91 protein-coding genes, 1 tRNA gene and 3 pseudogenes (2 of these 95 cut by a window edge) are annotated in these 115,343 nt (G+C 68.8%); 40 read left to right on the top strand and 55 right to left on the bottom strand.

The genetic code is table 11. From position 1 onward, the window contains the following. The 15 genes from K2F47_RS30530 to K2F47_RS30460 all read right to left on the bottom strand — a co-directional run. Positions 1 to 571 carry the 5' portion of a Crp/Fnr family transcriptional regulator gene (locus tag K2F47_RS30530; RefSeq protein ID WP_272497685.1) on the bottom strand. The gene continues 167 nt to the left of window position 1, outside the view, so the window shows 571 of its 738 coding nt (coding positions 1-571); the start codon lies at positions 569 to 571; the stop codon falls past the left edge of the window. Positions 572 to 689: 118 nt separating this feature from the next. Beyond that, entirely contained in the window at positions 690 to 1,736 is a 1,047-nt protein-coding gene (locus tag K2F47_RS30525) for a toll/interleukin-1 receptor domain-containing protein (RefSeq protein ID WP_242909301.1), read from the bottom strand. 24 nt (positions 1,737 to 1,760) lie between these two features. Next, positions 1,761 to 2,804, bottom strand: a complete 1,044-nt coding sequence (locus K2F47_RS30520) for an ATP-binding protein (protein WP_242909299.1) — start codon at positions 2,802 to 2,804, stop codon at positions 1,761 to 1,763. Positions 2,805 to 2,809: 5 nt separating this feature from the next. Then, positions 2,810 to 3,829 (bottom strand): protein kinase family protein, encoded by a 1,020-nt coding sequence (locus K2F47_RS30515; protein WP_242909297.1) that lies wholly within the window; start codon positions 3,827 to 3,829, stop codon positions 2,810 to 2,812. Continuing rightward, entirely contained in the window at positions 3,826 to 5,982 is a 2,157-nt protein-coding gene (locus tag K2F47_RS30510) for a hypothetical protein (protein ID WP_242909295.1), read from the bottom strand. The genes K2F47_RS30515 and K2F47_RS30510 overlap by 4 nt, the downstream gene beginning before the upstream one ends. A gap of 4 nt (positions 5,983 to 5,986) precedes the next feature. Further along, complete coding sequence (locus K2F47_RS30505) at positions 5,987 to 9,148, bottom strand: tubulin-like doman-containing protein (RefSeq protein WP_242909293.1); 3,162 nt, start codon at positions 9,146 to 9,148, stop codon at positions 5,987 to 5,989. Positions 9,149 to 9,167: 19 nt separating this feature from the next. Further along, the gene (locus K2F47_RS30500) at positions 9,168 to 11,411 is read right to left on the bottom strand and encodes a VWA domain-containing protein (RefSeq protein ID WP_242909291.1); all 2,244 of its coding nucleotides are present in this window, start codon (positions 11,409 to 11,411) and stop codon (positions 9,168 to 9,170) included. A 306-nt stretch (positions 11,412 to 11,717) separates the two neighbouring features. Then, positions 11,718 to 12,206, bottom strand: a complete 489-nt coding sequence (locus K2F47_RS30495; protein WP_242909289.1) for a hypothetical protein — start codon at positions 12,204 to 12,206, stop codon at positions 11,718 to 11,720. Between the two features lie 9 nt (positions 12,207 to 12,215). Beyond that, the gene (locus K2F47_RS30490) at positions 12,216 to 13,028 is read right to left on the bottom strand and encodes an SAM-dependent methyltransferase (protein WP_242909287.1); all 813 of its coding nucleotides are present in this window, start codon (positions 13,026 to 13,028) and stop codon (positions 12,216 to 12,218) included. 66 nt (positions 13,029 to 13,094) lie between these two features. Next, positions 13,095 to 13,853, bottom strand: a complete 759-nt coding sequence (locus K2F47_RS30485) for an aspartate/glutamate racemase family protein (RefSeq protein WP_242909285.1) — start codon at positions 13,851 to 13,853, stop codon at positions 13,095 to 13,097. A gap of 8 nt (positions 13,854 to 13,861) precedes the next feature. Then, the gene (locus K2F47_RS30480; RefSeq protein WP_242909283.1) at positions 13,862 to 14,953 is read right to left on the bottom strand and encodes an AraC family transcriptional regulator; all 1,092 of its coding nucleotides are present in this window, start codon (positions 14,951 to 14,953) and stop codon (positions 13,862 to 13,864) included. 23 nt (positions 14,954 to 14,976) lie between these two features. Then, entirely contained in the window at positions 14,977 to 16,089 is a 1,113-nt protein-coding gene (locus K2F47_RS30475; RefSeq protein ID WP_242909282.1) for an LLM class flavin-dependent oxidoreductase, read from the bottom strand. Positions 16,090 to 16,259: 170 nt separating this feature from the next. Beyond that, a complete protein-coding gene (locus K2F47_RS30470) occupies positions 16,260 to 16,469 on the bottom strand; it encodes a hypothetical protein (RefSeq protein ID WP_242909280.1) in 210 nt (69 codons plus the stop codon). 448 nt (positions 16,470 to 16,917) lie between these two features. After that, a complete protein-coding gene (locus tag K2F47_RS30465) occupies positions 16,918 to 17,172 on the bottom strand; it encodes a hypothetical protein (protein ID WP_242909278.1) in 255 nt (84 codons plus the stop codon). A 1,028-nt stretch (positions 17,173 to 18,200) separates the two neighbouring features. Continuing rightward, positions 18,201 to 19,856, bottom strand: a complete 1,656-nt coding sequence (locus tag K2F47_RS30460) for an alkaline phosphatase D family protein (protein WP_242909276.1) — start codon at positions 19,854 to 19,856, stop codon at positions 18,201 to 18,203. 265 nt (positions 19,857 to 20,121) lie between these two features. On the opposite strand from K2F47_RS30460, the gene K2F47_RS30455 reads away from it, so the two are divergent. Then, the gene (locus K2F47_RS30455; protein WP_242909274.1) at positions 20,122 to 20,556 is read left to right on the top strand and encodes a hypothetical protein; all 435 of its coding nucleotides are present in this window, start codon (positions 20,122 to 20,124) and stop codon (positions 20,554 to 20,556) included. Positions 20,557 to 20,567: 11 nt separating this feature from the next. On the opposite strand, the gene K2F47_RS30450 is transcribed toward K2F47_RS30455, so the two are convergent. The 3 genes from K2F47_RS30450 to K2F47_RS30440 all read right to left on the bottom strand — a co-directional run bounded on the left by K2F47_RS30450 (position 20,568) and on the right by K2F47_RS30440 (position 22,184). Continuing rightward, the gene (locus K2F47_RS30450) at positions 20,568 to 21,293 is read right to left on the bottom strand and encodes an alpha/beta fold hydrolase (RefSeq protein ID WP_242909272.1); all 726 of its coding nucleotides are present in this window, start codon (positions 21,291 to 21,293) and stop codon (positions 20,568 to 20,570) included. Positions 21,294 to 21,491: 198 nt separating this feature from the next. Continuing rightward, positions 21,492 to 21,695 (bottom strand): BldC family transcriptional regulator, encoded by a 204-nt coding sequence (locus K2F47_RS30445; protein ID WP_242909271.1) that lies wholly within the window; start codon positions 21,693 to 21,695, stop codon positions 21,492 to 21,494. 24 nt (positions 21,696 to 21,719) lie between these two features. Continuing rightward, positions 21,720 to 22,184, bottom strand: a complete 465-nt coding sequence (locus K2F47_RS30440) for an ATP-binding protein (RefSeq protein WP_308198489.1) — start codon at positions 22,182 to 22,184, stop codon at positions 21,720 to 21,722. Between the two features lie 405 nt (positions 22,185 to 22,589). On the opposite strand from K2F47_RS30440, the gene K2F47_RS30435 reads away from it, so the two are divergent. Together K2F47_RS30435 and K2F47_RS30430 are read left to right on the top strand one after the other, a co-directional pair. Next, positions 22,590 to 23,399, top strand: coding sequence for a helix-turn-helix domain-containing protein (locus K2F47_RS30435; RefSeq protein WP_242909270.1), 810 nt, complete (start codon positions 22,590 to 22,592; stop codon positions 23,397 to 23,399). Beyond that, positions 23,396 to 23,596 (top strand): DUF397 domain-containing protein, encoded by a 201-nt coding sequence (locus K2F47_RS30430; protein WP_242909269.1) that lies wholly within the window; start codon positions 23,396 to 23,398, stop codon positions 23,594 to 23,596. The genes K2F47_RS30435 and K2F47_RS30430 overlap by 4 nt, the downstream gene beginning before the upstream one ends. Positions 23,597 to 23,703: 107 nt before the next feature. Here K2F47_RS30430 and K2F47_RS30425 read toward each other — a convergent pair. Further along, positions 23,704 to 24,582: pseudogene (locus K2F47_RS30425) on the bottom strand (NsdA family TPR-like regulatory protein); the annotation flags it as partial. Positions 24,583 to 24,598: 16 nt separating this feature from the next. Continuing rightward, entirely contained in the window at positions 24,599 to 25,087 is a 489-nt protein-coding gene (locus K2F47_RS30420) for an NsdA family TPR-like regulatory protein (protein WP_242909267.1), read from the bottom strand. A 513-nt stretch (positions 25,088 to 25,600) separates the two neighbouring features. Here K2F47_RS30420 and K2F47_RS41565 point away from each other — a divergent pair. Further along, on the top strand, positions 25,601 to 26,116 hold the full coding sequence (locus tag K2F47_RS41565; RefSeq protein WP_242909265.1) for a cytochrome P450: 516 nt from the start codon (positions 25,601 to 25,603) through the stop codon (positions 26,114 to 26,116). Positions 26,117 to 26,287: 171 nt separating this feature from the next. Here K2F47_RS41565 and K2F47_RS30410 read toward each other — a convergent pair whose 3' ends face one another. The 4 genes from K2F47_RS30410 to K2F47_RS30395 form a co-directional block, all read right to left on the bottom strand. Beyond that, positions 26,288 to 26,791 (bottom strand): GNAT family N-acetyltransferase, encoded by a 504-nt coding sequence (locus K2F47_RS30410; RefSeq protein ID WP_242909263.1) that lies wholly within the window; start codon positions 26,789 to 26,791, stop codon positions 26,288 to 26,290. 124 nt (positions 26,792 to 26,915) lie between these two features. Continuing rightward, on the bottom strand, positions 26,916 to 27,758 hold the full coding sequence (locus K2F47_RS30405) for a hypothetical protein (protein WP_242909261.1): 843 nt from the start codon (positions 27,756 to 27,758) through the stop codon (positions 26,916 to 26,918). Beyond that, on the bottom strand, positions 27,739 to 28,329 hold the full coding sequence (locus K2F47_RS30400; protein WP_242909259.1) for a hypothetical protein: 591 nt from the start codon (positions 28,327 to 28,329) through the stop codon (positions 27,739 to 27,741). The genes K2F47_RS30405 and K2F47_RS30400 overlap by 20 nt, the downstream gene beginning before the upstream one ends. Positions 28,330 to 28,331: 2 nt before the next feature. Further along, positions 28,332 to 29,699 carry a CYTH domain-containing protein gene (locus tag K2F47_RS30395; protein ID WP_242909257.1) on the bottom strand — a complete coding sequence of 456 codons (1,368 nt, stop codon included), beginning with the start codon at positions 29,697 to 29,699 and terminating at the stop codon, positions 28,332 to 28,334. 119 nt (positions 29,700 to 29,818) lie between these two features. Between K2F47_RS30395 and K2F47_RS30390 the strand changes: the two genes are divergently transcribed. Further along, complete coding sequence (locus K2F47_RS30390) at positions 29,819 to 30,913, top strand: hypothetical protein (RefSeq protein ID WP_242909254.1); 1,095 nt, start codon at positions 29,819 to 29,821, stop codon at positions 30,911 to 30,913. Between the two features lie 22 nt (positions 30,914 to 30,935). Then, on the top strand, positions 30,936 to 31,436 hold the full coding sequence (locus tag K2F47_RS30385) for an HIT family protein (protein WP_242909252.1): 501 nt from the start codon (positions 30,936 to 30,938) through the stop codon (positions 31,434 to 31,436). A 125-nt stretch (positions 31,437 to 31,561) separates the two neighbouring features. Here the strand turns inward: K2F47_RS30385 and K2F47_RS30380 are convergent, their stop codons facing one another. Next, positions 31,562 to 32,071, bottom strand: a complete 510-nt coding sequence (locus K2F47_RS30380; RefSeq protein ID WP_242909250.1) for a TetR/AcrR family transcriptional regulator — start codon at positions 32,069 to 32,071, stop codon at positions 31,562 to 31,564. A 78-nt stretch (positions 32,072 to 32,149) separates the two neighbouring features. Between K2F47_RS30380 and K2F47_RS30375 the strand changes: the two genes are divergently transcribed. Further along, a complete protein-coding gene (locus tag K2F47_RS30375) occupies positions 32,150 to 32,947 on the top strand; it encodes an NAD(P)H-binding protein (protein WP_242909248.1) in 798 nt (265 codons plus the stop codon). An 88-nt stretch (positions 32,948 to 33,035) separates the two neighbouring features. Here the strand turns inward: K2F47_RS30375 and K2F47_RS30370 are convergent, their stop codons facing one another. Continuing rightward, the gene (locus K2F47_RS30370; protein ID WP_242909246.1) at positions 33,036 to 33,449 is read right to left on the bottom strand and encodes a hypothetical protein; all 414 of its coding nucleotides are present in this window, start codon (positions 33,447 to 33,449) and stop codon (positions 33,036 to 33,038) included. 330 nt (positions 33,450 to 33,779) lie between these two features. On the opposite strand from K2F47_RS30370, the gene K2F47_RS30365 reads away from it, so the two are divergent. The 6 genes from K2F47_RS30365 to K2F47_RS30340 all read left to right on the top strand — a co-directional run bounded on the left by K2F47_RS30365 (position 33,780) and on the right by K2F47_RS30340 (position 43,608). After that, positions 33,780 to 35,189, top strand: a complete 1,410-nt coding sequence (locus K2F47_RS30365; protein ID WP_242909244.1) for a serine/threonine protein kinase — start codon at positions 33,780 to 33,782, stop codon at positions 35,187 to 35,189. A gap of 349 nt (positions 35,190 to 35,538) precedes the next feature. Next, positions 35,539 to 36,843 carry a cytochrome P450 gene (locus tag K2F47_RS30360; protein ID WP_242909242.1) on the top strand — a complete coding sequence of 435 codons (1,305 nt, stop codon included), beginning with the start codon at positions 35,539 to 35,541 and terminating at the stop codon, positions 36,841 to 36,843. Positions 36,844 to 36,892: 49 nt separating this feature from the next. Beyond that, positions 36,893 to 38,428, top strand: a complete 1,536-nt coding sequence (locus tag K2F47_RS30355; protein WP_242909240.1) for a DUF3375 domain-containing protein — start codon at positions 36,893 to 36,895, stop codon at positions 38,426 to 38,428. Then, positions 38,421 to 39,092, top strand: coding sequence for a DUF4194 domain-containing protein (locus K2F47_RS30350; protein WP_242909239.1), 672 nt, complete (start codon positions 38,421 to 38,423; stop codon positions 39,090 to 39,092). The genes K2F47_RS30355 and K2F47_RS30350 overlap by 8 nt, the downstream gene beginning before the upstream one ends. Before the next feature lie 2 nt (positions 39,093 to 39,094). Then, a complete protein-coding gene (locus K2F47_RS30345; protein WP_242909720.1) occupies positions 39,095 to 42,433 on the top strand; it encodes an ATP-binding protein in 3,339 nt (1,112 codons plus the stop codon). After that, positions 42,430 to 43,608 carry a Wadjet anti-phage system protein JetD domain-containing protein gene (locus K2F47_RS30340; protein WP_242909238.1) on the top strand — a complete coding sequence of 393 codons (1,179 nt, stop codon included), beginning with the start codon at positions 42,430 to 42,432 and terminating at the stop codon, positions 43,606 to 43,608. The genes K2F47_RS30345 and K2F47_RS30340 overlap by 4 nt, the downstream gene beginning before the upstream one ends. Here K2F47_RS30340 and K2F47_RS30335 read toward each other — a convergent pair. Together K2F47_RS30335 and K2F47_RS30330 are read right to left on the bottom strand one after the other, a co-directional pair. Further along, entirely contained in the window at positions 43,605 to 44,540 is a 936-nt protein-coding gene (locus K2F47_RS30335) for a hypothetical protein (protein WP_242909237.1), read from the bottom strand. The two genes, K2F47_RS30340 and K2F47_RS30335, sit on opposite strands and share 4 nt — an antisense overlap. Positions 44,541 to 44,871: 331 nt before the next feature. After that, on the bottom strand, positions 44,872 to 45,417 hold the full coding sequence (locus K2F47_RS30330; protein ID WP_242909236.1) for a hypothetical protein: 546 nt from the start codon (positions 45,415 to 45,417) through the stop codon (positions 44,872 to 44,874). A 316-nt stretch (positions 45,418 to 45,733) separates the two neighbouring features. Between K2F47_RS30330 and K2F47_RS30325 the strand changes: the two genes are divergently transcribed. After that, complete coding sequence (locus tag K2F47_RS30325; protein WP_242909718.1) at positions 45,734 to 46,222, top strand: GNAT family N-acetyltransferase; 489 nt, start codon at positions 45,734 to 45,736, stop codon at positions 46,220 to 46,222. A 113-nt stretch (positions 46,223 to 46,335) separates the two neighbouring features. On the opposite strand, the gene K2F47_RS30320 is transcribed toward K2F47_RS30325, so the two are convergent. From K2F47_RS30320 to K2F47_RS30305, 4 genes are all read right to left on the bottom strand, one after another. Then, the gene (locus tag K2F47_RS30320) at positions 46,336 to 48,123 is read right to left on the bottom strand and encodes an ABC transporter ATP-binding protein (protein ID WP_242909235.1); all 1,788 of its coding nucleotides are present in this window, start codon (positions 48,121 to 48,123) and stop codon (positions 46,336 to 46,338) included. After that, entirely contained in the window at positions 48,120 to 48,995 is an 876-nt protein-coding gene (locus K2F47_RS30315; RefSeq protein ID WP_242909234.1) for an ABC transporter permease, read from the bottom strand. The genes K2F47_RS30320 and K2F47_RS30315 overlap by 4 nt, the downstream gene beginning before the upstream one ends. A 21-nt stretch (positions 48,996 to 49,016) precedes the next feature. Then, entirely contained in the window at positions 49,017 to 50,024 is a 1,008-nt protein-coding gene (locus tag K2F47_RS30310) for an ABC transporter permease (protein WP_242909233.1), read from the bottom strand. A gap of 417 nt (positions 50,025 to 50,441) precedes the next feature. Further along, positions 50,442 to 51,830: an ABC transporter substrate-binding protein gene (locus K2F47_RS30305; RefSeq protein WP_242909232.1), complete on the bottom strand. Its 1,389-nt coding sequence runs from the start codon at positions 51,828 to 51,830 to the stop codon at positions 50,442 to 50,444. A 507-nt stretch (positions 51,831 to 52,337) separates the two neighbouring features. Between K2F47_RS30305 and K2F47_RS30300 the strand changes: the two genes are divergently transcribed. From K2F47_RS30300 to K2F47_RS30270, 7 genes are all read left to right on the top strand, one after another. Next, positions 52,338 to 53,021, top strand: a complete 684-nt coding sequence (locus K2F47_RS30300) for a GntR family transcriptional regulator (RefSeq protein ID WP_242909231.1) — start codon at positions 52,338 to 52,340, stop codon at positions 53,019 to 53,021. Between the two features lie 231 nt (positions 53,022 to 53,252). Next, complete coding sequence (locus K2F47_RS30295; protein WP_242909230.1) at positions 53,253 to 54,404, top strand: thiolase family protein; 1,152 nt, start codon at positions 53,253 to 53,255, stop codon at positions 54,402 to 54,404. Further along, complete coding sequence (locus K2F47_RS30290) at positions 54,401 to 54,841, top strand: Zn-ribbon domain-containing OB-fold protein (protein WP_242909229.1); 441 nt, start codon at positions 54,401 to 54,403, stop codon at positions 54,839 to 54,841. The genes K2F47_RS30295 and K2F47_RS30290 overlap by 4 nt, the downstream gene beginning before the upstream one ends. Beyond that, entirely contained in the window at positions 54,838 to 55,641 is an 804-nt protein-coding gene (locus tag K2F47_RS30285; RefSeq protein WP_242909228.1) for an enoyl-CoA hydratase/isomerase family protein, read from the top strand. Before K2F47_RS30290 ends, K2F47_RS30285 begins: the two co-directional genes overlap by 4 nt. Then, entirely contained in the window at positions 55,638 to 56,429 is a 792-nt protein-coding gene (locus K2F47_RS30280) for a DUF4286 family protein (protein WP_242909226.1), read from the top strand. Before K2F47_RS30285 ends, K2F47_RS30280 begins: the two co-directional genes overlap by 4 nt. A gap of 12 nt (positions 56,430 to 56,441) precedes the next feature. Beyond that, the gene (locus K2F47_RS30275; RefSeq protein ID WP_242909224.1) at positions 56,442 to 57,335 is read left to right on the top strand and encodes an amidohydrolase family protein; all 894 of its coding nucleotides are present in this window, start codon (positions 56,442 to 56,444) and stop codon (positions 57,333 to 57,335) included. 3 nt (positions 57,336 to 57,338) lie between these two features. After that, positions 57,339 to 59,627, top strand: a complete 2,289-nt coding sequence (locus K2F47_RS30270; protein WP_242909222.1) for a CaiB/BaiF CoA-transferase family protein — start codon at positions 57,339 to 57,341, stop codon at positions 59,625 to 59,627. Positions 59,628 to 59,722: 95 nt separating this feature from the next. Here K2F47_RS30270 and K2F47_RS30265 read toward each other — a convergent pair whose 3' ends face one another. Then, positions 59,723 to 61,297: an aldehyde dehydrogenase family protein gene (locus K2F47_RS30265; protein ID WP_242909220.1), complete on the bottom strand. Its 1,575-nt coding sequence runs from the start codon at positions 61,295 to 61,297 to the stop codon at positions 59,723 to 59,725. 356 nt (positions 61,298 to 61,653) lie between these two features. On the opposite strand from K2F47_RS30265, the gene K2F47_RS30260 reads away from it, so the two are divergent. Further along, complete coding sequence (locus K2F47_RS30260; protein WP_242909218.1) at positions 61,654 to 62,988, top strand: amidohydrolase; 1,335 nt, start codon at positions 61,654 to 61,656, stop codon at positions 62,986 to 62,988. Between the two features lie 53 nt (positions 62,989 to 63,041). On the opposite strand, the gene K2F47_RS30255 is transcribed toward K2F47_RS30260, so the two are convergent. From K2F47_RS30255 to K2F47_RS30230, 6 genes are all read right to left on the bottom strand, one after another. After that, the gene (locus K2F47_RS30255) at positions 63,042 to 63,746 is read right to left on the bottom strand and encodes a hypothetical protein (RefSeq protein ID WP_242909216.1); all 705 of its coding nucleotides are present in this window, start codon (positions 63,744 to 63,746) and stop codon (positions 63,042 to 63,044) included. Then, on the bottom strand, positions 63,736 to 64,293 hold the full coding sequence (locus tag K2F47_RS30250; protein ID WP_308198487.1) for an RNA polymerase sigma factor: 558 nt from the start codon (positions 64,291 to 64,293) through the stop codon (positions 63,736 to 63,738). The genes K2F47_RS30255 and K2F47_RS30250 overlap by 11 nt, the downstream gene beginning before the upstream one ends. Before the next feature lie 233 nt (positions 64,294 to 64,526). Continuing rightward, on the bottom strand, positions 64,527 to 65,723 hold the full coding sequence (locus K2F47_RS30245) for an MFS transporter (RefSeq protein ID WP_242909214.1): 1,197 nt from the start codon (positions 65,721 to 65,723) through the stop codon (positions 64,527 to 64,529). A 209-nt stretch (positions 65,724 to 65,932) separates the two neighbouring features. Next, the gene (locus K2F47_RS30240) at positions 65,933 to 66,265 is read right to left on the bottom strand and encodes a winged helix-turn-helix transcriptional regulator (RefSeq protein ID WP_242909212.1); all 333 of its coding nucleotides are present in this window, start codon (positions 66,263 to 66,265) and stop codon (positions 65,933 to 65,935) included. A gap of 96 nt (positions 66,266 to 66,361) precedes the next feature. Then, positions 66,362 to 67,582 (bottom strand): cytochrome P450 family protein, encoded by a 1,221-nt coding sequence (locus K2F47_RS30235; protein ID WP_242909210.1) that lies wholly within the window; start codon positions 67,580 to 67,582, stop codon positions 66,362 to 66,364. A gap of 69 nt (positions 67,583 to 67,651) precedes the next feature. Further along, positions 67,652 to 68,536, bottom strand: coding sequence for a LysR family transcriptional regulator (locus K2F47_RS30230; RefSeq protein WP_242909208.1), 885 nt, complete (start codon positions 68,534 to 68,536; stop codon positions 67,652 to 67,654). Positions 68,537 to 68,697: 161 nt separating this feature from the next. Between K2F47_RS30230 and K2F47_RS30225 the strand changes: the two genes are divergently transcribed. From K2F47_RS30225 to K2F47_RS30215, 3 genes are read left to right on the top strand one after another with little or no spacing between them, the layout of a single operon-like run. Next, complete coding sequence (locus K2F47_RS30225) at positions 68,698 to 69,372, top strand: type 1 glutamine amidotransferase domain-containing protein (RefSeq protein ID WP_242909206.1); 675 nt, start codon at positions 68,698 to 68,700, stop codon at positions 69,370 to 69,372. Positions 69,373 to 69,412: 40 nt separating this feature from the next. Beyond that, positions 69,413 to 69,682 carry a lasso peptide biosynthesis B2 protein gene (locus K2F47_RS30220; protein ID WP_242909204.1) on the top strand — a complete coding sequence of 90 codons (270 nt, stop codon included), beginning with the start codon at positions 69,413 to 69,415 and terminating at the stop codon, positions 69,680 to 69,682. Between the two features lie 36 nt (positions 69,683 to 69,718). Next, a complete protein-coding gene (locus K2F47_RS30215) occupies positions 69,719 to 71,503 on the top strand; it encodes an ABC transporter ATP-binding protein (protein WP_242909202.1) in 1,785 nt (594 codons plus the stop codon). A 36-nt stretch (positions 71,504 to 71,539) separates the two neighbouring features. Here K2F47_RS30215 and K2F47_RS30210 read toward each other — a convergent pair whose 3' ends face one another. Both K2F47_RS30210 and K2F47_RS30205 read right to left on the bottom strand, forming a co-directional pair. After that, a complete protein-coding gene (locus K2F47_RS30210) occupies positions 71,540 to 72,586 on the bottom strand; it encodes a PIN-like domain-containing protein (RefSeq protein WP_242909200.1) in 1,047 nt (348 codons plus the stop codon). A gap of 57 nt (positions 72,587 to 72,643) precedes the next feature. Continuing rightward, a complete protein-coding gene (locus K2F47_RS30205; protein ID WP_242909198.1) occupies positions 72,644 to 72,886 on the bottom strand; it encodes a hypothetical protein in 243 nt (80 codons plus the stop codon). A 68-nt stretch (positions 72,887 to 72,954) separates the two neighbouring features. Here K2F47_RS30205 and K2F47_RS30200 point away from each other — a divergent pair, with 68 nt between their 5' ends. After that, positions 72,955 to 73,524 carry a GNAT family N-acetyltransferase gene (locus K2F47_RS30200; protein WP_242909196.1) on the top strand — a complete coding sequence of 190 codons (570 nt, stop codon included), beginning with the start codon at positions 72,955 to 72,957 and terminating at the stop codon, positions 73,522 to 73,524. A 92-nt stretch (positions 73,525 to 73,616) separates the two neighbouring features. On the opposite strand, the gene K2F47_RS30195 is transcribed toward K2F47_RS30200, so the two are convergent. Continuing rightward, entirely contained in the window at positions 73,617 to 75,182 is a 1,566-nt protein-coding gene (locus K2F47_RS30195) for a hypothetical protein (protein ID WP_242909194.1), read from the bottom strand. Positions 75,183 to 75,751: 569 nt separating this feature from the next. Here K2F47_RS30195 and K2F47_RS30190 point away from each other — a divergent pair. Together K2F47_RS30190 and K2F47_RS30185 are read left to right on the top strand one after the other, a co-directional pair. Continuing rightward, positions 75,752 to 82,702: a polymorphic toxin-type HINT domain-containing protein gene (locus tag K2F47_RS30190; protein ID WP_242909192.1), complete on the top strand. Its 6,951-nt coding sequence runs from the start codon at positions 75,752 to 75,754 to the stop codon at positions 82,700 to 82,702. Positions 82,703 to 82,843: 141 nt separating this feature from the next. Next, on the top strand, positions 82,844 to 83,335 hold the full coding sequence (locus K2F47_RS30185; protein WP_242909190.1) for a hypothetical protein: 492 nt from the start codon (positions 82,844 to 82,846) through the stop codon (positions 83,333 to 83,335). Positions 83,336 to 83,431: 96 nt separating this feature from the next. Here the strand turns inward: K2F47_RS30185 and K2F47_RS30180 are convergent. Continuing rightward, positions 83,432 to 83,820 (bottom strand): annotated as a pseudogene (locus K2F47_RS30180) (transposase family protein); the annotation flags it as partial. Positions 83,821 to 84,235: 415 nt separating this feature from the next. Here K2F47_RS30180 and K2F47_RS30175 point away from each other — a divergent pair. The 9 genes and pseudogenes from K2F47_RS30175 to K2F47_RS30130 all read left to right on the top strand — a co-directional run bounded on the left by K2F47_RS30175 (position 84,236) and on the right by K2F47_RS30130 (position 93,036). Continuing rightward, positions 84,236 to 84,415 carry a hypothetical protein gene (locus tag K2F47_RS30175; RefSeq protein WP_242909188.1) on the top strand — a complete coding sequence of 60 codons (180 nt, stop codon included), beginning with the start codon at positions 84,236 to 84,238 and terminating at the stop codon, positions 84,413 to 84,415. Positions 84,416 to 85,174: 759 nt separating this feature from the next. Next, a pseudogene (locus K2F47_RS30170) lies at positions 85,175 to 85,663 on the top strand (DUF4360 domain-containing protein); the annotation flags it as partial. A gap of 96 nt (positions 85,664 to 85,759) precedes the next feature. Next, the gene (locus K2F47_RS30160) at positions 85,760 to 86,656 is read left to right on the top strand and encodes an Imm1 family immunity protein (RefSeq protein ID WP_308198486.1); all 897 of its coding nucleotides are present in this window, start codon (positions 85,760 to 85,762) and stop codon (positions 86,654 to 86,656) included. Positions 86,657 to 87,002: 346 nt separating this feature from the next. Further along, positions 87,003 to 87,323: a polymorphic toxin-type HINT domain-containing protein gene (locus K2F47_RS30155; RefSeq protein WP_242909182.1), complete on the top strand. Its 321-nt coding sequence runs from the start codon at positions 87,003 to 87,005 to the stop codon at positions 87,321 to 87,323. 265 nt (positions 87,324 to 87,588) lie between these two features. Beyond that, positions 87,589 to 87,945 (top strand): helix-turn-helix domain-containing protein, encoded by a 357-nt coding sequence (locus tag K2F47_RS30150; RefSeq protein ID WP_242909180.1) that lies wholly within the window; start codon positions 87,589 to 87,591, stop codon positions 87,943 to 87,945. A gap of 147 nt (positions 87,946 to 88,092) precedes the next feature. Beyond that, complete coding sequence (locus K2F47_RS30145; RefSeq protein WP_242909178.1) at positions 88,093 to 88,563, top strand: SUKH-3 domain-containing protein; 471 nt, start codon at positions 88,093 to 88,095, stop codon at positions 88,561 to 88,563. Between the two features lie 962 nt (positions 88,564 to 89,525). Then, on the top strand, positions 89,526 to 90,881 hold the full coding sequence (locus tag K2F47_RS30140; RefSeq protein ID WP_242909176.1) for a trans-sulfuration enzyme family protein: 1,356 nt from the start codon (positions 89,526 to 89,528) through the stop codon (positions 90,879 to 90,881). Positions 90,882 to 90,895: 14 nt separating this feature from the next. Beyond that, on the top strand, positions 90,896 to 91,741 hold the full coding sequence (locus tag K2F47_RS30135; protein ID WP_242909174.1) for a hypothetical protein: 846 nt from the start codon (positions 90,896 to 90,898) through the stop codon (positions 91,739 to 91,741). Further along, positions 91,738 to 93,036 carry an ATP-grasp domain-containing protein gene (locus K2F47_RS30130; RefSeq protein ID WP_242909171.1) on the top strand — a complete coding sequence of 433 codons (1,299 nt, stop codon included), beginning with the start codon at positions 91,738 to 91,740 and terminating at the stop codon, positions 93,034 to 93,036. Before K2F47_RS30135 ends, K2F47_RS30130 begins: the two co-directional genes overlap by 4 nt. 23 nt (positions 93,037 to 93,059) lie before the next feature. On the opposite strand, the gene K2F47_RS30125 is transcribed toward K2F47_RS30130, so the two are convergent. From K2F47_RS30125 to K2F47_RS30075, 11 genes are all read right to left on the bottom strand, one after another. Beyond that, a complete protein-coding gene (locus tag K2F47_RS30125) occupies positions 93,060 to 93,824 on the bottom strand; it encodes a thioesterase II family protein (protein ID WP_242909169.1) in 765 nt (254 codons plus the stop codon). Between the two features lie 37 nt (positions 93,825 to 93,861). Continuing rightward, positions 93,862 to 94,614, bottom strand: a complete 753-nt coding sequence (locus tag K2F47_RS30120) for a thioesterase II family protein (RefSeq protein ID WP_242909714.1) — start codon at positions 94,612 to 94,614, stop codon at positions 93,862 to 93,864. A gap of 5 nt (positions 94,615 to 94,619) precedes the next feature. Continuing rightward, positions 94,620 to 95,873 (bottom strand): aspartate aminotransferase family protein, encoded by a 1,254-nt coding sequence (locus K2F47_RS30115; protein WP_308198485.1) that lies wholly within the window; start codon positions 95,871 to 95,873, stop codon positions 94,620 to 94,622. Between the two features lie 56 nt (positions 95,874 to 95,929). After that, positions 95,930 to 97,213 carry a lysine N(6)-hydroxylase/L-ornithine N(5)-oxygenase family protein gene (locus K2F47_RS30110; RefSeq protein WP_242909167.1) on the bottom strand — a complete coding sequence of 428 codons (1,284 nt, stop codon included), beginning with the start codon at positions 97,211 to 97,213 and terminating at the stop codon, positions 95,930 to 95,932. Positions 97,214 to 97,333: 120 nt separating this feature from the next. Further along, positions 97,334 to 98,587: an MFS transporter gene (locus tag K2F47_RS30105; protein WP_242909165.1), complete on the bottom strand. Its 1,254-nt coding sequence runs from the start codon at positions 98,585 to 98,587 to the stop codon at positions 97,334 to 97,336. A 37-nt stretch (positions 98,588 to 98,624) separates the two neighbouring features. After that, positions 98,625 to 99,890 (bottom strand): cytochrome P450, encoded by a 1,266-nt coding sequence (locus K2F47_RS30100; protein ID WP_242909164.1) that lies wholly within the window; start codon positions 99,888 to 99,890, stop codon positions 98,625 to 98,627. 46 nt (positions 99,891 to 99,936) lie between these two features. Further along, positions 99,937 to 100,161: an MbtH family protein gene (locus tag K2F47_RS30095; RefSeq protein WP_242909163.1), complete on the bottom strand. Its 225-nt coding sequence runs from the start codon at positions 100,159 to 100,161 to the stop codon at positions 99,937 to 99,939. Next, a complete protein-coding gene (locus tag K2F47_RS30090) occupies positions 100,158 to 107,357 on the bottom strand; it encodes a non-ribosomal peptide synthetase (protein WP_242909162.1) in 7,200 nt (2,399 codons plus the stop codon). Before K2F47_RS30090 ends, K2F47_RS30095 begins: the two co-directional genes overlap by 4 nt. Positions 107,358 to 107,591: 234 nt before the next feature. Beyond that, positions 107,592 to 109,502 (bottom strand): non-ribosomal peptide synthetase, encoded by a 1,911-nt coding sequence (locus tag K2F47_RS30085; RefSeq protein WP_242909161.1) that lies wholly within the window; start codon positions 109,500 to 109,502, stop codon positions 107,592 to 107,594. A gap of 451 nt (positions 109,503 to 109,953) precedes the next feature. Continuing rightward, positions 109,954 to 110,026: transfer RNA gene (locus K2F47_RS30080), tRNA-Lys, on the bottom strand. Between the two features lie 57 nt (positions 110,027 to 110,083). Beyond that, positions 110,084 to 111,373 carry a cytochrome P450 gene (locus tag K2F47_RS30075; RefSeq protein ID WP_242909160.1) on the bottom strand — a complete coding sequence of 430 codons (1,290 nt, stop codon included), beginning with the start codon at positions 111,371 to 111,373 and terminating at the stop codon, positions 110,084 to 110,086. A gap of 6 nt (positions 111,374 to 111,379) precedes the next feature. Here K2F47_RS30075 and K2F47_RS30070 point away from each other — a divergent pair, with 6 nt between their 5' ends. Further along, complete coding sequence (locus K2F47_RS30070; protein ID WP_242909159.1) at positions 111,380 to 111,793, top strand: PaaI family thioesterase; 414 nt, start codon at positions 111,380 to 111,382, stop codon at positions 111,791 to 111,793. Further along, positions 111,793 to 112,500 carry a dienelactone hydrolase family protein gene (locus K2F47_RS30065; RefSeq protein WP_242909158.1) on the top strand — a complete coding sequence of 236 codons (708 nt, stop codon included), beginning with the start codon at positions 111,793 to 111,795 and terminating at the stop codon, positions 112,498 to 112,500. Before K2F47_RS30070 ends, K2F47_RS30065 begins: the two co-directional genes overlap by 1 nt. Here the strand turns inward: K2F47_RS30065 and K2F47_RS41560 are convergent. Continuing rightward, positions 112,475 to 115,186 carry a helix-turn-helix transcriptional regulator gene (locus tag K2F47_RS41560; protein WP_242909157.1) on the bottom strand — a complete coding sequence of 904 codons (2,712 nt, stop codon included), beginning with the start codon at positions 115,184 to 115,186 and terminating at the stop codon, positions 112,475 to 112,477. The genes K2F47_RS30065 and K2F47_RS41560 overlap by 26 nt on opposite strands. Before the next feature lie 100 nt (positions 115,187 to 115,286). Here K2F47_RS41560 and K2F47_RS30055 point away from each other — a divergent pair, with 100 nt between their 5' ends. Beyond that, a protein-coding gene (locus K2F47_RS30055; protein ID WP_242909156.1) for an alkene reductase crosses the window boundary here: on the top strand, positions 115,287 to 115,343 show its start. Its footprint extends 1,020 nt past the window's final position; 57 of the gene's 1,077 nt are visible here — the first part of the coding sequence; it begins with the start codon at positions 115,287 to 115,289; the stop codon falls past the right edge of the window.

The following is a 115,343-nucleotide window of genomic DNA, read 5'->3' as shown; positions in this document are numbered from 1 at the left end:
CCAGCTCGGAACGGGTCAGGTGGATCGGGATCAGGATGCCGTCACCGCAGGGTTCGCCATACGTCCGGGCGAGCACCATGAGGATGCGGGCGACCCGGACCGGCACCCGTAAGCTTCCGTACTCGACCCGGTGCCATGTCGCGGCGCGGAGCCTGGCCGCGACCATCCGGTTGATGGCCCGCCACGCGTCCGGACGCCCGTCCAGGAAGGCGAGGAACTGGGGCCCGGAGATCCTTCTGACCACGCAGGGGCGGATCGTGGTGACCTGGGCCAGCCGGGGGCTGCCGTCCAGCACCGCCAGCTCGCCGACCATGTCGCCGCCCGCGCGGATGGACAGCAGGATCGACTTGCCGTTCTCGGTGTCGACGGTGACCTTGGTGATGCCCTCCAGAAGCACGAATACGTCCAGCGGCGCGGTGGCTCCTTTCATGATGATATGTTCGCCCGCGGCGATCTGCCGGAGTCCGCCCAGGCTCAACAGATGATCTTTGGTTTCGGGCTTCAGCTGTCCGAGGAGGCTGCGGGACGGCCAGCCGCCTGCCGGATGGGGAGCTTTCTGAATGTGCGGCATAATGTGATCTTCGTTGAGGTTAGCTGATTGGCGTCAGCCTAACCCCACGGCCGAGCGAACGGCGGCCCGAATGCGGATTCGGCAGCCGTATCGACAATACGGAAACCTATCCGGAAGATCACTTTTTCTGGGGCCGCTGACTCCCCGTGTCAGAACGGATCGCGCGGGCCAGCAGGTTGAGGCGGCTCTCCTCGCCCGCGTGCGCGCCGGTCAGGTCGAGCGGGCGGCGGAGGGCGGCGAAGCGGGGCAGTTCCACGGGCTCGATCAGCACGGGGACGAACCGCCGCCCGCCCGGCTCGTGCACGCGGGTCAGCAGCGCGGCGTAGTCGTCCATGACCCTCGGCTGCTTCACCGACGCCCGGCTGAACACCAGGACGCCGTTCGCCGCCGCGCCGATCGCCCGCTCCTTCTCCAGCAGGACGACCAGTCCCGGGTCGACCCAGGGCTCGATCCAGACCGCCACGCGCCGGCGGCGCAGCTGGAGCGCGAGCCGCTCGACGGTCGGGGTGTCCTCCTCGGCGAAGCAGATGACGGCGTCGAGCCTGGCCGGATGCTCCGGCTCCGCTTCGGCGGGTTGCTCGGGCTCGGGCAGGGCGAGGGCGTGGACGTCGTGGCCGGGAATCCAGATCCAGGCGGGCTGGTCGAACTCCTTCCGCGCCACCCGGATCTCCCGCAGGTCTCCCGGTTCGAGGCCGGTGTGCCCCTGCCGGATCGTGTCGGCGTAGATCTGCCGCGAGTAGACGACCGCCAGGTCGGCGCCGGACGCGGCGAGCGCGTCCTTCAGGAGCGCGCTGTCGCACAACCGGCTGACCTCGACCGGGCCCGCGCCCGTGTGGCCGTTGGGCGCGTCGAGCGCGACGCCGTGGTGGACGGCGAGCCGCAGCCGGAGCCGCAGGTCCGGGTGGAGCCCGCGGTTGTGGGCGCGCAGCTCGGCGGCGAGCGCGCGGGGCAGGTCCCCGACGACCCGCGGCTCGGGCTCGGTGTCCGGGAGGACGGCCAGCTCGCCGTCGCCGCTCGGCTGCCGGATCCAGCCGGGGCGGTTCAGCCCGGCCCGCGCGGCGGCCTCGTCCAGCACGCGGAGCAGCCCCTCCTGGATTCTCGCCTGCTCGCGGTCGGTGGCGCCGCCGTATCCCCGGGCGTCCACCGAGAGCAACAATCTTCGCATTCCGTTCCCCTTTTCGATCGGTGCTCAGGTGCCGATCAGCTCGGCCTCCGGGGAGGCCAGCACCCCCGTCATGGCCAATAGCGACACCAGCGGTTGCAGGACGCGCCGCGGATGGACGCCCTCGGTGAAGTACGACTCGTCGGTCGCGTCGTCGTAGGCCGCGCCGGACCCGGTCGCCGACGCGACGTGCAGGGTGGCGTGGCGGCATTCGCGGTAGGGCCGCGTCCAGGCGTGGGCCTCGCGGCGGTGCAGGTAGGCGTAGACGTCCGCGCTCTCGCGCAGCGACTCGTCGGCGTCGAGCGTCGCGGTGTCGCGGCGCAGCCACAGCGCCACCGGGTCCTCGTAGCGGAGCAGGTCCGCCTTGGCGAGGACGACGGCGGCGCTCACCCGCGGCAGCCGTCCCGACGCCCGCAGCAGGTCGAGGACGGCGCCGAACGCGTGGTCGCGGCGGTCCGCCTCGTCCAGCCGGGCCGGGTCCACCACGAAGATCAGCCCGTGCGCCGCGTCGAGGAACGCGGTGGCCTCGGCGACGCGGGTCAGGTCGTCGCCCGCGACGTCGAACAGCGCGACGGGACGCGGCGGCCGGTCGCCGTGCGCGACCATGAACCCGTCGGCGAACATGACCCGGCCGGGCGGGGTCGGCGCGAGCTCGCGGGCCTCGCCCAGCAGCGGGCCGACGTGGTCGCGCAGGTACCGCTGGTGCAGCGGCACCTCCAGCGGCCAGCAGGCGAGCCCGTACCGCCGGTGGAGGTCGCCGCGCTCGACCGCGCTGATCATCGCGGTCAGCAGGTGGGTCTTGCCGGAGCCCGGCGCCCCCACCATCCCGAACACCAGCGGCGGGCCGGACTCCCCGTAGGAGGCGGGCAGGTGGTGGGGCGCGGCGTGCTCGTTCGGGCAGCGGACCCACGCCAGCCGGCGCAGTCTCGCCTTCTGCTCGGGCCCCGCGTCCCCCGGGACGGGTTGCGGGACATACCCGCCCGTCGGGGCGTCGTAGCGGTAGAGCGGAAGGTCCGCCCACCGGATGCGGTGGAGGCAGACCGGGCACAGCACCGCGTCGAGGTCGGGCATCGCTCTCAGCCTCCGATCAGCCTCGCGGACAGGACCAGCAGCACGATCGCCGACGCGCCGATCCACACCCAGTGCGGGGACGGCCCGAGGTGCCACCGCCGGACGAGCCGCGCCAGCCAGGCCGCGAACCGCGTGAACGCGCCCTCCCGAACCTCCGGCGGCGGCACCTTCGGCGGATGCTTGGCCGCCCGGACCTCGAAGAACTCGCGCCGCCCCGCCACGAGCCCCGGGTCCGGCTCCGGCGCGTACGGGACGGGTTCCGCCGCCTCGACGCGGCGCAGCATCTCGGCCGTGTCGGGGCGCTCGGCGGGCGGGAGGAAGAGGCCGTCCACGAGCCGTTCCAGTTCGGGCGGCAGGCTCGCGGTGTCCGGCTCGCGGTGCTCCTCGCCGGTCGCCATGTAGACGAGGAGGCCGCCCGCCGCCCACAGGTCGTCGCGGTCGCCCACATCCCCGCCGACCTGGTCGGGACGCTGCTCGGGCGCACACCACGGCGGCGCGCCGCCAGCCGTGCGCGGCTCGCCCAGCAGGGCGGCGTGGGCGAAGTCGGTGATCTGCGCCTGGCGGCCGTCCCACCGCACCGTCCAGGGGTTCAGCGCGCGGTGCGCGATCCCGGCCACCGCGAGCAGCCGCACCCCGGCGAGCAGGCTCGTCTGGAACCGGCGCAGGTCCTGCGGCAGCAGCCGGCCCGCCTCGGCGCCGCAGGGACCGCCCCGGTACGGCTCCACCAGCGCGAACGGCTCGGCCCCCGGGACGTGGTGGCCGATCAGCGCGGACACCTCCGCCGGGTGGGGCCGCCCGGCGAGGCAGCGCCACCGCCACCGCCCGGCGATGATCTCGTTGTCGAGCGCGCGGTGCCCGGCGGCGCCGGGCGCGGCGGGCCGCAGGAGCAGCGCCTCGAACGCGCTCTCGGCCGTCTCCAGGCACACCCGCGCGCCGTCGTCGGTCGCGGCCACGACCATCGCCCGGACCGGGTGGCCGGTGCGGGCGTCGAGATAGCACACGGGCCGGGGCGTCACCTCGTTCACGTCGTCTCCCAGCTGTCGCCGTCGGATGTCCAGCTCTGCCGCACCGCGTCGGGCCGGACCGGTACCAGCCGCAGCACCCCCGCGTGCCGGGACGACCGGATCCAGAGCGTGTCGGCGGGGCACCGCGCGGCCAGCGCCGCCCGCGTCGCCTCCGGTGCGAACCGCACGCAGGGGGGATGCCGGTCGCCGTCGCGCGTCAGCGCCAGCTCGCCGGGCCCGAGCAACTGCCACATCACGCCGTCGGGACGGTGCGCCACCTCGTTCGCGAGCGCTCCGGCGTCCGCCTCCTCCATGCGGAGCGACGCGTCCGAGGCGGAGGGCGGCGGTTCGAGCGCGCCGTGCAGGCTCGCCCGCCGTTCCCATTCCGTGAGCCGATCGGCTGTCGCAGTGCACGCCCTTTCCTGATGGACGGTCGGCAGGTCGTCCGCCGGGTCACCCCAGCACGGTTCGAGCGCCGCCTCGACCAGGCCCCGGAGATGGCGCCGGACGGACGCGACCAGCTCCACCCGCGCGCCGGTGCGGCCGTCCGCCGCCGGACGCGTTTCGGCGTGCCATGCCAGCGCGTCCCGGACGCCCGCGACCGCCGCTGCGGCGCGGACCAGGTCGGCGACGCCGGCGCGACCGCGGGCGGCCCGCACCCAGCCCGCCGCGAGCCGCAGGGCGGTCGCGTCCAGCTCCGCCAGCACCGCCGGGACCTCCTCCAGCCCGGTCGCGCGGACCCAGCGGCGGCAGCGGGAACGCCATGACCAGAGCGTCGTCGCGAGCGCCCCACCACCCGCGAGCAGCACGGACGCCAGCCGCAGCGCGGGCGACAGGTCGACCGGGCCCACCGCGCCCACCAGGAAGCAGCCGAGCACGCAGGCCGCGACGGTCTCCATCATCGGCGCCCTCTCGTCGCGAAGCCCGTCACCCGGGCCGCGGACGAGGCTCAGGCCGATCAGCAGCACATAGATCACCCCGAAGGCCGCCGCGCCCGCGACGCCGAACGGGCCGAGCCCGGCGAGCAGGGTGACGGCCAGGCCGGGCAGGGGCAGCCACGCCTGCGAACGCGGCAGCCGCGCGTCCCCCCGCAGCCGGTCGAGCACTTCCGCCGGGCAGGCCCGATCCAGCTCCCGCTCCGCGTCCAGACGCGGCGGGACGACCCGCTGCTGCTGCTCGCGCAGCCCCTCCTTGAGCCCGGCCAGCGACGATCCCCGCGTGAGCGCCTCCGCGACGTAACCGCCGAAGGCCATGCGAACCTGTTCTCGATCGGGCTTCTCGGGCTCGGGCAGCAGCACGCCCTTCTCGCGGAGCAGGCGGTGCTGACCGGGGAACGGTTCGATGTCCGCGGGGACCTCGGCGAACAGCGTCCCCCAGTGCGTCGGCAGCTCGGCGACGGCCTGACCGGCGTGCGCGATCTCGCCGACCGCGGGTAGCGGCCGCCGGAACAGCAGCAGCGAGGACGGCCCGCCCAGCCGCTCGGCGGCCGTGTGCGCCCCGGCCACGGCGGCCTCCGCCCGTTCACCGGCCGCCTTGAGCGGGCTCCCGTCCCGGACCCGAACCGTGGTCTCCTCCGGCTCGCCCTCGCCTTCTTCCAGAGGCGGGACGGCAGGCCGGGCGTCCGGTTCCAGGAGTTCGGAGATGGCGGTGAGCAGCGCCGAGGCGAACTCCGCGTCGTCCGGCAGCCCGGCCGCGAGCCGCATCCCGGGGTTGGACACCCCGCCGGGCACGGCGGCCGCGAGTACGGCCGTCCGGTCGAACACCTCCGGGAGCCGCAGCAGCTCGCGCAGCCGCGCGAGACCCCCGCCGGGCACGTCCGGGCCCGCGATCAGCGCCGGGCCGTCCGGCCGCCAGCCGTGCCCGGCCTCGTCGGGGACCCACAGCAGCCCGGCGTCCTGCCCGGCCAGCAGCGGCCCGGGCACCTCAAGCCCGGTCGCGCCGCCGGGACGGCCCACCGCCACGCACAGCAGCGCGCCCACCAGCGGGGTCCGCAGCCGCGCGAACACCGCCGCGTGCGGCATCAGCAACCGGCTCTCGTCGGTCACCAGGACCCGGCCGGTGCCCGCGCCGCGCGTCTCCCACAGCTCGTCGAGCAGCTTGAGCGCCTGGGTGGGGTCCGTCCCGCGAAGGTCGAGTTCGGCCACCGCCGGGCGCTCCCCTCTCGGCTCGTCCACGGCCTCACCACCCCTCGACGGCCCGCTCCAGCTCCAGCAGGTTCCGCCGGATCGCCATGACCTCGGTGAACTCCCGCTCCAGTGCGTCCGGGACCGTCCGCGCCCAGAAGTCGCGCATCTGCACGGCCCGCGCGCGCACCGACGGGTGCAGGCCGTCCAGCATCCGGTCGATCACCGTGATCTGCTCGGCGGCGAGCGACCGGACGATCCGGTACACATCGTGCGGCGGCTTGGGCTGGGTGCCGACGCCGTCGGGGTTCTCGCCCATCAGCCGCTGGCAGAAGTGGCGGCAGAGATCGGAGTCGTCGGCGATCGCCGCGTTCTCGTAGGCGCGCAGGAGGCTGCCCCAGGACGAGGCGCGGTCGAGCGGCTGGAGGTCCAGGGTCATCGCGACCTGCTCGGTCAACCGGACGGTCAGGCTGATCGGGGAGGCGGGGTCGCCGTCGATGCTCACCAGCCCGTTCCACATGGCGGAAAAAAGGCGGTGCATGATCTCCACGCGGTGGTGTTCGCGGGTGGCGAGGTACCCGTAGTCGAACCCCGTCCGCTGCCGCCACTTGAGGAAGTCCTGGGACTGCGGACGGTCGACCGCGTCGGCCCAGGTCCGCAGCAGCTCCCGCACCTCGCGGACCTCGGTGAGGCCCATCGAGGTCCGCAGCAGCACCACCGAGATCGACTCCGTGGTGCCGTCCGAGAACTGGAAGTTCGCCGCCTCGCCCGCCGGGAGCCTGATCGTCCGCCGCAGGTACTCCTCGGTCACCGGGTCGGGCGCGGCGGCGGGATAGGTGACCAGCACCTTCAGCGGCCCCCGGCCCTGGGGGACGAACGCCGAGGTCACCAGCCCGGCCAGCTTGGCGCGGAAGGGGACGAGGTCGCTTTCGGGAAGCCGTCCCGTGCCCTGCGCGGCCTCGGCCAGCAGGTCGCCCAGCCGGGGCAGCGGCGGCCCGTGGTCGGGGCCCGGCGTCCGCAGCGACACCATGATCTCGTTCCGCAGCGTCCGGCGGAGCGCGTCGACCGCGCGTCCGGCCGCCTTGGCCGAGCCGTCGAGGCACAGCTCGCCGAAGGCGTCGGCCCACGCGTCGGGGGTGAGCAGGGCGTGCAGCAGGTCGCCCTCGCGCGCCGAGGCGGGCAGCGTCCCGGCCGCGACCCGCGCGTCGATGATCCGCTGGACCGCCGACCGGTGGAAGTACTCCAGGTCGTCGCCCGCCGGAAGCAGGTACGCCACCCTGCCCTGGCGCTGCCGCAACCGGTCGGCCCGCCCGTGGTCGTCCTCGCGCTCGCGCCTGGCGTGCTCGGTCAGCTCGCCGGTCAGCGCGGCGAGGGTCGTGTACGCCTGGTCGAGGCGGGGCTGCCAGCCCGGAGCCAGCTTCGACCACGGCTGCGTCCAGGCGACGTGCGACTGCCACTGGTACCAGGCGTCCTGCTCCCGGCGGGCCTGGTCCGGGAGGCCGTCGTCCCAGCGCACCGGGACGAAGCCGCCCAGCCTGTCCCGGAGGTCGGGCACCCTCGGTGCGACGTCGCGCCCGTCGCCCGTCTTGGGCGCGGCCGGTGCCTCGCGCCGCCGCGTCATCAGCCCCTGTGCGCCCTCGCGGTCGACCTCGCCGCCCAGCCCCTCATGGCCGAACACGACCCGCTGCGCGCGGAAGGGGTCGCACTCCTTCAGCAGCCACTCGATCGCGTCCTCGGGGGCGAACGCCTCCACCTGGAGGGGGACGTCGTTGTCCAGCCGGGTCCGCTGCGCGGCCAGGCCCGCCCGCATGGACTCCACGCGGTCGGCGAGCGCGGTCATGACCGCGCGGGCGCCGCGCGCGGGCTCGGGCTCCGCGAAGTCCTCCTTCGGCCGGACGAGCAGGTCGTGCAGCCCGGCCTTGGTGAAGAACCCCTTGATCAGCTCGCGGTTCGCCTCGGCGGCGCCCGGCGGGACGGCGAGCTGCTCGACGCCGTCCGCGAGCAGCCGTCCCGCCACCAGGTCGGCGATCTCCTCCACCGGCACGCTCAGCGAGGCGACGAGCGCGGTCGACACGCCCTGGTCGCCGATGCCGTCGGGGGCCTGGGTCTGCCGCTCGCTCGCGTGGTTCAGGAAGTCGTCGGCGAAGGTCTGGTGGTGGCCCCCGCGACCCGCGTCGGAGCCGGTCGCCTCCGCGCCGACCAGGGACATGACGAGCGCGGCGACCGAGCGGCGCAGGTCGTCCGGATCGACGCCCGTCGGTCTCGTGAACAGAAAAGCTGTTTGCATGATGCCCGGACGCATTTCGATTCGACCGAGTTCGGGGAGCCACACCGCGACCTCGTCGTCGTCGTCGGGCGCCGCGCCGCCGGGGCGGTCCCATCCGGTCGAGCCGAGCATCCCCCCGGTCCCGCCGCTGTTCTGCCGGTCGACCAGCTGGAACAGGTCGAGCAGGGCGCGCGCGGCGTTCAGCTCGCCGGACCGTCCGCCGCCCATCCCCTCCGGGAACGCGGACGGCAGCAGGACGAGCGGATGGATTCTGGGCTTGATCGCGGTATGCGCGAACAGCTCCGCCACCACGTGCAGGGCGTCATAGAAGATCCCCGCGCCGGTGCCGCCCACGACGGAGAACGCGACGAATACATCCACGGCGGACGGGTCGCTCGCCGCGCCGTCCGCCATGTACGCCAGGTCGGCGGCGCCCTGCGCCGACGACAGCCGTCCGATCGCCTCGCCCAGCCGCTCCGCCATCGGCGCCGAGCCGTGGCAGAAGGTGTCGAGGAGCACGGCGCGGCCGACCGTGGGGTGCTTGCCCGCGCCGAGTCCCAGCGGCGTGACGTTCGGCTCCCCGGCCGGGCCCGGCAGCCAGCCCTCCACCTGCCGCCCCAGCCGCAGCCGCAGGTTGCGCGCCAGCTCGGGGTAGTTGTCGGCGTAGGTGTTCAACCCGATGTAGGTGGCGGTGTGATGGGTCGAGGAGAGGTACCGGGGGTCGGGCACCGTCCGCTCGGGGAGCTTGCGGAGATCGGCCAGGTTGACGTCGATGAACACGGTCTGGACGCAGGCGGGCAGCTCGTAGCGCGCGGCGCTCGGACGCTTCCGCTGGAACGCGGTGCCGTCCGGGCCGCAGATCTCGGCGCGGAACCAGCTCTCCAGCGCCGCGCCGATCCGGCAGCCGGTGCCGCCGAACCCCACGAACATCAAGGGCTGTCGAAGCTTCACGTGTATCTCCTATGGCATTTCAGAGCCACTCGTCGGAGGTGGTGTGGGGCGTAGGGGGCACCAGCGATTCGTCCGGGCCGGGTGGTCTCCCCGGACGGCGACTCCTGTCCGGCCGGTCGAGCAGGCGGCGGATCAGGCCGCTCGACCCGGACCGCGCGGGGGCGCTCCGGAAGACGAGCCGCACCCCGTCGCCGACGTCCTCGCTCTCGGCGCCGAGCGTGACGTGGAACTCCGTGCCGTCCGGACGGGTGACCGCGACCCGTCCGGGCTCCGCGCGCCGCGCCACCAGGGCCTTCTCACCGGCCACGGGATGGTCGAGGCGCGTGCCGCCGTCGCGGACCACGAACGGGAACTCGTCGGACCACCGGCCGCGCGGCCGCAGCTCCCGGCCGATCTCCCCGCCGTCGCGGTCGCGCAGCCCGGCCCGCAGGCCCCGCACGTCCGTGCGGGCGCGCTCGACGCGGCGCTTCAACCAGGCGGCGGCGATCGCCAGGGCGACCAGCGCGAGGACGCCGAGGATCTCCCAGAAGTGCCGTTCCAGCCATCCGGGCGGCGCCTCCACGCCGACCGTGCGCTGCCCGGCGAGGTAGACCTTCGCCGGGTCGGCCTCGTCCGCCAGCTGGACCGTCACCGTGGCGCGGCCCAGCGCCGCCCGCTCGCCGAACCGGAGGGTGAACGGATGCGTGGAGCCTCCCGGCCGGACGGTCAGGGGCGTGTCCGGGGCGAGCGTGACCTGGGCCTGCGGCGGCGCCCGCAGGAGGAGCCGCGTCCGAATCGGACGTGAAGTGGCGTTGTGCAGCTGGATCTCCCCGTGGACGACCCCGCCCGGGTGGACGTCCGTCCCGTCCGGGTACCGCACCACGCCCTGGACGTCCGGCGGCCGCGCGATCACGTTGACGGTCGCGCTCGGGTTCCGCTCCGACCGGACGCCCGCCGCCGCCACCTGCCCGGTCAGCGTGACCAGTCCCGGCGCGCCGGGCGCGGTGAAGACGCCCGCGTAGGAGCCGTCCCCAGGACGGTCGTCCGGGGCCCGCCCGTCGTCGCGCATCGGCACCGGCCGCCCCGCGCCGAGCGCCCGCCCGGCCGCCGTGACCGTGAACGAGAACCCCTCCAGCTCCTTCGGGTCCTGGACGTAGCCGCCCCGCGTCTCCAGCGCGAGCCGGACCGTGACGTGCTCGCCCGTCCGGACCGTCGGGCGCTCCACCACCAGCGAGGACCGGATCACGCCCTGGAACATGACCGTGGCCGCGACCCGCTGCCGTGGCGTTCCGGCGGGCGTGGTCAGCCTGACCTTCCAGGTGCCGTTCGGCGGCGAGACCACCCGCAGCGCCTCGATCGCGCCGCCCGTGCCGCTGCGGGTGAACGTGGACGCGCCCTGCGTCCCGCCCGACGGGGCGACGCGGCCGTCGGGCGCCACGAACTCCACCCGCACCCCCGGATCGCCCTTGGCCACCGTCAACGTCGCCTCGGACGCGATGGCGGGGACGGCCAGCGGCAGTTCGACCGTCCCGCCGGGGCTGAGCGAGCCCTCCGAAGGCGGGCTGACGCGGAAGCACGACGCGGCGGCATAGGCCTCGACGAGCGACCGCGCCACCTGCCGAGAATCGCGGACCCTGCGCGCGCGGGGCCGGGACTCGGCGCGCCCGTCGCAGCCCCGCCGCGCCCCGCCCTCGGCGAACCGGTCGAGCCCGGCCTGGTCCACCTCGGGCCCGAACCCGAGAGGCCAGATCCCGACCCCCTCGTCCCGCGCGCCGTCCAGCTGCTCCCGGAGCCGCCGGTCTTCCGCGTCGGCGTTCCCGTGGCCTCCGGTGGGGTCGTTACGCCCATCCGTCAGCAGGAAGACGCTCTTGAGTGCACCGCCCGGCGACCCGGACCGAAGGATGCGCAACGCCTCCGCGAGGGCCGCCGCGTGGTCGGTGTCGTCGCCCTCGGCCTGGCTGCGCCGATGCAGCCCCTTCACGCAGGCCGTGAGGTACTGCAATTCCGCGCGGCCCGTCACGACCGTGGGGCGGCAGTACTGCGTGACCGCGTCCCGTCCCGCGCGTCCCGCGCTTCCGAAGCCGATGACCGAAACCCTTGTCCGAGGGTTCAGCCCGCCCTGGACGATCGTGGCCGCCGCCTCCAGCTCCGCGTGGACGTCCTCGGGCGCCAGGCTTCCCGACTCGTCCACCGCCACCACCAGGTCCAGCGGCGTCGGCTCGGGCGCCCGCGCGTCCGCCCGTCCCGGCGGCATCGGGGGCAGCCCGGCGAGCGCGGCGGCCACCAGACCGCACGCGATCGACCGTCGGGCGCGCTCCCGGGACGGAGCGCACGACCTGAACCCCTTCACGACCACCCCCGGCTTCGCCTGACCCCCGGAGACCTCCGGCCGCGCCGCGTCCCCGAGCCCGCCCGGGATGCTGCCAGGTACGCGCCGTCCGGAAAGCCTCGTGGTACGGCTTCCGGGATGTTCGTTGGAATCGCGCCCCGAAGGGCCGGGGCGGTGCCGCCGTCAGAGTTCCAGCAGCTTGCCGACGAGCCTGACGAGCTGGGCGCGTTCGCCTGTGGTCAGGGGGGCGAGCCCCCCGGGTCAGGTGGAGTACTCGCCGTCCCAGGGCTCGCAGAAACCGAGCCCGTCGGGGTAGAGCTCGGCCCAGTCGTCTTCGTCCTCGTTCCCGCCGTGCCGCTCGATGACCAGCCCGAACAGCACGTTGTCGACGGTCAGCCGGAAGGGGCGGATCCCGATGCCCTGGAACTCCCGGCGCGGCAGGGCGTCCACCAACGCCGCCATGCGGGCTTCGGCACGGGCGAGGGGCGAGTCCGGGCCGCCGCGGTCCCGCTGCTGCTCGTCCCAGGTGCCTGCGCACCAGATGTCGGAGTCGACGTGGCGGCCCTCGAAGTCGAACCGGTGCAGGACGGCGTAGAGACGTCTGGCGTCCTCCGAGCCTTCGCCGTATCGATGCCCCTCGGGGACGGCGTATGTGACCGAGGCGAGGAACTGCCCGTCCGCGAATCGCCCGATCGTGCCGGTTCGGTGGTTCGGCTCGTAGGCGATCGGGATGATCTCGGGGACTGCCATGGCGGAACCCTAGCCGGGTTTGCGCGCCACACCGCCCGAGCAGGACACCTCGGGGACGTCCTCCTGACCCGGGACGGGACGCCACCGCGTCACCGGCACCACGCCGGGTTCCACCAGTTCCAGGCCGTCGAAGAACCGGGCGATCTGCTCCGGGGTCCGGGGCGTGTAGGGGATGGCGCCGCTTCCGGCGTTGTAGGCGCGGATCGCCGCGGTGTAGTCCGGGTCCTGGTCGGTCCCGTCGTAGACGGCCAGGAAACTGCCGGACGGCAGCGCGTCCATGAGCGTCGCGACGATCGTCCTGGCCTGGTCGAAGTCGGGCACGAGCCCCAGGATGCCCATCAGCATGAGCGCGACCGGACGGTCGTAGTCGAGGGTCCGGGAGGCCTCGGCGAGGACGGTGCCGGGGTCGCGCACGTCCGCCTCGATGTAGGCGGTGGCGCCCTCGGGCGTGCTGGTCAGCAGGGCCTTGGCGTGGTCGAGCACCAGCGGGTCGTTGTCGACGTAGACGATCCGCGCGGCGGGCAGCGCCCGCTGCGCCACCTCGTGGGTGTTGTCCATCGTCGGCAACCCGGTGCCGATGTCGAGGAACTGCGCGATGCCGACCTCGCCCGCCAGGTACCGCACCACCCGGCGCAGCATCTGCCGGGACTGCTGGGCCATCGCGACCATCCCCGGGAACGCCGCGAACACCCGTTCGCCCGCCTGCCGGTCGACGGGATAGTTGTCGGTGCCGCCCAGCAGGAAGTTCCAGACCCGCGCCGAGTGGGGCACGGAGGTGTCGATCCTGTCCGCCGGGTCCGTCCTGTCCGCCGGTTCCGTCACGGGCCGTCCTCGATGCTCGGGTTCCGAAGTCCTTCCCCGGAGGCTTACCCCCAGATCAGCCCCTGACTACCGGCCCCGTTGCAGGTAGTCGAGGAGGTCGTCGTTGGGGCGGGCCGGGGCCGGGTGCGCGCGGCGGGAGTGGGTGAGGCCCGCGCGCAGCAGTTGCTGGACGAGCTGGTGCGCCGCCACCCCCGGGTTGATGACCGGGATCGGGAGGTGTTCGGCGAGGTAGCGGTGCGACTGGTGCATGGTGGTGCTGCCCAGGATCAGCACGTGGACGTCGTCCTCGTCGATCGCGGCGCGCGCCGCGTCGAGCAGCCGGGGGAAGACCTCGTGCTCGCGTCCGGTGAGCAGCGCCTCCGCATCCGGGCGGACGCCGATGTCGCGCACGCTGACCAGACGGTCGGCGAGCCCGGCGGCGGACGCGGCGGCCGGGTAGAGCGCGTGCCAGGGCGGCCACATCGTGAGCACGCCGATCCGCTGGCCGAGCACGCCCGCCAGCGCCATCGACGCCTGGCACGCGCCGACGACGGGGATGTCCAGGCGCGAGCGCAGCGCGGCGAGCCCGCTGTCGGACATGGAGTTGACCACGACGGCGGCGTAGCCGTCGGCCTGTGCTCCGGTGGCGGCGGCGAGCACGGCGACGTCGCTGAGCGTCCGCTCGTACGCGCTGTCGATCATGTTGAGCGGGCCGTCCGCGGGGGCGGTGAACTCGACGACCACGCCGTCGTCGATGATCTCCGCGGGGAGCTGCTCGGCGAACGCCGCCCGCGCGTCCGGCGGCACCGCCACCGGCAGGACGTGCAGGACGCGCTTTCCGGTCATCGTCCCCGTCATTTCCCGCAGGCGGCGACCGTGAGCCGGGAGGCGGGCCGCGAATGGTTCAGGGTCTGCGTGGGCGTCTCCCCGAAGCGCCGCCGGTAGTGGACGCCGAAACGGGTCAGGTCCATGTACCCGGCGGACTCGGCGATCCGCGTGATGACGCCGGGCGCGGAATGCGCGGCGAGAATGGCGGCGCGCGCGTTGTCGAGCCGGACCCCGCGCAAGAGCTGGGTGGGCGTGACGCCCCACTGGTCGCGGCAGATGACCTGGAGCTGGCGAATGCCGATGCCCGCCGCCGCCGCGACGTCGCGGACGCCGATCGGCTCGTTGTAATGCGCGTGCACCCAGTCGCGGATGAGCGTGGCGAGATAGTGCGGGACGCGGCGCGGCGGCTCCGCGAGCGACGCGGTCGCGGTGTGCGGGAGGCCGAGCAGAATGGCGGTCAGCAGCGCCTCCTCCAGATTCCGCGCCGCCAGCGGATGCAGGTGCGAACCGTTGTCGAGAACGCGGCAGACGTGCCGCCACGTCTGCTCGACGATCGAGGCGGGGGCCAAGGCTCGGGCGTCGGAACCGGGCTCGGCGCCGTGGAAACGCAGCGGCCGGCCGGGCTGGTCGCCCAGATAGTCGGCGAGGTAGTCGGTGAGCCGTCCCGTGCTGGTGGCGATGACCAGGCAGCCGAGCCGGGGGTCCGGCTTCATGCGCATCGGCTTGTCGTGGGAGAGGACGAGGCTTCCCCCGGCGGTGCCGTGCTCCTTGGTGGTCCGGTATTCGAAGTCCATCGGCGCGATCGGCGCGCACATGGCGAACTCGCCGCCGGTCGGCGGGGTGTCCACGATGACGCCCCCGCCGCCGTAGCGCACCCAGACCAGATTGACGGCGCCGACGCCGAGCGCGTTGACGCGGCCGTCCAAGGGAATGCCGCGCTTGAGCAGTTGCAGGTCGTGGCCGACGGCGAACGGCTCCACCTCGTCGTGCAGAACGTCGATCTCCGTCTCGCCGGAGACGCGCTGGTACGCCGACAACGGCGGCCGTTCGGACTCGCGCTCCGGAAGGTCGGGGACGCGCCTCGTGCGCTCGGACTGGATGGTTTCGGTTTCGGTCATGTCGTCTGGGGATGATGTCGTGATCAACTGGATTCGGGACGCTTGGGATCGGAGCCGCGGACACCGCGCGCGCGGAGCCGGGGCATGACTTCGGCGGCGAAGTAGCCGAGTTCGTCGGCGTAGTTGAGGAATGAGAGCGCGATACCGTCGAAACCCGCCTTCGCGAACCGCTCAAGGGCGTCGGCGACGTCGTCAGGGTCGCCCACCAGCGGGCAGCTTCCGTGCCCGGCCGCGAAACGGTTGCGGTACATCTTCAGCATTTCCGGGGTGAACGACTGCGCGTGCAGCCCCTGCAATCGCATCACCTCGTCGACGGCGGGCCAGTCGGCGTTCTCGTCGGCGTAGTAGCGCAGGAACTCCTCCGCCTCGGCGCGGGACGGGCGGCACACGACGTGGCCGAGGGTGAACACGCCGACCGTCCGGCCATGCGACGCGGCCTCCGCGCGGATGGCCTTGACGATCTCCGCGCCGTCCTCGGGTCCGCCGACGACGGTGAACGCCCGGTCGGCGTTGCGGGCGGCGAACGAGCGGCCCTGCGCCGACGAGCCCGCGTTGATCACGGGCAACCGGTCGCCGCGGTACGGCTTGGGCGCGCCGACGACGCCCTTGAGCTGGAAGAACCGTCCGTCGTGGTCGAAGGGCTCGGTGCTCGACCAGATGCGGCGCACGACGTCCCACCACTCCTGCGCGAGCGCGTAGCGGGTGTCGTGGTCGCCCGGCAGCGTGAGCCCGAACATCTCGTACTCGGGCGCGTGCCAGCCCGCGACGATGTTCAGCCCGATCCGTCCCTTGCTGAGGTGGTCGGCGGTCGCGAGCTGCTTCGCCGCGACGATCGGATGGTGGAACGCGGTGTGGACGGTGCTGAACACGCGGATCCGGCTGGTGGCGGCGAGCAGGCCGGACGCCCAGACGAGCGGGTCGAGGGCGCTCTTGTGGAACTCGGTGCCGGGGCCCCAGTCGGTCCAGCGGGCGACGGGCAGCAGGAAGTCGATGCCCGTCTCGTCCGCGAGCCGGGCGAGCCGCAGGTTGTTGTCCCAGGTGGCGTGCCACCGCTCCGGGACGGTCGTGATAGCCAGCCCGGACTCGGTGTTGGGCGAGAACAGGCCGAGCTGGAATCCGCCGAGCTGGAACCCCATGACGAATCTCCTCCAACCCGGCACCCACTCGCCCGCCGAACGCAGGCCGTCCCCAGTATCGGCATCAGCCCGACGATGGGCAACGGATCGCGCATTTTCCCGCGCGTTCCCCGCGTGCACCAGGCGATCATTAACCGGCCGGATAACTGAGCGGCGAAGGGGCTGCGGAGTCAGGAGTCGGTGCGGCGCTCGGTGCGGTGCTCGGCGGGGACGTCGCCCACCGGCATGACACCGAGGCGCAGTTGGTCGAATGGACCGGGCGCGCGGGCCTCGCCTATCGTCTGCCCTCTCGCGGTCGCGTACACGCTGACCTGCGCGACGGCCGTGGCGTGCCGGTCGGCCCAGCGGATCAGGGCCTGGGTCACCCGGGCGAGGTGCACGCCGCACGCCCTTCGAGTTCGGCGGACGGCCTGGCGTCCGCGCCGATTGCCCTGCTCCCGGCGATTGTCCTGTTCCAGCGCGATACGGAAACACGACAGCCGGTCGCATCCGGGTACTGAGCAGGTCAGGGGAGTATTCGGGTCCGTTCGGATTCGATCAGTCATCGGCGGATGCCTCTGGGTGTGGACCCCAGAAAGGGTGGCGGGAGATTTGTCGGGGGCGTGTGGGAGGCGGTGACGCGACGAGGGCGGGGGTAACGGTAGGGGGCGTGTAACGGGAGGTCCGGGCCCTGCGGGACGGCGGCCCGAGGGGGCGGCTTTCGCCGTCGCACAGGGCCCGGGGCTCGCCTTGCGGCGATATGTTCCGAGCGGGCCCGGGCATTCCGGTGGACGAATCACCCGGAAGCCGCATTGCCCGCGCGGCACGCGGTTCTACCGCTCTACCGGCCTACCGGTTTCGCCGCCAGGGGAGCCCGGCGAGCAGCAGTTCCAGCAGCCGCGCATTGTTGTCAAAGCCCGCCGGGTCGCGATGCGCGCGCCAGGCGATCACAAGGATGAAGACCACATACAACGCGATGGGGACGCCGACGACTAGCGCGAGGGCGAGACCGGCGGACCCGTTCGTGAGTGCGGGCTGTCCCAAGAGTTGCCTGGCGGGGGGTTCGGCGAGCCCTTGGATTCCGTTTCTAGTAATGTCGTGCATAGACGTGCCTCCGTCTTCCGGATACCTAGAGTGCGGGTTGCGGAGAGCACGAGGAGGGGTCGTCTTCCCGTAAGTCTGTTGGTCGCAGGTACGGGAGGGCGGCCCTTCCACTCTCCAAAGGGGCGGTGACCGCGCGAAAAGGCACCGCCGACCGTCATCGGACGCGATCGGGTTCACGAGCGGCGCGAAGCCGGTGACCCGGGGCGGCCGGTGACGTCATTTCCACGCCGGGGCATATTTGCTCCCGGCACACCGCCGGTTAGGGCGGCGCCGAAACAACGGCGGGAGCCGGAGACCGGGTCCGCTCTCCCGCCCCTGCGCCCGAGCGGGACGGAGCACCCGGCCGCCATGGCGCTCGCCCGGGGCCGCGATCGCCATTCCCGGTCAGGCCGCGCACGCTCGCGGGCGAATTCGGCGGACGCATGACCATGCCCTCCTCAAGTGACCGGTACAGGACTCGTGACCGCCCGTCGCGGCGGACGCCGGGAGCGGGCTCCGGCCGGAACCGTCGATCGCGCGGCGGCCCTCGCCCGTGCCGGGCCGGATCGACCCGCGCCCACCGGCGGCGACCGGCGGGTACCGATCAGCGGTTTCCAGCATGCCCCAACTTCACCGCCCGTTCAATTCGCAATTCACAGGAGCCGTGACGCTATCCGCAGAACCCCCGGACGTGGCATTTATCCGGGAATACCCCCAATAGGCGCCTCAAGCGATATGCCGGTCTACGAGGGTTATGGGCCAATTGTCGCGCTTGAACGGCGCCGCTTCCGAGGAGCGGCGCGCGGCGCCTCCCACGCGCGCTGAGCGGGGATTGCGCGCCCCGACGACCCCCAGGACGAACGTTTCAGAACAGCACATGACGCACTCCTCGGGCGGTCACCTACCGCCCACTTTCCCGCCGGACAGACAACTGTGGCGCCCCGTTCGCGGCCACATACGGCCACCACCTTCCCCGCGTCCACAATCCATGCAATGCGGCCCCGGCCGTCCCGCCGAACGCGAGAGCCGGGGCCGCAGGGCAAAGGCCGTTACCGCTGGTCGTCGTCCACGTCGTAGCGCCGCGCCGCCTTCGCGGCGCCGTCCTGCGGCGAGGCCGTGCGCTCGACGACGTTGATCCCCGGCCGTCCCGCCTCGACCTGGAACCGCGCGGTCGTCGCGATCGTGCTGCCGGTCGGCTTCCACACCGAGCTCACGATCCGCAGCGACGCCTGCAACCGGGTCGGCGTGACGTCGCAGACCACGTATCCGCGCTGGTTGTCGATGTACTTCCAGTGCGGGCTCTCGGCCATGATCGGGTCGAACGTCCGGTGGAAGGAGACGGGGTCGGAGTCGCCACCGGACGTGATCGACGTCCCGGTGATCTCCGCGCCCACGACCCTGGACGCGGGGTCGTCGAAGTCGGGCCGCAGGTCGCACACCCAGGTCGCGTGCCGGTCGCCGGTGAGCACCACCGGGTTGGACGTCCGACCGGAGCCGAAGTACTCCAGCATGCGGCGGCGCTGCACGCGGTAGCCGTCCCAGTTGTCGAAGTCGTAGACCTTCTCGGGGCCCGCCTTGCGGTCGTTGGAGGCCCACATCACCTGGTTGGCCAGCAGGTTCCAGCGGCTGCCCGACCGGGACATCCCCTTCACCAGCCACTTCTCCTGCTCGGCGCCGGTGATCGTGCGGGCGGGGTCCTCGGCCTCGGCGAGCGTGGTCGGCTGGACGCTGCGGTACTGGCGGGTGTCGAGCACGTGCAGCGTCGCGAGCCGTCCGAAACCGACCCTGCGGTGCAGCCGCATGTCGATGCCGTCCGGGATCGCGGACCTGCGCAGCGGCATGTGCTCGTAGTAGGCGCGGAACGCGGCTGCCCGGCGCGCCAGGAACTCGTCGTGCGGCTGCTGGGCCGGGTCCTGCGGGACCTCGTCGGCCCAGTTGTTGTCGACCTCGTGGTCGTCCCAGGTCATGATCCAGGGGAACGCGGCGTGCGCGGCCTGGAGCTCGGGGTCGGTCTTGTACTGCGCGTGCCGGTTGCGGTAGTCGACCAGCGAGTACGGCTCGTCGGTGCCCTCGTGGGTCCGGACGGTGGTGGTGCGCGGCGCCGACTCGTAGATGTAGTCGCCGAGGAAGGCGACGAACGCCAGGTCCTCCTGCGCGAGGTGGTGGTAGGCGGTGAAGTAGCCGTCCTGCCAGTTCTGGCAGGACGCGAACGCGAACCGCAGGTGCCGGTTGACCGCGCCGTGCGTGGGTGCGGTCCGGCTGCGTCCGATCGGCGAGAGTTCCGATCCCGCCCGGAACCGGTAGAAGTACTCACGGTCCGGACGCAGGCCGAAAACCTCGACGTGCACGGCGTGCCCGTCCTCCGGCCGCGCGCTCACGAACCCGCCCGCGCGGACGCGCCGGAACCGCTCGTCCTCGGCGACCTGCCAGGCCACCGGCACCGTCCGATCGGGCATGCCGCCGCCCTCGACGGGACGCGGGGCGAGGCGCGTCCACAGCACGAACCCGTCGGGCGCCGGGTCGCCGGACGCCACGCCCAGCGTGAACAGGCCGCTCGGGATCGGCCCACCGCCATGGGCCCGGACCGCGCCGAGCGCGCCGTCCTGCCCCAGCATCGCGGGCCCGAACACGACCTGACCAGCGGCGAGAACCGACGCGGCGCCCCCGGTGGCCAGGAACCGACGGCGAGGAAATCTTCCGGACATAGACCCTCCTAATGCCGATACAGGAGGATGTCGGGCAACCGATGAACGGTGCCAGGCGCGTGACCCGACACCGAGGCGACCAGCGCGCGAACACTGATCATCTACGGCTCCCCGGCCGCCGACGGAAACGGCATTCAAGCCGTCCCTTTCCCGCCGCGGCCAAAACTGCCGTCCCCAGACGGGAAAAGGACCTGGCAAGGCACCGGTCGGCGTGGTGCACTTGAACATGACCACTTCGGTCACCGACCCCTATAAGGAGCGATGGATGGTGGACCCACTCACGCTGGCGGTCGCCGTGGCGGCGGCGGGCAAGGCGGTCGAGCTCAGCGGCGAACCCGTCCGGGACGGCATTGCCGTGCTCGCCCGCCGGGTGCGCGACCTCTTCCACGCGCGCCCTGCCGACGCGGAGATCCTGAGCGGCGCGATCGCCGAACCGGACGACAAGGACCGGATCGCCCGGCTCGCCGAGACGCTGCGCCGCGTGATGGCCGAGGACCCCGGCTTCGCCGACGACCTCCAGGAGGCGTTCCGGCGCGCCAAGGCCGAGGCCCCCGAGTTCCAGGCCGAGGTGGACGAACGCGTACGCCGGGCGACCGTCAACACCACGACGAACAGCGGTGGCGTCACCAACAACTTCAACGGGCCGGCCGACAGGGTCATTCAGATGGGCGACGTCAGCGGCGGCCTCACCATCAACTGACACGGCCGACGTCAGTCCCGCCCCGCCTCAACGATCTTCTCGGCCAGCCGTCCGGGAGCCGTGAAGACGACTTCGTGGCTCCCGGGCAGCTGGACGAGCCGGTAGAGCCCCAGACGCCCCGAGAACCGGGGGTGCCACCCCCACTCGCCGGGCGGTAGCGCGATGTCCTCGGTGGCGTTCAGATAGCTCTTGGCCAACCGAAGCTGGTAGAACCTCGACAGATCGAGCCGGTCCAGGAAGAGCCGATACGGTTCCGGGAAGAGCCGTTCGTAACTGGACTTCGCCAGCTCCAGGTCGGCGTCCTGAATGAACGCCTCCCGCCATATCGGGAAGGGCAGCGTCACCGTGTTGTCCTCCGATGCCGCGGCGAGCTCGGCGAAGAGTTCGCGGTAGTGCGGAGGCATGTCGTCGCTGATACTGCTGTTCTGCTGGAGCACGAACGCGTTCCAGAAGATCAGCCGACGCAACGCGTCCGGGATCTCCTCGGCGACCCGAGCGATCACCGTGCCGCCAAAGCTGTGCCCCAGCAGCACCACGTCAGAGAGGTCCCTCTCGACGATGAACTGCACGACCGACCGCACACAATCCTCGTGATCGACCGCCTTGTCGGCGCCCTTGCCATGCCCGGCGAGCGTAGGCGCATAGGCGGTATGGCCAAGTCCCTCCAGGTGGTGGACGACCTGGTCCCAAGCCGATCCGTCATGCCACGAGCCATGCACAAGAACGAATGTCGTCACCCTCGCCTCCACACCAAGAAGGACGCCCTGGACTGTTTGCAACGGGCCATCAAACAATGGAACGAGACATCAACCAACAATGGCCCATCGCACGCGCCAGGCACGATAGTTCACCGGACGCTGAGGCGTACGGTGCGACGGCTTACGTACATGAACGAAACGGCCGATGCTGTCGCCCGTTAGCGAGGACGGCCCCGCCTACACCTTCCGCTGTGTGGTGCCCTGGGCGAGGAGTGCGTGGATCTTCTTCTCGGGGTAGCGGCGGTGGCCGCCGAGCGTCCAGACGAAGGGGATCTTCCCTTGCTGCGCCCATCGTGTGACGGTCTTGGCGTCCACACGGAACATGTTGGCCACCTCACCTGGAGTGAGAAGGGCCTCGAACTCTGCTGTTCTCTTCGACATTGGGGGTCTCCTGGGGGGTGGAGTTCAGGGGAGAGGGAGGCGCCGGACGGAGGTGACGCGCAGCACCGCCCACACCGCCTTGCCGCTGCGCTCTTTGCGCACGCCGTGGCGCCGGGAAAGGGCCTGCACGATGTGCATGCCCCACCCATGCGGATCGGGCGCATCGTCCGGTACGGGTTCGGTGGGCATGGTCAGGTCGGGCTCGCCCTTCTTGGGCTTGTTCTTGGCGAAGTCGTGGACCTCGATGTGGAAGCCGTCCTTGGAGACGAACATCCGCAAGGTGATCGGACGCTTGGTCGCGCGGATGGCGTTGCTGACCAGCTCGACGGCCACCAGGACGGCGTCCTCGGTGGTCTCGGTCCCGATGTTGTAGGCGGCCGCCGCCGCCCGCACCAGGCACCGCACGTCTGGGAGCACACTCGGCGTGGCGGCCAACTTGTGGCGCACCGCCACCACCACCGACGCCCTCTCCTCCACTCGCGGGGTCACGTCTCACTCACCCGCGACCCGGCGTTGGCGGCCAGGGCGTCCTGCTGCTCCATAAGCGCAGCAAGACTTTCCCTGTTAGTAGCTGTGAGAGTGTCCACCAGACGGACATCGTCGCCCAGCAATTCGGGAAGCCGAAGGTGGACGACCCACTTTTCGTCGTCCGCCCTCTGGTAAGGCTCCGCCCAGCGTCCTGCCTGCTCACCGGCGCCCGGGAGCGGATCGGTTGCGTCAATGTACGGAATGTCCATACTGCGACTACTGCCAGGTTTTGCGGAATTCTGATGGTCCATGGGAGCATCCAGATTCGGAGTGTGTCTGCGAAGTGACAAACATCGTGCCCACGCTTGACTAAAGGCGGAAGTGGGGGCTAATTTTTCGGAACTCGATAGTTCAGGAGGGCGACTCGTGGTCAATCGGAAAAAGCTCGACCCGACTGAGAGCGTGGCGGCCTTGTTCGGAGTCAAGGTTCGCAGCCTTCGGGACGCCCGTGGTCTGTCTCAGGCCCAACTCGCGGACAAGATCGGCTACTCCAACGACACGGTCTCGAAAGTCGAGACGGCCGCCCAGGCCCCCTCCCCGGCGTTGGCGGGGAAACTGGACGAGTTTTTCGGGACGGACGAGTACTTCCAGGAGCTTCAGCCGCTCACGGTTCGCGAGGGCGTGCCGATCTTCTTCCGGCAGTACACGGAACTGGAGAGCACCGCCTCTGCCGTGCGCGTGTACGAGCCTTCGGTCGTCAACGGGCTGTTCCAGATCGATGACTACGCCAGGGCGGTGCTGCGTCCGGGCCAGGCGCCCGGCAAGCTCGATCAGTCGATCTCGGCTCGCATGGGTCGGCAGGAGGTCCTCGAACGGGAGGACCCGCCGTGGATCGTCGTCTACGTGGTGGAGTCCGCAATCCGCAAGCTCGTAGGTGACGCGGCGACGACCAAGGGGCAGCTCGTACGGCTGCTGGAGCTGATGGCGGAGCCGAACATCACGGTCCTGGTCATGCCGACCGACGCTCCGGTCTACCCGGGCGGGGGCTTCACCCTGTTCACCCTCGAGAACGGCCTGGACATCGCGTACGTCGAAGGAGCAGGCGGACAGAGCAGGGTAGTCGAAGTAAGCTCCCACGTGGAGGAGCTACGTCGACTCTGGGACATGATCGGCACCGTGGCCCTGTCGGCGGCAGCATCGGAAGCGCTGATTCGAGAGGTGATGGAGAGCCTGTGAAGGACCCGAGGAACGCCTCCTGGTACAAGAGCAGCTACAGCACCCAGGAGGGTGGCAACTGCGTCGAGCTTGCCTCCCTGGACAGCTCGGTCGGCATCCGTGACAGCAAGACCCCCCACACCCCCCACCTCAGCATCGGCCGCGAGGCCCTAGCGAGCCTCCTCAGCCAGATCAAGGCCGGGGAACTAGACCTCTAGCCGCCACAAGCGAGCCCCTCGACCTCGGTCGAGGGGCTCCCTTGCGTCTCAGGCCCGGGACGGGCCCAAACCACGTTTGAAGCGGGCCATGTTGCGGCGAAGACGCGTTATGCGGCTGATCCAACGCTTCGGGCCCGGTGGAGGAAGTCTTGGACCTGCGGTTCGGCTCGCCAGGGGGTGAGAGCGCTGGTCAGCTCGTGCACGTAGGCATGAGCGCGCTTGGAACTGACGCGGGACAGGACTTCCACGGCCTTGTTGCCCAGGTCCAGGCCTTGGTCCAGTTCCCGATTCTGGAGGTGGGCGGTGGCGACGATCGCCAGGCGCATGCCGACCGAGCGGGTGTAGACGCCGGGAGCCATCGCGGCCGCTTGCCGGTGCCATGTGATTGACTGTTTGGGTTTGCGCAAGTCCCGGAACACTTCGGCGGCATCGGCGGAGAGACGAGCATGGCTGTAGAAGTCGATCCAGTGCGGTTCGTCCGCCCCGGCATGTGCTCGTGCCAGCAGTGTCTCCGAGTCGGCGAGGGCACGGCAGGCGGCTCGGCCGTCGTCGGCACGGGCATGTGCTCGGGCCTCGATTAGTTTGGCGAACGCTGGGACACGTGGGGCAGCGGCGCCCTTTGCGCGCTCAAAGGCTCCCTCGGTCATGTCGATGGCTTCGGTGTGGAAGCCCCGCATCAGCGCTTGCATGGCCATGGTGGCGAGCACGTAGCAGCCGAGCTGGACGTCTCCGCCGGCACGAGCGAGCCGCAACGCCTGGATGAAGTGCCGTTGGGCTGCTTCGTGATCGTTCACATCGAATGCGGTCCATCCCGCCAGTCGTGAAAGCTCCGCGGTGACCGAGTACAACTGCTGCCCGATCTCTGCTGGATATGTCCCGTTCAGCAGGGGTGTCGCCCGATGGTTGAGGCAGTCGGTGACCGATGTGGCCCGCCAGTTTCCGCCCCCGTATCGCGAGTCCCAGACTCTGGCGGCTTCGGCCGATTCGCGAAGTTCTGCGACGTCACCACGTCCGACACGGGCACCGCCACGGTGTCCGGCGGGGCTGTCGGCTGGGGGTCGTCAGCCAGCGTGTCACCGGCGTGGAGAAGGCGGTGACAGCAAAGCTGGATCCGAGAAAATGGCGGCGGTTCACACAGCTCCAGAACGATGTAGCGGCGGTTACTGCGTCGGCGGTGCCCCTGGGGAAATCCAACCCCAGATCCGCCTGGGCTGCCTGGGGATCGAGCATGCCGATGTCAGCAGGATTCACTCGCCTGCCCAGCCGTTCACTCAACGCATACGCGATCAACTTGGGGATCGGCCATTTGGGGACCATGCCGCGGCGGCACCAGTTCGCCACCGACGTGTGCGTGTAGTCGGTGGAGACTCCTTCTCGGCGAGCAAGCTCGTTGACCCGATGGGCCAGTGCGTTGTGGCTGGCTCCGGAGGCCTCGACGAGCCGGACCAAGGCCATGTTGGGCGGTCTGGTCCGGCGCGTCTTGGACGCCATGGACATCACCTCACAGGCATGCGATGTGACTTCGACCGTACTCCCTGTACTCGGACCCGCACACCGGGTACGCGATCCGTGCGCCCCCGGTGTGAGCCTCCCGGACAGTCTCCGACCGGAGGTCTGCTGAACGTCAGAGGCCGTCCGGGACGGTGCACCGTCTCTGGCGCGGCTGGTCAAACCATCCCGTCCCGAAGGGAGTTCGACGCTCATGTGCGGAATAGCAGGTCTGGCCGGCCCGGACGCCGCAGCCCATCAAATGACAGTCACCGCTATGGGCCGTGCCCAAGTCCACCGGGGCCCGGACGGCACTCGCTGCACGACTTCCGCCGACGGAAGGGCTGTCCTCGTGATGAACACGCTACGGATCGTCAATCCCGAGGTGCCGATCGGGCCGTACGGCGACCCCGCCTCCGGGGTCGTTCTCGCTTTCAACGGATCAGTGAGCTGGTCGCGCTGGAGGGTGAGCGGCTCACCGGCCAGGAGCTGCTGGACACCATCGAGCTGCTGTTCGTGGCCGGGCATGCGACCACGGTCAACTTCCTCACCAACGCGGTACGGACCTTGCTGTCTGAACCCGGCCAGCTCGGCCTGCTGCAATCGGGCAGCGTGCCGTGGAGCGTCGCAGTGGAGCATCTGCTGCGGCTGGAGACGCCCTTCTTGCGTTTCCCGATGCGTTACGCCGTGCGTGATGTGGTGATCGACGGGGTGCGGGTGGGCAAGGGAGAGGCCGTGCTGGCCTGCTTCGCCTCGGCCGGACGCGATCGCGAGCGCTACGGACGGCAGGCGGAGCGGCTGGAGGTGTCCGCCGAGGCCGCCCCCCACCTCACCTTCGGGTCGGGCCGTCACTTCTGCCTGGGCGCCTCGCTGGCCCGCTTGGAGGCGGAGGTGGCGCTGTCGGCCCTCTTCCGGGCCTTCCCGCAGATGGCCCCCGCGGCGCCGCTGGAGCGGCTGCCGGGCCTGAGGACGGCGCTCACGGTCAGTACCGACACGCTTCCGGTCCTGCTCGGCCCACGGGCCGCCGGGTAGGCACAGGACTCCCAGAGCCACGGCAGGCCGCAAGGTATGCGCTGGTCGACATAGCGGCCGAACCCGACCGGCGAGCCGAGGCCGCCGCCGCAGCCCACTGGTCGAGCACCGAACCACCTGACACAACGGGGGTCCTGCTGGTCGAGGCCGTCCAGCAGGACCGCGCGGAGGTCAGCGAAGTCGCTTGGCGAAGACGATGCTCTGTCGGTGATATCCCATCCGGCGCTCATAGAACGGCACCGATATCGGGCTGGCGGCGAAGGTGTCCAAGCTGATCAGATGTGCCCCACATGCACGGGCCCACTCCTCAGCCGCCGTCATCAGCGCCGCACCCGCTCCAGACCGCCAGTGGCCACGCTGCACGGCGAGCGCGTTCACGAACACCCGAGGAAGCGCGAGCTCGCGGAGCAACTGGCGTTCGGCCTCTTCATGCGGCCGGGCCAGCGCCGCGTCGACGAAACCGATCGCGGTCCCGTCGAGATCGGCCACACGCACGAACCTGTCTTCTTCTCTGGTCAGCAGCTTCGCCTCAAGCCAGGCGTCGAGGCCGTCGCGGCGAGGGGACTGGAACGTCTCGGGGGCGATTTCCTGGTAGAACTCGGCGAAGTCGCACCACGCCACCGCGATTCCGGCGCCGTCGCCGGACCTCGGAGCGCGAATCTCGAAATCGATCACGATCCCAGTCTCCCGTTAACGCCGGTCGAGGCCGTCTAGGAGGACGGGGAGGAAGCGCTCCGGGATCACGCCGGGGTGGCAGGCGAACGCGCCGAGCAGCTCCATGAGGTCGTCGGTGCCGAGTTCATGTGCTTGGTCCAGTGGACGGCGCGGCTGGGTGGAGGTGGTGAAGACGGTCGGCGGCCAGGCGGGTCAGCGCGGTCGTGGTCACTGCTGAGTACATGAGGCGGGTCGGGGAGAGGCACAGCAGGTTGAGGTCGTGTGCCGCGGTACGGGCGTGGATCGCTTGGGTGCGCAGCGCCGCCGCGTCGTAGGGTGCGGTGCCTGGTGCCCGCAGCGCTGTGTAGGCGTCCTTTTGCATGACGACCACGGTGTCGCCCGGCTTGCCCAACTCGTTGAGCAGAGCGTTGACGGCCGCCCGTTCGGCGCGCAGCAGCGTGGGGAAGTGGGGTCCGAAGAGCCGTTGGAGGCCGCCGACGCCGCCCCAGGGTCCGCCGGGCGGGGAGGGCAGGGACAGGAGCGGGAGGACGCTGATGTTGAACGGTGAGGTGAAATCGCCGGTGAACAGTCGGCGCATCTTCTCCTGGGGTGAATGGGTGTCGGGGTCGGCGTCGCAGAAGCGCAGCATGCCGGTGCGGTGCAGGACTTTCCAGAAGCGGTGCTGGCGTCGGCCCGCTCCCTCGTAGGCGTACATGGCCCGGTGGGCGATGGAGTGCGGGGCGGGGTTGCCGACCACGAAGAACACGCTCCGCTTGCCCGGGTCGAAGGCCGCGGGCACGAACGACTCGGACTCATACACCAGCGTGTCCCCCGTCTGGCTCGCGATCCTGGTGAGGCTGACGTCGCAGGCCAGGAAGTCGGAGACACGGCCCAGCAGCCGGGCGTCCTGCGATCCGCCGCACAGGTCGGTGAGGGAAATCGTGCACGGGTCGATCAGGTCGGATCGGTCAAAGGAGCGGTGCAGCATCGGTGCCCTCCGCCTGGCGCCCGGCGGGTCTCAGCCCGTCGAGGAAGTCGCGTGTTCGGGTGTCGATGAAGGCGCGCTCGCGGGCGGTGAGACGGTAGTCGACCCTGCGGTCGGTGAGCTGCCGCAGCAGCGCGGTGATCGCGGCGTCGGGCTCGGTGAGGAGGTCGCAGACGACCAGGCGGTCGAGGCGGGGCCGGAGGATCTGGTGGATCTCCGGATGGACACCGGCGGTGGGCCGGACGGGGTGCAGCACGATGATGGGCCGGTGGTGGCGCATGGCGAAGGCCGTCTCCCGCGCTGCGCTGGCGCCGAGGTATCCCAGGTTCGCGCCGAACCGGTTGGCGACGATGTGGACATCGCAGTACCGGATGCGGGCGTAGAAGTCGGCTTCGATGTCGGCGAAGGAGTGTTCGGCGGGATCGAAGGCGTACCCGTGGCCGTCGCCGAACGCGAGAATCCCGTCGGCGACCGGGTGCGAGACGTTCATTCCCAGACGGGTCAGGCGTCGTTTGAGACGAAACACGCTGTCGTCGTCGGGATGGTACTTGCCGCCGAGTTGGGTGCGCAGCATCGCTAGTGACTCCCCACCAGTTCCTTGGCCAGCTCCTGCGGGGCGATGCGGCCCAGGTCCACTTGCGCTTCCTCGGCTTGGTTGAGGCCTGCGATGAATTCGACGGTCTGGCGCGAGTCCATCGGTGTGACGCCCAGGCGGGCGAACACGGCGTCGATCACCTCTTCGCCCTGCTCGGCGTCCGCCAGTTCGACCTCGAACAGGGCCTTGCCGAGCTTGGGGTACTCATCCAGTGTGATGACCACGCCGTCGCCGCTCCAGGTGGTGCGGATGCTCGACAGCACAATGAAGCGCGAATGCCCGAGCAGTTTCAGGATGGCGAACAGGTTGCCGAGGTCGTCGCGTTCGAAGCGGACCTCGTGCTCGCGGCGGACGGAGTCGGTGTGCCAGTTGCCGTACTTGACCGACAACAGCGTCCGGTCCCCGATGAGCTTGGCCTTGATGTCCAGCAGCGCGTCCGGGTCTGGTGAGAAGTCCTCCTTGTCGACCTTGACCACCACGGTCCGGTTGGCGACGCTGCGGCGCTCGAAGCTGTCCTCGACTCGGCCCTTCAGTATCAGGGCGGCCTTCAAAGCGAGTCCGGTGCGCTTTTCGACTTCCTCCATGAATTCCTCCTTCGAGTGGCGCGCGATGTCGACTGGCAGAGCAAAAGTTGTTCTTGCTTTCGCCGCCTTCATTTGACTGCGCCGTTGTGTGCCGCCCAGTATTTTGGTGGTACGTGTTCTTGTCTTGTTGATCAGAAGGTGGACGACATCGGGTGGATAATCGAGATTGATGTCGGCCAGGTGCGCTTGGCCCGCGTCCTTGTTGAGGTCGGGATGCGTCGGCCTGTCCTTGGTCTTGGTGCGGATCGCCAGTTCGGTGAAGGGGGCGCGGCGGGTGGCGGGCAGGTTGGGCAGCGGAGCGAAACCCACGATCCACGAATCGGCGGCACCGAGGCGGTAACGCAAGGCGATGAGGCCGGAGCCCTCGGCGGGATCATCGGGGGCCAGGTGGCAGCCCGCCTCCAACGCCGATCGCACCAGGACCTGCACGTGTTCCGGGGTCGTCACCTGTGGAAAGATCAGACTCAGCACATCATTGCCCGGATCGGCCACCGATCTTGTGATGAGCGTGCGGATACGGCGGGCATCCCGATGGTCGAACAGCACTTCATGCCGCCACTGCCGGGCGGAGAGGCTGCGCGCGGCGTGCATCGCGAAGACGCATCCGTTTTGCCCCCTTATATGCCAGTCGCTTTGAATGGTGGTGATCGTGTCGGCGGAGATCTCGTCCACCGATCGTCCGGCAGCGTAGCGCGTGAGGTAGTCCTCGCGGGTCGGGAATGTGTACCCGCCCAGCTCCAGCGTTCTTGCAAGATCGTGGATCACGGATTCGGCCCCCCTGATCGCCTCGCGGCGCTTTCGTTCAGGCTCTTGAATCCAGTGCAACAAGTGTCGTGTCTGCCAAGTCGGTTGCAGCCCGGTCGTCAGCCGGTCATGCTCGGGGCATGCCGGGCGAGACCGGGTCACCGAGCCTGGAAGAATTGATCATTGATTTGCGAGTAGTCCGCGAGAAGGGATTCGGGAATCTCCGCCGTCACGCCACACCCGCCCTGGATTTGGCGTGCGAACTCCTCGGCGGCGCGGCTTTCGACGCGGCCACCCGTCCGGCCGCCGTGGAGGCGCTCCTGGGGCGGGCGGCCGAGAAGGTCGGCGGCGGCAAGGAGGGCGATGCGGCCAGGTACACCCTCGGCCTGGTGGACGGCACTCGGCTCTGGAAGGCGACCGATCGACGCCGCCGCGCCGCGGCGGCCCAGGGCGTCAGCGTCGAACGCTTCCGCAAGGGCTACGAGCCAGGCCTGTTGGAACAGGTGGCCGAGGGCCTCCTGGCGCTGTTGTACGACAGGCGCCACGCCCGCGAGCACGACCACACCGACGAGGCGACCGAGCCGGCGCCCGCTTCCCGGGATGCGCCGCAGCGGGCGGGACCGGCCGCATCGTCGCGGCTGGCCGACCGACTGTCCGACGCCGGAGTCGCCTCGTTTCGCTTCTCCCGTGCCGACTACACGGCGACACTCGCGCAGTTCCTCGACCAGGCCCGCAACAGCATCTTCATCATGTCGATGTCACTCAAGACCAAAGGCGACGAGAACGAGCTGCTTCAGGTCTTCCAGCGCTCCCTCGCGCGATCCCCGCAATTTCAGATCATCGTGTCACTTGTCAGACCTGACGGCATCGCCGGGAAGATGGCGGCCTCGATCCTCGGCATTCCCTATAAGGAGTTCCGCGGTGAGGTCCGTTCCATGTTGGGTGACCTCGCCGCGCTCAAACGCCGCCTCACCGATCATGAATCATCACGGCTGTATCTGCTCCAGCACGAGATCATCCCCAGTTTCAGCTGTATCATCATTGATGATGGGTTACCGTCTGCGCAACTTCAGATCGAGACGAAGCTCTATGGGGCGCCCCGGTCGGACAGCTACGGGTTCACCTTCATCCCCACGGGTCGATTGTATGAACGTCACCGGAGTGCCTACTACCGGATCGCCCGCGAAGCGGCACCCTATCCGGACGGGGCGGCACAGCCCGTCCTTCCACTGTAGAAGCGAGAAAGCAGGAGCGGTGATGGCCGGTGACAGCCCTCAGGAGACCCTTTTCGACCGTGGTGACGTGGAGGTCGTTTCCGAACGCAGCGCAGATGCCGGATCGACCACCTGCGTATTCTGCAAAATCATCCGCAATGAGACGTCGGCGGCCGTTGTCCACGAGACCGACGACCTCATCTCCTTTCTGGATCACCGGCCGCTGTTCCACGGGCACACGCTTCTGGTCCCGAAGATCCACGTCCAACTGATGAGCGACCTGCCGACCGACCGCGTCCTGGACTTCTTTACCCAGGCCCAGCGACTCGAACGAGCCATCGAGACCGGCCTGGAGGCGGACGGATCGATGATCCTCATCAACAACGTCGTCAGCCAATCCGTACCCCACCTGCACCTTCACGTCATCCCCCGACGCAAGAAGGACGGCCTGCGCGTCTGGCTCGGCCCCCGCCATCCCTACACCGCGCAAAACCCTGCCGAAGAGTACGCGGAGCGGATTCGGGCCGCCCTGAAAGAAGCGTGACCCTCCGCGCGGAAGCAGGCACCCTGGGGGGCCACGGCTAAGAGCGAGCACGTGTACCGCAAGATGTGCTGCTAACAGCCACCAGTAGCTCAGCCATGCCTCCTTGAAGGGCTTGCTCGGCGGGCCTAACGGCGGTCGAGGCCGTCCAGGAGGACGGGGAGGAAGCGCTCCGGGATCACGCCGGGGTGGCAGGCGAACGCGCCGAGCAGCTCCATGAGGTCGTCGGTGCCGACGTCCGCGCGCATGGTCCGGTCCGTCTGGGCGTGGCGCACCAGTTCGTCGAGGCGCCGCACCAGCGCCTGCCTCGCCTGGGGCGCGGTGGTTCCGGCCAGCGCGGTCGCCATCGCGCCGCGGCCCTTTTCCACGCTGTACATGACGAAGGCGCGCACGGCAGCCCATGCGTCGGGCCCGGCCGCCTCGGCTTGGTCGAGGGCCTCGATCAGCTCGTGGACGTACTGCTCCGCCAGAGCGGCGAGCAGCGCGCCACGGTCGGGGAAGCGCCGGTAGAGCGTGCCGACGCCGACGCCGGCCCGCTGGGCGATCAGCTCCATCGGCGCGTCCGGGCCGCGCTCGGCCACCGCGTCGCGGGCCGCCTCCAAGATCCGGTCGCGGTTGCGGCGGGCGTCGGCGCGCATCGAACTCTCCTTGAAGTGGAAGGCATGTTTCCGCTTATTATAGAACCGGAAGACAAGGTTCCGCTTGAGGGGGTTCTGATGATCGTGGTGACGGGTGCGACGGGCACGATCGGGCGTGCGTTGATCGCGGAGCTGGACGGAGCGGCGCGAGCCGTGGTGCGGCGTCCGGAACAGGGCGAGGAGCTGGGGTGCGACCACGTGGTCGGGGATCTGGAGCGGCCGGAGAGCATCCCGCTCGAACCGGGTGACCGGCTGTTCCTCAACAGCTCGCAGTGGCCGGGCTTCGCGCGGGCGCACAAGGCGGTCATCGACCACGCGGCCGCCGCCGGCGTGGCGCAGGTGGTGACGGTCTCCGTGCTCGGCGTGACGTCGAGCAGCCTGCTCGGATTCGGCATGCACGGGCAGGTGGACGAGCATCTCAAGGCGTCGGGGGTGCCGTGGACGATCCTCGCCCCCGTCGGCTTTATGCAGAACCTCGCGGGCGACATCGACGAGGAGGGGCGGATCTTCGGCTCGTACGGCCGGGGCGCCGTCGGCTACATCGACGCGCGCGATATCGCGGCGGTCGCGGCCGCGCTGCTCACGCGTCCCGTCGGGGACGACGCCGTTTACGACCTCACCGGACCGGACGCGCCCACGCGCGACGAGATCGCCGCCGAGCTCACCCGGGCCCTTGGAAGGACCATCCGCTACGTCGACCTGACGATCAAGCAGGCAGCCGTCCACCTGGAGAAGCGCGGCATGCCCGCCCCGGCGGCCCGGGACCTGGCCGAACTCATGGCGCAGATCGGGGACGGGCGCTGGGCGCGGACCACCACGACCGTTTCCGACATCCTGGGACGCGAACCGCGTTCGCTTCGGGAGTTCCTCGCATAGCCGCGTCCGGCGGCGGACGAGCCGGTGCCCGTGGGACAAACGGGCGCCGACTCGTCCGGCTACCGGCGATACCGAGCGGGATCTCCCATCAGGGGACGACGATGTGGAAGGCGCCGTTGACGACCTGCTTGGTGTCGGAGTTGAAGACGACCACGCGGTAGGTGTCGGCGCGGTCCCGGCACTGGCTGTGCCTGGCGGCGATGATGGTCACGACGCGGCCGTAGTCGGTGGAGGTGCCGACGGGGTTGGTCCGGGAGACGTCGGCCCTGCCGGTGCGGACGCAGTACACGCCGCGCGCGGGGCGAGTGACGGCGAGGATGTCCTTCTGGTTCCGGACGGTGCCGTCGGCGTTGATCGTTCCGCGCGTGCCCACGTCGGCCGTGTCGGTCAGGGGGGCCGCTTGGGCGGTGCCGTCGACCAGCGCGGGGACGGCCAGCGCGGCACCGGCGGCCAGGGCCGCCACACCGGCCGCCAGGGCCAGCGACGCTGTGGTGGTGGGCATGATGGCTCCTCCTCGGAACTGGTGGACTGTTCGCACGGGTAACGACCCCCGGCGCGACTCATGGTAATTGTGCGATGACTTACCGTGCAGCTAGTTGGTGCTGGCGCTGCGGAGCGAGGCAGTGACCCGGTCGGCGTAGGCCCGGGGACAGGGAACGAGGTTTCGCGGCCGCGAAGTCTCCGGAATGATCCACCCTCCCTTGCCCATGGGTGATTGGGTGTCGATAGACAAGTCGGGGTTCGGCAGCCGATGATCTTGACGGCCCCAAATCACTTCACGTTCTTTCGGCGATTCCTGTGATCAAGGTGATCCCGTGCATGGGGAGGATGCGTGCCCGAGGTGACGCCGCTCTTGCCCACCGACCTCAAGTCGATCGGCGGGTACGAGCTGCGAGGACGGCTCGGCGTCGGCGGCCAGGGGACCGTTTACCTGGGGCTGGACGAGCGGGGGCGGCGCGCCGCGATCAAACTCCTGCACCCGCATCTGATCACCCACGAAACGGCGCGCACCCGCTTTCTGGCCGAGGTCGAGATCGCCCAAAGGGTCGCCCCCTTCTGCACGGCACAGGTCCTCGACAGCGGCGTGATCAACGATCAGCCCTACATCGTCAGCGAATTCGTCGACGGCCCGTCCCTGCTGGCCTCCGTCAAGGACACCGGACCACGCGGCGACGCCGCGCTCGAACGGCTGGCGGTCAACACGATCACCGCCCTGGCGGCCATCCACAAGGGCGGCGTCGTCCACCGCGACTTCAAGCCCGGCAACGTGCTGCTCGCCCCCGACGGCCCCGTGGTCATCGACTTCGGCATCTCCCGCGCCCTGGACCTCAGCCAATCGCTCACCAGCAGCCAGGTCGTCGGGACGCCCGGCTACATGGCCCCCGAACACCTCGACGGCGAAAAGGCCGGGCCGGAGGCGGACATGTTCGCCTGGGCGGCCACGATGGTGTTCGCGGCCACCGGCCGCAGGGCCTTCTCGGGCACCAGCGTTTCCGCCGTCTCCAGTGCGGTCCTGCACAAGGAACCCGAGCTGGACGGCATGGAAGGCGTCCTGGCGGACATCGTCCGCGACTGCCTGCAAAAGGACCCCGCCAAACGCCCCACCGCCGCCGAGGTGAGCGGCCGCCTCCTCGACTCCCACACACCGCAGCCCGCACCCGACAACACCGAACCGCGCCCGACCCCCGCGCCTTCCGGAAAAAACCGCCGACGCCTGGCGATCGCGGCCGCGGTGCTGGCGGTACTGGCCCTGATCAGCGGCATCTATTTCCTGCTTCCAGGGGAGGGGAAGGGCGACACAACGCAGCATCCGCCGAAGCTTCCCGGCACCCCCTCCACATCTTCCACCCCGACCCAGACGAAAGGGCCCAGCAAAGGCCCAAGCCCGAGCCCGTCTCCGAGCGAGACCACGGGCAAGAGCGCGCTGCCGGGAAGTCAGGGGTCCAGTGCCAGCCCGAAACCGACCAAAAGCGATGATCCGCCCCGGACGCATCAGCCGACCAAGAAGGCGCCTCCTCCGAAGCCGCGAAACCTCGGTTCGCTGAGCTCGCAGGATTACAGCAACTATTGCCGGGCCCACGGCTATCCCTATTCCGCCACCTGGGGCGACCAGGCGGTCTGCTCGAAAGACCCGGAAGGCAAGAACGGGACGATAGACAGCGCGACGTCGGTGTGCCGGTGGAAGTATTCCGGCAGGCCGAACGTCCACGCGGAAGGCAGGACCTGCATCTCGGGCTCCTGACCCCGCCAGGTCCGGCGGCGATCCCTTTTGTGCGTTCCAGAACCCCATGACTTTCATGGCCAAATCCCGCAACACTGCGTGGTTAGAGAATCTCCCAACTATCTAGGTTTTTGGAAACATTGGACAGGCGCGGGAGGGGTAATTGCTTCAAGGGGCGTGCATGAGCACGCTCCAAGCCGATGGCGAGGAGGAAGCGGACATGATGAGGCTCGTGAAGCGCACGCTGGGTGCGCACCGTGGTCAGATGCCTGGTCGCTACAGGCCCTACCGGGTCCGGTAGATCCTCCGGACGGCGGTGCCGGGTCGGCGATCTGCTTCCGGCACCGCGCCACGGCGACGAAAGGACGACATGCTGCGGCGGGCATCGAACGCGGAGATCCCGGGGCCGGACGGCGGGCTGTTCGCCCGGCATCTGAAGGCGTACGAGGCCGCACCGGCCGAGTATCTGACCTGGTGCAACCGGGAGTACGGAGATGTCTTCCGTTTCGATACCGACGTGGTCGTGGTCAACGATCCCGTGCTGATCCAGCAGGTCCTCGTGCGCACCAACCGCGATGCGGTCCCCAATGCCAACCCGTTGAGGGGCGGGCGCTTTCCCGGCGCCGAGCAGACCGGGCGGTGGATGCGGGCACGGCAGGAAGCCCTGGCCGTGCTGAGGCCCGCCGCACTTCCGGCGCATCTGCCGTCGGTGAGCCGGGTCATGGAAACCGACCTGCGCGCACTCGAGGGGGAGTGGTTCGACCCCGCCGAGCAGGGCTGGCGTTTCTGCCTGAGGGCGTTCCTGTCGCTCTACGCACCGCACCCGTCGCCGCAACTGGAAGACGCGCTGATGGACTCCTTCACGGTGACCGCCGCGGCGTCCCTCGACCGCGTTCCCAACTGGTGGCCCAGCCGGGCCCGGCGCAGAATTGAGGCCGCCGACCAGCGCATCCGAGACCGCATCTCATCGATGCTGGACGGCGACGCACCGCCCGAGAACGGCGCGGCCCCTCCGACCTTGCTGCACATTCTGCGGAACGCACCCGAACCGGTACCGTCCGATGTCGCGCACGGCGCCGCGGGAATGAGCGCGCTGGGTGCCATCGGCACAATGGGCGGCGCCTGGTGCTGGCTGCTCTACTACCTGGCCGCCGTCCCCGACGCGTTCGAGCGCATCCGCGGCGAGGTCTCGGCCTCCGAGTGGGAAACCGTCTGCGTCGCTCCCGAACTGGCCCTGCCTTATACGTACTCTTTCCTGCTCGAGGTGCTGCGAGTACGTCCGCCCGCCTGGCTGCTGGGCCGCGACACCATCGCCGACATCATGTTGGGCGCGGTGCGGATTCCCGCCGGCACCGCAGTGATGTTCAGCCCCTATCTGCTCCACCACGACCCGCGCTATTGGACGGACCCCGACCGGTTCGACCCCGAGCGCTGGAACGGCGATGAGCGTCCACACGTCCCCCACGCCTACCTTCCCTTCAGCAGCGGGCCGCGAGGCTGCCTCGGCGCACAACTCGGGCTGAGCGTTCTGCTGCTCGCCGCAGCGCAACTGGCCACCGGTTACGACCTCGACGTCCCCGACTTCCAACAGATCGGCACCGAATTCGGGCCGGTCCTGCTGCCCACCGGCATGAAATGCCGGTTGACCCGCCGTCCGGCCGCCGCCTCGGGCTGAACGGCGACCTGGCGCCGCGCGCCGAGCCGAGGTCGTACCCTGGTCGGCGATGGGAACACGAGGGGTGGAGGGCGCGTACCAGGGGGCGCTTCGGGCTTTTCAGAACCCGATGCTGGACCTGCTCCACCGGACCTACGCGCCGTTCGTCGTGACGGTGCTGGCGATGATGTTCACGCCGGAGCGTCCGACGGTGGCGGTCGCGGACGCCCACGCGGAGATCGCCGACGCGCTCGACCAGTTGCGGGCGGCGGGCTACGGCGACGAGGGCGACCAGCCGCTGCCCGCCGGGAACGCCCGTGACCTGTGCCGGCAGTGGGTGCAGGCGGGCTGGCTGGTGCGGCAGGTGTCCGACGACGTCGAGGTGTACCGGCTGTCCGCGCACGGCGTCGGCGCGCTCGAGGTGGCGGGACGCGTCGGCGGGGCGCGGACCCGGGTGTCGGAGTCCCGCGTCCGGACGCTGCTGGAGGCCGTCGAACGGCTCGCGCAGGACGCCGACCCCGACGTGATGGCCCGGATGGCGCGCCTCCAGACCGAGATCGACCAGCGCCGGCGCGAGCTCGACCGGCTCGAACGCGGCGGCGCCGCCCCGACCGTCCCCGACGACCAGTTGCTGGAGGCGGCCGAGAACGTCCTGCACCTGGCCCGGGAGCTGCCCGCCGACTTCGCGCGCGTCGCCGAGTCGATCAAGGCGATGCAGCGGGACGTCGTCGCCGACCTGCGGCAGGACGTCCGGCCGACCGGGGAGGTGCTGCGCGAGTACCTGGAGCGCGGCCGCCAGATCATGGACGCGACGCCCGAGGGCCGCGCGTTCGCCGGGGCGCTGCGCCTGATCGGCGACCCTGTGCAGATCGACGACCTGTGGAACCTGCTGCGCACCGTCCTGAAGCACGGGTTCACCGACCAGATGCCCGAACCGCAGCGGCGCGAGCTCGCCGAGATCGCCCGCCGGATCGAGCAGGGCGTCAAGGAGGTGCTGACCGCGCAGCGGCAGGCGTCGCACGTCATCACGACCCAGGTGCGCAACCACGACCCGATGCGCGACCGCCAGGTGGACGAGCTGCTCCGGGACGTGATGGCCGGTTTCCACACCTGGGTCCCGGGCGCGCGCCGCGGCACGGTCGTCGACCCGCTGCGCCGCCTGCCGGTGGCAGATGTCGGGCAACTGCGGCAGACGATGAGCGACCTCTGTCCGCCCCAGCCGCCCACGCCGCTGCGCGAATGGGACGAGGTCGAGGACGTGCCGTCCGCGGACACCCGCGCCTGGGGCGGCCCGCAGTACGCCGACCTCCGCGAGCACCTGGCGGCGTTCGCGGGGGAGGAGGACGGCGTCGACGTCGCGGCGGCGTTCCGCGCGGCGGCCGAGCGGCTCCGGCGTCCGGTCGACCTGCTCGGACTGCTGGAGATCGCGCACGACCTCGGAATGTCCGACACGGCTGAGATGGTGATGGTCGACGCGGTCAGACCGGACCTGACCCGGCGGCGGTTCGCGTTCGGCGGCGTGCGGGCGGCGAACCCGGCGGGCCCGGCGGCGGGCCCGGTGGCGAGCCGTGCCGAAGATGAGAGCCAGGGAAACGACGATGAGTGAAGGGGACGGCGCGGACGACGAGTGGTCGTCCGGCGCGGAGGCGGGCTTCATCGAGCCGGTCCCGATGGAGGACGACCCGGCCGAGCTGTTCGCCGGTGACACGGGCACGCTGGACGTGGAGGTGCGCCGCGTCCTCGTCCGGCTGCTGCAACGCAGGTTCCTGCTGGCCGAGAAGAACCCGGCGCAGTGGCGCACGCTGCTGGAGAACCAGCAGATCGTCGAGTCGCGGCTGCACGACCTGTTCGTCCGGCTCGTGGTCGACCACGACCGCGGCGTCGCCTACAAGCAGCAGGTGCGCTCGGCGGAGCTGGACGTCCCGATCCTGCTGAAGGACGACCCCTACAACCGCGCCGAGACGCTGGTGCTGGTCCACCTGCGGTCGGTCTTCCAGCGGGAGCGCGGCACCGGCGAGACGTCCGCGCGGGTCGACATCGAAGAGCTGGAACAGACCGTGCTGACCTACTTCGATCCGGACGACCACAACCTCGCGCGCGGCCAGCACGAGATCCGCAACGCGGTGAAACGGCTGGCCGGCGACGGCCTGATCGCGGAGGAGTCCGCGGGCCGGTACCGGATCACGCCGCTGGTCGAGGTCGTGCTCAGCACCGAGAAGCTGACCGAGCTGAGCCGGTGGCTGCACGAGCGGAACGAGGCCGCGTCGTGAGCATGATCGACACGTTGTTCGGACTGATCCCGGCGGCGTCCCGGGGCCAGCAGTGGGTCGCGCGCGACCTGCAACTGGTCAACTGGGGCGGCTACGACGGGTACCACCGCATCCGGTTCGCCCCCGGCGCGACCCTGTTCAGCGGCGGTTCCGGGTCGGGCAAGTCCACGCTGATGGACTCCTACATCGCGTTGCTGATGCCGCACACCACGCCGTTCAACGGCGCGTCCAACGGCGGGGTGGTCGGGCGGCCCCGCGGCAAGGACCAGCGCAACATCCTCTCCTACGCGCGCGGGAAGCTCGACGAGTCCCGGACGGACGGCGAGACGCGGTCGCGGGTGCTGCGCGGCGACGGCCGCGACACCTGGTCGGCGATCGCGATGACCTGGGCCGACCGCGGCGGCGAGGTGTTCACCGCGCTCCGGGCCTGGTACGTGCCGTCGTCCGCGCGCGTCCTCGACGACGTGGTCGTGGTCCGCGCCACCCGCGACGACGACTACGACCTGCGCGTCCTGGACGGCCCGGCGGGCAGCAGGTTCGCCCGCGACGCCGTCACCGCGACGGGCCTGACCTGCTTCGGCACCGACCGCGACTTCACCGCCCGGCTGCACACCGCGCTCGGCATCGGCGCCGCCGGGGACGGGCACAAGGCGGTCGGGCTGCTCGGCCGCATCCAGGCCGGGCAGCAGATCACCACGGTCGACGCGCTGTACAAGACGATGGTGCTGGAGGAGCCGTCCACGCTCGCCACGGCGGACGAGGTCGTGCAGCAGTTCGACGAGCTGTCCGGCACCCGCGACCGCATGATCACCGCGCGGCGGCAGGTCCGGGCGCTGGCCCCGATCCGCGAGCACCGCGGCACCATCGACGAGGCCGTGACCCGGTTGCAGGTGATCGACGAGGTCGGATCGTTCACCGACCCGGCGTCGCCCGCGGCGCTGTGGCGGCACGAACGCCGGCTCGACCTGCTGCGCGCGGCCGAGGAGGACCTGACCAGGCGGCGCCGCCGGGCCGAGGAGGGCGTGCGGGAGACGACCGCGCTGATCAAGGCGACGGAGGCCCAGCGGGACGCGGTGCTCGACACCCTCCGCGCCTCCGGCGGCGACCGGCTGGACACCGCGCGGCGCGAGATCCGCGGCGTGGAGCAGCGGCTGGCCGACGTCGAACGCGCACGCCAGCGGCTCGACCGCGCGCTGGAGACCGTCGGCGCCAAGGTGTCGTCCGGCGAGGACTTCGCCGCGCTCGTCGAGACGGCGCACCGGACGCTGGCCGACGCCAACGCCAGGAAGAAGGCCCAGAACGAGTTCGCCGCGGCCGCCGCCGAGAGCACGGCCGCCGAACGCGACCTGGCCGCGCTGCGCGCCGAGCACGGCAAGGTGAAGGCCCGCCGCGGCAACATCCCCACCGACCTGCACACCGCCCGCGACCTGCTGGCCGAGGCCGCCGGGCTCACCCCGGACGACCTGCCCTTCGTCGGCGAGCTGATCGAGGTCCGCACCGAGTTCGAGCCGTGGCGGGAGGCGTTCAACCTGGCGCTCGGCGGGTTCGCCACCCGCATGCTGATCGACATCGGTCGGCTGAACGCGTTCCGTGAGGCGATCAACGCGGTGCCGATCGCGCGCCGCGTCCAGTTCGAGGGCGTCCGTACCGGAATGCGGGACGAGGTCGGGCTGAACGACAAGACGCTCCCCGGCCGCCTCGACTACCGTCCGTCGCCGTTCACGGCCTGGCTGAAAAGCGAACTCGCGCGCGGTTTCGACTTCGTCTGCGTCGAATCGCCCAAACTGCTGATGCAGCACCCCAAGGCGCTCACGATCACCGGCCAGACCTCGCAGCGCGGCCGGGGCGCGCACGGCGGCCATGGCCGCGCCAACCTGCTGGGATTCACCAACACCCGACTGCTCGCCGACCTCGACACCCGCATCGGCCATGCCCGAGAACGCCACGAGGACGCCCTCGCACAGGCCAAGAAGGCGGAGCAGAACCTCAACTCCTTCGAGGAAAGACGCGCCGCCTACCAAACGGTGACCGAACTGTCCTGGGACCAAGTGGACGTCGAATCCGTCACCGCCGAACGGGACCGCTGGAACCAGGTCATCACCGAAGTCCGCGAGGACAACCCGGAGATCGACAGGCTCCAGAAGCAGGCGGAGGATCTCAGGACACGGTTCTCCGAACTCACCGAACGCATAGGCGAGCAGAAGAGCGAGGCCAAAAAGCTCGACGGTTCCTGGGAAGCGATCGTCGACGAGGTCGACGGCGCCCAGCAGGCGCTGGACGAGGCCGCCGCGACCGGCACGAAGGTGAGCCCGGAACACCGCGAATACCTGGCGGCCCTGTTCGATGACGCCCCGGAAGGCGCCGACCCGGCGAAGGCGCTCGCCGAATTCGACGCCGCGCACCGCCGCGGCCTCGAAAAGATACGCGACGACCGGAAATCGGCCGAAGAGGCCATCAGCCGCTCCCGCAAGGCGCTGCACGACACGTTCTCGACCTTCGTCGAGCGCTGGCCGAACCCGAACCTCGGCACCGAACCCGACGCGTCCTACCGCGACTTCGACCGCCTGCTCACCGACCTGGAGACCAGCGGCCTGCACGAGCTGGAGACCGAGTGGCGCGACAGCCTGCTCAAACTCTCCGGCAACGACCTGACCAGCCTCGACAGCGAACTCGCCGCCGCCGTCCGGGAGATCCGCGACCGGATCGACCCGGTGAACCGCATCCTCGCCGAACTGCCGTTCGCCGACGACGGCCACCGGCTGCGCATCGACCCGCAGGAAAGCCATTCCGCCGTCCGCGCCCGATTCCGCAAGGAACTGCGCGACGTCCGCGGCCTCATCGACAAGGCGGCCACGGACGCCGACCGGGAGCGCGCCTACCACCGGATGGCCAAGGTCATCGACCGCATCCGCCGCACCGCCCCCGACTTCGCCGATCTGGTCGACGTGCGCAACCACGTCCGGATCAGCGCGGAGAAATGCGACCTCGCGGGCGAGCACATCGCGGTCTACGACCACATCGGCGAGAAGTCGGGCGGCGAGTCCCAGGAACTCGTCGCGTTCATCGTCGGCGCCGCCCTGCGCTACCAACTGGGCGACGCGGGCGCCGAACGTCCCCGCTACGCCCCCGTCTTCCTGGACGAGGCGCTGATCAAGGCCGACGCGCACTTCACCGGCCGCGCCATCGGCGCCTGGCGCGGGCTGGGCTTCCAACTCGTCATCGGCGCCCCCAACGACAAGCACAGCGCGATCGAGCCGCACGTGGACGCCGAATACCTGATCCTCAAGAACTCCGAGGGCCGGTCATGGGCGAAACCGATCGTCGCGGTCCCGGACGCATGACCCCTCGCCTGATCACCCCGTCCGAGGCGATCGAGTTACTCCGCCGCAAGGTCGACAAGAACTGGCCGCAAGCCATCTGCGACGGCACGACCGAATTCTCCGTCCCCCTACGCCCCAACGTCTCGTCCGGCGCCGCGGCCGTGAAGTTCGGCCGCGAGTGGACCGACTGGCACATGAGCTGGCGCGACTTCGCCGCCCGCCACGGCACCGTAGAAATCGTCCAGAGGCAACTGTCGATCCAGGGCTTGGCGGCCAGCTACCCCGCCGCACTCGTGGCAGACCTGGACACCGCCGTAACCCTGCTCCCGGCCCCACCCGTGGACGTCCCCCGAGCCCGCGCGCTCGCCTCGTCACTGCGCGCCGCCGATGCGACCCTCACCCCGTCCACCCTCCGGGCCGTCTACAACCTCGAACCCGCCGACACCGAGGTACTGCTCACCGCCCTGACCTGGCTGCGCAGCCACCCCGACGCGAGCGCCTGGACCGCACGCCAACTCCCGATCCCCGGCATGCACACCAAGTGGCTCGAAACCCACGGCACACTGCTCCACAAGCTCACGGGACGCGACGTCCGCGCCGAAGTCCGCCCCCGCCTGGCCGTCCTCCACCTGACCTACATCGACCCCGACTACCTGGCCTCCGGCCGCCGCAGGCACGACGCCTGGACCACCGGCGACACGCACGAACTCGCCTACCGGCCACGGCTCGTCCTCGTCGTCGAGAACCGCGACTGCCGACTCTGGTTCCCGCCACTGCCGGGCACGATCGTGGTCGAGGGCAACGGCAAGGCGGCCGCGTCCCTGCTCGCGGACGTCCCCTGGCTCCGCGCCGCCGACCACGTCGTCTACTGGGGCGACATGGACGCCGACGGCTACGCGATCCTCAACGCCTTCCGCGCGGCCCTTGCCGGCGGCACGCCCCCGAAGCCGGTCGCCTCGATCCTGATGGACGACACCGACCTGCACCGCTACGCCGACCAAGGCGTGAACCACGACAAGTCAGGCCACGCCCTAGGCCCGTCCGAAACGAACCTGCCGCACCTCACCGAAGCCGAGCAGACCGCCTACGCCTTCATCACCACCAAAGGCCCGCCGCCCTTCCGCCGAATAGAGCAGGAAGCCATTCCCCTGCCCCACGCCGCCGCCCGCCTCCGGGCCAACGTCCCGGAGGGTTAGACGGTGCAGTGCTTGTCGGTGTCGCGGCGGACGGTGGCGCCGGTGAACTCCTCCAGAATGGCGATGTTCGCCGGAGCGTAGTTCGCCGCGGTGATCCGGTCGGCGTCGGGGCTGCCGAGCTTGCCGGTGTAGGGCGCGGACTTCTCCAGCCAGTACGCCGTGCGCAGGAACTCGGTCAGAACGAGCTCACGCAGCTTCGGCTCACCCTTGATCTGGGCCCAGTAGTCGGGGTGCTTGTCCTTGGCCACCCGCAAGTAGAGCAGCAGGTAGCGAAGGTTGGTGGCGGCGATATCCCGGGCATTACTGGCCCCCACCCCCTTGATGTGCTCCTGGACGACGGTGACCGCGGGCAGGCCCATCAGCCCGGCGTTCAGCTCCGCCAGCACGCCCTGGAGCTTGTAGGTGCCCTGCTGGGAGTCCCGCAGGTAGATGCCGTCCATGCTGTCGCTGTACTTGTCGGTGATCAGCGGCAGGATCTCGCGGCGGGCGAAGCCGCCGTGCAGCGGCACGGTCGTCGCCTGCTGCGACGCGTTGATCCAGGCGGCGATGTGCACGTCCCACTTGGTCCGGGACGGATCGAGGTCCCACATGTGGGTCTCCTCGTGGATCGCCACCATCATCGACTCGGCGAAGCCCTCGAAGCTCCGCGTGTTCACGAACTGGGTCCAGTACTTGTCCTTCGCCTGCGCGATGGCGAGCTTCTCCCCGCTGGGCCAGCGCCGCTTGTACATCTCTTGCAGGCTCGCCATCCAGTTCCCGGCGCCGAAGCGCGCCTTGACATCACTGATGTCGGCCGTGGGAGTCGAGGGTTCCCCGTAACAGTAGGGCGCGGCCGCCCCGCTCGCCGTGGGCGAGGCCGCGGCGACAGGGCCGGGTACCAGCGACAGGGCGACGGCGGCGGTCAACAGGGTCAGGCGTCCTGTACGTTTCACGGGGACCTCACTTCGTCGGGAGGCGTGGGGCCGCGACCTGCTCCGCTGCGACGCGACCTATCTCTGATCAGGGCATGCTAATTCCCTTCGATCTTCAACACCTCGCGCGGTAACCGCGATTACCAACCGAACACCCCGCGAACCCGCAGCTCAGCCCCCCACCCCCACCGCCCGGACCTTTGGAAAACCAGTCCAACCAAAGATCGTTATTGCACACCGCCCGCCCACACGCCTTGAACGGCCATCAGTTTTCATTCCCGCCGATGACGAACAACCCCGGAGTTTCCTGATCCCTCTCCGGGGTTGCCCATCACCGCTGTCCCGCCCTAGATCACGAGCATTCCAGGGCCATGTCGTCGAGCCTGATGAATTTTCCGGCCCCCGTGTTGTTCCCGAAGATGGCCTGGACGTACACCTTGTTCACGCCGTTGAGGTTGATCCCCGGCGTGACGATGCGCTGGTAGCCGCCGCCGTTGAGCCAGGGCGCGGTCGTGCCCACCAGGCGCCAGCCATTGGGGTCCCAGACCTGGAGCTCGACCTGTGCGCCCCCGTCGACCGGGTACGCCCAGATGCTGGCCCTGCAACTCGACCGCAGCCAGCTGTCGATCGCGATGCCGTACCGCTCCGCCGCCCAGCCGTGCGCGGCCCACAGCCAGCCGTTGTTGGCGCCGTTGCGGGCCAGGCCCTGGCCGTAGTTGCCATCGGCGGCGGCCTCACCGCTGGTGAGGCGGTCCCACTTGGACCACGGGTCGCCCTCGAAGCCGTCGGAGGCGCTCGCGTACGCCTTCGCGGCGGCCTGTCCGGCCGTGGCGCCGGCACCCAGCATGGCCACGGCCAGGCCCGCCGTGATCACCGTACTCCATCGTGTGGATCGCATGTGACTTCCCCTTCCCCTGCTTCCCCGAGGTCCCTCGCCCGATCTCCGCGTGTCCGCGCGACATCGTGCTTCGAACTCTCCCCGGACAGGGAATGCGCGGGTATCCCGAATGTTTGGGATTGCGAAGGCAGGGGCTCTTGGTGTGCGTCCAGGTGTTGCTCCCGCGATGACGTATGACTATATTACGTCATACAAAGTGGGGGGAGATGGCGTTCGGTATGGGGCCATGTGCGGGGCTGATGGAGCGCTCCAATCTCGGGTACGGGTTGGTCGCGTGAGGAGGGTCGAGACTGCCACCCTTGATGATTTGGACGAGGTGTTGGGGCTGCTGAACGGGGTGGCCGACTGGTTGTTGTCCCGGGGCATCAGGCAGTGGTCCATCGGGTTCACCGCCGAGAAGATGGCGCCGATCATCGAGCGCGGCGAGTTGTACGTGGTCCGCGAGGGCGCGGCCGCGGTCGCGACCGTCACGGTCTCCGAGAACGGGGACGCGGACTTCTGGACGCCCGAGGAGCGCGCGGAACCTGCGCGCTATGTCGGCAAGTTGGCCACCGCCCGCGAATACGGGGGGCAGGGGCTGGGGGCGCTGTTGCTTCGGTGGGCGGTCGATCTGGGGGCCCGGCAGGGAGCGCGGTGGATGCGGCTCGACGCGTGGCGCACCAATTATCAGCTGCATGATTTCTACCGCAAGGCCGGTTGGGATCATCTGCGTACGGTGGAGTTGGAGCATCGTAGGTCGGGGGCGCTTTTCCAGCATCCGGCCGTATCTGATTTGGTGGCTCGGAGCGCGCTTCCCGAGCGGTAGCGGCGGGGAAGGCAAAAGGAGCTGTGCGATCGGAGATCGCACAGCTCCTTTTGTGCCCTAGGGAGCTGGCGGGTCCTCCCACGGGCCGGGGGCGCCCGTGGGAGGACGTTTTCTCATCCGGTGAGATCGCTCGTCTCGGCGTCGGAGCGGTCGACCTCCAGCGTGTCGGCGAGGAGGCCGCGGGTGTAGGGGTGCTGCGGGTCGGTGAGCACCGCCTCGACCGCGCCCGACTCGACGACGCGGCCCTTGCTGAGGACGACGACCTGGTCGCCGATGCTGCGCACGACGGCGAGGTTGTGGGTGATGAAGACCATGCTCAGCCCGTCGTCCTGGAGGGTCCGGAGCAGTTCGACGACCGACGCCTGGACGGAGACGTCCAGGCCCGAGGTGACCTCGTCGCAGATCAGCAGCGAGGGGTTGCAGGCGAGGGCGCGGGCGATGGCCACGCGCTGGCGCTGGCCGCCCGACAGTTCGGCCGGGTAGCGGTCCGCGAGCCGCCACGGGATCTCCACGCGCTCCAGGGCCTCCTGGGCCTTGGCGCGGGCGGCCTTTCCGCGTTCTCCGTAGAAATGCTTCAGCGGAACGGTCACCGCGGTCGCGACGGTCTCGCGGGGGTTCAGCGAACCGTAGGGGTTCTGGAAGACGTACTGGATCTGCTGTTTGACGGCCTTGGGCCGGTCGCGCAGCCGTCCCGGCAGCGGCTTCCCGTTCATTTCGAAAACGCCGGTCTGGCTTTCGTGCAGCCCGATCAGGCAGCGGGACATGGTCGTCTTGCCGCTGCCCGACTCGCCCACGACCGCCAGGCATTCGCCGGGACGGACGTCGAAGGAGAGGTCGAACAGCACCTGCGTCCGGTCGTAGGAGGCGTTCAGGTCCCGCACGCTGAGCACGGCGGACTTGTCGCCCTCCTTGCTCTCGACGTGGTGCAGGGGCTCCTTGACCAGGAGCTTCTGGTTCTGGAGGACGTGCTCGACGCGGACGCAGCGGGCCGAGCTGCCCGTGGGCGTGGTGAGCATCGGCGGCGCGGCCTCGCGACAGCGGTCCTCGACGAACGCGCAGCGGTCCGCGAACACGCAGCCGTCGAACTTGGCCCCCGCCGCCGGCGCCCGGCCGGGGATGGAGACCAGCGGCAGGCGCTGGCGGGTGGACGGCACCGATTCGAGCAACGCGATGGAGTAGGGGTGCGCGGCGGAGAGCAGGACCTCCTCGCGCGACCCCGTCTCCAGGATCTGCCCGGCGTACATCACGGTCACCAGGTCGCCGACGGTGCCGACGACCGCGAGGTCGTGCGAGACGAAGACGGCGGCCATGCCGTTGTCCGAGCAGAGGCCGGCGACCATCTCCAGGACCCGCGCCTGCGTGGAGACGTCCAGGCCGGTCGTGGGCTCGTCGAAGACGATCAGCTTCGGGCCCTTCGCCACGGCCATGGCGATCGCGACGCGCTGCTGCTGGCCGCCCGAGAGCTCCTGCGGGTGGCGGCGCAGGAAGGCGTCGTCGGACGGCAGCCCGACGTCCTCCAGGACCTTCCGGATCCTCGGCAGGTTCTCCTTCTTGCCGCCGATCAGCCCCTCGGTCAGCTGGGTACCGATCCGCATCGCCGGGTTGAGCGCCGTCGCGGGGTCCTGGGGCACGAAGCCGATGAGCTTCTTGCGCGCCTCGCGCAGCTCGTTCGGGCCGAGCGCCAGCAGGTCGACGCCGCCGACGACGACCTTGCCGCCCGTGATGTTCGCACCCGACTTCGCGAAGCCGAGCAGGGCGAGCCCGACCGTGCTCTTGCCCGAGCCCGACTCGCCGACCAGGCCCATGACCTGGCCGGTGTCCAGGCTGAACGACACGTTGTCGGCGATCACGCTGCCGTCGTCGAGCGTGACGGTGAGGCCGGTGACTTCGACCGCCTTCATGAACGGGTCCCTTCGGTGCGGCCGATCACACGCGCGGCGCCTTCGGCGAAGAGGTTGCCGCCGATCGTGAACAGGGCGACGCAGATGGCGGGGATGACGACGGCGAGCGGCTGGATCGCGAGGCCGTCCTTGTTCTCGCTGACCATGAGCCCCCAGTCGGAGGCGGGCGGCTGGACGCCGAAGCCGAGGAAGCTCAGCGAGGCGAGGCCGACGACCGACCACATGAGCCGGAGCCCGATCTCCACCATGAGCGGGGAGGTGACGCTCGGCAGCACCTCCCGCATGAGGATGTGGCGGGACGAGAGTCCGATCGTCCGGGCCCACATGACGTGCTCGCGCCGCATCACCGGACGCGCCGCGCCGCGCATCACGCGCGCCATCCCGGGCGTGAGGCCGATCGCCACGAGGACCACGAGGATCACCCGGCTCGGCCCGACCATGGAGATGAACAGGATCGCCATGATGATCGTCGGGAACGTCAGCATCACGTCGACGAGCCGCATCAGCAGCGCCTCGACGAACCCGCCCTTGAAGGCCGCGACCAGCCCGATCGTGGTGCCGAGCGCCACGCCGATGGCGGTGGCGGCGAAGGCCATCCAGGTCAGGTTGGCGCCGCCGCTGAGGATGCGGGAGAGGATGTCGCGGCCGAGCGAGTCGGCGCCGAGCACCAGGCCGTCGCCGGGGTCGGCGTAGGGCTTGGCGAGCACCGCGGTCGGCGAGTGCGGCGCGAAGAACGGGCCGACGAGCGCGAAGAGGATCATGACGAGCATCATGATCAGGCCGAGCCGGGTCTGCCGGGCGGTCAGGACGCGGTGGGTGAGATTCCGGGGCGGAGCCTGGTCCCCCTGCTCCTTGGGTCGCGTTCGGATCATGGCCGCACGCTCCTTCGTCTGTCAGCGGGACTTGTTCAGGGTTCCGAGTACGTCGGCGAGCTGGTTGAAGAGGAAGAACGCGGTCGCCATCAACATGATGATCGCCTGGATCATCGGCAGGTCGTGGCCGGCGACCGCGTCCACGAGCGCCGAGCCGATGCCCGGATAGGCGAACAGGTACTCGATCACGACCGAGCCCGCGATCGTGTAGGCGGCCATGATGCTCGCCGCGGGGATGCTGGGCGCGAGCGCGTTCGGCAGCGCGTGCCGGAACAGGATGCGCCGCGTCGACAGGCCCTTGATGGTGGCGAGCTGCACGTACTCGCTCTCCATGACGTCGATGAACGAGACGCGCACAAGGCGCGAGAGGTAGGTGACCCCGACGACGGTCATGACGGCGAGCGGCATGATCAGCTGCTTCGGGTGCTCCCAGGGCGCGTCGCCCGGGGGGATCAGCGACACCGGGGGGAGGACCTTGAACACGACGGTGCCGAACAGGGCGATCACGAGGCTGCCGAGCACGAAGTCCGGGGTCGCGGTCACGACGAGCGAGGCGCCGAGGTAGGACCGGTCGACGAACCGGTCGCGGAACACCGCCGCGATCAGGCCGACCAGCAGCGACAGCGGCAGGATCAGCACCATCGCGATCACGGTCAGCGTCGCGGAGTTGAAGATCCGTTCGGACAGCAGCTCGGACACGGGCTGGCCGCTGACCAGCGAGTCGCCCATGTTCCCGGTGAGGACGTTGCGCAGCCAGTCCCAGTACTGGGTGATCAGCGGCTCGTCGAGGCCCAGGTTCTGGTTCATCTGGGCGACCTGCTCGCTGGTCGCGCTGGGGCCGAGAATGATCTTCGCGACGTCGCCGGGCATCGCCTGCGTCGCCACGAAGACGATGACGGAGATGCACCACAGGGTCGCCAGGCCCATCAGCAGGCGTATGCCGAGCTGCCACGCGAGCGTGGCCTTTCGGGAACGGCGCCGGGGCGGGGCGGCCTTGACCGCGATGGCGGTCGTCGTGTCAATAGCCATTGCAACAATCCCGTTCAACGTGTCCGGTCGTCGTTTGGGTCAGGGGGAGTCCGCTTTGGACCGTCCGGGCCGAGCCGCTGGGGACCATGCGGTCCGCGCTGCCGGTGGCCGTCCGGTCCGAGCGGCGCCCGGGGCAGGCGCCGAAGCCATTGTCGGATTTCCCAGAAAAACCCTTTCCGATTACCGCGGGAAAACGATCCGCGATGTTCACGGGAAAGCCTTCTGCGATCGCCTCCGACGGCGCGGTCGGCTTGTAGCCTTGGTACCGCTGGGCTCGGAACGCCATAAGCGGACACCTCCTGGCCACGACTCCGTGCTGCGGAACACGGAGCCGCCCTCCCCGCCGGGCCCGGGCCTCCGAGGAGACCCGGACCCGGGGAGGACGAACTCCGGTTCGCGCGACACCGCCCTACCTGCTCAATTGTTGATGCTGACCTTGGTGAAGTCGTACAGGTTCCCCGAGGGGTAGTCCGGGACGAGGCCGTGCACCTTCGAGGAGTACACGCTCACCGTGGGGTTGGTCGCGGCGAGAATGGACGCTCCCCGCTCGTACTCGATCTTCTTCATCTGCTTGGAGATGTCGCACTGCTGCTGCGGGTCGGAGGTCTCGTAGAGCTTCTTGGAAAGCGACTCGAACTCCGGGTCGTGCCAGTGCGTGTGGTTGAGCGTGTCGTCCTTGCTGATCATTTCGGGCACGCCCTCCAGGTAGGGGCGGGTGTCGTACCCGGTGTAGAACGTCCGCTTGCCCCACTTCTCGAGGTAGGCGCCCAGCTCCATCTTCTGCACCTTGATATTGACGCCGATCTTCTTGGCGTCCTCGGCGAGGATCTGGGTGAGCTGGAGCATGCCCGGCTTGTTCGCGGCGGTCTCCAGGTCGATGCTGAGGTTCGACTTGCCCGCGTCGGCGAGCAGCTTCTTCGCCTGGTTGAGGTCCTGGTCGCGCTGGGGGACCTCCGGGACGCACTTGTCGAAGCCCGAGTAGTCGTTCGCCAGCTCGCCGAGGCCGTCGAAGGCGTTGGTGAGCGCGAGCTTGCGGTTGATGATCAGCCGCATCGCCTGGCGGACGCGCACGTCGTTGAAGGGGGCGACGTCGGCGCGCATGCCGATGCTGACCTTCAGGTTCACATCGCTCTTCATGACCTTCTTGCCCGGCGTCTTCTCGATCGTCGGAAGCGAGGTCTGGAGGATGTTGGAGCTCGCGTCGATCTGCCCGCCGATCAGCGCGTTGGTCGAGGCCTCAGCGGTCTTGAAGCTGATGAGCTGGACCTTGTCGAGCTTCGGCTTGGTGCCCCAGTAGTTGTCGTTGCGCTTGACGACCGTCTGCCGGCCGGGGGTGAAGGAGACGAGGCTGAACGGCCCGGTCCCCATCGCCTGCTCGGGCTTGGAGCCCTTCTTGTAGAAGATGATGTTGCTGTTGGTGACGGCGAAGTCGAACGGCCCGTACGGCTTGGACAGCTTGAACTTCACGGTCAGGTCGTCGACCTTCTCGATGCCCTTGGGGTCGATGAAGTCGATGTAGTTGCGCTCGATGAGCGTGTTCTTCTTGTCGAGGATTCGCTGGAAGACCGCGATGACGTCGTCCGCGCTGAACGCGCTGCCGTCGTGGAACTTGACGTTCGGACGGAGCTTGACCGTCCAGACGGTGTTGTCCTTGTTGTGGGTGATGCCCGTGGCGAGCGCCCACTGGAAGCCGCCGTCCTTGGTGCGGTGGGCGAGCGGCTCGAACAACGAGGCGTTGCGGACGTAGAAGTCCTGCGATCTCAGGTTGGAGTAGGCATCGATGGTGGAGATCGTGCTGGCGACCACGCCGACACGGAGCGTGCCCCCCGACGCACCCCCCTGCCCCTCCGACGAGCCCGAAGAGCATGCGGCCGCGAGGCTGGCGGCCATGGCTGTGACGACCATGGGCGCGAGCATCCGGGGATGTCTCCTGTACCCCTTGCCGACCAATCGACTCAACATCCTTCCTCCTTAGAAAGACGCTGTGGGTGCGATGGGAGCTCTTGCCCGGAACGAGATCGGTCGGTGTCCTTGGCTGCCGTGCTCCGCAAACGTGCGCGAACAGAAGGTCATCCTGTCCGACCGAGTCTGGCTACTTGGCACTTTGTATGACGTACTAAATCAGACACCCCCACCGGCGTCAACATCGAAAATCGGGCGAAGTTTGCCAGGAAGATGGCATTGTCGCTGCTGACAAGTGGTCAAGGCGAGCGTGATCCGGGGCCTCGGGGGAGTGCGCCAGAGGGCGCGGGGGAGGTTGACCTTGTCTTTGGGTACGACTATATTACGTCATACAAAGTGTGAGGAGATGGGATGCCAGAGACCCGACCGGACCTGCGGATCGACCGTCCAGCCGAGACGGTTCCGCAGCTTGTCGTGCGCAGGGTTCGGCAGGCCATCCTCGAAGGCGCGCTGCTGCCGGGGCGCCGGCTCACCGAGCGCGAGCTCATGGAGCTCACCGGCGTGAGCCGGACCTCGATCCGCGAGGCCGTCCTCCACCTCCAGACGCTGGGCCTCGTCGAGACCTCGGGCGGTCGCGGAGTGCGGGTGGCCGTGCTCGGCAGCGACGACGTCCGGCAGGTGTACGAGGTGCGCGCGGCGCTGGAGTCCGAGGCCGCCTCGCTCTTCGTCCAGCGCGCCACCGACAGCGAGGTCCTGGAGCTGGTCAAGCTCACCCGACCGGGCAAGAGCGACGACGATCAGCTCACCGCGATCTACCACTTCGACGAGCTGCTGCTGGCCGGGGCGCGCAACGCCCTGCTCGAGTCCACCCTCGCGCCGCTGCACGCTCGCATCCACGCGTTGCGTCGCCTGTCGCTCAGCACCCCCGGGCGCCGGGAGAAGTCCGACCAGGAGTACCGCGACCTCGTCGCCGCCATCACCGACCGGAACGCCGACCGCGCCGCCGGGCTCGCCCGCGCCCACGTGGACGCCGCGAAGGAGGCGGCGCTGTCGGCCATCGCGAAGCTGGAAGAAGAACGAGCCTCGGGAGCGTGACCGCGCCGGACGGGCGCCGGGCAAGCGCCGGTTCGCCGCGCGCCCGGCCTGACCGCACGGTCGCCTCCCCCGAGACCTGACCGCGCGGCGGCGTCCCCAGCGGACGCGGCGGCGTACCCGGGAACAAGTGGCGTACCCCGAAACAGCGGCATGCCCCGAAGGGCGGCGTGCCCCGAGAGAGCCGTGCCCGCCCCGGACGGGCGGGCACCGGCCAACCGACCGGAGAGACGCATGCAGCATGAGCTAGCCGATATCGCGATCGTAGGCGTGGGACAGTCGGACTTCCGCGCGCTCTACGCTCCCACCGACCGGCCCAGGGACGCCTACGGCCTCGCCGCCGCCGCCCTCCGGGAGGCGATCGAGGACTGCGGGATCGACAAGGACGAGATCGACGGCCTGCTCACCTGTCGCATCCAGTACGACCGGTTCGCCACCGTGGCCGGCCTGCCGAACCCCCGCTTCGTCCACGACCTGGAGGGGACGGGCCGGATGAGCGGCATCGCCCTCCAGGAGGCCGCCGCGCTGATCTCCAGCGGCATGGTCGACGTGGTCGCCTGCGTCTACGGCAACAACGGCCGGTCCTCGAAGGTGAAGTACGGCGGCGAGGGCGCGGGCCCGACCACGGCCTACGACGAGATGTACGGCATGACCTCCCCGGGCGCCTACGTCGGCCTGATGTACCAGCGCTACCGGGGCATGTACGGCGCGGGCGACGACGCGCTGGCCCCGCTGGCGATCAACAACCGGCGGCACGCCGCGCTGAACCCGGTCGCCGTCCTCCAGAAGGAGTTCACCCGCGAGGAGTACCTGAACTCCCGGTACATCGCCGAACCGCTGCGGCTGCTCGACTACTGCCTCATCAACGACGGCGCCGTCGCCTTCATCGTCACCTCGGTCGAGCGCGCCCGGTCGCTGCGCAAGACCCCGGTGCGCGTCGCCGGGACGGCGGGCATGGGGCACGTCACCAACTATTACACGGCGGAGGACTTCTTCTACTCCGCCTGCCAGGACGTGGCGAGCCGGCTCTACGAGCAGACCGGCGTCGCGCCGGAGGAGGTCGACTGCTTGCAGATCTACGACAACTTCACGCCGACGATCCTGTTCACCCTCGAAGGCTTCAACCACGCGCCGCGGGGCGAGGCGTGGCAGTGGGTGGACGAGGAGAAGATCCGGCACGACGGCCCGCGTCCGCTGAACACGGCGGGCGGGCACACCAGCGAGAGCTACATGCAGGGCTGGGCGCACCACGTCGAGGCGGTGCGCCAGCTGCGCGGCGAGGCGGGCGCCAGGCAGGTGCCCGGATGTTCGACGGTGCAGTACATGTGCGCGTCGCCGATCGTCACCTCGCACATCCTCACCAACGACGAGGCGGTCGCACGATGAGCACGCAGAGCATTGCCGAGAGCTACGACCGGCTGCTGCCGGAGATCACCCCGGCGAACCGTCCGTACTGGGACGGCCTCGCCGCGAACGAGCTGCGGCTCCAGTGCTGCGACGCGTGCGGGGAGTACCGCTTCCCCGACAGTGAGGTGTGCCCGCGCTGCCTGTCCGGCTCCTCCAGCTGGCGCGCGGTCAGCGGCAAGGGGCGGCTGTGGTCCTGGATCCGGATGCACCAGCGCTACCTCAGCGCCTTCGACGAGGTCAGGCCGTATCTCGTGGCCTACATCAAGTTGGACGAGGGCCCGCCCCTCATCAGCACGCTCGTGGACGCCCCGGACGAACTCGAATTCGACCTGCCCGTTCGGGCCGTGTTCGAGCCCGGCTTCAGCGAGCGGACGATCCTGAAGTTCGCCGTCGACACCCCGGAGGATGCGGCGTGAGCACGCAAGCCAGTGAGCAGCAGCTCGTCCTGCACGAGGACCTCGGCGACGGCGTCGCCCGGATCACCCTCAACCGGCCGGAGAAGCGCAACGCGATGAGCCGCGCCGCGCGGACGGCGCTGCTGGAGGCCCTGGACCGCTGCCACGGGACGGCGCGGGTCATCATCCTGACCGGCAACGGCCCCGCGTTCTGCTCCGGCGTCGACCTCAAGGAGGCGGGCGAGGAGGGCCCCGGCGCCGACGACACCGTCGAGGGCAGGGCGACGAGCTGGCACACCGTCCAGGAGCGCATCCGGCGGCATCCCGCGATCGTCATCGCGGCGGTCAACGGGTTCGCGCTCGGCGGCGGCGTCACGCTGGCCAACTCCGCCGACCTCGCGATCGCGGCGCACGAGGCCCAGCTGGGCATGCCCGAGCTCGGGTTCGGCCTGTACCCGGGGCTCGCCGGGCCGTCGACGCAGCTGCGCCTCTCGCCGAAGCGCGCGGCCTGGATGGTGCTGACGACCAAGCGGATCAGCGGCACGAAGGCCGCCGAGTGGGGGCTCGTCAACGAGGCGGTCCCGCTGGCCGAGCTCGCCGACGCCGCCCTGGAGCTGGCCCGCGACATCGCGCGGTTCGACCCGGTCAGCCTCGACTGGTCGAAGCGGGCGCTGCACCAGATCCCCCAGCACATCACCGACTGGAGCACGGCGCTGCGCTACGGCGAGGACGTCCGCGCGCAGATCCAGGCCCGCAGCGACGTCCTCTCCGACGGCGCGGCGACCTACCGCCGCGCCGTCGGCAAGGGCGGGGAGAAATGACGTCGCCGGCGAGCGCCGCCGCGCCGCCGCCCTTCACCAGCGAGTTCCTGTACTGGATCTCCCTCGACTTCGCCAGCTCGGAACCTGCGGACCTCGCGCGCTTCCACCGGTTCTACAACGAGACGCACGTCCCCGAGGTCCTCGCGCGGTATCCGGGCTTCCGTGCCGCGCACCGATACGTCCTCCAGCTGCCCGACCCGCGCGGCGACTTCGGCGGGTCGTACCTGGCGGCCTACGAGGTCGAGGACGAGCAGGCGGTCGAGAAGTACATCGCCGGGACGACCGCCCCCGGGGGCACCAAGCCCCCCTACAGCGACGACCCGCCGCTCTGGCCCGACCTGCTCACCCATCGCTGGCGCGTCGTCTACGAGAAGGTCTCCGAGACCGGCCCCTCGACGGGCAACCCGGGCTCGATCTACATCATCGGGATCGAGCCGCCCGAGGACGTCGGCGACGAGCTGGCCGAGTTCGACGACTTCTACACCAACGTCCACCTGCCCGAGGCGGTGGAGGTCGGCGGGTTCAGCCGCGGGTCCAGGTACACGCTGCGGCGCGAACTGGAGCATCCGGCGCCCGGCTGCCCGCGCTTCCTCGCCGTCTACGAGCAGCCGGACGCCTCCGACGAGGGGGTCCGCGCGACGCTGAACACGTTGATCGAGTCGGACCGCTGGACGCCGGGCCCCGCGTCCTGGACGAGGAAGACGACGCCGTGGCGGCTCTGGTACCGCCACATCTCGGTCATTCCACGGACGACGGCGCCGACGGGCGCGACCGTCCGGCAACCTTGAGGAGGGGGAGGCGTGTTCATTCTCGACACCCAGATCCACATGTTCCTGCCCAACACCCCGGAGCGGCCCTGGCCGGACATCGGTGAGAGCTACTCCGGCAAGCCGGAGTCGACGCCGAAGCAGATCCTGCCGAGGATGGACGAGCTCGGCATCGACGCCGTGGCGATCGTCCCGGCGATCTGGGCGGGCGACGACAACACACCCGCGCTCGGCTGGGCCGCGGAGCATCCCGGCCGGTTCGGCGTGATGGGCCGGTTCAACCTCTGGGACCCGGACCGCGAGCGCATCGAGCGCTGGTTCGACAACCCGTGGATGCGCGGTATCCGGATGAGCTACCCGGACTTCCGCGGCCGCGAGTGGATCGACGTCGACACGTTCCCGTGGTTCTGGGAGGCCGCGGAGCGGCTCGGCATCCCGCTCATGCTGCTGATCTACGGACCCGAGGTCCGCAAGGTCGCCGCGATCGCGGAGCGGCACCCCGACCTCAAGCTGATCGTCGACCATATGGGCCTGATCATCGGTGACCCCGACACCCAGGACCTCTGGGCGCACATCGACGACATCTTCCCGCTCGTGAAGTACCCGAACGTGTACATGAAGTACTCGGCGATCCCCGACTACACGTCCGAGCCCTACCCCTACCCGTCGCTGACCCCGACGCTGCGCCGCGTCTACGACGCGTACGGGCCGCAGCGGCTCATGTGGGCCTCGGACACGACGCGGGTGCGCGGCGCGACCTGGCGGGAGAACCTCGACCACGTCCGGTACACGCTCGACTTCCTCAGCGAGGAGGACAAGGTCTGGATGCTCGGCCGGACGGCGGCCGAGGTGCTGAACTGGCCCCGGCCCGCGGACGGCTGGGAGTGGGAGCGCACCGGACCGGGCGCCGCCGAAGTGGCGCGCTAGCCGGTGGAACCACCAGACGAGAGGCGGAACGGCGACCCGCGCAAGGCGCTGCGGGTCGTCGAGCTGTCCGGCGGTGTGGCCGCGAAGGTCTGCGGGCGGCTCCTGGCCGGGCTGGGACACGACGTGGTCCTGTGCGAGCCGCCCGGCGGGGACCCGCTGCGGACGCGCGAGCCGCTGGACGAGCACGGCGTCGGCCTCACCTTCGCCAGCCTCGACGCCGACAAGCGCAGCATGGTCGTCGACCTGGACACGGCGGACGGCCGGGCGGCGCTGCACCATCTGTTGGAACGTGCCGACCTCCTGATCAGCGACCTCGGGCCCACCCGGGCGCGGGCGCTCGGCCTGACCGCGCCGCAGATCCGCGCCGCCTGGCCGGGACTCGTCGCCGTGGGCATCACGGCGGCGGGCCTGGACGACCCGCGCTCGGACCATCCGGGCGACAGCCTGCTCGCCGAGTGCCACGGCGGCCTCGCCGCGATGATCGGGGAGCCGGACCGTCCGCCGCTCAGCCTCGGCGGGGAGCAGGCGGCGCACGCCGCCGCCTTCGCGGGTTTCCTCGGCGGCATGCTCGCGCTCCGCCGCCGCGCGCACACCGCGCACGGCGACGTGGTCGATGTCGCGATGTGCGACGTCGCGGCCTATATCGACTGGAAGAGCGACATCGAGACCAACGTCGCCGCCACGTCCCCGACGCGTACGGGGGCGACGGCGGGGCAGTGGCGGATCGTCCGCGCGGCCGACGGCTGGGTCGGCGTGATCTTCCAGCCCGTGCAGTGGGATCTGCTGATCGACCTCGTCGGCGACTCCGCGCAGCCGTCCCCTCCGGATTCGGAGGAGGGGTGGCGGTTGATCGAGCGGTGGGCGGCGCGCCTGCCCAAGCGGACGGTCTACGAGCGCGCGCAGGCGCTCGGGCTCGCCGTCGGGTTCAGCGCCGACCTGGGCGACCTGCTCGGCGACGGGCAGTACGAGGCGCGCGACTTCTTCCGCGGGCCGCGCGAGGACGGGCGGACGATCGCGTCCGTCGGCCCCCCGGTGCGCGCGGCGGGGCTGCCGTGGCGCTCCGGCCCGCCGCCCGCGCTCGGCGACCTGGCCGAGGCCCCGGCCTGGGCGTTGCCGAGTGCGTCCGACTCGCCTGGACGGGACGCGCCGCTCTCCGGTGTGACCGTCCTGGACCTCGGGACGATCACGGCGGGCGCCGCCACCGGACGGCTCCTCGCCGACTACGGCGCCACGGTGATCAAGGTCGAGTCGGCGAGCCACCCGGACCCGTTCCGGCAGTGGCCGGTGGCGGGCCGGCCCCCGGCCGCCGACGGCCTCTCGCCCATGTTCGAGTCCAACAACGCGGGCAAGCTGGGCGTGGTGCTGGACCTCAAGACCGAGGCCGGCCGCGAGCGGCTGCACCGGTTGGCCGCCCACGCCGACGTCGTGATCGAGAACTTCACGGTGGGCGTGACCGGGCGGCTCGGCGCCGACTTCGAGACGCTGCGCGCGGTCAACCCGCGGCTCGTCTACCTGTCGCTGTCCAGCCAGGGGCAGGACGGGCCCGAGTCCGGGCGCAGGTCGTACGGGTCGACGCTCGACCTCCTGTCGGGGCTGGCCTCCGTCACGGGATACCTGGACGGCGGGCCGATGTGGTCGTCCGCCGAGGTCAACTACCCCGACCAGGTGGCGTCCCTGTTCGGCGCGGGGCTCGTCGCGTACTGCCTGGAGCGCGACGTCCGGGGCGTCCACCTGGACGTGTCGCAGCGCGAGCTCATCAGCTGGACGCTCGCCGACCGGATCGCCGAGCACACCTCGACGGGCGCGCTTCCCGCGCCCACCGGCAACCGGCGTCCCGGCGCCACCCCGCACGACGTGTACCCCTGCGCGGGCGACGGCGAATGGGTCGCGATCGCGTGCCATCGCCAGGCCGAAAGGGACGCGTTGGCGGCCCTGGTCGCGCCCGAAGAATTGGCAGGGAAATCCGAGGAATGGTGGTGGAAGCACGAAAGCCGCGTGGACGAGCTGATCGGGGCCTGGACCCGCGCCCGTTCCCGGACGGAGTGCGTCCACGCCCTGACCGAGGCGGGCGTGGCCCACGCGCCGGTGCTCTCGGCGGCCGAACGCGGGCGCGAACCGCGCTTCCGTGAGCGGCGGGTCTTCCTCGGGGACGGCGCGTCCCGCCGCAAGGGATTCCCGCTCACGATGCGCGGCTACACCCCGCCGGACCCGGCGCCCGCGCCCGGCCTGGGCCAGCACCAGGAGGAAGTACTCGCCGACCCGAGCCTCACCGCCGGAAACGCGACGTCATGAGTATCCGCTTCCGACGCCGGGGGCGGCCGGAAGCGGAACTCGAACCGAGCGGGCGGCGGCCGGTCGAACCGGCCGCCGCCCGCTCAACGATCAGGTCACCGGACGTCGATCGCCAGGGTCTTGATCTGGCTGAACTCCTCGACGACCCAGTGGCCGCCGAGCCGGCCCCGGCCCGAACGCCGTCCGGCCGCGCCGCCGAAGGGCAGGCTGTACTCCCAGTAGTTGGAGGTGTCGTTGACCACCACCAGCCCGCAGTCGATGCGCTCGCCGATCTGGAAGCCCTTCGAAAGGTCGCTCGTGAACAACGAGCCGACCAGCCCGAAATCGCCGGAGTTCGCGGCCGCGACCATTTCCTCCTCGTCGTCGAACACCGACAGCGAGGCGATCGGGCCGAACGTCTCCTCGGTGAAGAGCGCGGTGTCATGACCGACGGAGGCGACGACGGTGGGCGGGAAGTAGAAGCCGTCCTTGCCCTTGACCCGCTCGCCACCGGTCACGACGTCCGCGCCGCGCTCCCGGGCGTCCTTGATCAGCCGGTCGTAGCGGGCGATGCCCGATTCCAGGTGGACCGGTCCCATCGTGACGCCGGAATCCAGCGGCGATCCGAGAACCGTGTCTTCGGCCTGCTTCGCGAGAAGCCGGGTGAGTTCGTCCGCGCACGACGCCGCGACCAGTACCTTGCCGGCGGCGCTGCACACCTGCCCCGCATTCCAGAACGCCGAATTCGAGATCGCGGCCGTGGCGATTTCGAGGTCGGCGTCGCCGAGGACCACGACGGGGGAATTCCCGCCCAGTTCGAGAAGGAGCTTCTTGTCCCAGGCCGATTTCGCGATGGACTGGCCGGTGCCGCTGCCGCCGGTGAAACCGACCGCGACGATTCCCGGGTGCGTCACCAGGTGCTCGGCGACCGCGACCTCGTTCGTGATCACCAGTTGCAGCAGTTCCTGCGGGAAGTCCGCCGCGAGCAGGATCTCCCGGAACTTCGTCGCCACGACGGCCGTGGTCGGAGCCGGCTTCCACACCACGGCGTTGCCGGACGCGAGGGCCGCGCCGATGTACTCGACCGGGATGTTCACCGGGAAGTTCCACGGGGTGATGATCGCCCACACGCCGAGACCCTCGCGGCGCACGATCACCCGCTTGTTCGGGTCCTCCACCTGCGGAGTCTCTCCGCTCATGGCGAGCACGGATTCCGCGGCCATCTCCAGCCCGCGCACCGCGAACAGGATCTCGCCGCGGGACTCGGCGATCGGCTTGCCGTGCTCGGTGGAGAGCACCTCGGCGAGTTCGTCGTGCGAGGCGAGCAGCGCCTGGGCGGCTGAGCGGCACCACGCGGCGCGGGTGGCGGGCCGCACGCCGCGGGTCTTGCGGAAGGCCGCCCCGGCACTGGCGACGGCGGCGTCCACATCGGCCGTCGAGGCCGCCGCCAGATCGGCGAACGGCCGGCCGGTGGCGGGATTGATCGCGGAATAATGGTCGTCGCTCTCGCGCCACGATCCGTCGATCCAGGACGCGTAGAAGTCGGCAGCCGAAGGCGCGGCAAATGACATGGTGATCCTTTCTGAGACGCCCTTTATTATATCAATTTTCGGACTGCCTGAATAGGGCCCAAGGGCATGAACCCGGGTGGGACGGCGCGATCGGGCGCGGCGCCGTGATGAGGCCGTCACCCAGCGGAGTCTTGGCAAGCGACGCGCTGCCGACCGGCGTCCACCCGTCCCTCATAATAAGGTCGCATATTGGGTCGAAAATGGCCACCCGAGAGGCCAAGAATGGTTCGTCGCCCCAACTTGTCGGCACTTATATAAATGCGGTTCTCTCGGTGGGTTGCGCTGTTGTTGAAACCCGGTCAGATTGGGAGCGAACGCCCCGCAACATGTGAGGAGTGTGCGCCATGGAGTCTTCGATGTCACGTCGATCGGCTCTCGCCCTGACCGGTGCCGCCGTGGGAGGTGTGGCCGCGGGTCGTCCACGGGACCACGCCGACCTGATACTGCATTCGGGAACCGTCTGGACGGAGAAGGGCATGGCCCAGGCGGTGGCCGTGAAGGGGATGCGGATCGTGGCCGTCGGCTCCGACGAGGACGTCCTCGAATGGGCGGGGGATCGCACGCGCCGGATCGATCTGCGGGGCGCCTTCGTCGGCCCCGGGTTCCGCGACCAGCACACGCACCTCGTCCAGATGGCGCTGACCGGCGCGAAGGCGGAGGCGTACCGTCCGGTGTGGAAGCCGTACGACGAGGCGGAGGCGGTCGAGTCGCGCAGGCGCAACGGGAAACGGCACCTGGAGATCCACGCGCGCGGCGAGACGCCGGTGGACGCCTGGACCCGCAGTCCCGTGACCGAGCAGATGAAGAACGACCTGCTGGTCATGCAGGAGGAGGTGGCCGGGCAGGGCGTCAGCACGGTCGTGGAGGCGGGGCTGCGGGACCTCGGCGCGCTGGAGGCCCTGTTCGAGCTCGCGCGCGAGGGCAGGCTGAAGGTCCGCTTCCTCGTGCGGGTGGCGTGGGGCTGCATGGAGGAGGCGGCCCGGATGGGGCTGCGGACCGGGGTCGGCGACGAGTGGGTGAAGGTGCTGGGGGTGAAGCTGTACTCGGACGGGTGGCTCGGCCCCCGCACCTCCGCGCTGAGCCGTCCCTACACCGACGACCCCTACGGTTTTCCGCGCCGGGGAGTCCTGTTCCTGGCGCAGGAGCGCGCCGACCGCGACGTCGCCCGCGCCCGGGAACTGGGCTTCAACGTCACCACGCACGCCATCGGCGACCGCGGGCTGAGGGTGACGCTGAACGCCTACGAGAGCGCGGGAGTCACGCCCCGGGACCGCTGGGCCGTCGAGCACGTGCAGGTCGCCGAGGACGACCTGCTGGAGCGGATGATCCGGCACGGCGTGATCGCGAGCATTCAGCTGAGCTTCGCGACGACCGACCAGCGGTTCGCCGGGAAGGCGCTGGGGGAGAAGCGGCTGCGGTACGCCTACCGCTGGCGCGACATGCTGCGGGCGCGGATGCCGATGGTCGGCGGCAGTGACTTCGCCAACGAGGTGCTCGATCCGCTGTGGGGCCTGCAACGCGTGGTGACCCGCACCGAGTTCGACGGGACGCCGCCCGGCGGCTGGATGCCGGACCAGCGGCTGGACGTCCGCACGGCGCTGGAGCTGGTCACCTCCCGGGCGGCGTTCGCCTCGTACGAGGAGCGGCGGCGCGGCACCGTGACGCCCGGCAAGTACGCCGATCTCGTCGTCCTCAAGGAGAACCCGCTGACGATGCCGCCGGAGCGGATCGCGGCCGCGACCCGCCTGATGACCATCACCAACGGAAAGATCACCTCGGAGGGGCCCGTGCGGTACCCGCCCACGGCGTGAGGGTCCGGCGGGGCCGCCGCGCACTCCGGGCGGCGGCCCCGCATCGCGAGTCCCTACGGGCGCAGGCCGTTGAGTGCGCCGGGGGCGGACCCGCGCGGCGGCCAGGAGATGACGGCGCAGCGATCCACCGGCCCCGACGCGAGGGCCTCGGTCATTCCGATGACCTCGCCCTTCCAGATGCCGTCGCCTCCCGCGCGGTTGTAGACGACTTCGATGTAGACGGTGTATCCGGCCGGTATGCGGTCGGGGTGGACGATCGCCTCCTTGTAGTCCACCGGTACGTGGTGCTTGTTGAGCACGTTGACGAACTCGAACACCGGGTGCCGGTCGTCGATGAGCCGGTTCTTCCATTCGGGCCGGTGCTCGCACCGCTTCTGCGGCGGTAGATACGTCACCACGGCCCGCACGCCGAGTTTCGCGAGCCGCCGTTCGAGCCCGGGGGCGTCCCGGAACTCCCGGATGGTGACCTTGATCGTGCCGTTCGGAAGCTTTTCGGCGGCGTAGGCGGGATTGGTCTGGGAGTCGGTCGCCACGGCGGTGAACACCGTCCCGGCGGCGACGACACTTCCCACCGCGGCGGCCAACGCGATCCGGCGTCCCGCCAACCTTTGGTGCCATGCCGTACGGGCCGGTGCGGTCTCCTCGGTCGCGTGCATCAGCGAGACGCGCTGACGCTGCCGCGCAAGGGGATCGGCGGGCTCGTCCAGACTGCGGCCCAGCTCGGTCAGGTGCGTGAGCTCGTCCAGCTCATTCATCACGATCGCCTTCCTCGTCGAGTCGGTCGTCACGCAGGGGATCGCGTCCGCCGAGCGCGTGGCGGACCTTGCGTCTGGCGCGGTTGACGCGGGAGGCCACCGTGCCCGTGGGGACGCCGAGCGCCTCGCCCACTTCCTGGTAGGACAGCCCGGCCCACACCACCAGCAGCAGGGCGTGCCGGTCACGCTGCGCCAGCGCCGCCAGCGCCCCGGCCAGCGCGGGCCGGGCCGCCTCGGCGCTCACCCTGTCGACCACCCTGTCGAGGGTGTCGTCCTCGGCCTCCACCGGCGTCCGGGCGAGCGTCTTGTAGCGGGAGGCCTCCAGCCTTCGGTGCCGCGATATCAGGTGGGTCGCGATTCCGAAAAGCCACGGCCGGACCCCGCCTCGCTCGGGGTCGTACCGACCGCGTTCCCGGAACGCGACCAGGAACGTCTCACCGGCGACATCGTCGGCGGCCTCCGGGCCGAGTCGGCGCGCGACGTACCGCCGCAGCGCGTCGTAGTACCGGTCGAACAGCTCGCCGAATGCCTCCGGCTCCGTGAGCGACACCGCGACGATTCTCTCGTCGCCCTCACGCGGCCTTTGCCCGGCCACCATCACCGGCTCGGACGTCATCGCCGCCGCCACAGGCGATACGGCGGCATTATCGTGGTCATCTCCGGCCCTTCGAACGGGTGCGGATTCCTGTCACCTGTGTATTGCCACCCCGCCCCCGCCTACTTCACGCTCACGGCGCATTCCCCGCCCTGTGAGCACAGGGCGGGGAGCATCGCGGCGGGCGGCTATCGCTGCGTCGTCCGCTCCTGGGCCGGTGTCTCCATGGCGGGGGCCCGCGAGGCGGTCGGCCGGTCGGACGTCGGGGCCCAGCGCACGGCCAGCAGGACGAGAAGCACGACCACGGCGGCGATCCAGAACACGCTCCGGACGCCGGTGGCGTCCACCACCAGGCCGCTGGCGAGCGCGCCGAGCGCGATGGCGAGGTTGAACACGAAGCAGTAGATCGCGGTCGCCGCCTCCGCCTTGTCCGGTGCCGCGCCGAGGATCCAGGTCTGGAGCGCGACGGGCGCCGCGCCGTAGGCCAGGCCCCAGACGAGCAGCAGCGCGGCGCCGGTCCAGGGCGTCGTGCCGAGCAGCGGGAACAGGACGAGCGCGGCGCCGAGCACGATGACGATGGAGGCCAGCGTGCGTCCCGGGGCCCGGGACGCACGGCCTCCGGCGGCCGCGTTGCCGATCATGCCCAGGATTCCGTAGCCGAGCAGCAGCGGCCCGACGGCGGCGGCGCCGACGCCGGAGACGTCCCGCAGTGCCGGGCTGACGAAGACATACGCGCCGTAGTGGCCAGCGATCAGCAGGGCGGTCGCGGCGATCCCGGCCATCAGGACCGGGTTGCCCAACTGCGCGCGCAGCGCCCGCAGGCGCACCGGCTCCGCCGCCGGCAGCGGCGGCAGGAGGACGAGCGCGGCGATCAGGACGGCGACGCTCAGGCCGGTGAGCGACCAGAACGCGCCGCGCCACCCCACGAGATCGCCGATCATCGTCCCGACCGGCACGCCGAGCACCGCCGCCGCGCCCACCCCGCCGAAGATCAGCACCAGCGCCCGGGGGACGGACGCGGCGGGCACGAGCCGCATCGCGAGGCTTCCGGCGATCGCCCAGAACCCGCCGATGGTGACGCCGACCAGCAGCCGGGACGCGAGGAGCACGGTGAAGTTCGGGGCCAGCGCCGAGACGGTGCTCGCCACGGCCATCACCGCGAGCAGCACGGCCAGCAGCACGCGCCGGTCGAGCCTGCCCACCGCGAGCGGCAGCCCGATCGAGGAGACCGCCGCGACGACGCCGGGCACCGTGACCGTGAGGCCCGCCGTCCCCTCCGCGACGTCGAGCTGCTCGGACATGGACGGGAGCAGCCCGACCGGGAGCTGCTCCGCGGTGATCATCGAGAAGATGCCCAGCGCGACGGTGAGCACGCCGAGCCACATCCGCGTTGTCGTCCGATCCGCTTCCCGCGGTGGCGAGTCGGGCAAGGACACGGTGACCTCCAGGGGGAGTCCGGGCAGCACGCATCGCGTCGCGAGCGGGCGGAGGCCCGGCGAACAGGGAAAGGGGTGTCCGGCGGCGGGCCGGTCCGGCTCGCCGAGGGGGACGTCGGTATGAGGTTGATGTCCGGCGTGCGCCGGGACGGGGTGGGTCAGGTGGTCGCTTCGAGGGGGACCCAGCGGTCGGCCCAGCGGCTCAGCGCGTACACCGCGTCGTGCAGCTCCAGGCCCTTCTGGGTGAGCCGGTACTCGATCCGCACGGGCGTCTCGTCATGGACGATCCGCTCCACGATGCCCTCGTCCTGGAGTTCCTTCAGCCGCTCGGTCAGCATGCGGTCGCTCAGCCCGGGCACGACCCCGCGCAGGTCGGCGAACCGGTTGACGTCGAGCAGCAGGGCCCGCACGATCGCACCGGTCCACCGCTTGCCGATGACCTCGACGGCGCGGTGGTAGCGCGGGCAGAACGCGGTGTCGGTGATGTCCACACCGCGATACTAAGGAATAGTAAGTCGATGCACAACCGTAAGTTGCTTACGGCTTAGCGAGCGCGGGGTGAGGCTCAGGGGCCGATGGATGCCTCATCATGGCGTCCGCGCACGCGGGGTGAAGACGATCGGGAGTTCGTGCAGGGCGCGGACGATGGAGCTCGGCTGGCGGGGGAGCCGCTCCGGCGGGACGGCCGGGGCCAGATCGGGGAGGCGCCGGACGAGCGTCCGAAGCGCCACCGCGCCCTCCAGGCGACCGAGCGGAGCGCCGAGGCAGTGGTGGCGCCCGTGCCCGAACCCCAGGTGGGCGTTGTCGGGACGGGCCAGGTCGAACCGGTCGGGGTCGGCGAAGCGCGCGGGGTCGCGGTGGGCGGCGGCCAGGGCGATGAGCACCGGTTCGCCGGACGGGATCAGCGTCCCGCCGATCTCCACCGGCTCGGTCGTCCAGCGCCACGCCGCCAGCTCCATCGGCCCCTCGTACCGCAGGACCTCCTCCACGGCGGCATCGGCGAGCTCGGGCCGTTCCTTGAGGAGCGCGAGCTGCTCGGGAGAGCGCAGCAGTGCGAGGAGGCCGTTGCCGATGAGCCCGGCGGTGTTCTCGTGTCCGGCGATCAGCAGGAGGAAGATCATGGAGAGCAGCTCGTCCTCGCTGAGCCGGCCCTCCCGCTGGTCGGCGACGAGCGCGCTGACCAGGTCGTCGCCCGGGGCGCGCCGCTTGGCCGCCACGAGCGCGCGCAGGTACTCGCCGGGAGGCCGCACGCCGCTCTGGCGTCCGTCGACGTCGCCGGATTCGGTCGCGACGGCGTTGGAGGTCCACTGCCGGAACAGGTTCCGGTCCTCGGCCGGGATACCGAGGACTTCGCAGATCACGGTGATGGGCAGCGGGTAGGCGAACTCGGCGACGAGCTCGGCCTCGCCCCGTTCCGCGAAGGCGTCGATGAGCGAGTCGGCGACCTGCTGGACCCGCCCGCGCAGGGCCTCCGTCCTGGCCTTGGTGAAGGTGGCGGAGACCAGGCGGCGCAACCGGTCGTGGTCCGGCGGCTCCCTGGTCAGAAGATGCACCCCGAGGCCCGCGCCGTCCTCCAGTGGACGGCCGCGGTCGGCCTCGCGCCACGCCGGTCCGGCCGTGCGGGGGTCCCGGCTCAGCCTCGGGTCGGCGAACGCGGACCGGGCGTCCTCATAACGCGACACCACCCAGCAATGCACGTTGTCGCGCAGCTGTACCCGGCAGACCGGCTGCTCTTCGCGAAGCCGCGCGTACGCGGGATAGGGATCGGCGTTCGGGCCCGACCCGATGAGCTTCGTCCGCACGTCCACGTATGACCCCTGTCGCCGTAGGCCGCCCCACTTCCGTCACATTCAACCTAGGGAATTCGGGGGCAGAGGTCAGGTGACTTCCGCCGTCCATATGCGACCCCGGTGGAGCAGTTCGCCGCGCACCGCGACGGCGGCCGGGTGGGTCGCTCCGGCCCGTCCGGCCAGGAACAACGTGTTGATCGGCGCGACCTCGGGCCGATGGAGCAGGCGCAGACGGCCGTCCGCGAGTTCGGCGGCGCACAGGTAGGTCGGCAGGACGGTGATGCCGGCGCCCGCGACGACCGTGGCCAGGACGCCGCGCAGATCGGGGACGACGACGGCGGGGCCGCGGGCGAGGCGGGCGTCGAAGACGGTGCGCCAGTAGCGGCGCAGGATCGGCAGGTTCTCGGCGTAGGCGACCAGCGGGGCGCGGTCGACGTCCTCGGCGGTCCAGGCGGGGGCGCCGACCAGGGCGAACTCCTCGTCGGCCAGCACCTCGACGTGCAGGCCGCGGCGGCGCGGCCGGACGGTGGAGACGACCAGGTCCAGGCCGCCGCCGGACAGCTCGGCCAGCAGCTCGTCGGGCATTCCGAACCGGGCGCGCACCTGAAGGCCCCGGGCGACCAGGTGGGCCAGGGACGGCAGCACGCGGGCGCACAGCAGTTCGGCCGGACCGCCCAGGTGGACGGCGCGGCCGAAGGGGTCGCCGGACCGGTCCAGGTCGGTGTGCGCCCAGTCCTCCAGGCTGTCGATCGCCGGGGCGATCCGGGCGGCGAGGTGGTCCGCGGCCTGGGTGGGCGCCATGCCGCGCGGCACGCGGTCGAACAGCGGCCGGTCCAGGTCGGCTTCCAGCGCCTTGATGTGGGCGGTCACGGTCGGCTGGGACACGCCCCGCAACTCGGCGGCGCGGGACACCGACCCCGTCCGGTAGACCGACAGGAAGGTCCGCAGCAGGTCGAACGAGACGTCGCGCATCCGCCCTCTTCTATCAGAAAACCGATAGCAGCAGCTGTGTGGCCCTATTGGATTTCGATACCGGACGGCGTGATGATCAATCTGTCTCCGCTCGAATCCCACCGGGATTCCCGAGCCGGAGGCCTCGACGGCAATTCGACCTCTCAGGGAGCGGCACCGCCATGTCCAAGCGTATTCTCATCGCCCTGACCAGCCACGCGACCCTGGGTTCGACCGGGCGCGGTACCGGTTTCTACGTCGACGAGGCGGCGGTGCCGTGGGAGGTGTTCACCGCCGCCGGCTACCAGGTGGACCTGGTCAGCGTCGCCGGAGGCGTCCCGCCGCGCGACGGGGAGGACCGGTCCAACCCGCTCCAGCGCCGCTTCCTCACCGACGAGCGCATCGCCGCACAACTGGCCGACACGCCCACCCCCGACCGGATCGACCCCGACGGCTACGAGGCGATCCTGTTCGCCGGTGGGCACGGCAGCATGTGGGACTTTCCCGACAACCCGGGCCTCGCGCGGCTGGCCCGCACGCTCTACGAGCGGGGCGGCGTGGTCGCGGCGGTCTGCCACGGCCCGGCCGCGCTGGTCGGCCTCACGCTGTCCGACGGCTCCCCTCTGGTCGCGGGCAAGAAGGTCGCGGCGTTCACCAACGCCGAGGAGACGGCGGTGGGCCTGGCCGAGGTGGTGCCGTTCCTGCTGGCCGACCGCCTCACGTCCCAGGGCGCGACGCACGTCCCGGCCGAGGACTTCACCGCCCACGTGGTCGCCGACGGCCGTCTGATCACCGGGCAGAACCCTGCCTCGGCCCGGGGCGTGGCCGACGCCATCGTCGCGGCCCTGCGGGACTGAACCCCGCACCGCACGCTCAGGGCGGGTGCGGGGGGCGTGGTTGGTCCGTCCCGTGTTGTGCTGGAACGCGATCCCAGTCGATCTCGGCCGCCGCCCCGCCGCCCCGCCGCCCCGCCGCATCCGGCGCGTCCTGACGCTGGTGCGCGGCCGGGCCCGGCCGTCCGGCCACTTCCCGGTGTGCCGGGTCGGCGCGCGCACGTCCCCGTTCGGCGCGCATGCTTGGGTGGAGGCCGAGGGGCGTCCCGCCGGTGAGGACGACAACATCACCGGGTTCCGGGTGCTGATGACCGTCGGGCCCCGCGTCCGCTGACCCCCGATTTCATCCTTTCGAGGAGACGACCCTTCCGTGTTCAGCAGTTTGCGACCGTCCCGCGGCGGCGACGCCGCTGACGACCTGCCTGAGGAGGACGAGCGGGAGGTGCCGCTCCGGGTCGGCCTGCGCGACCTCGTCCGGGCCACCCGGGGGCACCGCAAGTCGATCTGCGTCGCGCTGGTGTTCTCGCTGCTGGCCGCCGGGATGGGCCTGGCGCAGCCGCTCCTGGCTACCAGGACGATCAAGCAGTTCTCGGACGGGAGGCCCTACGCCGCCCTCGCCGTGCTGCTGGCCGTGGTGTTCGTCCTCGAAGCCGTCATCGCCGCGATCTCCTCCTACGCCCTCGAACGGACCTCCGAGGGCCTGGTGCTGGGGCTGCGGCTGCGGCTCATCGGCAAGCTTCTGCGGCTGCCGATGCGGCGGCACGAGAGCCGGCGGCTCGGCGACTCACTCTCGCGCACCACCTCCGACACCACCATGTTGCGCGACTCCCTGGCCTACGACCTTTCGGAGGTCGTGGTCGGGCTGTTCTCCATCGTCGGCGGTATCGCGCTGATGCTGTGGCTGGACGCGGCGCTCTTCCTGATCGTGCTGGTCATCGTCGGTGCGATCGGCGGCCTGACACTGCTGCTCTTGGCGGGAATCCGCCGCGCCGTCGAAGACGCCCAGGACAGCCTCGGTGGAATGTCGGCGGAACTGGAACGCGCGTTGTCGGCGATCCGCACCGTCCGCGTGATGCGTGCCGAGGACCGCGAAACCGAGCGGATCGGCCGCCTCGCGCGCCAGGCCTACGAGCAGAACCTCCAGGCCGCGAAACGGGACGCGGTCATCGGCCCGATGATGACGCTGGCGATGCACGGATCGATGATGGCGGTCCTGGTCGTCGGCGGAATCCGCGTCGCGAGCGGCGACGCGTCCCTGCCGGACCTGGTCGGATTCCTGCTGTACATCACCTACATCGGCGCGCCGATCGCGAACATGTTCGACGTGATGGCGACGCTGCAACGGGGAATGGCGGCGTTGCAGCGAATCGAGGAGGTCACGCAACTGCCGTCGGAAGCCGACGCCAAGCGGGCCCCTGTTCTCGTCGAAAAGGCCGCCGGCCCGAACGGGACGACCCCCGCGGTGGAATTCCGCGATATCACCTTCGGCTACGACACGGAGAACCCCGTCCTGCGGCAGGTGTCCTTCACCATCCCGCGCCACACCCACACCGCCCTGATAGGCGCGTCAGGGGCCGGGAAATCGACGTTGTTCTCGCTGATAGCCCGGTTCTACGATCCCGACCAGGGGCAGATCCTGCTGGACGGAACGGATATCCGCGCCGAACTGAGCATCAGCGAGACCCGGTCCAGGCTCGGCCTGGTGGAGCAGTCCGCACCGGTCATGCACGGCACGCTGCGCGACAACATCGTCTACGGCAAGCCCGACGCCGCCGATGCCGAGATCGACCGGGTCGTGCGGCTGGCCGGCCTCGGTGACCTGGTCGCGCGCCTCCCCAAGGGCCTGGACACTCCGGTCGGCGAGCACGGCGACCTGCTGTCGGGCGGGGAGCGCCAACGCGTCGCGATCGCCCGCGCGCTGCTGCCAAGGCCGCGCCTGCTGTTGCTGGACGAGCCGACGTCACAGCTGGACGCCGCCAACGAGCAGTTCCTCACACAGACGATCGCCCAGATCTCGCGCGAATGCACCCTCCTGGTCATCGCGCACCGCCCCTCGACCATCAGCGCCGCCGACACGGTGATCCTGCTGAAATCAGGCCGGATAGCCGCCACCGGACCCCCGGACGAGATAACCCGCAGCCTCCCGTCCTCTTGACCAGCGGCGAGTATGGACACCGGGTCGATCGGGGGGCTACTGAGACCCGTTCTCCCGCGCGTCGGAACCGGCGGAATCGGCGGGCTCGGCGCCGGGGCCGGGGCCGTCCAGCAGGCCCAGGTCGGCCAGTACTTCGTTCACCCTGTCCTCCGCCCAGGCGGCGGCGAGGTCGGTATCGACCTGCTTGATCTGGGCACGCAGAATGGCGGCTTCGCTGCTGTCCTCTGGAATCTCCGCCAAGCGCGCCGAGAGTCGCTCCTTGACGTACTCGGGTCTGACGGGCGAGCCGGACGAAAACTGATACCTGTGGAAGAGGGCCGCTGTCACCTCCCGGTCATTGGCCTTCTTCTTCTCGTTGGTGACGAACAGGACCGGGCGCGGGAGCCTTTCGACCTCCTGGAGCAGTTGGACCCACAGCACATAGTCGCCTATGGCCTGCTCGGGTGGCTTGTCCGCATCGGCGTAGCCGGGCGGGATGCGCCGCTCGAACCGGTACGCGGCCTCCTCCCTCACCTTCCGCATGTCCTTGAGCGGCGGTCCGATCCGCCTGTCCAGCAGCTTCTCGATCTCCGTGAGGATCGGATCGGCGGTGACGCAGTCCGCCGCCTTGAGATCGAACCGGTAGGAGGAGCCGATCTTCTCGGTGATCTGCCGCTGCGCCTCGCCCAGCAGCTTCAGCACCTCGTCGACACTGTTCTTCGCCAGCCCGCGCCGACCGCCGAACTCCTCGATGTCGGCCTTGAGCTTGCGGAACGAACCGCCGAGGTCGTTGGTCAGTTTGGTGACGGCGCCGGCGCACTCGCTGATGACGGCCAGGCGGTTGCCGAGGAACTCCTCCGCGACGCGGTGCGGCACCCACAACCGGTCGCCCAGCAGGCCGAGGGTCCGGAGGAACTCGGCGCGGCCCTGCGGGTTCAGCCGGTAGGCGTCGAACAGCGCGTTGGTGTCGAACACCACCAGTCCGTGCGTCAGGAACCGTTCGAGTTGGGCACCGGCGGGCGGACCGAAGTGCCACGGGAACCGGCCGCGGAGGGTCGACGTGCCGGCCGCCGGCGTGCCGTCGTCAAAGGGCTCGTCAGTCACAGGGTGAGCGTAGGGAGCCGCACCTGCGATACGCCCTGCCTTTTCGCTGGTGCCCGCTCACGGTTGTGGGTCGAATTCGGGCAGTGTGAGGGCCGAGTGAGCCGGAGGCGCCGTGGTCGCGGGCATCGTGACGAGGCCGCGCAACCTGGTGTCGCGTTGTTCCAGGGCCTGCGCCGTCGTGGGAAAGAGCGTCGCCGCGCCGTTGCCGACCAGGGCCTGATTCATCGCGACGAATTCCCGAAGGCCGTGTTCAAAGGCCTGGATGGCACGGATCGCCCTAGAAAGGGGTGCCTTCTCCACCGACCTGAAACCCGCGCGCGGACTTCTACGGCTGCTCCACCGCCGTCCCGGACGCTAGCCTCCTGGCCATGTACCCCGTATCGCTCACGGGCGATGGCGTGGCCCTGCGCGAGTTCACGGCCGATGACGTCGATGCCGTGCTGGAGGTGTACGACGACCCGCGCGTCGTCGAACATCTGTCATTCGAGCCGAGGAACCGCGATCAGGTCGCCGCGATGCTCTCCCAGGTGATCGAGGCGGCCAGGCAGGAACCACGGACCGAGTACTCGCTCGCGGTGGCGGACTCGGCGACCGGCGAGGTGATCGGCTTCGCCCGGCTTGCCGTGGACGCCCAGCACCCCGGCCAGTCGAGCGCCCAGCTCGGATTCGCATCGCGCGCCGACCGGTGGCGTGAAGGCCTGGCCGCCGAAACAGGATGGCTGCTCTTTCAACTCGGTTTCGAGCACCTCGACCTGCACCGGCTGTGGGGCGCACGCAGCCCCGAGAACACCGCCTCCGCGCGCTTGATGACCAAGCTCGGAATGGTAGAAGAGGGCCGAATGCGGGGCCACCTACGTGTGCGAGGCGCGTGGCGGGACTCGATAATCCATTCCATCCTTGAGGACGACGATTGGCGCTCCGCCCGCGACGTCCAATAGACCAGCAGGGCTCCTGTGAACGAGGGGATCATCGCCTCCTCTGGACCCACCCGGGAGAATGAGCGTCCCCGGTGGGTCCGTCGTGCCGAGGCTCAGCCTGCCTGTACGGGTGCGCTCGCGGGGGAGCGGACGCGGTTGTTGAAGGGGTCGATGGCGCGGATGGCATAGGTGTGGGAGCTGCCGGGTGTGAGGCCGGTGTCGGTGAAGGTGAGATTCTGGAGGTCCCAGAATTTCGATTCCGAGGTCAGGGTGTGGACGACGGTGGTGTTGTCCCGGATTACTTCATAGGTGAGTTTCTTGTTGTCGCGGTCCCAGGTCTGCTTCCAGGTGACCTGGAGTTGCCCGGTCGTCCCATCGGGTTTGGTGACCGTCGGCTTGATGACGGGTTGGGCGGGGTTGGCGTCGCTGGTGACGGCGAGGGAGCCGAAGCGGGTGAGTCCTTGTTGTTTCTGGTTGTTGACGGTGGTGAAGTCGCCGCCGACCCAGAGGTATTTGCCGTTGTTGTCCATGGCGCGGGGGCCTTGGTTGTAGCTGGTGGGGCCGCCGTTGGTGCTGGGGAACCAGTGCAGGATGGGCGGGGTGTCGTAGCGGGCGGGGTCGGGGTGGGTGGGTTCGGCCAGGAGGCGCTGGTAGGGCTGGTCGGGGACGATTTCGGGGAAGCCGTCGGGTTGTGAGCGGCAGTCGTGGGCGTGTGAGCCGCTGTAGAGCAGGCCGTCCAGGATGGTGATGGCCTGGGTGGCGCCCAGGCAGTTGTCGATCCAGCGGGTGGTGCCGTCGTCGGGGTTGAGGGCGAGGCGGCCGTCGAAGGTGTTCTCGCCGTTGGCCGAGGCGTAGATGGCCTCATCGTCCTTGACGAGGTCGGTGACCCAGGAGCGGCGGGTGGGATTGACGTAGTCGACGCCGGTGGCCCAGGGGGCGGAGGCGCCGGTGTCGGCGTAGACCGCGCCCAGGCCGTGGGGCGGGTTGCCGTTGATCTGGTTGAAGTCGCCGCCCAGCACGATCCGGGTGCCGTCGGGCGAGGTGATCATGGCGTGGACGCCGCGGTCGGCGGTCGGTGCCCACGAGGTGAGGGTTCCGTTCGCGGTGGCGAACGCGGCGAGGCGCTGCCGGTTCGTGCCGTCGACGGTGGTGAAGAAGCCGCCGGCGTACACGGTCTTGGCGGTGACGGTGAGGGCTTGGACGCGGCTGTTGATCTCGTGGCTGAAGGTGTTGAGGTTGCCGGACGGAAGGTCGAACGCGGCGATTTTCCCGCGGCGCTGCCCGTTGATTTTGGTGAAGTCGCCGCCGACATAGAGCTTGGTGGCGTCGGGTGAGGGCCGCAGTTCCCAGACCGCGTCGCATATCCACTGGTTGTTGCCGAGGTCGTCGCAGTCCCACTGGTGGGTGGTGCTGGTGAAGGGGGTTCCTTCGACGGTCGGGGACCAGGGGAGGGGCTGGCCGGTGGCGGCGTTGAAGGCGGCCAGGTTCTTGCGCGCCTGTTCCTGCGGGTCGCCGGGCTGGGTGTCGGGTGGGCGGATGTGGTCGAAGTTCCCGCCGACGTAGACGGTGTCGCCGATCATCGTGATCGCCCACACGACGCCGTCGGTCTGCCAGGTCGGCAGTTCATCGGCGGTGATGGTGGCGGGTTCGCCGGGAGCCGGGGCGGTATCGGCGTGCACGGGAGCGAGGCAGGTTAAGGCCAGGGCGGCGCCGCCGAGTATCGCCAAGAGCAGCCGGCAGGACGTGGTCAGGAGTCGGTTGCGTGGGAGCGTGCGTGCCATGGGGGCGTCTTTCTGGTAGCCGGTTCTGGCGCCAAGATCGTCACATTTTCCCGCCAGCCCGGCAAGGCTGTTCAACTCGTCTTCTTACTGTTGGTCATATGCGTTTGTTCTATGCGCGCGGACGCGCTTGACAGTCGATCGGTTGTCATGCTGTCCGTAGACGGACGTGATTTTTTCGCTGGCCTGCGATCCCCCCGTTGGTGTAGGGCGGTGGCCGGAATCGGGGGTTGATCATCGAGATCTGACAACAGATCATCTGGAGCGTTGACCTTCCTCGAAAGGGTGCGGGACATGCCACGCCGTAGGTGTCTCGCGCTCCCCTGACCCTTGAGGAGACGCGGCGTGCTGGTAAGTCCTATGTCCGAAATCCGCCCAGTCATTGAGGCCTCTCCGCGCCCTGGCGTGGCTTTTCATACGTCGCCGTTCCGTCTCAGGACCATCAGACTCCCGCACGGAAAGGCCCTGCGATGAGCGACCGAAAACGACTGCTGCTGCACATCCGGCGCCCGGTGCGCTGCATGGCCGCGGCGATGACCGTGGCATTAGCGGTGGGTCTGGCCTCCGCGCCGGCCGCTCAGGCCGATCCGCCCGGTTCGAACCGGCCAGAGGTCGCCGATCACGAACGGACCGTCAAAGGCAAGAACCTCAAGGTCCTGCCACGGGACGACGACTCCGCCACGAAGAACCAGCCCGCGCCCAAAGCCGCCTGGCCCAAGCCCGGAAGCGCCGAGGTCACCGTCACCGGAAAGGAGGCTTCCCGCTCCGGCACGACGCAAGGACTCGTGCGCGCGGGAAGCCTACCGGTGTCCCTCACAGCCCCTGGTCCGGCGCCCAAAACCGGCACGACAAAAGCCGCCCCGCCGAGCGTGTTGAAGGGTTCTACGAAGGTCAGCGTCCTCGACCGCAATACGGCCCAACTGGCGGGCGTCCAAGGACTGATGTTCACCCTGACCCCCGACGCCAAGGCCACACCGGGCCGGGTCGGCGTGCGGGTGGACTATTCGGCGTTCGCCCAGGCATTCGGCGGCTCCTACGGCACGCGGCTACGGCTGGTCCAACTGCCCGCGTGCGCGCTCACCACCCCGAACAACCCTGAATGCCGCACCTCCACACCCGTCATCACCGACAACAACGGCGAAGCCAGAACGCTCACGGCCGACGTCGAAACAGCGCCCGCCGGGCAGCAATCCGCATCAGCCTCACCGGTCGTCCTGGCGGCCGCCGCGGCACCGGCAGGATCGCAGGGCGACTTCACGGCCACCAAACTGGAAGCGTCCGCCACCTGGCAGGTATCGGGCAACACCGGCGACTTCACCTGGGACTATCCCATGCGGGTTCCGCCGGTCCCCGGCAGCCTGACCCCCCAGGTCACACTCGGCTATTCCGCCCAGTCGGTGGACGGTCGAGCCGGCAACACCAACAACCAGCCGTCCTGGGCCGGCGAGGGTTTCGAGTACTCGCCGGGATTCATCGAGCGGCGCTACAAGCCGTGTGAGGAGGACGGCGCGCCCAAGGGACCTGGCGGCAAATCGCCGGGCGACCTGTGCTGGGGCTACGAGAACGCGACCGTCACCTGGAACGGCAAGGGCGGCGAACTGGTCAAGGCCGCCGACGGAATCTGGAAACTGAAGAACGACGACGGGACCAAGTTCGAACTCCTCACCGACCCGTCCAACGAGAACGGCGACGAGGGCGACAACGGCAAGGAAGGCGAGTACTGGAAGGTCACCACCACCGACGGCACCCAGTACTTCTTCGGCCGCAACCACCTGCCCGGCTACGACTCGGGAACCGGTGAGCCGACCCGGTCGACCTGGACCGTCCCGGTGTTCGGCCCCGGCGCCACCGACCGCTGCCACAAGGCCTCGGGGTTCGCCGACTCCTGGTGCCAGCAGGCCTGGCGGTGGAACCTGGACATGGTCCTGGACACCAACGACAACGCCATCGCCTACTACTACCAGCCCGAGACCAACCGCTACGGCCGCAACCTCAATCCCGCCGACGCCACTTCCTACACCCGCGGCGGCTACCTCACCGCCGTCGAGTACGGGCTGCGCGGCAACAACACCGTCGGCGCCCCCGCCGCCCGGGTGAACTTCCAGGTCTCCGAACGCTGCATTCCCACCGAGACGTTCGACTGCGCCGAATCCAAGATCTCGGCCAATCCCGACCAGTGGCCCGATGTCCCCTGGGACATGAACTGCAACGCCGGTCAGCGCTGCGAGAGCGGGCACGGCTCCACCTCGCCCACCTTCTGGTCCCGTAAACGCCTCACCAAGGTCACCACCCAGATCAACAAGGGCGCGGGCTGGCCCTATCGCGACGTCGACTCCTGGTCCTTCGTCCACGAATGGGGCAAGGAAACCGACGAACGCGACCTGCTCCTCAAGGAAATCCAGCACACCGGCCTCGCCGGACCCGCCCCCGCCGACAACATCGCACTGCCCAAGGTCAGCTTCAAACACACGCCCAAGGCCAACCGCGTCGACCAGGCCAACGATGGCATCCCGCCCTACACCCGCTACCGGGTCGAGAAGATCTTCGACGAGGTGGGGGGCGAGATCAACGTCAGCTACACCGGGCAGGACTGCTCCCGCGCGTCCCCGCCCACACCACAAACGAATACCAGACGCTGCTTCCCCTCCATCTGGCACCAGCCAGGGAAGATCGAACCCATCCCCGACTGGTTCAACAAATTCGTCACGACCTCGGTGGTCCAGAAAGACCGCACCGGCCACGCCCCCGACATGGCCACCCAGTACGAGTACATCGGCGATGCCGCCTGGCATTTCGACGACGATGACGGCCTCACCCGGGAAACGTACAAGACCTGGTCCCAATGGCGCGGATACGGCCAGGTCCGCGTCAAAACCGGCAGCCTCGCCAACCCGTCCACGCAGACCGACACCTATTACCTGCGCGGCATGCACGGCGACCGCGCCACCCCCGCCGGCGGCACCAAGACCGTAACCGTCCCCGACGGCGAGGGCGGCACCCACACCGACGCAGAAGGTCTTGAAGGCTTCGCCCTCAAGACCGTCAACTACACCGCCCCCGGCGGGACGGTGCACGACAAGAGCGTCGATGTGCCCTGGCGATACCAGACCGCCTCCCGCACCAGGGACTGGGCCACCGTGACCGCCAACGTCGTCAAGGTCGGCAACTCCCGCACCTGGACGGCGCTGGACGGCGGGGCCTGGCGGCAGACCAAGACGACCAGCGAATACGAGACCGACCTCGCCAAGGTCGGCCGCGTCAAGCAGGTCGAGGATCTCGGTGACGTCGCCTCCACCGCCGATGACAAATGCACCCGCCTCGAGTACGCCGATAACCAGGCGAGATGGATGGTCTCCTACCAGTCCCGAGCGGAGACCGTTTCCGTCTCCTGTGGGACGACCCCGGACCGTCCCAAGCATGTCATCGCCGACGCGCAGGCCCTCTACGACGGCGGCGAGTTCGGCGCCGCGCCCACAAAGGGGAACGTCACCCAGACCAAGAGAATCGCCGAGTACAAGGGCTCTGAGGCCAACTATTCACTGCTCGAAAAGACAACTTACGACAGCTTCGGGCGCCCCCAGACGGTCACCAACGCCGCCGACCAGACCACCACCACCCGGTACACCGACTCCAGTGGAGTGAATACCAGGGTCACGGTCACCACACCCGCCCCCAATGCGGGGACCACCGGGTTGACCACCACCACCGAACTCGACCCCGCGTGGGGGCTGCCGACGGCCGAGATCGACAACAGCAATGTCGACGGCAACAACAAGCCATTGCGCAGCGACCTGGTGTACGACTCGCTCGGCCGCGTCCTGAAGGTATGGCAGCCCAACCGTTCCAAGTCCGCCGGCGACACACCCAGCCTCGAACACTCCTACCGCATCACCGACGGTCAAGTCGTCGCGGTCACCACCAAGACGCTCACCAATTCCGGAGGCCAGCGGCCCTCCATCGCCCTCTACGACGGACTTCTGCGTCCTCGCCAGACTCAGAGCACCGGGCCCGAAGGCCGTCTCATCACCGACACGTTCTATGACGACCGCAGCCAGACCGCCAAGGCCTACGCCACCTACTCGGCCACCGGTGCTCCCGAGCCCGCATTGTTCAACCCCAGTTCCCCGGGAGCCGTCGAGACACAGAACCACTTCTCCTATGACGGGCTCGGCCGCCCCACGACCGAGCGCCTCGTGGTCGGCACCGGAACCACGACCGAGGAGAAATGGCGCTCCACGACCAGCTACGGCGGGGACTGGGTCGCCGTCGACCCGCCCCAGGGCGCGACCCCGTCCGCGCAGATCACCGACGCGCGCGGCCAGGTCGTCGAACGCCGCCAGTACCAAGGAAACGGGCCCTCGGGCGCTTATGACGCCACCACCTACGGCTACGACCCCGCAGGACGTCTGACCACGACGAAGGACCCGTCCGGCAAGACCTGGACCAACACCTACGACCTGCTCGGCCGCAGGACCCAGGCGGCCGACCCCGACACCGGCGTCACCACGTTCACCTACGACGCCCTCGACCGCGTCGAGTCCACCACCGACGCCCGCCACAAGACGATCTTCCAGAGCTACGACGGGCTCGGCCGCCACACCCAGACCCGAGAGGGGTCGGCGACCGGGAAACTGCTGTCGTCGTGGACCTACGACACCGCACCCCGCGGAAAGGGGAAACTGGCCGCCGCCACCCGCCACGGAGAAAACGGCGACTACGTCAGGAGCATTTCCGCCTACGACGTCCTGGGCCGCCCCGAATCCAGCACGGTAACCATCCCGGCTTCCGAGGGCCAACTGGCCGGAACCTACACCAGCTCCCAGAACTACAACCTGGACGGCACACCCCGCCAGGTCGTGCTTCCCGCCGCAGGCGGATTGCTACAGGAAACCCTTACCAGCACCTACGACGACTATCAGCGCCCCATCCGGCTCACCAGCGGCCAGGCCACCTACGTCGGAGCGACCGAGTACACCCCCACCGGCAAACCCAAACTGGTCGAGTTGGGCTCGGGCAACAAACGGACCTGGAACACCCTCACCTACCAATACGGCACCCAGCGCCTCGCCACCTCAAGCAACCGCCGCGAGAACGTCACGGGCGACGACCGCAACGCCACCTATACCTATGACGACGCCGGCAACGTCCTGGGCATCTCCGACGTCTCCAGGGACGGCACCGACAACCAGTGCTTCAAGTACGACCACCTGCGCCGACTGACCGACGCGTGGAGCGTCGCGTCAACGACCTGCCCGCAGAGCCCCTCGGTTTCGGGCGGTCCGGCCCCGTACCGGATGCACTACACCTACGAACTCGACGGCAGCCGCGCCAAAGAGCAGTTCTACAACCCTGCGGGCACGCAGATCTCCACCCGCGACTACCGCTACCAGGGCGACCCCGACGTCGACGGCACCGTCAAGGGCCACATGCTCGGCAAGGTCGACCAGACCGGCGCCAACCCCTTCACCGGCCCCGACACCAACGACGAGAACTACGTCTACGACGACGCGGGCAACCCCACCTCCCGCACGGTCGGCAACACCGTCCAGAACCTGGAATGGAACAGCGAAGGCAACCTCGACAAGGTCACCCAGGGCGACGCCACCGTCCGGTACATCTACGACGCCGACGGCAACCGCCTGATCCGCAAGGACCTGACCGGAGCCACGCTTTACCTGGACGGCACCGAGATCCGCGCGACCAACGGCTCAACGACCGCGGTAGGCACTCGCTACTACGGCCACAACGGCCAGACCGTCGCCCTACGCGACCCCTCGGGACTGAAATACCTCGCCGGTGACCACCAAGGAACCGCCCAGGCATCGGTCAACGCCACCGACCAGAAAATCGTCACCCGCCGGTTCACCCCGTTCGGCCAGGAACGCGGCACCGCCGAAGCGACCTGGCCCGACCAGCGAGGGTTCCTGGGCGGCACCAAGGACCCCACCGGCCTGACCCACCTGGGCGCCCGCGAGTACGACCCGAACAACGGCCGGTTCATCTCCGTCGACCCGCTCATCGACCTCGCTGATCCCCAGCAGATGAACGGCTACCTCTACGGCGGCAACAACCCGGCGACCTTCAGCGACCCCGACGGCCTCTTCCCCCTACCACCCTGCGTCCGCAGCCCCTTCACCTGCGGCCACAAGCGCCCCACTCTCAAGGAAACCGCCAAAGATGCCCCGGCCTTTCTCGTCGGCGTGATCGAAGGCATGGTGCAATCAACGCTCGATGACGCCGTCGCCGCGGCCAACAAAGCCCGAAACGCCGGCCACGACATCGCGGAAAGCTTCAAGTCCTTCGCCGGCGGTGCAACGAATCCTGTAGCACCGAGACGGCCCCGGGGCGATCCGCCCAAGAATTGGAAAGCACCGCAATTTCGCCTGCCGGTCAATGTCGATCGGAACGACCCTGTCTACCAAGGCGGCCGCACCATCGGAGGCATCGTCGGAATTCCCGTCCCGGATGCGCCGTTCGTCAAGCTTCCCCGCGGCTTGAGGTGGCTGGCCAAAGGCATTAAGGCATGCCGTCGCAGCAGCTTCGTCCCCGGCACCGCCGTGGTAATGGCCGACGGCACAACCAAACCCATCGACGAAATCAAAAAGGGCGACAAAGTCCTCGCCACCAACCCGAAGACTGGCAAGACCGAAGCCAAGACCGTCCAGGACACCATCACCACCAAGGGCACGAAGAACCTCGTAAAGATCACCGTGGACGCCCAGCAGCAAAAGCACTGGGTCACCAAGGATGACGCCAAGGCCCAACCAGCCGCAGCACCCACGCTACTCCGCTCCGAGCAGGCGCACGGCGCGGTGATCGCCACCGACGAACACCCCTTCTGGGTCGCCGACGGCACCGGCCACTGGGTCAAGGCCGCCGATCTCAAGCCCGGCATGTGGCTCCGCACCAGCGCAGGAACCTACGTCCAGGTCAAGGCCACACAGCTCCAGACAGTCCAGCACCAACGCGTCCACAACCTCACCGTCGCCGACCACCACACGTACTACGCCCTAGCTGGCGCGACGCCGATCTTGGTGCACAACTGCAACAATCTAGTGGATGACGCTGCTCGTTTCCCTGCAGCACACGTGCTTGACGAGCATGTTAATGTAAGTGATCAGCAATTGATAGCAATGGCGCAGGCTTCGGGGGTGAAATCTCGTTTTGCTGATCTGCAGACCGCTCAACAGGTAGTCGACTATGGAATCGCATCCAACATGAAGCGTATTAATGCATGGTTGCGAAAGGGCGGTATCGGACCATTGGAGATCAATGGAAGATTTGGTGTCAATAATTCCATTGGAGTAAGGGCTGATGCGAGTGGGGCTATTACTCCGACTGGGAATGCGTACACGATCATCTTGCAGCGTGCGGCCGGACATCCGGGTGGATATTACGTGTCGACTGCGTATCCGAGATAGGCGATCCGTGTGGGAAGTCGGTTCACTGAAGATGACTTCGGCGTCACACACCTGGCATCTTTCTTCCATCAAGACTGGAGATTGGCGGGAAGTGCGCGCGACGTGGTCGTAAACTACGTAGCCGAAATGTCGAATGCGCACGTGCTCGCACTTGCCAAGGACTCGCTCAGGCTGGCTGCCTATGGTGATGCTGACATCGTTGCCACTCTGTGGACCGCCGCCACTGGCTCCTATCATCGTCTCTGCGGCGGTGCGACCAACGGAACGGCCTGGTTCCAGGAGGTCTCGGACCTCTGCAAGGCGGGACTTGAACGAACCGACGTGCTCGTGGCCGACGCCAACGCATATGCCCGCTTTCGAGAGAGGGTCGTCACAGAGATCGACGAACTCGAGCCCGTGCTGACCCAGGCGATAGCTGAAAACGGTTGGATGGATGTTCCGGACGCCGTCCTCGCCTTGCGTATGTGCGCTACGGACGTCAGCCCAGAACTGGCCTTCAGATTCGCTCTGAGAGTCATCATCGAGTACTCATGCGAGATTGAGCGTGATCGGTATAAAAAATTCGAGCAACTGGGGCGAGAGTTTTGCTACGGGGAGTACGTCGTCTCCCGGGCAGCCTTCCTGGTGCACTGATTTCTTGCCTCGTTCCCCTCCGGCGGCATGGTTGTGCTCAGCGGCGACCGTCTGGCAGGGCCGCGTCACCCGCCTCGACCGCCTACACGGAGACCATCACGCGGCCTGCGGACGTCGGTGTAGACAGTGAACCTTTTCCGCGCGGAGCGGGGTCTCGCGGAGTTGAAGGACGTGGATGGCCTTGGCGATCCGCCCGACCCGGAACGGGCAGCACCGCAGCTTGCGGAGGATCCCATGTCTTCAGCTGTGCGTTCGCGCGTTCGCCCGGTCCTTACAGGCGTGCATCAGCCCGGTTGGCGCCCTCCTGGGATCGCGCTTGGCGCTTCTCCGATAGGGCGACGGAACCTGATCACCAGCTCTCTGGTACGTCTTATCGGCCAGGAGCAGGATGCCTGCGGCCGCCAAGGCGCGGATAATGCCCAGATTCGGGCGGCCTTCAGATCGTGCACCGAGGCTGGCAACGGCTCCGACCACAGCAAGGCGCCGCCCGATCGCCTCCGCCGGAGTTGTGCCTTTAGCTCGATGTTGCGAAACAATCCGGGTGCGATCGTCGAGAACGGAGGCGCCTGCCTGGTCTATGACCGGCAGCTTACCCTCGGCGAGTGACTGACCTGGGGCGACCTGATCGCCTAGTGGGGTGCGAGGGGGGAAATCCCCAAGGGGTGCCGGATGCCAACGGCGAGGCCGTTGGGTGTGCAGAAGAGCGATGGAGTGGGCGGTTAAAGGCCGTATCGATCGCCCGCCCGCAGAGGAATAGGGCGGCGTGGCGGGTGCTGGGGGGTCAGACCAGCCGGGTAACAGATCTCGCATGCGCTGAGTTCGTGTGATTGTGCCACGTCTAGGGGAAGGCGTGGCGGTTCCTGCACATGCGCTCGGCATAGCGACCGCACGTCCGGAACGATGGCAACCAGTGAGCCCGAAAAGAACTGTCCGAGCGGCGGAGGGAAGACGATCACCCACACCTACGATTCAGCCGACCGAATCGTCGATTTCGGATACGTCTACGACAAGTTGAGACGAACCATCGCCGTCCCGGACGGGACGAGGATCGACTATCAGGTCAACGACCTCGTCCATTAGCGGACAGCCGGGGGCCAACGCCAACCTGGACCCTGGACGCCGTTCACAGGTTCCGGGCGTCCACGATCGACGCGAAAGACGGCGGAGAATGGCGGCGGGTCCAAGCGAGGCTCAATCACTATGGCAACGACTCCGACAATCCCGCTGGACTGTCGCCAACGCCGCCGGGCGTTGAGGGAGAGGGGCTAGGCGGCTAGGCCCTCAGATGTCCATCCGCAACACAACACCACGAGACAAACTGGGGCCTCACAGACACCGCGCGATTCGAGACATTTCGTGACCGTCTCATCGCACTCCGGATTTCTCCGGTTTGACAAACATCTTCCAGTGCAACGATCGCCATCAAAATTTCAACTGTTCATTCGATTCGCAGTGATCAAGTGGGGGTCCGCAGCCCTGGTCGTTGACATTATTCAAGTAAAGAAAAGTTAAAAACCGCCGATTGACTGTGCTGGGCTCAATAGTTACGCTCCATTCACCTCATCGAATCACGCCCGGCCGCCGGTACCTCTGATTGAAGTCGCGTTGCCGGGCGCCCACCTCCTCGATCTTCGAGGAAAGCGCTCATTCCCAGCGAAGAGGAATCCCATGCGCAAAGGCATCGCGGTTTCCGCTGCGGCCGTCGCCGCCGCGGCCCTGACCGCCCCATCGGCCGCCCCTGCGGCTGCCGCCACGCCCCTGCTCGGAGCAGGCCCCGACGGAGTCACGATCGAGATCGCCACCGTCAACGGCTCCGGCTGTCCGATCGGCACCGCCGCGGTCGCCATCTCGGACGACAAGGAAGCCTTCACCATCACCTACAGCAACTACCTGGCTCAGGCCGGCGGTTCGTCCAAGCCCACCGACTCCCGCAAGAACTGCCAGATCGGCATGAAGGTCCACGTCCCGCAAGGCTTCACCTACGCCATCTCCCAGACCGACTACCGTGGCTACGGCTACCTGGCGAAGGGCGCCAAGGGCACCCAGAAAGCCAGCTACTACTTCCAAGGCAACTCCCAGACCGGAGCGATCACGCACTCGCTACCGAGCCCGCTGGACGACAACTGGCAGTTCACCGACAAGGTGCCGATCGCCCAGCTCATCTGGAGGAAGTGCGGCGAGGAGCGCAACTTCAACGTCAACACCGAACTGCGGGTCGACAAGGGCACCTCGGACGCGTCCAAGACCAGCTTCATCGCCATGGACTCCACCGACGGGACCATCAAGACGATTTACCACTTCGCCTGGAAGAAGTGCTCCACGCGCTGACCTGAAGAACATCGGGCCGCGCCCCGCCAACACCCGGCGCGCGGCCCGGCGTCCTCTCGGTAGGCAAGCTGCCCCTGTCAGGAACCTGGGAGTGCCGTGTCGCTCCCCCAGACCGCAAAGCGCGCCCGCTCGTGCCGGACCCGCCGGGCGCTGGGCGGCGGCCGGTGCCGGCGTACCGAGATCGGCAACACCTACGACGACTACGGGATGATCAGCCTGGTCGACGACCGGGGCGACACCTCCACCACCGCCGACGACCGGTGCACCCGGACCACCTACGCCCGCGATGACGACAAGTGGCTCGTCTCCTTCGCCTCCCGCGAGGAGACCGTCGCCAAGGGGTGCGGGGCGTCCACCTCCCGTCCCGACGACGTGATCACCGACACCCGGAAGTTCTACGACGGGCAGTCCTGGAACGTGGCGCCGACCAAGGGCGACGTCACCAAGACCGACAAGCTCGACGGCTTCCAGGACGGGAGCCCGCGCTACGTCACCGTCGCCACCAACCCCTCCCCGGACCCCTACGGGCGGCCCACCACCGTCTACGACCAGGCCGGTCGCAAGACCGTCAACGCCTACACGCCGGCGACCGGGGTCGTCACCGCGGCCACGGTCACCGACCCGGCGAACTTCGTCACCAGGACCGAGATCGATCCCGCGTCCGGCCTCAGCACCGCCACCGTGGACGAGAACAACAAGCGCACCAGCCTGGCCTACGATCCGCTCGGCCGACTGACCAGCGTATGGCTGCCCGGACGAGCCACCACCGCGACTCCGAGCCTCAAGTTCGGCTACGCGGTCAAGGAGTGCCTTCCGGTTTCTAAAGTGCGAGCGGCTGTTGAACAATTCTGCCGCATGGGTACGGGGAACCGTCCAGAGTGCATTGATTGGGTCCGCGGACACGGACCGATCTGGAAGTGCTTCGTGGAATGCCGTGAGCTGGTCGCTGGCCACTTGCGAGGCGTCGACTCCTGGCCTGGCCAGGTGGCGTAGCAGGTCTCGCCCTATCGCCTTGATGGCGGGCAGCGCGAGGCCGACGCGTCTCATCCCCCGGCGCCTTCATGGCGGGCGTGCTGCGCCAGTTCCTTCCCCACGGTGCGCGGGTGTCGTGTCCGGTGGAGGGGTGCAGCGTGATCGGCAGATGGAGGTGATGGCGTTCAAGGCAACCCCGAGAGGTCGGTCGATTAATCGGTTATCGACATCTCGGCAGAGCTCGTCCTGATCGATCCCACGCGCGGCAGCGGAACCACCCTGGTCCAAGCCGTCCACCAAGGACGACGCGAAAGTCCAACCGGCCGCAGTACCTGCCGTCCTCGCCTCCGCACGGGCACACGGCTCGGTGATCGCCACCGACGAACACCCCTTCTGGGTCGCCGACGGCACCGGCCGCTGGGTCAAGGCCGCCGACCTCAAGCCCGGCATGTGGCTCCGCACCAGCGCAGGAACATACACCCAGGTCAACACCACCACGCTCGAAACCGTCCACGAGCAACGCGTCCACGACCTCACCGTCGCCGACCACCACACCTACTACGTGCTCGCCGGTTCCACGCCCGTCCTGGTCCACAACTGGAACCCGGACCGAGCCAGGTGCCTACTCGGGTGCTTCTTCCGGGTCGCAACGGCGCGGATGACACTCCGCAGGACTGGATTCCGATGAGCTCGTGGATCCGAAAAGGCGGCGACCTGAGCGAGGGGAACTACACGTTCGTCGTAATGCCCGGTGGCTCGGTCCGAGCATTCCATGCGAGTTTGAGAGAAATCGCTACGGTGTGTTGTGCGCGCGAGTCTGTCGGACCATCGTCGCTGACCAGTGTGGCGAGGATCGTGCGCCCGGGGGTGGCACTAGGTGAGCTCCGAAAATCGTCGGCGGGCTCGATCCTCTTGAGTTGCCCGGCCGTCGGGAGCGCGACTATGCTGTGGCAATGAGTAACGACTTCGCTAAAATTCTTCGTGGCCTGATGGAGAATCGGAATCTGACTCCTAGAGCTGTTAGTCGCGCTTCTGTGCGTGCTGAGTCGACAATCTATCAATTGCTCAGTGGAAGGTTGCAGCCACGAGCCGACATTGTGCGAGATATTGCGCCCGTGCTGCAAATGCAAGTATCCGACCTCTATGTCATCGCTGGAATTTCCTCGGATCCGGCCGTGCCGTCGGAGTGGGACGATGTGGCTCTTGAGATTGGCGAGTTGGTCGCGGTGGCAAGCTTCCTGGACCGGGCAGAGATAAGGGACCTCGTTCAAATAGCAAGGGCGATAAGAAAAGGTGGCTCGATGGATTAGGTGCAGCCGGCCACCGATGTTCGGCCCAGTGTACAGCTGGCGGTGCGGCAAATAATTGCGCTTCCGCAGCTCGTGCTGCTGGTGGCGGCGCCGCCGATCAACTCAAACGGCTTGGAAGCGGAAAATTGAGAGACCTCGAGGAGTTGGATGAACGACCGCTTTCCCGTCGAGGCGGAACGCATTTTGCGTTCGGTTGGCTGGGCTCCTGGCAGAGCAGTTGAGGTGGAGTCGGCTCTCGTGGCGTGGCGTTCGTTGGGGCTTGATGCGGAAACTGGGCCTGTGAGTTTCGTGCACGAGTTCGATGGCCTGTTCATTCGGCACCCGCCATTCGTGGATGTCGATGATGTGAGGTACTTCGACTACGCTCGATTCGATGTCGCTCGCGCTGTCCGGGGGATGTGGCCGAGGGCGTATCTCGAGTACACGAATCTCGCTGGGGCCGATCTCTATCCGGTGGGTGAGAACAGGTCGCATATGACCTTGATGGCCGGTCGTGACGCAAGACTCTTCGCTGGAGTCGACAACTGGCTGTTCGTCTACGCGGGCGGCCTCGAATCCTCCGTGGTGGCGATTTGCCAAGGGGTTTCACCTGCTCTGGTCGGGGAGTGGTCACTCTAGACACCAATCTTCGGTTGATGGAGATTAAGGCGATGCGTCCTCCAGGTTCTCTGCACTGGCGGGCGCATCGCGCTCGTTGACGGCGACAGCGACGGCGCGGCTTTTGTGTGCGGGGGATAGTGGAGAGTCGGGCCAGCGGATAATTGATTTCGCATGCGGCTGAGTCCACGTGATTGTGCCGCGCGCGAGAGGAGGCGTTGCGGGTCGTGGAGGTTCATGCCCGTGTGCTCGGCATAGCGTTGGCCGTCGAGTAGGGCCGCGGGGCATGGGGAAGTCCCTCCTGCTTGGCCAAGGGGTGCTCACGCGGGTATCGCGAGGGCGGAGCCCGAGTCATCCACAGCGACGCCCGCACCATCGCCACCACCTCGCGGACCTCGCCGGCACCGCCGCGCTCGTTCTGACCCCGCCTCCGCGAACACGGCGTTCCCGTCATGGCCATCGCCCATGAAGACCTGCTGCTGTTCCAGGACCGGAAAGCGTGACCACGCTCGCAGCAACTGTTCATCACCTACGTGTGAGGCTTCGGGCGCCTTGCAGCCTTCCTGGCGGTTTGGCTCGGCCGCAAGTTCGACGGAGTGGCCCAGGTCGGCAAGCAGGACGGTCTTGGCGGCGGTCTGGGGACGGGTGGCCGGTTGGCGGAGGCTGGGAGGGCGGTGGGGCGAGAAGTGGAACGGCCAGGATGAAGTGCCGTACCCGGATAAGGCGCCGCCTTTAATTGGTAGTGGTCTAAGTAATGAAATCACCTCACTGGACCTGCTGTAGGTCCTGATCGCCGGACTTGAGCAGGTCAGGCCCAAGTATCGGTTTCAGCGGCTGTGGGACGTTGTGCAGAGTGATCCCAAGTGATCTAATCAATTCCATCGACCGATCCTGCGCATGCCTCAAATCTATGCCGGTGCAGCAGATGGGGAGGTACGGCTCGTGGTTATATGGCAGGCCGAGACGGAAAACGAGTCACAGCGGTGACGGGCCCGCGCTTTGCGACTTTGGCCGTGCGCGGTTCCTACAATCACGAGGCGGCCGCGCACAATCTCGGTTCGCTCGGCGAGCCGGCGTACCTCGCGACCGCGCAGCATTTCGACTCGGCGGAGACGATGCGGGCCACCGCCGCGGGGGAGCGAGAAGGGTGGGTGTACGCGCGGCGCGGCAACCCGACCGTCGGCCACCTTGAGGACACCGTCGCCGCGCTGGAGGGTTATCAGGTCGACGCCGAGGTGAGCGCGGCGGTCACCACGACCGGGATGGCCGCGATCACCCTGGCCACGACGCCGTTCCTCAGCACGGCGGTGGGTGCCAAACCCAACATCGTCGCCTCACCCGCGTGCTACGGGTCGACCGTCATGGTCTTCGATAAACGGTACGGCGACGAACGCGGTGTGTCCGTCCGATGGGTCGACGACCCGCTGTCGGTGGACGGCTGGGAGCGGCATATCGATGAGGACACCCGGTTTCTCTATGCGGAGTCGCCGTCCAATCCGATGGTCCAGCTCGTCGACATTCCTGCGCTGGCCGAGCTTGCTCGCTGGGCGGAGATCCCGCTGATCATCGATGCGACGCTGGCTACACCCGCGTTGATGCGCCCGCTTGGCCTCGGTGCCGATATCGTTGTTCATTCGCTCACCAAGGCGGCCGGTGCCAGTGGTCGCAGTATGGGTGGTGCGGTGATCGCCCGGCACGGCCTTCAGTTCCGCGGTCAGCCCGCGGAGATGACCACGAATTTCGCCGGTTATCTCCGCAGCGGCCCGATGCGTGACATGGGCAGCGTACTCAGCCCTTTTAACGCTTGGACGCTGCTGGCCGACATCCGCGAACTGCGTGCGCGGGTTGATTCCATGTCGACCAGTGCGCTGCGCGTGGCCGAGTATCTGGCCAACCGCAGCGACGTCGTCGAGGTCTTCTACCCGGGCCTGCCGAGCCATCGCACCCATCACCTCGCCAAGCGCGACATGTGGTTGGTCGACAGCGGCGGCCCCGGTCGCGACGCGGTCAACCGGTTCGGTTTTCTGCTCGGCTTCCGGCCGGCCGGAGGTGTGCCCGCCGCGCACCGGGTGATGGACCGGCTCGATCTGTTCTGGCGGGCGAACAACCTCGGGCAGGTCAAGAGCACCGTGACCATCCCTGCGATCGGTACGCATCAACAGATCGGGGGGGACGAACCCGTGCCTTCCGACATGGTCCGGTTGAGCGTCGGCCTCGAACACACCGACGACCTCATCGAGGACTTGGACCAGGCGCTGACCAGGCGCGACGTGGCCGGACGGCGGTCGACCGGCCCGTCTGAAGCCATGCCGGAAATCGCAGTCGATCGAGTCGAGTAGGGGAGTCGTACGGTATGGAGACCAATCTGGCGGACGCGTATTCGAACCGCCTGCTGCTCATCTCGCCGCCCCGGACCGGATCAACCGTCATAGCGCGGTTACTGTGGCAGCACGCACTGATCACCCACCACTGCCACGAGCCGTTCGAGGCGTGCTACTGGGGCGGTCAGGGAGCCGAATCGGTCGCCAGCTGCCTGGGCAACCCTATGGAGGTGGCCACGGGCGATCGGGTCCGGCTCGCCGACGTGCCGCGCGGCAGCGGCCTGCTCATCAAGGAGATGAGCTTCCAGTTGACCCCCGACCAGTTCGACGAACTGGCCGGAATCGCCACCGCGCCGGTGATCTTCGTGATGTCCGATCCCCGGTTGTCCACCACGTCGCGGCTGCGCGTCGTGCGCGAACTGTCGAAGGCGTCGACGTTCCCGCCTTTTGAAAGCGGGTGGCCGTCGTTGGCCGAGCAGGTGGCGCGCTGCCGCGAGCGGGGCGTCCCGTACACGTTGGTCGACTCCGACGATCTGCGAGCGGACCCGGCCGGAATGACCGCCGCGCTCTTGGCGGCGCTCGGGCTTCCTTCGCAGGCGGGGCTTGAGAGTTGGTCGCCCCGGCCCACCCTTCAGCTGTGTTCTCCCGAGGTGGGCGCGCTGATGAGTGACGTGCGACGGGCCGACGACCCGTTCTACCGCAAGGTGCTGGGCAGTACCGGCATTCAGCCCCGTCCGCGCGTGGACTGGGACCGTGAGGAGGCATTGATCTCGGCCGCGGGCCTGCATGTGGAGGTCGAGACGTGGTTGCGCCTCTACCGGGAGATGCGGGCGGACCCGAACCGGCTCGGTCCGGAGCGCGTGGAGTTGGGCTCGTGACCGTCGATTCACGGCGGGAAGAGCGACCGCGGCTGATCGTCATGTTCGAGGAGGGTGCGGTCACGCCCGCGGAGATCATGCTCAGCCTGACCGACTGGGCCGAAGTCATCCTTGTCGTCGGCACCTCGCCGTACAGCGCGGCGGCGAAGCCGTTCCTTGGCGAGATCGCCGAGATGATCACATGGGACCAGCCTCGCGCAGAACTCCTCGACCACCTGCGCAGGTGGCGGCCTGACGGCATCGTCACCTATGCCGAAAGAATGCTGCTGCCCACCGCTGAGGTGGCCGCCGAGTTGGGGCTCTTGTTTCACTCCACACCTACTGCAAACCTGCTGCGCGATAAATATCAGCAGCGCAAGCGCTTTGCGGAGGCCGGAGTGCAGCGGACGAGATCGGCATCACTGAACGGAGTTGATCAGTGGCGGGATGTTGCTGACCACGTTGGGTTTCCGCTGGTCCTGAAGCCGCGACTAGGCGAGGGCAGCCAATACACCCACCTGGTCCACAGCGTCGAAGAAGGGGAAGCGCTCCTCCGGGACCTGTCAAAGTCCTACTCCGGCGTTCTCGTCGCCGAGGAATTTATAGCCGGAAAGAAGCGGCTGCCTTTCGGCGACTATGTTTCGGTGGAAAGCTGCGTGGTGGACGGAAGAATCAAGCATCTGGAGATCACCGGCAAGTTCCCCATCCTTCCTCCATTTCGCGAACAGGGACACTTCTGGCCGGCGCCCGTCTCCGACCTCGAGAGAGGTGAAATTCTCGATCTCACCCAGCGGGCACTGGTCGCTCTGGACATCTCGACGGGGTTGACTCACACCGAGGTCAAGCTGACCGCTGACGGACCGCGCCTCATTGAGGTGAACGGGCGCATCGGCGGCCAGATCAACGAGCTGGCGATTCGTGCTTGCGGGACCGATCTCATCGCTGCCGGAGCACGAATGGCCTTGGGGTTGAACACCGACGACCTGGTGTTGAAACCGAACAAGACCTACTTCCAGTATCACAACCTGCCGCCCTTGCAGGCTCGTAAACTGACAGGCGTGCGAGGCGCCGCAGCAGCCAAAGCGGTGACCGGGGTCACTTCCTACGAAATCTATCTGCATCCGCCGGCGCCTTTGGAAAGAGGTGTCATGACGACGTGGATCGATGTCGTTCGGGGCGAGGCGCGTGACCATGACGAGATGCTCGCGATCTTGGACGAGGCGAATGGTCTCCTGTCATTCGCCTACGAGACCCCTTCGGGTCAACTCGACATGCCGGCGATGTGGACACAGCAGCGGACGACGTCAGCCCCTTGAACGAGTCCGCTCACTGCGTGCGGTTATGTCGAGGCGTGGCCATTCGTGTCATCGTCCAGGTCGTGGGCGATCTGGTCCAGGAGGGCCGGAGGCGCAGACAGGAAGGTGAAATGGCCGCCGTCGAGCAGCACCGTCCGGCAATCCGTCGTCAACCCCTTCCAGCCCCCCATGAGGGACAACGGAATCTCGCGGTCCTCGCTCCAGCCGATCGCGGTGATTCCGCACGGGATGTCCAGCGGCTCCGGCACGACATATCGTTTGTTCGCCTCGACGTCTCGGACCAGCAGGTCCAGACCGAGGTCGATCAGGGCGTCGCTGGGCGTACCGCCCATGTTGGTTATCTGGTCGGCCAGCGCGTCCCGAAGCCCGTCGCGGTCCAGTTCGAGGAGCCGACCGTACGGACCGTCGTGCGGGGCGACCTGCGCGGACACGAACAGGCGCCGCGGCAGCGGTAGCCGGGCCGCGGCGAGCTGGCGGGTCACCTCCACTCCCGGCAGCGCACCACTGCAATGGCCGAAGAATGCGAACGGACGGTCCAGGTACGGCACCAGGAACTCGATCAGCTGCTCCGCGAGGCGCTCGTAGGTCTCGTAGTGCGGCTCCCGGATCCGGGCCTGCCGCCCTGGCGGCTGGACCAGGCAGATCTCGACATCGCCGAGGCGCCGTGGCCAGCGCTCGTACATCGTGGCCCCGGAGCCCGAATACGGGAAGCAGAAGAGGCGCGCGCCGACGTCCGGGTCAGGCTGGCGCAGAAGCCATTTGGGCTTTGTGGTGGACGAAGCTGTCATAGTCGAAAAGCCCCTCTGGTTCGCACTCAACTTGTTTCTATCGTTTGGTCGCGTCGTCCAGCAGCGCACCTGCGATCTCAGCGTGCACGGACGTTGCGCGATCGAATATGGCGAAATGGCCGCCGTCGAGGAGATGCAGGCGGAACCCGGCAACGGTCTGGGACTGCCAAGGCTCCATCAGTTCCTCTCCCGCGACGGGGTCGGTTCGTCCGACGAAGGCGGTGATCGGGATGTTCAGCGGTGCCTCCGGCCGGAACGTGTAGCATTCGCTGACCGCGAGATCGGCGACCAGGATCGGCTGCATCCATCGCAGCACCCGATGATCCGACAGCACCGTTTCCGGGGTGCCCTCCAGCTCACGCAGGAATGCCGCCAGCTCTGTCAACGACAGACCGGCCACCTCATGCCGGTCGGAGGGCAACTGCGGTGCTGGACGGCCGGAAACGAACAGATGCATGGGCAGCGGGCCGCCGGTGCGCCGCAACTCGCGAACCACCTCGTACGCACACAGCGCCCCCGTGCTGTGACCGAGCAAGGCGTACGGCGCGTCCACCGATGCGGTGATCTGCTCGGCAAGCTCTTCGACCAGCGGGGCGACCCGGTTGAACGGAGCCTCGCCGTATCGCCCCTCCCTTCCCGGCGGTTGAACCGGGCAGACGGCGACCCCCTCGGGCATTCCCTGCGCCCATGCCCGGAATGCGGCCGCGCCGGCGCCGGCGTGCGGGAGGGTGAGCAACCGGACCGGTGCCTCCGGCCCCGTTCCGAAGGGAAACCAGGGAAGCTTCGCCATCGTGATCACTCGCCTCCGAGCGCCGCCCGGATGGAGCCTCGCGTGATCGCCAGGCCCTCTTCCAGCTCGTCATCGGTGATGGTCAGCGGCGGCAGCAGCTTCACCACGTCGTTGCGCGCGCCGGAGGTCTCCATGAGCAGATGCCGCTCGAACGCGGCGGACTGCACCTGCTGGGCCAGCGCAGGATCGGCGAATGCGAGGCCGCGCGCCAGACCGCGACCGCGGACGTTCAGCCCGGCCCCGGGATACTCGGCCGCGATGTTCCGCAGGGCCTGGTCGACCCGGTCGCCTCGCGCGCGGGTCGACCGTTCCAGCTTGTCGCCACTCCAATACGCGCGCAGTGCTTCGGCCCCGGTGACAAAGGCCAGATTGAATCCGCGGAAAGTGCCGTTGTGTTCACCGGGCCGCCACACGTCCAGTTCCGGGCTGATCAGCAAGAGCGCCAATGGGCAACCGTAGCCGCTGATTCCCTTGGACAGGCATACCATGTCCGGAGTGAGTCCGGCGTCCTCGAAACTGAAGAACGGCCCGGTCCGTCCGCAGCCCATCTGTATGTCGTCGACGATGAGCAGGACACCGTTCCGCCGGCACGCTTCGGCCAGGGCTCGCAGCCAGGCGATGCGTGCCGTGTTCATGCCGCCTTCTCCTTGAACCGTCTCCACGATCACCGCCGCGAGGTCGGCCAGCTGACCGGTGCCGTCCAGCAGCCGGTCGAAGTCCGGTACCTCGGCGGCCAGCCGATCGGGATCGGGGTCGTACGGCAACGCGACGCTGAACCCCAAGGGAATGCCGGCACTCGCCCGGCGCGACGCGTTGCCTGCTATCGACAGCGCACCGGCAGTCACACCGTGGAATCCCATGTCGAAGTAGCCGACGACTTTGCGGCCGCTCGCCTTGCGGGCCAGTTTCAATGCCGCCTCGACCGCCGTGGCGCCGGCGGGGCCGGGAAAGACGATTTTGTAGTCCAGACCGCGGGGTTCCAGGACCAGGGTGCTGAGCGTGTTCATCAGATCCGCCCGAGCGGTGGTGAACATGTCCAGGCCGTGGGTCACCCCGTCGCGCTCGACGTAGTCGATGAGCGCGCGTTTGAGGCGCGGCTCGTTGTGCCCGTAGTTGAGCGTTCCCGCTCCGGAGAAGAAATCCAGATAGGAGTCGCCCGGCTTCGTGTAGAGCCAACTGCCACGGGCGTGGTCGAACATGGCCGGCCAGATACGACTGTAACTACGTACCTCGGATTCACGAGGTGCAACGACGTTCACTGCTCGTCCTCCGCTATCGGTGGTTCCGTGGATCGGGTGGCGGCCAATCGTTCTGCTCAGGCGATCCCTTCCTTGCGCAGTCCATCGATGATCGTCGCGGCCCGTAGCGACAGCAGACTGAACGACCCGGCGTCGCCGATACCGTGAGTCGACTCGCACAGGCCGTTGAGGAACAGCGGCGGCGTGCCGTCCATCAGCGACCGCAACCGGTAGTCCGGCTCGGTGATCAGGTAACCGTCGGTGTCGAACTGGAACCGGTCGATCACGCCGGCGAGCAGCGCGGGATAGGGCTCCTGGTGAGGACGCGGCCCGAGGTCACGGAATCCGGTCGCCAGCACCACCAGGTCGGCCCGTTCGGTGACCACCTCGTGGGTGTGCACCTCCTCCACCTCCAGCCGCACGCTCGTGCCTTCGTCCTCCACGGCGCGCACCTGGCGGTTGCCGAGGACGAAAACGCGCTGGTCGCCGTCAAGGCGCTGCTCGTAGATCAGCGCGTACAACTCGTGGAGAACATCGGCGTCGATGGAGGAGTAGTTGGTCGGCCGCATGTAGGCGTCGAGCGTGTCCTTGCCCGACCGGTTCGCCCGGTAGTAGTAGTCGGTGAAGCCGGGGAAGAAACCCTCCTCGCTGAACGGGCTGGTGTCCTTGAGTGGCAGCCCGAAACTGCGGACGTAGTCGATGATCCGGGTGTGCGGGAACCGGGCGGCCAGGTCGAGGACGATCTCGACCGCGCTCTGGCTGCCGCCGATTACGGCGATCGTTCGCGGTGGGTCCTGGGCCAATCTCTGGACGGTCGGCAGATACCGGGTGAGGTGCGCGACCCGAGGCGAGTCGATCGTGTCGAACGGGCTGGGCACGAAAGGCGTCCGGCCGGTGCCCAACACCAGAGACCGGCCGTACCGACGAGTGCCGTCCGATCCGGTCACCACATACCCCGGTGCGCCGTCCACGTCGCCGACCGCGATGTCGTTCACCCGTACGCCGAAGCCGACCTGTTCACGGAACTGGTCGGTGGCCCACCGGATATAGTGCGCATATTCCTTGCGCAACGGAAATTCCATGGGCAGGTTCAGGTGCTCGATCAGCCGTCCCTGCTCGAACAGGTAATTGAGGAAGGTGTAGTGACTGCGCGGGTTTCGCAGTGTGACCAGGTCGCGGTTGGGGTGGTTCTGCATATCGGAGCCGTCCAGCAGCATGCCGCCCTGCCAGATGGGATCCGTCTCGGCTTCGAGGAACGCCGCGGTTGTCCGTGGCGTTTCCTCTTGCAGTGCGATTGCCAGCGACAGGTTCGCCGGGCCGAACCCGACTCCGATCACGTCGACACAGTCGGTACTTGTCATTCGGACGTTCCTCCAAGGCCCTATTTGGAAGCGGCGGCGCCCGAGCGCCCTGCCGCTCGGCAGGTTGATAGCTGAAATTCGATGCCGTGGCCACAGGGTGGACCGAGTGTCAACTCCCCATCACTGTGCATCAAGTTGCGCATGTTCGGCCATGCCTCGGATTCCCTTGCTGAAAGTCGCCATGACGGAGGCCAGCGCAAAGACTGATGCGAATACGGCGAAGACTGCCGGACTTTCCATATGTTCGAGCAGGAGGCCGGCCGTCAGCGGTGCCACCGGGTTCATCAACTTCATGAAGAGTCCGAGTGCCGCCACTACTCGTCCGTGCAGGTAATCCGGTGTAATGCGGGTCTGGTGCCCGAAAATGGTGGCCGTCGTGGCCGGGGCGAAGAACACGAGCAGCGGAAGCGGGGCGACGACCCAGTATCCCGACGGGAGAACGACACAGACTGCCGCCATCAGCGCACCCGTCCACGCCAGGAGCATGATGAGCAGGCGCGGAGAGATCAATCTCTGAATCAGGGGAGAGGCTATGGCGCCCAGGATCCCACCCACAGCGATGACAGCCAGCGAGGCACCGATGCCGTAGGCGGGGATCTCGGCGTCATGGAGTACGACAACGACCACGAACATGGTTCCCGTGAACGCCATGTTGAGCAATGGTTCGATGACTAGGACGGCACGGAGAAACGGCTGTCTCCAGACGAATCCAAGACCTGTCAGGAAGGCCGGGATGAGGCCTTCTTGTTGTTTCGGAAAGTGTATTCGCAAGGATCGCTTGATAGCGAAGACCGCGAAGAACGATGTGGTGTACGAGACGGCGTTGAAGACGAAGGGCAAGGCGCGGGCAAGCCCGAAGAGAACACCACCGAGCGCCGGGCCGAGCAACTCGGCGGAGAAGGTCCGAGCCTCGTTGCGTGCGCTCGCGACCGTGATCTGATCCTCGGTGACGATGTGCCGGAGGACCGTGCGTTCGGCGGACACGAACAGGGCGGATCCGCCTGCGTCGATGGCCGCTACTGCAAGGACCAGACCAACTGACACCCAGTTGAGCGCTACCGCGGTCGCCGCGACGATCATCGCCGCGACCCGTACGGCCTCGGTCCACAGCATCAGCTTCCGGCGATCGAGCCGGTCCAGCAGTACTCCCGCCGGGATGCGTACGACGATCTCGACGAACGCGACCGTTCCCGCCACTGCCCCCGCCGCCGCGGCTGATCCGGAGATGGCGAGGATGAGCAGGGGGTAGGCCAGGTAGCTGATCCGTGAGCCGGTTTCGGACAGCGTCTGGCTCAGCCAGAGGCGGACGAAGTCCTGGTTGCGGCCCAGGGGGACCGGGTCGCCGGCGCTGGGCGATCGGGCTTTTTCGATCATTGTCCAATGGTCCTGTGGGGAACAACCAGGGGGTGGATCAGCACGACTGGGCCGAACTCTCTCTCCAGTGCAGAACGACGGGAAGGTTGCGATATCCCTGCACCTGGTTGACGCTCATCCACTGCGGCTCGGCCAGCAGCTCCACACCGTCCAGACTGTTGACGAGCGCATCGAGCAGCGCCGTGAGTTCCGCCCTGGCAAGTGCGGCACCGAGACAGTGGTGCAGTCCGTGGCCGAAGGCCAGGTGACGGTTCGGATGCCGGTCCAGTCGCAGCTCACCCGGGCTGGGGAAGACCGTGGGATCCCGATTCGCAGCGGGCAGCCAGGCCACCACGGCTACACCTTCGTCAATGTCCCGGTCGGCTACGACGGTCCGCTGAGTCGAAACCCGCAGAACGTGCATCGCCGGCGAGACCCATCGCAGGATCTCCTCCACAGCTACGGGAATCAGTGCCGGGTCGGCTCGCAGAGCGGGGAGAATCGCCGGGCTCTGCGCCAGGGCGTGGAAGCAACCCGTCACCGCGTGGCGCGTGGTCTCGTTTCCTCCGATGAGAACGTTGTCGCAGTTGAGTAGTATTTCGCGGACGTTCATGGACTCGTCGGCGAGCAAGGCTGTTACGAGATCAGCGCCGGGGTCATTGCGTCTGCTGACGATGACGTCGACGAAGTAGCTCAGAATTTGGGAATGCGCCTCGGACGGGGACATGTCGGCGAATGCGGGTTCCGTTCCGCCGAAGGCGTGATTGGTCAGGCTCACAATCAGTCCGCGGTCACTCTCCGGAATGCCGAGGAGTTCGCAGACCACGGCGGCGGGCAGGCGGGAGCCGACGTGCGCGGCGATATCCGGCCCTGTCACAGTTGGCCCGTCCGAGGCGGCGCCTGCTCCTCGCGGGGGACCGCCCTCACGCAACTCCCGCAGAATATCCGCCACTTCCTGACGTATGAAGGCGGACAGGTTCTGCGCCGAAGTGCGTGAAAGGAAGGGGGCGATCAAGCGGCGAAGCTGATTGTGTCGCTTGCCTTCGCTGGCGACCAGCATCGTGCCGCCTGCCTTGTCCGGACGGGCTCGGTCGAAACCGATCATCATTCCGTATTCGGAAGTGAAATGAGAATTGGGCGCGAGCAACTCCGAGCAGGCCTGATGAGAGAAGACGGACCAGAAGCCGCCGGGCGAGGTACCGGGCGGGCTCCACACCGCCCTGCCCTCCGCTATCAGTTTTTCCCACATCCGATAGCGTTCCGTCGTTGCGTAGAGGTGGGGGTTGCCCAGGTCGGTAACATCATGAAAGGCCGCGTTCGTCATCAGTGGCTCCTCGCGAACTACAGTCCAGGAGTCAGGCCCCGTCGCTTCAGTTGCGCACGGACCTTTCCTGCATCTGGCGCACCAGGCTTCGGGGGCGAAGATCGGTCCAGTGGGTTTCGACGTAAGTGACACAGACTTCACGGGTGTCCGGCCCGCAGACGGCCGTCCAACCTTCCGGGATCTCCGCGAATTCAGGCCACAGCGAGTGCTGCCCCTCGTCGTTGACGAGAACCAGATAGCTCGCGCTTTCGTCCTCGAACGGGTTGATCACTGTTGACTCCCTCGGGGTTTGACCATTGCGGTGAATCGATCGATAGCCGGCGTCAGAGCTCTGCCCATGACGACGAGGGCCTCCGGCTCGGTCATATCGTCGTGTGTGGCGTCGATAAGGTGAACTTGGGGCGTGACGCTCAAGTGCCGCTGCCACGATCGGGCTACGGCCTCCGGATCGGAGTCAGACTTGGTGGCGATGAACAGCACACTGTCGCCGTGGAAACGGCTTTGCCGCAGCGAAGAAGCCAGCCTCATGTTGTTGGCGATGATTCGTAGAACTCGGGGTATACGGGAGGCGGGGATGGCCGAGAGTCTGCTGTGCGGTTCCGCGAGTACGGTCGCGACGTGGGCGGACGGATCATTGAGAGCGCAGGCCTGAGCGGCACAATCGTGTCCGGCCAGTCGCAGCAAGGCCTGCGCCGCCCATTCTTCGGTGGGGTCTATGCCGTGGTCGCTCACGGCCGGGTCCGCGTCTACGAGGACCAACATCACCTGCTCTTGCTGTTCCTGGAGACGCGCGGCAAGGATCTGAGCCACATTGCCGCCGAACGACCAGCCGAGCAGAACGAAGGGCCCCTGAGGTCGTGTGCGGCGAATCTGTTCAAGGTAGTCGGCCACCATCTCGTCCACGTCGGCCGGCAATACGACCGTCTCGTCGTCGAGGCCCCGGGACTGTAGGCCGTACACCGCCAGCCCAGACGGCAGATGCGGCAGCAAGCCGGCGTAGCTCCAGCTCAAGCCCGCTACAGGGTGGACACAGAACACGGCTGGTCCCTGATCGGCGTGCCGCAACGGCAAAGTACCGGCGAACGCGCTGTTGCGATCCTGCTCGTTGGTCTCGGTCAGCCGGGCGGCGAGCTGCCCCACTGTCGGAGCCTCGAAGATGTCGCGGATACCCACTTCGATCTTGAGCACCCGGTGCAGGTACTCCGTAAGCTGCATGGCAGAGAAGGAGTTTCCCCCTAGGTCGAAGAAGTCGGCGTCGATTTCTACGGAGTCCAGGCCAAGTGCGTCGGCGAACCCCTCGGACAGCACCTGCTCGTTGCGCGTCCGGGGACGCCGTCCCGTTTCCACGGCTCCGTCGGGGGCTGGGAGAGCCTCGCGATCGACCTCCCCGTTGGAGGTCAAGGGGAAGTGGTCGAGGACCGTTATCACCGCCGGGACCAGGTACTCCGGTAGGGCCTCCGCCAACGACCGCCGCACGGCGTCGCCGTTGACAACGGCACCGGGCTCGGCGGTGACGTATCCCAGCAGTCGCTGTGCTCCCACTTCACCGGTGGCGGCCATCACGGCTTGGGCCACACCTTCCACACCGCGCAGCGCCGCCTCGACCTCACCGGGCTCCACCCGGAAGCCGCGGATCTTGATCTGGGCATCGGCGCGGCCGACGAACTCCAGCTCTCCGGCGGCGCTCCACCGCGCCAGATCACCGGTGCGATACATCCGCGCTCCGCCCCCGGCGAAGGGATCGGCCACAAACCGTTCCGCGGTGAGCGCCGCACGCCCCAAGTAACCGCGCGCCACTCCCACACCGGAGACATACAGCTCCCCGACCACACCCTCGGGCACCAACCGCAACGCCGCATCCAGCACATACACCCGTCGACCCGCCAACGGACGACCAATAGGCACCGAGGACCCAGGATCATTCACCGAGATCCGGTGATGGGTGGTGAACGCCATGGCCTCGCCGAGCCCGTAGGCATTGACGAGGGCAACCTCGGGCGCCGCGGCCAGGAAGCTCCGTGCGGCATCCGGCGATACCACGTCTCTTCCGGTCCACAGTTCGACGAGAGTGGCGAAGTCCTGCGGACGCTCGCGAGAGAGCAGGTCGAACATGCCAGCCGCAACCAACAGGCGTGTCACACCGTTCTGCCTTACCAGTTGGGCGAGCTGGAGCAGGTCGACATCGCCGTTCGGCGCCAGTACGACTTCGCCCGCCTGGAGCAGCGGAACCCACATCTCGTACGCCAGCGAGTTCCATGCATGTGGCGAGTACATGAGCGCAGTGGGCTTGTGGTCGATCCAACTCGGGTCTGCTGCCAGTTGAAGCAGGTCGGCGTGTGTGATGCCGACCGGCTTGGCGATTTCCGGGGAATCAGACGGGTAGCTGATACCTAGCAGTTGCTCCGGATGGATCGTCAGGTTTCCGGTGGAGCTGCCGTCGGATATGGGCACCTCGTTTTTATCCACAACGACGACGGTCGTAGCGCCGCGATCCGTGAAAGGTTGAAAGACGTCCTGGCGCGCTGAGGCGCTGTCGGTCAGGATCAACCTTGGCGCGAACTCCTCAAGAACGAGGCGAAGGCGCTCCGAGGGCGTGTCGGGCGGCAGGGACAGGTAGGCGCCACCCGACTTGACCACGGCGAGGAGGGATATGACGTGCTGCGGCGAGCGTTCCTGCAATACCAGGACAGGACTCTCGCTCTGTAGCCGGGCGAAGGCCGGGTGCTTCGCCAGAGCGTCGGCCGAGGTGTTGAGCTCAGCGTAGGTAAGCGCGGTGCCGGCATATCGCACGGCGACGGTGTTCGGCTCGCGCTCGGCGATCAGCCTGATCGCCTCCGCAACGTCGGTGGCCTTCTGCGGTGTCTGAGGCGGGGTTCCCGTGCCAAGCGTTAGCAGGCTCGTTGCCTGCCCCAGTGCCGGCAAGGCCATGCGGGCTACTGGTTCAGAGATCCTGCTGGCGACTTGGGTGAGTACATGCCGAAGAAGGGGCAGTATCTGCTGCGCCAAATCGTCGGCGATCGCCCCATGGCGATAGGTCAGCTGCAATCCGATGTGGGCTCCTGGGAGCACCGTCAGGGCCAACGGATGATCCGTTGCGTCATACCCCTCGATATCAATGAGGTTGAGCGACGGGGATCCGTTGGCGCTGTCGTCGTGTCGCCCCGTGGGATAGCTCTCGTACACGAGGATCGTGTCGAACAATGTCCGATGGCCGGACAGCTCCTGAAGCCGGCTCAAGCTGACGTAAGGGAACTCCATGAGGCGTGCTTGTTCATCCTGCGCGCTCGCGAACACTTCGTCGGCGCGGCGGGCCGGATGGACGTTGACTCGCACCGGCAACGTGTTGATGAAGACACCGACCGTCTCCTCGATGCCAGGCAGCTCGGCGGGCCTGCCGGCCACCGTGGTTCCGAAGACGACATCGTGCACACCGGTGAGATGGCTGAGGACCATGGCCCAGGCGCCTTGGAAGACCGAGTTGAGCGTCAGGCCCGCCGATCTGGCTGTTTGGACGAGCGTGGCCGTCTCGGCTTCCGCGAGCGTTGTTTCCAGACGTTTGGTGGCCTTTTCGCCGGGATGGACTCTGCCGGCTACCAAGGTCGGGCCTGGTAGCTCGGCCAACGCCTGGCGCCATTCGTCGCCGGCGGCCGCGTGGTCCTGTTCGTCCAACCATTCCAGGTAATCTTCGTATGGCCTTGCCGTCGGCAGAGCGCGTTCCCGTTCGCCCGCTTCGTAGAGTGCCAGGAGGTCACGGACCATCAGCTGGGAGGACCAGCCGTCGAAGGTCAGATGGTGGCTGGTGAGGAGCAGCCGATGTTCGTCATCGCCGGTGCGGGCCAGGACGACGCGCAACAGCAGGTCCGTGTCAAGCCGGAAGCGGTGGCTTCGCTCGGCGACGCTGAGAGCGGCGTATTCGGCCTCTCGGTCGGACGCGGGCACCGACCGGAGGTCTCGATCCTGCCATGGCACCGGTCCCGCCGCGGCAATCACCTGTGCCGGTTCGCGAAGCCCGTCTCGGACGAACCGGGCCCGGAGCGTAGGGTGCCGCACCGTCAGTGCCCGAACCGCGGTTCGCATCCGCTCAGGGTCGAGGTCACCTCGAAGACGGACACCGAGTTGCACGGTGTAGACGTCCTCGCCGCGCTCGTCGTACAGGGAGTGGAACAGGAGCCCAGCCTGGAGAGGAGTGAGCGGAAGGACGTTCTCTACCGCCGGGAAGCGCGACTCAATGAGGTCGACCTCTTCTTGGGTGAGGTTCACCAGTGGGAAATCTGAGGGCGTGTGCTTACTGGCAGCCGGTTCGGAGACGTAGCGCGCGATGTCCGCCAACGCCTGCGACCAGTGTGCGGCGAATTCCGCCACCTCGTCTTGGCTGAGCAGCGCGGAGGGCCACGTCCACGTGGTGATGAGTCGCGGACCGTCGGCGGAGTCCAGGGTCACGCAACTGATCTCCAGTGGGTGGGCCAGAGGCTGGTGCGGTCCGAAGTCTCCCTTGAGCATGCCGTTCGCCTCGCCGGCCGGCTGCCAGTCGACATCCGCCGGTTCGGGGAATCGCCCGAGGTAGTTGAAGGCCAGCTGGGGTTGTGCACCCGAGAGCAGAGATTCCTGGCCCGGCCCGGGGAGATATCGCAGGATGCTGTAGCCGATACCGTGGTCCGGGATCTCGCGGAGCTGCTCTTTCATCCGCTTCAATGCGCCGGCCACGCTCGCCCCGCTGGTCGTCGCGGAATCATCCTCGACGAGCGCCGTATCGAGCAGGACGGGATAGAGCGTCGTAAACCATCCCACGGTGCGGGAGAGGTCCGTATCCGGGAAGATGTCCTCTCGGCCGTGCCCCTCGACGTCCACCAGAAGGGAACCGTGTGTACCGCGTTGGGCGAGCCAGCGGCCGGCCGCGAGTGTCAGACCCGCGAGCAGGACATCGTTGATATGCCCGTGGATGAAGTTCGGCGCCTCGCCGAGTACGGCCGCGCTGACCGCTGCGGTTTCCTCCGTGGTGAGGGTTTCGGCTGTGGCGGCGAGGTCGACCGCGGGGTCCAGGGGCCGCCGGCCGATCTTGGGTTGGGGCGCCGCCGTGAGCGCCTGCCAGTAGTCCGCTTCAGCTGCTCTTTCCTGGTCGCCTGCCTCATCTTGCAGCTGGCGAGCCCATTGGCGCAGTGATGTGCCGACCGTCGGCAACTCGGCTTTCTGGCCGGCATCGATGGCTTTGTGCGCTGCTTGAAAATCCTGCAACAGGATTCGCCAGGACACGCCGTCGATCGCCAGGTGGTGTATGACCAGCAGGAGCCTGCCGGGCTGTCGCCCGCGGTCGAACCATACCGCTTGCAGCATGACCCCGGCCTCGGGCTCGAGGCGGGCACGCGCCGCGGAGAAGGCCGAATCAAAGGTGGCGGACTGGGCGCGCGACGTTTGGTGCCCTGTATCGATATGAACGAGGCAACCTACGGCCTCGATATTGCCTGGTTCTTGGACTAGCAGGCTCCAGGTCTCGTCCGTGCCGTTTCGGACGACCTGGAGCCGCAGAGCGTCATGGTGGTCTATCACGGCTTGTAGCACGCCGGTGAGAGTCGTCCGGGATACTCCGGAGGGGACCTGAACCACAATGGATTGATAGAACTCTCGCAAGTCGTTGGTGCGTTCTGCGAGCCAATTCATGATCGGTGTCCGTGGAACAGCACCGATGTTGTCCGCTCCCGCGTCTGTCGTCGTGGCCTTCACAGGACGGGCGACTGCGGCCAAGCGAACAACCGTCCGGTGCCGGAAGATGTCTCGCGGCTTGATCTCGAGGCCGGCCTGTCGCACGAACGAGATCAGGTTGATGGACAGGATGCTGTCCCCGCCGAGAGCGAAGAAGTCGGCGTCGATTCCCACCGACTCCAGGCCGAGCGCGTCGGCGAACCCCTCGCACAGCACCCGCTCGTTGCGCGTCCGGGGACGCCGTCCCGTTTCCACGGCTCCGTCCGGGGCTGGGAGAGCCTCGCGATCGACCTTCCCGTTGGAGGTCAACGGGAAGCGGTCGAGCACCGTTATCACCGCCGGGACCAGATACTCCGGCAGCACCTCCGACAACGACCGCCGCACGGCGTCGCCGTTGACAACGGCACCGGGCTCGGCCGTGACGTATCCCAGCAGCCGCCGAGCCGCCACCTCACCGCTGGCCACCACCACGGCCTGGGCCACACCTTCCACACCGCGCAGCGCCGCCTCGACCTCACCGGGCTCCACCCGGAAACCGCGGATCTTCACCTGGGAGTCCGCACGGCCGACGAACTCCAGTTCCCCGGCGGCGCCCCATCGCACCAGATCACCGGTGCGATACATCCGCGCTCCGCCCCCGGCGAACGGATCGGCCACAAACCGTTCCGCGGTGAGCGCCGCACGCCCCACATAACCCCGCGCCACCCCTACACCGGAGACGTACAGCTCCCCGACCACACCCTCCGGCACCGACCGCAACGTCGCATCCAGCACATACACACGCCGCCCCACCAATGGACGACCGATCGGCACCTCCGCTGAATCGAGCGGGTCGCTCATCGTGGCGCATACCGTTGTCTCGGTAGGGCCGTAGGCGTTGATGAAACGACGGCCTGGGCCCCACTGCGCGGCCAAGTGGGCTGGGCATTCCTCGCCCGCCACGACGATCGTCGTGCCGGGCAGGTCCTCGGGCACCATCGTCAGCAGCGCCGAAGGGGGCAGGGTGACGTGTGTGACGGCGAACTGCTCGACCATGCGGACGAGTTCGTCGCCGGGGAGGACGCGCTCGCCGTTGGAGCAGACAAGCGCGGCTCCGGACAGCAGGGTCGACCAGACTTCGGAGACCGAGGCATCGAAGCTCAGCGAGGCGAATTGCAGCACACGGGCATCCGCACCGAGACCGAAGCGGGCGGCCTGTTCCCGTACCAGCGTTTCGATCCCCGCATGCGATACGGCTACGCCCTTGGGAACTCCGCTCGACCCGGACGTGTAGACGACATACGCCAAGTTGTCCGGCGAGAGATTCAGGGCTTCAGTGGGCAGCGCTGTGCGATCGACTTTGCGTTCAGCACCCTCCACATCTGGTGAGAACGTGAGCACAGGCAAGGGGTTGGCCAGTTCCACGCCCAGGGCGGCGTCATCGCCGAGGAGGAGTTGGGGCGCCGAGCTGTCAAGAATGAACTTGAGGCGGTCCGGCGGGTAGGTGTGGTCGATCGCGAGGTAGCCCCCTCCGGCCCGCGTCACGGCGATCATGGCAATGATGCTGTGCACAGGGTTGCGCACTTTGATCGCGACGAGACTGTCGGGTCCGATGCCGCGCTCCACCAAACCGGCGGAAATACGCCCTGAAATGCGGTCGAGCTCGGCAAAAGTCAACTGGCCCTCGGGGCCTATGAGCGCCGGAGCGTCAGGTTGGGAGCCGACGACGAGGGCGAACAGTTCGGGAATGGTGCGCTGGGCGTAGAGGTCATCTCCGTATCCGAGCTGCACGAGGGACTGCCGAGCCTCAGGAGCGGGGGACATGGTCGATCGACTCCAATCATCCGACTCAGGAATGGCGCATCGGGGCGGCACTTCCCGCCGTGGACTCTAACGTCGCGGTTTACGTTGAGAGGTTTGGTCATCTGGCACGACAAGAAGCCGACACCCCGAAGAGTTTCACCTCTCTTGGAGTCGAACCGGCCTGTGGAAAAGCGCGGTCCCGCGAACCTGCGGCCGCCCTGATCAGGTACCGGAGTTCTCTGGGGCCGCCAGCCACGTCCGTGGCGCTTCGGCATCCGCCTGCGGTGCGTGCTTGTCGACCAGTTCGGCCAGCCCGGCGACCGTCGCGCTGAGGAAGAACTCCTCGGCGGGCACGTCCGCGTTGAACACCTCGCGGACGTGGGCGAGCAGATCCATGGCGACCAGCGAGTTGCCGCCGAGTTCGAAGAAGTCGTCGTGGACGCCGATGTCCTGCACCGCGAGCACGTCCGTCAGCAGGTCGGTCAGCAGCGCTTCCAGGGGCGTGCGCGGCGCCTCGAAACTCGCTTCCACGTCTCGGGGAAGCTGCACGAGTTCCGGCAGGGACTTCCGGTCGATCTTGTTTCCGAGGGTCTCGGGAAGCGCGTCCATCTCAATGATCGCCGCCGGGTGCATGTATCTCGGCAGCTTGTGGTGCAGCGCGACGCGCAGCTTCGGCACGAGCCGCTCCGTCCCGCTGACCGGCACCACGAAAGCGACCAGGATCTTGCGGCCGGGAGTGAGGCCCTCCCGCGCGACCACGACCGCCTCGTTCACCTCGGGCTGCCCGGCCAGGACGGCCTGGATCTCCCCGAGCTCGATGCGGTACCCGTCCACCTTGACCTGGTCATCGAGCCTGCCGCGGAACTCGAGCACACCTCCCTCGACACGCCGGACGAGATCGCCGATGGCGTACATCCGCTCACCGGGCACGAACGGGTCGGCCACGAACCGCTCGGCGGTCAGCGCCGGGCGCCCCACGTAACCGCGAGCCAGTCCGCTCCCACTGGTGTAGAGCAGGCCCCACTCGCCATCGGGCACCGGTCGCAGTTCTTCGTCCAGGACGTAGAGGCGGGTATCGGTGACCGCTCGTCCAATCGGGACGGTGTCGCCGACCTCCTTCGACACCACGTGGCACGAGGTGAAGCAGGTGTCCTCGGTGGGGCCGTACCCGTTGACCACCAGCAGATCCGGGTAGGTGCGATGGAGCCGGTTGATGAGGACGGGTGACAAAGCCTCGCCCCCACCGAGGAACTGCCGCAGTCCGCCCAGCCGGTCCAGATGGCCGTCCACCATTCGGTGGAGCAGGCCGGTGGTCATCCACAGGGTGGTGACCCGCTCCTCTTCGAGGCAATCCGCCAGCTCGTGCAGCGCCGGTGTGCCAGGACGGTAGATGACCAAGCGGGCCCCGTTGAGCAGGGCGCCCCAGATCTCGAAGGCCGAAGGGTCGAACCGCAAGGAGCACAGTTGTAGGAATGTCTCGTTCTCGGTCAGCGAGGCGTAGTCGCCGTCCTGGACCAGGCGCACGACTCCCCGATGCCGCACGGCCACACCCTTGGGCTTGCCGGTGGACCCGGATGTGTAGCAGATATAGGCGAGGTTGTCCGGATTAATGGGACCCTCGACCAATTCGGCACCGGGCGAAGTCATCGGTTCGTGATCGAGATTAACCACCGTCGCGTCGACGTCGGGAATCCGATCGACCAGGGCATCGTGGGTCAGGACGACACGGCAGCCGGCCTGCTCCAGCATGTAGCGGAACCGGTCGGGAGGCTCGTTCTGGTGCAGCGGTACGTAGGCGCCGCCGGCCTTGAGGATGCCGACCAGGGCGATCACCATTTCGAACGATCGCTCGAAGAACACCCCGACCGCGGCTTCCGTGCGGACGCCAAGGTCGCGCAGGTGACGAGCGAGCAGCTCGGCGCGGCGGTCGAGTTCCAGGTAGGTCAAGTCCTGCCCGTCGAAGCGCAGGGCGACCGCGTCCGGCCTGCGGCGCACCTGCTCGTCGAACAGGTCGGTGATGGTGGCGTCCCGCCAATTCGGACTTGGATCCTGCTTCGCATCCCCGTCACTATGCTGCACCGCAGTTCCGCCCCTTCGGTCGTTCGGCCCCGCGCTAGGTGTGCAGGGCCACACGCAAGCGACTGAATTTGATCATTATGTCCCCTCACTGCTTTGTCAATAGATCTTCAAAACGTCAACGTTGTTCAACGCCCCCGCCGGTGGGCGGACCTAGGCAACTGCCTGCCCGATACCCATCCTCGAACGTTATCGAGGTATCCGGAATTTATTCTTCGGCCTCCGGGCGTTGCGGTCGAGACCGAAAGTACGCGCAAATTCCGGACGGCATCATCGGTAGAATTGTGTGTCCGAGAACCGGATCAATGGGATTTCCTGCCCGGATCCGATGCCGTAGCCGACGTCTCCGCCGGCCCAGACCGCGTCGGCCAGCGGCTCGGCGACGGCGGCGAGGTGACCTCGATCGAGGAGTGCGCCCGGAGCAGGGGTGCCGAACACCGAGCCGACACGGGCAGAGCGAGCGGCGGGCGCACCAGGGCGTTCTCGTGTTTGCCCTGGTCAGGACGGGTGGGTCGCGTGGGACTCGAACCCACAACCTACGGATTAAAAGTCCGGAGCTCTGCCAATTGAGCTAGCGACCCTCGTTGCAAGCGTACCGAGATCGGGGACGGGTTCGCGACGGGGTTAGGGGGTGGGGGTCAGGTGAGGCGGACGGGGAGGTGCTTCAGGCCGTTCTGGAAGTTGGACGCCAGGCGGACGGGGGTGCCGGTGCGTTCGACGGGGTGGGGGAGGAGGGCGCGGAAGAGGGCGCGCATCTGGGTTCGGGCCAGGTGGGCGCCCAGGCAGAAGTGGGGGCCGAAGCCGAAGCTGACATGGTCGTTGGGGGTGCGGGTGATGTCGAAGCGGTCGGGGTCGGGGAAGGCGGTTTCGTCGCGGTTGGCGGACGCGTGGTAGACGACGACCTTCTGGCCTGCGGAGATGCGGCGGCCGGAGAGGGTGAGGTCGGTGGTGGCGGTGCGGCGGAAGTCCATGACCGGGGGCCAGTAGCGCAGCATCTCCTCGACGGCGGACGGGAGGAGGGACGGGTCGGCGCGCAGCCGGGCCAGTTCGGCGGGGTGGTCGAGGAGGGTGAGCAGGCCGCCGGGGATGCCGTTGCGGAGGGTCTCGTTTCCGGCCACGGCGAAGAGGAAGAACATGTTCTCGAACTCGTGGTCGGTGAGGCCGCCTTCGAGCATCCGGTACATGATGTCGTCGGTCGGGTGCTTCTTCTTGACGGCGGCCAGGGCGTGGGCGTAGGCGAACATGTCGGCGAGGGCGGCGTGGGAGCGGGGGTTGATCGGACGGCCGTCCGGGTGGGTGGTTGTGGTGGGTTTGTGGCGCATTGCTTCGTGGGCCATCGGGCTCATGGGGGTGGTGGTGGAGAGGTCGGCGTATTCGTCGTCCTGGTAGCCGATGACGCGGGACGCCCAGTCGTAGAGGAGGCGGCGGTCGGACTCGGGGACGCCCATGATGTGCGCGAGCGTCCAGACGGGGAGGTCGGCGGCGAGTTCGACGAAGTCGGTGTCGTGGCCGAGCGCGGAAGTGATGAGTGTGTTCGCGCGGGTTTCGATCGTCTCCTCCAGCGCGCGGACGGCGCGGGGGGTGAACGCGGCGGCGACGATGCGGCGGAGGCGGGAGTGGGACGGGGGGTCCTGGTTGAGCATCATCGCGCGGACGAAGTCGAGGTCCTCGGGTGTGTCGGGGTCGCGGATCTGGGTGGCGCCGAGGTGGGAGGAGAAGAGGTCGGGGGAGCGCAGGACGTGTTTCACGTCGGCATGGGAGAAGACCGCCCAGTAGCCGGGACCGGGGGGCCAGGGGCCGACGGCGGGTTCCGGTACCCAGGCGACGGGGGATTCGGCGCGCAGTTTCCGGAAGGCGGCGTAGGGGACCCCGGCGGCGTAGGTCGAGGGCAGGAAGATCTCCTCGTGCATGCCTTCAGAGTGCATCATGGCGGTGTGACGTTGCAGCCCGTGGACGGCGACAAGATCCTGCGTGAGAACTTCGCGCCCTGGGTGCTCGACCTGGGGCTCGTCGTGGAGGAGGTGGGGGACGGGTCGGCGGTGCTGCGGCTGCCGTGGTCGGAGCGGCTCGCCCGGGAGGGCGGTGCGCTGTCGGGGCAGGCGATGATGGCGGCGGCGGACACCGGGGTCGTGGTGGCGGTCGCGGGGGCCAAAGGTGGATATGTGCCGATGACGACCGTCCAGCTCAACACGTCGTTCCAGCGGCCCGTGGTGGGACGGGACGTGCTGGTCGCGGTGCGGCTGACCAAGCTCGGCAGGACGCTCGCGTTCGCCGATGTGACGTTGAGTTCGGACGGGGACCCGGCCGTGGTCGCGCACGCCAGTGCCGTCTACGCGATTATGGGCTGATGCGTATCGAACGAGTGCGTGTCGCGGACGGTGAGTTCGACCTGCACGTGTGGACGCCGGAGAAGCCGGGGCCGGGAATTCTGCTGGTCCAGGAGATCTTCGGGGTCGGCGAGTACATGGAGGCCGTCGCGGCGGATCTCGTCGCGCTGGGATATGTGGTGGCGGCGCCCGACATGTTCTGGCGGATCGAGCCGGGATGGTCCGTCCGGCATGAGGAGAAGGTGCTGCCGGACGCGATGTCGATGGTCTCGCGTTTCGACTGGGAGAAGGGGCCGGAGGACCTGGAAGCTGCGCTCGGGCACCTGCGGGGGCTGACGGAGGTGTCGGGACCGGTGGGCGTGCTCGGGTTCTGTTTCGGCGGCACGCTGGCCTATCTGCTGGCCGCGCGGGCGAATGTCGATGCCGTGGTGTCGTTCTACGGGTCCGGGGTGCCGGGTGCGCTGGCGGAGATCAAGCGCATTGACGCGCCCGCGCAGTTCCATTTCGGTGGTTCCGACCCTTACATCTCGCGCGAGGACGTGGCGGCCGTCGAGCGCGCGGTGGCTGGGCGGGAGGACTTGGAGATCCACGTCCAGGAGGACGGCGGGCACGCGTTCCACAACCGCAAGGCGCCCATGTTCTACCAGCCCGAACCCGCGGAGCGGGCGTGGCGGCTCGCGGAGGAGTTCCTCGCCCGGACGCTCAAGAGTGGGCGGGCTCAAGCGTGAGCTGCGACAGTTCCTTGCGGGAGGAAATGCCGAGCTTGGGATATGCCTTGTAAAGGTGGTATTCGACCGTCCGCGGGCTGAGGAACAGCTGTGCGGCGATGTCGCGGCTGCTGGTGCCCTCCGCTGCGAGGCGGACGACCTGGAGTTCCTGCGGCGTGAGGCGGTCGAAAAGGTCCGGGGCCGTCGGAATGGACGCGGCGCCCGGCACACCGGTCGCCCGCAGTTCGGCGCGGGCGCGGTCGAGCCAGGGGGACGCCTGGAGGCGTTCGAAGATTTCCACGGCCGAGCGGAGCGGGGGACGGGCGTCCGAGCGGCGGCGGGCGCGGCGTAGCCATTCCCCATAGAGAAGTTCCGTGCGGGCCCTCTCGAACGGCCGTGTCGCCTGCTCGTGCAGGTGGAGGGCTTGTGTGTAGTGCTCCTCCGTGTCGTCCAAAAGGGCCTCGCAACGGGACGCCACGGCGAGCGCCCAGGGCTGTCCTCCCGAATGCGCCCAGGCACGGAAACGGTCGAAAGCGGGGCGCGCGCGGTCGGGATCGCCGGAGCGGACCGCCGCCTCCACCAGGTCCGCGGACGACACCATGACGGCCGCGCTGTATCGGCGTGGGCCCTGCGCGGCCGCTTCCAGGTGGCGCAGCGCGTCGTCGTGGCGTCCGAGACCGAGGTGGAGGAGGCCCAGCAATCCGGAGTCATCGGACAACTCGGCCAGCCGCGCCTCGTCGCCCTCGATCGCCGGAATCCGCGCCAGGACGGCGCGCAGCCGCCCCTCGCGGCCCGCCAGGCCGATGTCGCGGGCGAGCGCGATCGCCTCCGCGACCGTGGACTCCGCGTCGGTGTGCAGGCCCGCCGCGATCCCGGCCTGCGCCTGCGCCCGCAGGACGTCGGGCAGCGCGCCGATCAGGCCGTGCCCGCGGGAGAACGCCGCCTCGGCCGCGGTGAGGTCGAGCGCCGCCGCGTCGGCGCCGACGATGAGCGCGAGCCGCGCGGCCTGGAGCCGTCCGGCCGGCTGGGCGGTGTCGGCCTCGGCCACCAGCGCCGCCAGGACGGGGAGCCCGCGCTCGTAGTCACCCTCGACCAGGTGGGCGAGGCCCTGGACGGTCCGGTCGGCGGGGAGGAGGCGGGCGGCGCGCAGGACGGCGGGGGCCTCGCCGGACGTCCACGCGTAGGTCGCGCCGGTCCGCAGCATCTCGGCGCGGTCGTCCGGGGCCGCGTGCGCGGCGTGCTCGACCATCATCCGCGCGGCGGTCGCCGGGTCGCCGCGCTCGAACTCGACGGTCGCGCGGACGCGGCCGAGGCGCGCGTGCTCGGCGGGGTCGGCGGTGAACCGCTCGGCGTCCGTCGCGAGGGCCTGCGCGTCGTCGGGTTGCCCCGCCTGGAGGGTCAGTTCCGCCGCCGACCTTAACCGGACGGCCCGCGCATGCCGAGTGGGCGTCAGTTCCGCCGCCTGCCGGTAGAGAGCCGCGGCAGTGGCGTAACCGCATCGGGCCCGCGCGCGCTCCGCCGCCTGCTGGAGTTCGGTGGCGACGTCCTCGTCCGGTGCCAGGGCGGCCGAGGCGCGGTGCCGTGCGCGGCAGTCCAGGTCGTCCGCCACATCCGCGAGGGCCTGGTGGACGGCGAGCCGCTGCGCCACGACCGCCCCGTGGTAGGACGCGGCGCGGATGAGGGGATGGCGGAACACGATCCTCCGTCCGTCCGCCTCCACGAGACGGGCGCGCTCCGCCTCCTCCAGGTCGGCCAGGCCGACGCCCAGCACGCGGGCCGCCGCGAGCTGGCTCGGCATGTGCCCGCGTCCCTCGGCAGCCGCGATCAGCAGCATCAGCCGGGTCCGCTCCGGCAGCCCGCCGATCTGGTCGCGGAACGCGGCGATGACCCGGTCGGTGACCGGCAGGGGCCGCGCGCCGTCCGGCACCGGGAACCGCACGGCGCCGAACTCCAGCAGCGCGAGCGGGTTGCCCTCCGACTCCCGGACGATCCGCGCGCGCGTCAGCGGCGGCAGCCGCCGCGTCGAGAGCAGTCGCTCGGCGGCGTCGCGGTCGAGACGGTTCAGGCGCAATTCGGGCAGGCCCGTCCCGCCGAACGCCTCGTCCCGCGCGGCGAACAGCATGACGACGCCCTCGGCCGCGAGCCGCCGCGCCGCGAACAGCAGCGCCCCGGCGGTCTCGACGTCGAACCAGTGCGCGTCGTCCAGCAAACAAAGCACGGGGCCGTTCCGGGGGGCGTGGGGGGACGTCCCCCCACCGGGCACAGAGCCGCCCGCTTCGGCCATGTCGGCGAGCAGGGTCAGGAGGGCCAGGCCGGTGGTGAAGCGGTCGCGGGAAGCGGGGTCGCCCGGGGGCTCGCCGGAGCCGTCGAGCGCCGCGCGCAGCGCCCTCGCCTGCGGCCCGGGCAGCGCGTCGACGCGGTCGCGGACGGGCCACAGGAGCTGGTTGAGCCCGGCGAACGCGATGCCCGACTCCGCCTCGGTCCCGGCCACCCGCAGGACGCGGGGGACGCCGTACGCCGCGTCCTCCAGCCGCTCCGCCGCGTCCTCCAGCAGCGCGGACTTGCCGATCCCGGCCTCGCCGCGCAGGACGAGCGCGCCGCTGCGCCGCCCGCCCCCGCCTCCCGTCCCGGCGCCGTTCCTGCCGTCGCACGCCTCGGAGATCAGCGAGGCGATGCGCGCCTGTTCGGTCTTCCGCCCGTAGAGCACGCATCCAAACTACGGGCCCGACTACCGAAACCGTACGGATTCGCCCGCGTCCCCGCCGTCCCTACCTTCAGGCCATCGGAAACGCAATGTGGAGGACGTCATGGAGGAATTGTTCGAGCCGGTCTCGATCGGGAGCCTGGAGCTGCCCAACCGGCTG

It is taken from the genome of Actinomadura terrae, from assembly GCF_022751215.1.
Classification (GTDB): domain Bacteria; phylum Actinomycetota; class Actinomycetes; order Streptosporangiales; family Streptosporangiaceae; genus Spirillospora; species Spirillospora terrae.
Note: the sequence above shows the minus strand (reverse complement) of the source record. Positions and strands in the feature narration are given on the sequence as shown.

Coding starts and splice junctions, on each gene's coding strand:
- K2F47_RS30525 (WP_242909301.1), bottom strand. CDS start 1,736: ATGCGAAGATTGTTGCTCTCGGTGGACGCCCGGGGATACGGCGGCGCC.
- K2F47_RS30520 (WP_242909299.1), bottom strand. CDS start 2,804: ATGCCCGACCTCGACGCGGTGCTGTGCCCGGTCTGCCTCCACCGCATC.
- K2F47_RS30495 (WP_242909289.1), bottom strand. CDS start 12,206: ATGGCAGTCCCCGAGATCATCCCGATCGCCTACGAGCCGAACCACCGA.
- K2F47_RS30485 (WP_242909285.1), bottom strand. CDS start 13,853: ATGACCGGAAAGCGCGTCCTGCACGTCCTGCCGGTGGCGGTGCCGCCG.
- K2F47_RS30480 (WP_242909283.1), bottom strand. CDS start 14,953: ATGACCGAAACCGAAACCATCCAGTCCGAGCGCACGAGGCGCGTCCCC.
- K2F47_RS30475 (WP_242909282.1), bottom strand. CDS start 16,089: ATGGGGTTCCAGCTCGGCGGATTCCAGCTCGGCCTGTTCTCGCCCAAC.
- K2F47_RS30465 (WP_242909278.1), bottom strand. CDS start 17,172: ATGCACGACATTACTAGAAACGGAATCCAAGGGCTCGCCGAACCCCCC.
- K2F47_RS30460 (WP_242909276.1), bottom strand. CDS start 19,856: ATGTCCGGAAGATTTCCTCGCCGTCGGTTCCTGGCCACCGGGGGCGCC.
- K2F47_RS30455 (WP_242909274.1), top strand. CDS start 20,122: ATGGTGGACCCACTCACGCTGGCGGTCGCCGTGGCGGCGGCGGGCAAG.
- K2F47_RS30445 (WP_242909271.1), bottom strand. CDS start 21,695: ATGTCGAAGAGAACAGCAGAGTTCGAGGCCCTTCTCACTCCAGGTGAG.
- K2F47_RS30420 (WP_242909267.1), bottom strand. CDS start 25,087: ATGGCGTCCAAGACGCGCCGGACCAGACCGCCCAACATGGCCTTGGTC.
- K2F47_RS30405 (WP_242909261.1), bottom strand. CDS start 27,758: ATGCTGCACCGCTCCTTTGACCGATCCGACCTGATCGACCCGTGCACG.
- K2F47_RS30400 (WP_242909259.1), bottom strand. CDS start 28,329: ATGCTGCGCACCCAACTCGGCGGCAAGTACCATCCCGACGACGACAGC.
- K2F47_RS30390 (WP_242909254.1), top strand. CDS start 29,819: ATGCCGGGCGAGACCGGGTCACCGAGCCTGGAAGAATTGATCATTGAT.
- K2F47_RS30385 (WP_242909252.1), top strand. CDS start 30,936: ATGGCCGGTGACAGCCCTCAGGAGACCCTTTTCGACCGTGGTGACGTG.
- K2F47_RS30380 (WP_242909250.1), bottom strand. CDS start 32,071: ATGCGCGCCGACGCCCGCCGCAACCGCGACCGGATCTTGGAGGCGGCC.
- K2F47_RS30375 (WP_242909248.1), top strand. CDS start 32,150: ATGATCGTGGTGACGGGTGCGACGGGCACGATCGGGCGTGCGTTGATC.
- K2F47_RS30370 (WP_242909246.1), bottom strand. CDS start 33,449: ATGCCCACCACCACAGCGTCGCTGGCCCTGGCGGCCGGTGTGGCGGCC.
- K2F47_RS30360 (WP_242909242.1), top strand. CDS start 35,539: ATGCTGCGGCGGGCATCGAACGCGGAGATCCCGGGGCCGGACGGCGGG.
- K2F47_RS30355 (WP_242909240.1), top strand. CDS start 36,893: ATGGGAACACGAGGGGTGGAGGGCGCGTACCAGGGGGCGCTTCGGGCT.
- K2F47_RS30350 (WP_242909239.1), top strand. CDS start 38,421: ATGAGTGAAGGGGACGGCGCGGACGACGAGTGGTCGTCCGGCGCGGAG.
- K2F47_RS30345 (WP_242909720.1), top strand. CDS start 39,095: ATGATCGACACGTTGTTCGGACTGATCCCGGCGGCGTCCCGGGGCCAG.
- K2F47_RS30340 (WP_242909238.1), top strand. CDS start 42,430: ATGACCCCTCGCCTGATCACCCCGTCCGAGGCGATCGAGTTACTCCGC.
- K2F47_RS30330 (WP_242909236.1), bottom strand. CDS start 45,417: ATGCGATCCACACGATGGAGTACGGTGATCACGGCGGGCCTGGCCGTG.
- K2F47_RS30320 (WP_242909235.1), bottom strand. CDS start 48,123: ATGAAGGCGGTCGAAGTCACCGGCCTCACCGTCACGCTCGACGACGGC.
- K2F47_RS30315 (WP_242909234.1), bottom strand. CDS start 48,995: ATGATCCGAACGCGACCCAAGGAGCAGGGGGACCAGGCTCCGCCCCGG.
- K2F47_RS30310 (WP_242909233.1), bottom strand. CDS start 50,024: ATGGCTATTGACACGACGACCGCCATCGCGGTCAAGGCCGCCCCGCCC.
- K2F47_RS30300 (WP_242909231.1), top strand. CDS start 52,338: ATGCCAGAGACCCGACCGGACCTGCGGATCGACCGTCCAGCCGAGACG.
- K2F47_RS30295 (WP_242909230.1), top strand. CDS start 53,253: ATGCAGCATGAGCTAGCCGATATCGCGATCGTAGGCGTGGGACAGTCG.
- K2F47_RS30290 (WP_242909229.1), top strand. CDS start 54,401: ATGAGCACGCAGAGCATTGCCGAGAGCTACGACCGGCTGCTGCCGGAG.
- K2F47_RS30280 (WP_242909226.1), top strand. CDS start 55,638: ATGACGTCGCCGGCGAGCGCCGCCGCGCCGCCGCCCTTCACCAGCGAG.
- K2F47_RS30260 (WP_242909218.1), top strand. CDS start 61,654: ATGGCCCAGGCGGTGGCCGTGAAGGGGATGCGGATCGTGGCCGTCGGC.
- K2F47_RS30245 (WP_242909214.1), bottom strand. CDS start 65,723: ATGTGGCTCGGCGTGCTCACCGTCGCGCTGGGCATCTTCTCGATGATC.
- K2F47_RS30230 (WP_242909208.1), bottom strand. CDS start 68,536: ATGCGCGACGTCTCGTTCGACCTGCTGCGGACCTTCCTGTCGGTCTAC.
- K2F47_RS30225 (WP_242909206.1), top strand. CDS start 68,698: ATGTCCAAGCGTATTCTCATCGCCCTGACCAGCCACGCGACCCTGGGT.
- K2F47_RS30200 (WP_242909196.1), top strand. CDS start 72,955: ATGTACCCCGTATCGCTCACGGGCGATGGCGTGGCCCTGCGCGAGTTC.
- K2F47_RS30190 (WP_242909192.1), top strand. CDS start 75,752: ATGAGCGACCGAAAACGACTGCTGCTGCACATCCGGCGCCCGGTGCGC.
- K2F47_RS30175 (WP_242909188.1), top strand. CDS start 84,236: ATGGCAACCAGTGAGCCCGAAAAGAACTGTCCGAGCGGCGGAGGGAAG.
- K2F47_RS30150 (WP_242909180.1), top strand. CDS start 87,589: ATGAGTAACGACTTCGCTAAAATTCTTCGTGGCCTGATGGAGAATCGG.
- K2F47_RS30145 (WP_242909178.1), top strand. CDS start 88,093: ATGAACGACCGCTTTCCCGTCGAGGCGGAACGCATTTTGCGTTCGGTT.
- K2F47_RS30135 (WP_242909174.1), top strand. CDS start 90,896: ATGGAGACCAATCTGGCGGACGCGTATTCGAACCGCCTGCTGCTCATC.
- K2F47_RS30125 (WP_242909169.1), bottom strand. CDS start 93,824: ATGACAGCTTCGTCCACCACAAAGCCCAAATGGCTTCTGCGCCAGCCT.
- K2F47_RS30120 (WP_242909714.1), bottom strand. CDS start 94,614: ATGGCGAAGCTTCCCTGGTTTCCCTTCGGAACGGGGCCGGAGGCACCG.
- K2F47_RS30110 (WP_242909167.1), bottom strand. CDS start 97,213: ATGACAAGTACCGACTGTGTCGACGTGATCGGAGTCGGGTTCGGCCCG.
- K2F47_RS30105 (WP_242909165.1), bottom strand. CDS start 98,587: ATGATCGAAAAAGCCCGATCGCCCAGCGCCGGCGACCCGGTCCCCCTG.
- K2F47_RS30100 (WP_242909164.1), bottom strand. CDS start 99,890: ATGACGAACGCGGCCTTTCATGATGTTACCGACCTGGGCAACCCCCAC.
- K2F47_RS30075 (WP_242909160.1), bottom strand. CDS start 111,373: ATGATGCACTCTGAAGGCATGCACGAGGAGATCTTCCTGCCCTCGACC.
- K2F47_RS30065 (WP_242909158.1), top strand. CDS start 111,793: ATGCGTATCGAACGAGTGCGTGTCGCGGACGGTGAGTTCGACCTGCAC.